Origin of the sequence: Acinetobacter sp. CIP 102637, assembly GCF_000368425.1 — a bacterium.
In the GTDB taxonomy this organism is placed as follows: Bacteria; Pseudomonadota; Gammaproteobacteria; order Pseudomonadales; family Moraxellaceae; genus Acinetobacter; species Acinetobacter parvus.
Genome location: NZ_KB849435.1, coordinates 506,605 through 621,947, shown reverse-complemented (window position 1 = coordinate 621,947; position 115,343 = coordinate 506,605). Strand labels below are relative to the sequence as shown.

104 protein-coding genes, 1 tRNA gene and 11 pseudogenes (1 of these 116 running past the window's edge) are annotated in these 115,343 nt (G+C 41.5%); 49 read left to right on the top strand and 67 right to left on the bottom strand.

The features are described from left to right. Together hscA and fdx are read left to right on the top strand one after the other, a co-directional pair. Positions 1–907, top strand: partial view of a Fe-S protein assembly chaperone HscA gene (gene hscA, locus F967_RS05920; RefSeq protein WP_004777004.1) — the 3' portion only. It extends 953 nt beyond the left edge of the window; the window shows 907 of its 1,860 coding nt (coding positions 954–1,860); the start codon falls outside the window, past its left edge; the stop codon is at positions 905–907. Between the two features lie 17 nt (positions 908–924). Next, positions 925–1,263, top strand: coding sequence for an ISC system 2Fe-2S type ferredoxin (gene fdx / locus F967_RS05915; protein ID WP_004680966.1), 339 nt, complete (start codon positions 925–927; stop codon positions 1,261–1,263). Positions 1,264–1,326: 63 nt separating this feature from the next. On the opposite strand, the gene F967_RS05910 is transcribed toward fdx, so the two are convergent. The 4 genes and pseudogenes from F967_RS05910 to F967_RS05895 all read right to left on the bottom strand — a co-directional run. Beyond that, complete coding sequence (locus tag F967_RS05910; RefSeq protein WP_004798833.1) at positions 1,327–2,766, bottom strand: adenylate/guanylate cyclase domain-containing protein; 1,440 nt, start codon at positions 2,764–2,766, stop codon at positions 1,327–1,329. 52 nt (positions 2,767–2,818) lie between these two features. Beyond that, positions 2,819–3,253 (bottom strand): HIT domain-containing protein, encoded by a 435-nt coding sequence (locus tag F967_RS05905; protein WP_004677866.1) that lies wholly within the window; start codon positions 3,251–3,253, stop codon positions 2,819–2,821. A 193-nt stretch (positions 3,254–3,446) separates the two neighbouring features. Beyond that, positions 3,447–6,908: a transcription-repair coupling factor gene (mfd, locus tag F967_RS05900; RefSeq protein ID WP_004798829.1), complete on the bottom strand. Its 3,462-nt coding sequence runs from the start codon at positions 6,906–6,908 to the stop codon at positions 3,447–3,449. A gap of 99 nt (positions 6,909–7,007) precedes the next feature. Continuing rightward, positions 7,008–7,340 (bottom strand): annotated as a pseudogene (locus F967_RS05895) (hypothetical protein); the annotation flags it as partial. On the opposite strand from F967_RS05895, the pseudogene F967_RS13660 reads away from it, so the two are divergent. The 4 genes and pseudogenes from F967_RS13660 to F967_RS14725 form a co-directional block, all read left to right on the top strand. Further along, positions 7,336–7,631, top strand: a pseudogene (locus F967_RS13660) (LysR family transcriptional regulator); the annotation flags it as partial. The pseudogenes F967_RS05895 and F967_RS13660 sit on opposite strands and share 5 nt — an antisense overlap. Positions 7,632–7,744: 113 nt before the next feature. Next, on the top strand, positions 7,745–8,734 hold the full coding sequence (tal, locus tag F967_RS05890; protein WP_004798821.1) for a transaldolase: 990 nt from the start codon (positions 7,745–7,747) through the stop codon (positions 8,732–8,734). A 73-nt stretch (positions 8,735–8,807) separates the two neighbouring features. Then, positions 8,808–9,458, top strand: coding sequence for a leucine efflux protein LeuE (leuE, locus tag F967_RS05885; protein WP_004759853.1), 651 nt, complete (start codon positions 8,808–8,810; stop codon positions 9,456–9,458). 108 nt (positions 9,459–9,566) lie between these two features. Beyond that, complete coding sequence (locus F967_RS14725; protein WP_004798818.1) at positions 9,567–10,025, top strand: benzoate/H(+) symporter BenE family transporter; 459 nt, start codon at positions 9,567–9,569, stop codon at positions 10,023–10,025. Positions 10,026–10,063: 38 nt separating this feature from the next. On the opposite strand, the gene F967_RS05875 is transcribed toward F967_RS14725, so the two are convergent. The 4 genes from F967_RS05875 to F967_RS05860 all read right to left on the bottom strand — a co-directional run bounded on the left by F967_RS05875 (position 10,064) and on the right by F967_RS05860 (position 15,138). After that, a complete protein-coding gene (locus F967_RS05875; protein ID WP_004798815.1) occupies positions 10,064–11,896 on the bottom strand; it encodes a monovalent cation:proton antiporter-2 (CPA2) family protein in 1,833 nt (610 codons plus the stop codon). Between the two features lie 165 nt (positions 11,897–12,061). After that, positions 12,062–12,478 carry an RDD family protein gene (locus F967_RS05870; RefSeq protein ID WP_004677874.1) on the bottom strand — a complete coding sequence of 139 codons (417 nt, stop codon included), beginning with the start codon at positions 12,476–12,478 and terminating at the stop codon, positions 12,062–12,064. Between the two features lie 66 nt (positions 12,479–12,544). Further along, complete coding sequence (locus tag F967_RS05865; RefSeq protein WP_004798812.1) at positions 12,545–13,231, bottom strand: dienelactone hydrolase family protein; 687 nt, start codon at positions 13,229–13,231, stop codon at positions 12,545–12,547. A gap of 107 nt (positions 13,232–13,338) precedes the next feature. After that, positions 13,339–15,138: a hypothetical protein gene (locus F967_RS05860; protein ID WP_004798809.1), complete on the bottom strand. Its 1,800-nt coding sequence runs from the start codon at positions 15,136–15,138 to the stop codon at positions 13,339–13,341. Positions 15,139–15,342: 204 nt separating this feature from the next. Here F967_RS05860 and F967_RS05855 point away from each other — a divergent pair, with 204 nt between their 5' ends. After that, complete coding sequence (locus F967_RS05855; protein ID WP_004677877.1) at positions 15,343–15,951, top strand: Uma2 family endonuclease; 609 nt, start codon at positions 15,343–15,345, stop codon at positions 15,949–15,951. Here the strand turns inward: F967_RS05855 and F967_RS05850 are convergent. From F967_RS05850 to pepN, 3 genes are all read right to left on the bottom strand, one after another. Then, a complete protein-coding gene (locus F967_RS05850) occupies positions 15,943–16,596 on the bottom strand; it encodes a response regulator transcription factor (protein ID WP_004798807.1) in 654 nt (217 codons plus the stop codon). The genes F967_RS05855 and F967_RS05850 overlap by 9 nt on opposite strands. A gap of 49 nt (positions 16,597–16,645) precedes the next feature. Continuing rightward, positions 16,646–18,781 carry a sensor histidine kinase gene (locus F967_RS05845; RefSeq protein ID WP_004798805.1) on the bottom strand — a complete coding sequence of 712 codons (2,136 nt, stop codon included), beginning with the start codon at positions 18,779–18,781 and terminating at the stop codon, positions 16,646–16,648. A gap of 100 nt (positions 18,782–18,881) precedes the next feature. Continuing rightward, positions 18,882–21,491 carry an aminopeptidase N gene (gene pepN / locus F967_RS05840; protein ID WP_004798803.1) on the bottom strand — a complete coding sequence of 870 codons (2,610 nt, stop codon included), beginning with the start codon at positions 21,489–21,491 and terminating at the stop codon, positions 18,882–18,884. A gap of 345 nt (positions 21,492–21,836) precedes the next feature. On the opposite strand from pepN, the gene F967_RS05835 reads away from it, so the two are divergent. Next, entirely contained in the window at positions 21,837–22,094 is a 258-nt protein-coding gene (locus F967_RS05835; RefSeq protein ID WP_004759839.1) for a hypothetical protein, read from the top strand. Between the two features lie 55 nt (positions 22,095–22,149). Here the strand turns inward: F967_RS05835 and F967_RS05830 are convergent, their stop codons facing one another. The 3 genes and pseudogenes from F967_RS05830 to F967_RS05820 form a co-directional block, all read right to left on the bottom strand. After that, entirely contained in the window at positions 22,150–22,623 is a 474-nt protein-coding gene (locus F967_RS05830) for a DUF2147 domain-containing protein (protein WP_004759838.1), read from the bottom strand. 146 nt (positions 22,624–22,769) lie between these two features. After that, positions 22,770–23,282: pseudogene (locus tag F967_RS13655) on the bottom strand (DUF2147 domain-containing protein). Between the two features lie 109 nt (positions 23,283–23,391). Further along, positions 23,392–23,628 (bottom strand): annotated as a pseudogene (locus F967_RS05820) (DUF2147 domain-containing protein); the annotation flags it as partial. A 134-nt stretch (positions 23,629–23,762) separates the two neighbouring features. Here F967_RS05820 and F967_RS05815 point away from each other — a divergent pair. After that, on the top strand, positions 23,763–24,923 hold the full coding sequence (locus tag F967_RS05815; protein WP_004759834.1) for a hypothetical protein: 1,161 nt from the start codon (positions 23,763–23,765) through the stop codon (positions 24,921–24,923). 18 nt (positions 24,924–24,941) lie between these two features. Further along, positions 24,942–25,760: a hydroxyethylthiazole kinase gene (thiM, locus tag F967_RS05810; RefSeq protein WP_004759833.1), complete on the top strand. Its 819-nt coding sequence runs from the start codon at positions 24,942–24,944 to the stop codon at positions 25,758–25,760. Between the two features lie 78 nt (positions 25,761–25,838). On the opposite strand, the gene F967_RS05805 is transcribed toward thiM, so the two are convergent. Next, a complete protein-coding gene (locus F967_RS05805) occupies positions 25,839–27,551 on the bottom strand; it encodes an AAA family ATPase (RefSeq protein WP_004798800.1) in 1,713 nt (570 codons plus the stop codon). A 160-nt stretch (positions 27,552–27,711) separates the two neighbouring features. Here F967_RS05805 and F967_RS05800 point away from each other — a divergent pair, with 160 nt between their 5' ends. Further along, positions 27,712–28,677, top strand: a complete 966-nt coding sequence (locus F967_RS05800) for an alpha/beta hydrolase (RefSeq protein ID WP_034431202.1) — start codon at positions 27,712–27,714, stop codon at positions 28,675–28,677. Positions 28,678–28,707: 30 nt separating this feature from the next. Next, on the top strand, positions 28,708–29,424 hold the full coding sequence (locus tag F967_RS05795; RefSeq protein WP_004798795.1) for a glutamine amidotransferase: 717 nt from the start codon (positions 28,708–28,710) through the stop codon (positions 29,422–29,424). A 67-nt stretch (positions 29,425–29,491) separates the two neighbouring features. Here the strand turns inward: F967_RS05795 and F967_RS14325 are convergent, their stop codons facing one another. Together F967_RS14325 and F967_RS05790 are read right to left on the bottom strand one after the other, a co-directional pair. Beyond that, a complete protein-coding gene (locus F967_RS14325) occupies positions 29,492–29,662 on the bottom strand; it encodes a cbb3-type cytochrome oxidase assembly protein (RefSeq protein ID WP_004677895.1) in 171 nt (56 codons plus the stop codon). Positions 29,663–29,706: 44 nt separating this feature from the next. Then, positions 29,707–30,525: a hypothetical protein gene (locus F967_RS05790; protein WP_004798792.1), complete on the bottom strand. Its 819-nt coding sequence runs from the start codon at positions 30,523–30,525 to the stop codon at positions 29,707–29,709. Between the two features lie 238 nt (positions 30,526–30,763). Between F967_RS05790 and F967_RS05785 the strand changes: the two genes are divergently transcribed. Next, positions 30,764–32,194: an aminotransferase-like domain-containing protein gene (locus tag F967_RS05785; RefSeq protein ID WP_004798790.1), complete on the top strand. Its 1,431-nt coding sequence runs from the start codon at positions 30,764–30,766 to the stop codon at positions 32,192–32,194. On the opposite strand, the gene F967_RS05780 is transcribed toward F967_RS05785, so the two are convergent. Next, entirely contained in the window at positions 32,155–33,237 is a 1,083-nt protein-coding gene (locus F967_RS05780; RefSeq protein WP_004798788.1) for a helix-turn-helix transcriptional regulator, read from the bottom strand. The two genes, F967_RS05785 and F967_RS05780, sit on opposite strands and share 40 nt — an antisense overlap. Before the next feature lie 119 nt (positions 33,238–33,356). Here F967_RS05780 and F967_RS05775 point away from each other — a divergent pair, with 119 nt between their 5' ends. From F967_RS05775 to F967_RS05730, 9 genes and pseudogenes are all read left to right on the top strand, one after another. Next, complete coding sequence (locus F967_RS05775; RefSeq protein ID WP_004681006.1) at positions 33,357–34,073, top strand: enoyl-CoA hydratase/isomerase family protein; 717 nt, start codon at positions 33,357–33,359, stop codon at positions 34,071–34,073. 37 nt (positions 34,074–34,110) lie between these two features. Next, positions 34,111–34,938 (top strand): SDR family oxidoreductase, encoded by an 828-nt coding sequence (locus tag F967_RS05770; RefSeq protein ID WP_004798785.1) that lies wholly within the window; start codon positions 34,111–34,113, stop codon positions 34,936–34,938. A gap of 397 nt (positions 34,939–35,335) precedes the next feature. Beyond that, positions 35,336–38,899, top strand: coding sequence for a DNA polymerase III subunit alpha (gene dnaE / locus F967_RS05760; RefSeq protein ID WP_004798781.1), 3,564 nt, complete (start codon positions 35,336–35,338; stop codon positions 38,897–38,899). A gap of 13 nt (positions 38,900–38,912) precedes the next feature. Beyond that, positions 38,913–39,751 (top strand): annotated as a pseudogene (locus F967_RS05755) (RNA methyltransferase). Beyond that, positions 39,744–40,556, top strand: coding sequence for a serine O-acetyltransferase (cysE, locus tag F967_RS05750; protein ID WP_004798775.1), 813 nt, complete (start codon positions 39,744–39,746; stop codon positions 40,554–40,556). Before F967_RS05755 ends, cysE begins: the two are co-directional and overlap by 8 nt. A gap of 462 nt (positions 40,557–41,018) precedes the next feature. Further along, the gene (locus tag F967_RS05745; protein ID WP_004677909.1) at positions 41,019–41,927 is read left to right on the top strand and encodes an ABUW_2363 family tetratricopeptide repeat lipoprotein; all 909 of its coding nucleotides are present in this window, start codon (positions 41,019–41,021) and stop codon (positions 41,925–41,927) included. A gap of 117 nt (positions 41,928–42,044) precedes the next feature. Then, positions 42,045–44,057: an esterase/lipase family protein gene (locus F967_RS05740; RefSeq protein ID WP_171062108.1), complete on the top strand. Its 2,013-nt coding sequence runs from the start codon at positions 42,045–42,047 to the stop codon at positions 44,055–44,057. A gap of 676 nt (positions 44,058–44,733) precedes the next feature. Then, on the top strand, positions 44,734–45,297 hold the full coding sequence (gene ahpC / locus F967_RS05735; RefSeq protein WP_004677913.1) for an alkyl hydroperoxide reductase subunit C: 564 nt from the start codon (positions 44,734–44,736) through the stop codon (positions 45,295–45,297). Between the two features lie 252 nt (positions 45,298–45,549). After that, positions 45,550–45,762: a KTSC domain-containing protein gene (locus tag F967_RS05730; RefSeq protein WP_004662566.1), complete on the top strand. Its 213-nt coding sequence runs from the start codon at positions 45,550–45,552 to the stop codon at positions 45,760–45,762. A 47-nt stretch (positions 45,763–45,809) separates the two neighbouring features. On the opposite strand, the gene F967_RS05725 is transcribed toward F967_RS05730, so the two are convergent. Next, positions 45,810–47,009: an alkane 1-monooxygenase gene (locus F967_RS05725; protein ID WP_004798773.1), complete on the bottom strand. Its 1,200-nt coding sequence runs from the start codon at positions 47,007–47,009 to the stop codon at positions 45,810–45,812. Positions 47,010–47,131: 122 nt separating this feature from the next. Between F967_RS05725 and F967_RS05720 the strand changes: the two genes are divergently transcribed. After that, positions 47,132–48,166, top strand: a complete 1,035-nt coding sequence (locus F967_RS05720; protein WP_004798771.1) for a helix-turn-helix domain-containing protein — start codon at positions 47,132–47,134, stop codon at positions 48,164–48,166. On the opposite strand, the gene F967_RS05715 is transcribed toward F967_RS05720, so the two are convergent. After that, the gene (locus F967_RS05715; RefSeq protein ID WP_004798769.1) at positions 48,163–48,381 is read right to left on the bottom strand and encodes a DUF1653 domain-containing protein; all 219 of its coding nucleotides are present in this window, start codon (positions 48,379–48,381) and stop codon (positions 48,163–48,165) included. The genes F967_RS05720 and F967_RS05715 overlap by 4 nt on opposite strands. Before the next feature lie 228 nt (positions 48,382–48,609). On the opposite strand from F967_RS05715, the gene ahpF reads away from it, so the two are divergent. Both ahpF and F967_RS05705 read left to right on the top strand, forming a co-directional pair. Then, on the top strand, positions 48,610–50,175 hold the full coding sequence (gene ahpF / locus F967_RS05710) for an alkyl hydroperoxide reductase subunit F (RefSeq protein WP_004798767.1): 1,566 nt from the start codon (positions 48,610–48,612) through the stop codon (positions 50,173–50,175). 158 nt (positions 50,176–50,333) lie between these two features. Continuing rightward, positions 50,334–50,678, top strand: a complete 345-nt coding sequence (locus tag F967_RS05705; protein WP_004798766.1) for a hypothetical protein — start codon at positions 50,334–50,336, stop codon at positions 50,676–50,678. A gap of 58 nt (positions 50,679–50,736) precedes the next feature. Here the strand turns inward: F967_RS05705 and F967_RS05700 are convergent, their stop codons facing one another. After that, positions 50,737–51,348 carry a glutathione binding-like protein gene (locus tag F967_RS05700; RefSeq protein WP_004677927.1) on the bottom strand — a complete coding sequence of 204 codons (612 nt, stop codon included), beginning with the start codon at positions 51,346–51,348 and terminating at the stop codon, positions 50,737–50,739. Between the two features lie 260 nt (positions 51,349–51,608). On the opposite strand from F967_RS05700, the gene trmB reads away from it, so the two are divergent. Next, on the top strand, positions 51,609–52,325 hold the full coding sequence (trmB, locus tag F967_RS05695) for a tRNA (guanosine(46)-N7)-methyltransferase TrmB (RefSeq protein WP_004681029.1): 717 nt from the start codon (positions 51,609–51,611) through the stop codon (positions 52,323–52,325). 62 nt (positions 52,326–52,387) lie between these two features. Here the strand turns inward: trmB and F967_RS05690 are convergent, their stop codons facing one another. From F967_RS05690 to F967_RS05655, 9 genes and pseudogenes are all read right to left on the bottom strand, one after another. Next, entirely contained in the window at positions 52,388–53,329 is a 942-nt protein-coding gene (locus F967_RS05690) for a Dyp-type peroxidase (RefSeq protein WP_004798763.1), read from the bottom strand. Positions 53,330–53,416: 87 nt separating this feature from the next. Next, positions 53,417–53,539 (bottom strand): annotated as a pseudogene (locus F967_RS13650) (formate dehydrogenase accessory sulfurtransferase FdhD); the annotation flags it as partial. A 225-nt stretch (positions 53,540–53,764) separates the two neighbouring features. Further along, positions 53,765–54,547: a Rossmann-like and DUF2520 domain-containing protein gene (locus F967_RS05685; protein WP_004798761.1), complete on the bottom strand. Its 783-nt coding sequence runs from the start codon at positions 54,545–54,547 to the stop codon at positions 53,765–53,767. Positions 54,548–54,675: 128 nt separating this feature from the next. After that, on the bottom strand, positions 54,676–55,728 hold the full coding sequence (locus tag F967_RS05680; protein ID WP_004798759.1) for a hypothetical protein: 1,053 nt from the start codon (positions 55,726–55,728) through the stop codon (positions 54,676–54,678). 184 nt (positions 55,729–55,912) lie between these two features. Next, positions 55,913–57,331, bottom strand: coding sequence for an OmpA family protein (locus tag F967_RS05675; RefSeq protein ID WP_004798756.1), 1,419 nt, complete (start codon positions 57,329–57,331; stop codon positions 55,913–55,915). 255 nt (positions 57,332–57,586) lie between these two features. Further along, positions 57,587–58,159, bottom strand: a complete 573-nt coding sequence (locus F967_RS05670) for a hypothetical protein (protein ID WP_004759721.1) — start codon at positions 58,157–58,159, stop codon at positions 57,587–57,589. 184 nt (positions 58,160–58,343) lie between these two features. After that, positions 58,344–59,576, bottom strand: coding sequence for a dihydroorotase (locus F967_RS05665; RefSeq protein ID WP_004798754.1), 1,233 nt, complete (start codon positions 59,574–59,576; stop codon positions 58,344–58,346). A 12-nt stretch (positions 59,577–59,588) separates the two neighbouring features. Beyond that, positions 59,589–60,605: an aspartate carbamoyltransferase catalytic subunit gene (locus F967_RS05660; protein ID WP_004759718.1), complete on the bottom strand. Its 1,017-nt coding sequence runs from the start codon at positions 60,603–60,605 to the stop codon at positions 59,589–59,591. Between the two features lie 119 nt (positions 60,606–60,724). Beyond that, the gene (locus F967_RS05655; protein WP_004798752.1) at positions 60,725–61,099 is read right to left on the bottom strand and encodes a hypothetical protein; all 375 of its coding nucleotides are present in this window, start codon (positions 61,097–61,099) and stop codon (positions 60,725–60,727) included. Positions 61,100–61,347: 248 nt separating this feature from the next. Here F967_RS05655 and rlmKL point away from each other — a divergent pair, with 248 nt between their 5' ends. After that, positions 61,348–63,552 (top strand): bifunctional 23S rRNA (guanine(2069)-N(7))-methyltransferase RlmK/23S rRNA (guanine(2445)-N(2))-methyltransferase RlmL, encoded by a 2,205-nt coding sequence (gene rlmKL, locus F967_RS05650; RefSeq protein ID WP_004798751.1) that lies wholly within the window; start codon positions 61,348–61,350, stop codon positions 63,550–63,552. A gap of 113 nt (positions 63,553–63,665) precedes the next feature. Here rlmKL and F967_RS05645 read toward each other — a convergent pair whose 3' ends face one another. Both F967_RS05645 and clpB read right to left on the bottom strand, forming a co-directional pair. Continuing rightward, positions 63,666–64,154 carry a hypothetical protein gene (locus F967_RS05645; RefSeq protein WP_004798749.1) on the bottom strand — a complete coding sequence of 163 codons (489 nt, stop codon included), beginning with the start codon at positions 64,152–64,154 and terminating at the stop codon, positions 63,666–63,668. Between the two features lie 171 nt (positions 64,155–64,325). Beyond that, positions 64,326–66,905 (bottom strand): ATP-dependent chaperone ClpB, encoded by a 2,580-nt coding sequence (clpB, locus tag F967_RS05640; protein ID WP_004681043.1) that lies wholly within the window; start codon positions 66,903–66,905, stop codon positions 64,326–64,328. Between the two features lie 217 nt (positions 66,906–67,122). On the opposite strand from clpB, the pseudogene F967_RS13645 reads away from it, so the two are divergent. Further along, a pseudogene (locus F967_RS13645) lies at positions 67,123–67,260 on the top strand (M23 family metallopeptidase); the annotation flags it as partial. A gap of 62 nt (positions 67,261–67,322) precedes the next feature. Here the strand turns inward: F967_RS13645 and F967_RS05635 are convergent. Beyond that, positions 67,323–67,751 carry an OsmC family protein gene (locus F967_RS05635; protein ID WP_004681045.1) on the bottom strand — a complete coding sequence of 143 codons (429 nt, stop codon included), beginning with the start codon at positions 67,749–67,751 and terminating at the stop codon, positions 67,323–67,325. Between the two features lie 147 nt (positions 67,752–67,898). On the opposite strand from F967_RS05635, the gene crp reads away from it, so the two are divergent. The 3 genes from crp (at position 67,899) to F967_RS05620 (ending at position 70,280) form a co-directional block, all read left to right on the top strand. Next, positions 67,899–68,606, top strand: coding sequence for a cAMP-activated global transcriptional regulator CRP (gene crp, locus F967_RS05630; protein WP_004681047.1), 708 nt, complete (start codon positions 67,899–67,901; stop codon positions 68,604–68,606). A gap of 216 nt (positions 68,607–68,822) precedes the next feature. After that, complete coding sequence (locus F967_RS05625) at positions 68,823–69,599, top strand: M48 family metallopeptidase (RefSeq protein ID WP_004798747.1); 777 nt, start codon at positions 68,823–68,825, stop codon at positions 69,597–69,599. Between the two features lie 180 nt (positions 69,600–69,779). Continuing rightward, complete coding sequence (locus tag F967_RS05620) at positions 69,780–70,280, top strand: YqhA family protein (RefSeq protein ID WP_004798746.1); 501 nt, start codon at positions 69,780–69,782, stop codon at positions 70,278–70,280. Positions 70,281–70,478: 198 nt separating this feature from the next. Here F967_RS05620 and F967_RS05615 read toward each other — a convergent pair. Continuing rightward, positions 70,479–71,112 (bottom strand): annotated as a pseudogene (locus F967_RS05615) (transposase). Positions 71,113–71,378: 266 nt separating this feature from the next. Between F967_RS05615 and mutS the strand changes: the two are divergent. The 5 genes and pseudogenes from mutS to F967_RS05595 all read left to right on the top strand — a co-directional run bounded on the left by mutS (position 71,379) and on the right by F967_RS05595 (position 76,511). After that, positions 71,379–74,051 (top strand): DNA mismatch repair protein MutS, encoded by a 2,673-nt coding sequence (gene mutS, locus F967_RS05610; RefSeq protein WP_004798737.1) that lies wholly within the window; start codon positions 71,379–71,381, stop codon positions 74,049–74,051. A gap of 9 nt (positions 74,052–74,060) precedes the next feature. Beyond that, positions 74,061–74,225: pseudogene (locus F967_RS14720) on the top strand (hypothetical protein). 168 nt (positions 74,226–74,393) lie between these two features. Further along, a complete protein-coding gene (fdxA, locus tag F967_RS05605) occupies positions 74,394–74,723 on the top strand; it encodes a ferredoxin FdxA (RefSeq protein WP_004639922.1) in 330 nt (109 codons plus the stop codon). Positions 74,724–74,853: 130 nt separating this feature from the next. After that, complete coding sequence (locus F967_RS05600) at positions 74,854–75,573, top strand: M15 family metallopeptidase domain-containing protein (RefSeq protein ID WP_004798736.1); 720 nt, start codon at positions 74,854–74,856, stop codon at positions 75,571–75,573. 269 nt (positions 75,574–75,842) lie between these two features. Beyond that, on the top strand, positions 75,843–76,511 hold the full coding sequence (locus tag F967_RS05595) for an O-methyltransferase (RefSeq protein WP_004798735.1): 669 nt from the start codon (positions 75,843–75,845) through the stop codon (positions 76,509–76,511). 388 nt (positions 76,512–76,899) lie between these two features. Here the strand turns inward: F967_RS05595 and F967_RS05590 are convergent, their stop codons facing one another. The 8 genes from F967_RS05590 to F967_RS05555 form a co-directional block, all read right to left on the bottom strand. After that, a complete protein-coding gene (locus F967_RS05590) occupies positions 76,900–77,742 on the bottom strand; it encodes a universal stress protein (RefSeq protein ID WP_004798733.1) in 843 nt (280 codons plus the stop codon). 120 nt (positions 77,743–77,862) lie between these two features. After that, entirely contained in the window at positions 77,863–78,474 is a 612-nt protein-coding gene (locus F967_RS05585) for an acyltransferase (protein WP_004798731.1), read from the bottom strand. Further along, positions 78,467–79,066 carry an IMPACT family protein gene (locus F967_RS05580; protein ID WP_004798729.1) on the bottom strand — a complete coding sequence of 200 codons (600 nt, stop codon included), beginning with the start codon at positions 79,064–79,066 and terminating at the stop codon, positions 78,467–78,469. Before F967_RS05580 ends, F967_RS05585 begins: the two co-directional genes overlap by 8 nt. Positions 79,067–79,218: 152 nt before the next feature. Beyond that, positions 79,219–79,965, bottom strand: coding sequence for an LPS export ABC transporter ATP-binding protein (gene lptB / locus F967_RS05575; protein WP_004798728.1), 747 nt, complete (start codon positions 79,963–79,965; stop codon positions 79,219–79,221). Next, entirely contained in the window at positions 79,965–80,513 is a 549-nt protein-coding gene (gene lptA, locus F967_RS05570) for a lipopolysaccharide transport periplasmic protein LptA (RefSeq protein ID WP_004759693.1), read from the bottom strand. The genes lptB and lptA overlap by 1 nt, the downstream gene beginning before the upstream one ends. Then, the gene (lptC, locus tag F967_RS05565) at positions 80,497–81,045 is read right to left on the bottom strand and encodes an LPS export ABC transporter periplasmic protein LptC (protein WP_004798726.1); all 549 of its coding nucleotides are present in this window, start codon (positions 81,043–81,045) and stop codon (positions 80,497–80,499) included. The genes lptA and lptC overlap by 17 nt, the downstream gene beginning before the upstream one ends. A 40-nt stretch (positions 81,046–81,085) precedes the next feature. After that, positions 81,086–81,625, bottom strand: coding sequence for a KdsC family phosphatase (locus F967_RS05560; RefSeq protein ID WP_004759691.1), 540 nt, complete (start codon positions 81,623–81,625; stop codon positions 81,086–81,088). A 3-nt stretch (positions 81,626–81,628) separates the two neighbouring features. Then, positions 81,629–82,606, bottom strand: coding sequence for a KpsF/GutQ family sugar-phosphate isomerase (locus tag F967_RS05555; RefSeq protein WP_004798722.1), 978 nt, complete (start codon positions 82,604–82,606; stop codon positions 81,629–81,631). A 337-nt stretch (positions 82,607–82,943) separates the two neighbouring features. Between F967_RS05555 and cysS the strand changes: the two genes are divergently transcribed. From cysS to F967_RS05540, 4 genes are all read left to right on the top strand, one after another. Next, complete coding sequence (gene cysS, locus F967_RS05550) at positions 82,944–84,365, top strand: cysteine--tRNA ligase (protein ID WP_004798720.1); 1,422 nt, start codon at positions 82,944–82,946, stop codon at positions 84,363–84,365. Between the two features lie 62 nt (positions 84,366–84,427). Beyond that, a tRNA-Gly gene (locus tag F967_RS05545) sits at positions 84,428–84,503 on the top strand. A 369-nt stretch (positions 84,504–84,872) separates the two neighbouring features. Further along, positions 84,873–84,998, top strand: coding sequence for a type B 50S ribosomal protein L36 (gene ykgO, locus F967_RS13640; protein ID WP_081398917.1), 126 nt, complete (start codon positions 84,873–84,875; stop codon positions 84,996–84,998). 109 nt (positions 84,999–85,107) lie between these two features. Further along, positions 85,108–85,581 carry a copper resistance protein NlpE gene (locus F967_RS05540; RefSeq protein ID WP_004798719.1) on the top strand — a complete coding sequence of 158 codons (474 nt, stop codon included), beginning with the start codon at positions 85,108–85,110 and terminating at the stop codon, positions 85,579–85,581. Between the two features lie 82 nt (positions 85,582–85,663). Here the strand turns inward: F967_RS05540 and F967_RS05535 are convergent, their stop codons facing one another. Next, positions 85,664–87,268: an isocitrate lyase gene (locus F967_RS05535; protein WP_004798716.1), complete on the bottom strand. Its 1,605-nt coding sequence runs from the start codon at positions 87,266–87,268 to the stop codon at positions 85,664–85,666. Positions 87,269–87,771: 503 nt separating this feature from the next. Between F967_RS05535 and F967_RS05530 the strand changes: the two genes are divergently transcribed. Together F967_RS05530 and F967_RS05525 are read left to right on the top strand one after the other, a co-directional pair. After that, a complete protein-coding gene (locus F967_RS05530; protein WP_004798715.1) occupies positions 87,772–88,761 on the top strand; it encodes a LysR family transcriptional regulator in 990 nt (329 codons plus the stop codon). 140 nt (positions 88,762–88,901) lie between these two features. Then, complete coding sequence (locus F967_RS05525; RefSeq protein WP_004798713.1) at positions 88,902–90,227, top strand: polyamine export protein PaeA; 1,326 nt, start codon at positions 88,902–88,904, stop codon at positions 90,225–90,227. Positions 90,228–90,341: 114 nt separating this feature from the next. Here the strand turns inward: F967_RS05525 and F967_RS05520 are convergent, their stop codons facing one another. Further along, positions 90,342–90,857, bottom strand: coding sequence for a hypothetical protein (locus F967_RS05520; RefSeq protein WP_004798711.1), 516 nt, complete (start codon positions 90,855–90,857; stop codon positions 90,342–90,344). A 214-nt stretch (positions 90,858–91,071) separates the two neighbouring features. Between F967_RS05520 and F967_RS05515 the strand changes: the two genes are divergently transcribed. After that, positions 91,072–91,611, top strand: coding sequence for a DUF2239 family protein (locus F967_RS05515; protein ID WP_416201995.1), 540 nt, complete (start codon positions 91,072–91,074; stop codon positions 91,609–91,611). A gap of 22 nt (positions 91,612–91,633) precedes the next feature. Here the strand turns inward: F967_RS05515 and F967_RS05510 are convergent, their stop codons facing one another. From F967_RS05510 to F967_RS14365, 9 genes and pseudogenes are all read right to left on the bottom strand, one after another. Further along, a complete protein-coding gene (locus F967_RS05510; RefSeq protein WP_004798708.1) occupies positions 91,634–92,149 on the bottom strand; it encodes a hypothetical protein in 516 nt (171 codons plus the stop codon). After that, positions 92,146–93,236, bottom strand: a protein-coding gene (locus F967_RS14145) for an IS4-like element ISAba33 family transposase (RefSeq protein WP_155756416.1) whose coding sequence is annotated in 2 segments (ribosomal slippage) — positions 92,146–92,696 and positions 92,696–93,236 — 1,092 coding nt in all. Because the reading frame shifts where the segments join, the coding sequence is not laid out codon by codon here. Before F967_RS14145 ends, F967_RS05510 begins: the two co-directional genes overlap by 4 nt. 33 nt (positions 93,237–93,269) lie before the next feature. Continuing rightward, entirely contained in the window at positions 93,270–93,671 is a 402-nt protein-coding gene (locus tag F967_RS05495) for a RipA family octameric membrane protein (protein ID WP_004798702.1), read from the bottom strand. A gap of 51 nt (positions 93,672–93,722) precedes the next feature. After that, positions 93,723–95,336 carry a sulfate adenylyltransferase subunit CysN gene (gene cysN / locus F967_RS05490; protein WP_004798699.1) on the bottom strand — a complete coding sequence of 538 codons (1,614 nt, stop codon included), beginning with the start codon at positions 95,334–95,336 and terminating at the stop codon, positions 93,723–93,725. Positions 95,337–95,380: 44 nt separating this feature from the next. Beyond that, positions 95,381–96,289, bottom strand: coding sequence for a sulfate adenylyltransferase subunit CysD (cysD, locus tag F967_RS05485; protein ID WP_004681142.1), 909 nt, complete (start codon positions 96,287–96,289; stop codon positions 95,381–95,383). Then, positions 96,282–96,380: a hypothetical protein gene (locus F967_RS14140; RefSeq protein ID WP_004677999.1), complete on the bottom strand. Its 99-nt coding sequence runs from the start codon at positions 96,378–96,380 to the stop codon at positions 96,282–96,284. Before F967_RS14140 ends, cysD begins: the two co-directional genes overlap by 8 nt. A gap of 228 nt (positions 96,381–96,608) precedes the next feature. Beyond that, a complete protein-coding gene (locus F967_RS05480; protein WP_004798697.1) occupies positions 96,609–98,066 on the bottom strand; it encodes a capsule assembly Wzi family protein in 1,458 nt (485 codons plus the stop codon). Positions 98,067–98,220: 154 nt separating this feature from the next. Continuing rightward, complete coding sequence (lysS, locus tag F967_RS05475) at positions 98,221–99,747, bottom strand: lysine--tRNA ligase (RefSeq protein ID WP_004681145.1); 1,527 nt, start codon at positions 99,745–99,747, stop codon at positions 98,221–98,223. A gap of 157 nt (positions 99,748–99,904) precedes the next feature. Continuing rightward, positions 99,905–99,982 (bottom strand): annotated as a pseudogene (locus F967_RS14365) (SRPBCC domain-containing protein); the annotation flags it as partial. A 254-nt stretch (positions 99,983–100,236) separates the two neighbouring features. Between F967_RS14365 and rubA the strand changes: the two are divergent. The 4 genes from rubA to oxyR all read left to right on the top strand — a co-directional run bounded on the left by rubA (position 100,237) and on the right by oxyR (position 103,614). Then, a complete protein-coding gene (gene rubA, locus F967_RS05470; RefSeq protein ID WP_004678010.1) occupies positions 100,237–100,401 on the top strand; it encodes a rubredoxin RubA in 165 nt (54 codons plus the stop codon). An 82-nt stretch (positions 100,402–100,483) separates the two neighbouring features. Next, complete coding sequence (gene rubB, locus F967_RS05465; RefSeq protein ID WP_004798695.1) at positions 100,484–101,665, top strand: rubredoxin reductase RubB; 1,182 nt, start codon at positions 100,484–100,486, stop codon at positions 101,663–101,665. Positions 101,666–101,754: 89 nt separating this feature from the next. Then, positions 101,755–102,702, top strand: coding sequence for an esterase EstB (gene estB / locus F967_RS05460; protein WP_004798693.1), 948 nt, complete (start codon positions 101,755–101,757; stop codon positions 102,700–102,702). A gap of 6 nt (positions 102,703–102,708) precedes the next feature. Then, on the top strand, positions 102,709–103,614 hold the full coding sequence (gene oxyR / locus F967_RS05455; RefSeq protein ID WP_004798691.1) for a LysR family transcriptional regulator OxyR: 906 nt from the start codon (positions 102,709–102,711) through the stop codon (positions 103,612–103,614). A gap of 29 nt (positions 103,615–103,643) precedes the next feature. Here the strand turns inward: oxyR and dusB are convergent, their stop codons facing one another. After that, positions 103,644–104,669, bottom strand: coding sequence for a tRNA dihydrouridine synthase DusB (gene dusB, locus F967_RS05450; protein WP_004678017.1), 1,026 nt, complete (start codon positions 104,667–104,669; stop codon positions 103,644–103,646). Positions 104,670–104,751: 82 nt separating this feature from the next. Here dusB and F967_RS05445 point away from each other — a divergent pair, with 82 nt between their 5' ends. After that, on the top strand, positions 104,752–105,960 hold the full coding sequence (locus tag F967_RS05445; RefSeq protein ID WP_004798688.1) for a DUF1615 domain-containing protein: 1,209 nt from the start codon (positions 104,752–104,754) through the stop codon (positions 105,958–105,960). Beyond that, entirely contained in the window at positions 105,927–106,601 is a 675-nt protein-coding gene (locus F967_RS05440; protein WP_004798687.1) for an HAD-IB family hydrolase, read from the top strand. The genes F967_RS05445 and F967_RS05440 overlap by 34 nt, the downstream gene beginning before the upstream one ends. A 1,442-nt stretch (positions 106,602–108,043) precedes the next feature. Here F967_RS05440 and ssb read toward each other — a convergent pair. The 13 genes and pseudogenes from ssb to F967_RS13630 form a co-directional block, all read right to left on the bottom strand. Next, positions 108,044–108,370, bottom strand: coding sequence for a single-stranded DNA-binding protein (ssb, locus tag F967_RS05435; protein ID WP_004798683.1), 327 nt, complete (start codon positions 108,368–108,370; stop codon positions 108,044–108,046). 245 nt (positions 108,371–108,615) lie between these two features. Continuing rightward, a complete protein-coding gene (locus F967_RS13325; RefSeq protein WP_004798681.1) occupies positions 108,616–111,009 on the bottom strand; it encodes a DUF3987 domain-containing protein in 2,394 nt (797 codons plus the stop codon). Further along, positions 111,006–111,311: a hypothetical protein gene (locus F967_RS05425; RefSeq protein WP_004798680.1), complete on the bottom strand. Its 306-nt coding sequence runs from the start codon at positions 111,309–111,311 to the stop codon at positions 111,006–111,008. Before F967_RS05425 ends, F967_RS13325 begins: the two co-directional genes overlap by 4 nt. 2 nt (positions 111,312–111,313) lie before the next feature. Further along, positions 111,314–111,610 (bottom strand): hypothetical protein, encoded by a 297-nt coding sequence (locus tag F967_RS05420; RefSeq protein WP_004798678.1) that lies wholly within the window; start codon positions 111,608–111,610, stop codon positions 111,314–111,316. Next, complete coding sequence (locus F967_RS05415) at positions 111,603–111,938, bottom strand: hypothetical protein (RefSeq protein WP_004798675.1); 336 nt, start codon at positions 111,936–111,938, stop codon at positions 111,603–111,605. The genes F967_RS05420 and F967_RS05415 overlap by 8 nt, the downstream gene beginning before the upstream one ends. 2 nt (positions 111,939–111,940) lie before the next feature. After that, on the bottom strand, positions 111,941–112,138 hold the full coding sequence (locus F967_RS05410; protein WP_004798673.1) for a hypothetical protein: 198 nt from the start codon (positions 112,136–112,138) through the stop codon (positions 111,941–111,943). Further along, positions 112,135–112,374 (bottom strand): hypothetical protein, encoded by a 240-nt coding sequence (locus tag F967_RS05405; RefSeq protein ID WP_004798670.1) that lies wholly within the window; start codon positions 112,372–112,374, stop codon positions 112,135–112,137. The genes F967_RS05410 and F967_RS05405 overlap by 4 nt, the downstream gene beginning before the upstream one ends. Next, positions 112,371–112,592, bottom strand: coding sequence for a helix-turn-helix domain-containing protein (locus F967_RS05400; RefSeq protein ID WP_004798669.1), 222 nt, complete (start codon positions 112,590–112,592; stop codon positions 112,371–112,373). Before F967_RS05400 ends, F967_RS05405 begins: the two co-directional genes overlap by 4 nt. 3 nt (positions 112,593–112,595) lie before the next feature. Further along, positions 112,596–112,889, bottom strand: a complete 294-nt coding sequence (locus F967_RS05395) for a helix-turn-helix transcriptional regulator (protein ID WP_004798667.1) — start codon at positions 112,887–112,889, stop codon at positions 112,596–112,598. A 111-nt stretch (positions 112,890–113,000) separates the two neighbouring features. Continuing rightward, positions 113,001–113,852 (bottom strand): hypothetical protein, encoded by an 852-nt coding sequence (locus F967_RS05390; RefSeq protein ID WP_004798665.1) that lies wholly within the window; start codon positions 113,850–113,852, stop codon positions 113,001–113,003. Positions 113,853–113,994: 142 nt separating this feature from the next. Next, complete coding sequence (locus tag F967_RS05385; protein ID WP_416201997.1) at positions 113,995–114,750, bottom strand: site-specific integrase; 756 nt, start codon at positions 114,748–114,750, stop codon at positions 113,995–113,997. A gap of 189 nt (positions 114,751–114,939) precedes the next feature. Then, positions 114,940–115,044 (bottom strand): annotated as a pseudogene (locus F967_RS14715) (integrase arm-type DNA-binding domain-containing protein); the annotation flags it as partial. A 35-nt stretch (positions 115,045–115,079) separates the two neighbouring features. Beyond that, on the bottom strand, positions 115,080–115,343 hold a 264-nt coding region (locus tag F967_RS13630), incomplete at its 5' end, for a zinc ribbon domain-containing protein (protein ID WP_004798661.1).

Genomic DNA, 115,343 nt, shown 5'->3' with positions numbered 1-115,343 from the left:
ACTGCGTGATGCTAAGCTTGAACTCGATGAAATCGAACATGTGGTTTTAGTAGGTGGTTCGACACGCTCATATGCCGTACAAAAAGCTGTACGCGAATTATTTGAACGTGAGCCATTATGCACCATTAATCCAGATGAAGTGGTTGCAATTGGCGCATCTATTACCGCCAACCAGCTCATTGGCAACAGTCAAGATGGTTCATTACTGCTTGATGTCACGCCACTTTCTCTTGGTCTAGAAACCATGGGCGGTTTGGTTGAACGTCTGATTTCACGTAATACAGCGATTCCTGTAGCTCGCCGTCAAGAATTTACCACTTATCAAGATGGCCAAACCGCGATGTTGATTCATGTGGTACAAGGTGAACGTGATTTAGTCGAGCATTGTCGTTCATTGGGTCGCTTTGTTTTACATGGCATCCCACCAATGACTGCGGGTCAAGCACGTATTGAAGTGACCTTCCAAGTTGATGCGGATGGCTTACTGACAGTATCTGCGAAAGAAACCACTTCTGGTGTTCAAGCGCAAATTGATATCAAACCATCTTATGGTCTATCTGCAGCGGATACTGAACGCCTCTTGGTTGAAGGTTTCCAACATGCAGAGGAAGACAAACAATTGCGCCATCTGCAAGAAACAAAAGTGGAAGCACAACGTGAGTTGGAAGCACTCGAACAAGCGTTAAAAGCAGATACGGATTTACTCTCGCAGCAACAAGCTCGAGATTTAATTCTTGCCGCTGAAGCGTTAAAAGCTCGTCTTAAAACCGATGAGCTTGCAACGATTGAACATGCTGTTCAACAGCTTAAAATTCACAGTGATGCCTTTGCCGCATTGCGTATGAACCGACATATTGACCATGCCTTAAAAGGTACGAAACTTGAAGATTGGTCAAACTCAAACTAAAGGTATAGGTGATCAATATGCCACGTATTAAAGTTCTTCCTCATGCACAAATTTGCCCAGAAGGTGCAGAATTTGAAGTCGAACAAAATGCCAATTTATGCCAAAGTTTATTAAAACAAGGCATTAAAATTGAACATGCTTGCGACATGTCTGCAGCATGTACGACTTGCCACGTGATTGTTCGTAAAGGATTCGATAGCCTTGAAGAAATGAACGATGTTGAAGCAGATCTACTTGATCGTGCATGGGGTTTAGAGCCTGACTCTCGCCTGTCATGTCAGGTTGAGATCGTTGATGAAGACTTAGAAATTGAAATTCCGAAATATACGATTAATCATGCTTCGGAAAATCACTAAGCTTTATCCATAAAAAAACTCCTCTTTATTAGAGGAGTTTTTTTATTCAAGAATAAATCTGGATTATTGTCTAATCTCATCATCCAACGTCAGTTTTGGAATTCCCTGTGCATTGGTAATTTTCTGTTGCTTTTTAATTCGGTCTATCATTTTTTCAAGAATTTCAACCAGTTCAGGATATTCATAATTTTGTACTTCCTCTAAATTAAGTACCAAATGAAAACCTTTGTACTCAAAATCAAACCATTTTTGGGTATCTGATTTCTTGCCAGTGAATTTTTCCATCACCTGCCAAGTTTTTACGGGCCCCTGAATGCCTTTTAAGTAAATTGGTACTTTAGGCACACATAGAAATTCATTTTTAATCAGCTGATGTGTGTCATCCGCAATTAGTATTTCATCCACTTCAGCCGCAGACTGTAAACGCGCTGCCAGATTTACATCACGCCCTACAATGGTATAGGCCATACGGTGTGAAGCACCATAGTTCCCAACGTGGCAATAACCTGTACTGATTCCCATGCGGATGTGCAGGGCTGGATAGCCCATTTTCTTCCAGCGTTCACGCAAAAGTTTCATTTGCTGGCGCATGGAAATTGCCATTTCCATACAGGATTTAGCATCCTGCTCCACACCCTGTGAGTTTGGGTCACCAAAGAAAATCAGGATCGCATCTCCCATGAACTTATCCACGGTTGCCTCATACTGCTTGGCAATTTCAGTCATGTGACTAAGATAATCATTAAGCAGGAAAGCTAGATCATCTGGAATAAGTGTTTCTGAGAGTTCGGTAAAACCTTGAATGTCTGAGAAGAAAACCGTTAATTTTTTACGTTTATATTCAATTTTTGCCTCAGCCTCACCCCGCATAATCGATTGCCACAACTGAAGTGGCGCATAACGACTGAGCTGGTTGGCAAACGCAATATAGCGCGTCATTTGATTATGATAATGCTGGCGTTGCTGTCCCAGAATATTGAGACGACGATGCTGATAGTAGTTACCAATCACAATAAACATCATCAGACCAAGCAAGCTCACAACGGTCAGTTCAGGATTGGTTGGCTCAAAGTATTCTTCGGCATTAAAGATAAAAAAAGTACAGAAATAAAAAACCACCACACCAATCAGCCCAATCAGGCAGCCAATTGGCAGGGAAATCTTGTTATTTAGACCAACATACAATAAGGCAAATAAAATGGTAAACGTAGGGACAAGACTTAAATGCAGGCCCGCAAGAACAATGGCAACAATGATGGCTTCACAGGCAAAGACAACATTCTTTTCAATGGTTTTGTCATATTTATATTGCAGCCACTTTTCCAGTTTAGGACAGAACAGAAAATAGACCAATAACAAAGGGAGGATATAGAGTTGATAGCTAGCACTGGTAGAAGTAAAAGTATAGATGACCAAAATCAGCGACAAGATCGAATATCCCATCAATCGATGAAAGTAAGCGAACTGTCTAGGCTCTTTATCAATTAACCTATCTAGTGGCACTCCATCCTCCTATTATTATAGAATACGACTTTTATTCTATTTTCTTTCTGGCTCAGTCCATGCGCCAGTCAAATGGCATGTCACCCTGACCACGCAATGCAAGCATTAGGGTCTGGCGCATATGTGCCAATACATCATTGCTATAAGGCACAGCTGGTGTACCCCACACAGGTTTAGGCCATGCCACATCATTCTGATAGCGCACAACATGATGAAAATGCAGTTGTGGAACTAGATTTCCTAGAGCGGCAACATTCATCTTATCGGCACGGAATACACGGGCGAGCTGGCTGGATAACCAGCTTGACTCACGTAGAAACTGTTCCTGATCTGCCTGGCTGAGTTCATATAGTTCTGTAATGCCTGGCACACGTGGTACAAGGATCAACCAGGGAAATTGCATATCATTCATTAAACGACATGTTGAAAGCGGGAAGTCGCCTACAAAAAATGTATCTTGAGCAAGTTGTGGATGCAAACTAAACATATCTTTATAAATGATGCAGAATAATGATGATCAATACTATCACATCAGTTTTGATGTGAATATTATTAGTCACCTGTTTGATTACAAATAACAATGATTTTCCTCATTTATTGGCGCAACATCCGATCAAAAAATGGTTATTTTTCACCGACAAACCTATATTCGCTTAATTAAACATCAATCCATTTTTCAACTAACTATGCAATTCACCCAGCAATTTATTCAGTAGCTCAACGATAAACTGGATACGTTTGTCATATTCAGCCAGTTGCACCATCACTTTCAAGCGATGCCCACCCTCCATACGGTAGTAGGTCGGATTTTTCTGCATAAGCTGAATAATGCTGATCGCCTGCACAGGTGTATCGGGCGAAAATTCAATGTAGCCACCATTGCTATTGATATCCACTTTGGTGATGCCCAGTTGCTCTGCCCTTAAACGAATCTGGTGCACACTAAACAGTTGCTTTACAGGCTGTGGCGGAATACCAAAACGGTCAATCAACTCCATACGGATGTTATCGAGTTTCTCCTGCGTATCGGTGTTACTGATACGTTTATAGAACAATAAGCGTTGATGTACATCACCCAGATAATCATCTGGAATCAGGGCTGGCATGTGCAGGTTGATTTCAGCCGTCAATGACAATGGTGCATCAAAGTTCGGAGTCTTGCCTTTTTGAATGGCTTTGGTGGCTTTTTCCAGCATTTCCATATACAGACTATAACCAATTGCCTGCATTGAACCACTTTGCTGTTCACCCAGTAACTCACCTGCGCCACGGATTTCCAGATCTTCAGTTGCCAGCATAAATCCAGCGCCTAAAGTCGATGCTCGTTGAATGGCATCCAGACGTTTTTCAGCATCACCTTTAAGATGTTTAATGGAAGGCACTAACAAATAAGCATAGGCCTGATGATGTGAACGCCCGACACGACCACGCAATTGATGTAACTGGGCAAGACCCAGTTTATCTGCACGTTCAATGATAATGGTATTGGCATTTGGAACATCAATTCCTGTTTCAATAATGGTTGAACACACCAGAACGTTATAATCTTTATGGTAGAACTGCTGCATCACTTGTTCCAGTTCACGTTCACGCATTTGCCCATGTGCCACAGCCACTCGTGCTTCTGGCACTAGATGACGGATCGTTTCAGCTGCTCGTTCAATGGTTTCCACTTCATTATGCAGCAAATAGACCTGCCCCCCACGCAGCAATTCACGCAGAATTGCTTCCTTGATGGAGTCATCGGTATGTTCCTGTACAAAGGTTTTCACTGCCAAACGCCGTGCAGGCGGTGTCGCAATAATCGATAAATCCCGCATTCCAGAGAATGCCATATTCAAGGTACGGGGAATTGGAGTTGCGGTTAAAGTCAACATATCCACATCGGCACGTAAGGCTTTAATACGCTCTTTATCCCGAACCCCAAAACGATGTTCTTCATCTACAATCATTAAACCAAGGTTTTTAAACTGAATATTTTCCTGAAGAATCTTGTGTGTTCCCACCACGATATCCACTTTGCCCTCAGCCAAATCCTCAATAGTTTTGAGATGAGTTTTATTACTGCCAAAACGGGACAATACTTCAATACGAACGGCCGTATCAGCAAAACGGTCTTTAAACGATTCATAATGCTGCTGCGCCAATAGCGTGGTTGGAACCAGTACGGCAACCTGTTTACCATTTTGCACAGCGACAAAAGCGGCACGCATCGCCACCTCTGTTTTACCAAAGCCCACATCACCACAGACTAGACGATCCATTGGCTTGGCCAGTTGCATATCATGTAGGGTCGCTTCAATCGCATTGGCTTGGTCAAGTGTTTCCTCATAAGCAAAGCCACTGGCAAATTGCATATAAGCGGTATGGTCCATTTCAAATGCAAAGCCTGGCTTGGACTGACGACGTGCCTGTATATGCAGCAACTCAGCCGCAACATCATGGATTTGTTCCAGTGCTTTACGCTTGGCCTTGCTCCATGTATCCGTACCTAATTTATGCAAAGGTGCAAGATTGGGATCACCGCCACTATAACGGCTAATCAGGTGTAAATTGGTCACAGGCACATAAACTTTTGCACCATCAGCATAGTCAAGCTGTAAGAATTCGTGATCCTGCTGATCAATTTCCAGCGTCGTCAAGCCTGCATAACGTCCAACACCATGATCAATATGTACCACAGGTGCACCAATACTCAGTTCCGTCAGACTACGTATCAGGAATTCTTCCGACACTTCCTGTTGACGTTTACGGCGACGTTGTACCACACGATGTTCATAGAGCTGATTTTCAGAAATCACCGAAAGTTGATTCGTTAGCAACAAGCCCCGATCTAAAGGCGCGCTGGTAATGGCAACCTGTAACTGATCTTTCTGGAACTGGGCAAAACTCTCTACGGTTTGAATTTCACCTAATACCGCCCGCAAAGCATCTTTTAAAGTTTCACGGCGACCTGCACTTTCCGCAACCAATAAAATAGGATGTTTAGCTTGATCAACATAATGTTTCACCACCTCAAAAGGCTGTTGCTTTTTAGGATCAACCGCAAGTTTGGGTGGCTGCTCAGCAGCAAGATTGAGTACACCTGCTTTGGCTTCAAATGCTTCTGCTGAGGCCAGAATTCGTGGAAATTGATTTAATGCCTGTAACACATGATGTGGCATTAAAAATAATTCCTCGGGAGGAAGAATCGGTTGATCAATGTTATGACGACGATCCTCATAACGACGAACCACTTCCTTCCAGAAGTTGATGAGTTCATCTTCAACTTCATTATTTGTAATGACAACGCAATTCTTTGGTAAGTAGGTTGTGAGGATGCTTTGTGTTTCCATCAGCTTTTTATCAAAGAATAATGGTAGGTAAAATTCCAGACCTGGGGTCGCAATGCCCTCTAGGACATCCTGATAAATTGGATTTTTCTTAGGATTGGCAGTGGGAAAACTTTCCGCATAACGATCTCTAAAAGTCGAACGCCCCTCTTTTAATGGAAACTCTTTAGCAGGTAAAACAGTAAAGTTTTTTAAGGATTCAGTGGTGCGCTGCGTTTCTGGATCGAAGAATTTCAGACTCTCAATTTCATCATCAAATAAGTCAATTCGAATCGGTTGATCTTGTCCAGAGGCGTAAATATCCATGATGCTGCCACGAACCGCAAATTCACCATGATCATACACCGTATCAACCAACCGATAGCCTGCTTGTACCAACTGCTTTTTTTGAGCTTCCAGATCAAGTTTCTGTCCCACCTTAATATCAAAATGCTCGCCCACAACCCATGAATATGGTGCAACCCTTTGAGCAAGTGTACTTGCCGAAATCAGTAAAATGCCCTTTTTTGGCATATTGGACAGAATAGCCAAACGTTCTGACACAATATCCTGATGCGGTGACAAACGGTCATAAGGCAAAATTTCCCAGTCAGGGAAAATGGTGGGCTTGATGCCATAGAATTCAAGTTCACTGTCTAATTGCGCAAGATGCTGGTTATTGCTTGCAACAATCACATAGAGACTGGAACTTTGCGTGGCTATTTCTTTAAATAATAATGCAGCTGATGATCCAAGCAATGAACCAATCCAGCGTTTTTCGCCTGCTTTGAATTGTTGTAGATTTAATTGAGAGATTTCTTGTTGAAACATAGAGAAAATCGTGCAATTTAAAGGACAATTGACTTAGTTTAGCATGATGTTTTTTATGTGGATATAAATCCAGGAAGAAGACTAACTGGATTTATCTTTTCATTTTTTCTCTAACTGGCGGTCCATCAAGCGAAATAAGGGGCGGGTTAAATTCATAACCGTAGCAGGTGCAGTATTCAGCAAGGCATTCGCAATTGCACCACTGGTACTGGTGATACGATAGGACTTTTGCTGTACTGCCTTGACAATCCATCCTGCTGCGGTAGATGTATCCCGCATTTGCATATGTTTATAAATCGTTGTTTTAGATGACATCGGAACATGGGTGCACATGGTCGAGATATTAATCACATGTCCTCCACCATTTTCCAGAAAATGTGGCACCAGACCTAATGTCAAACGAACCGCTGCAAAATAGTTGATTTGCAGAGACCATACCATCAAACCTGAGCTGTTATTTTGCAAAGATTACTGGCGTACTGATAATCATCACTCCGCCTGTATGATGATTGTTAGGAATCTGGGTTGGGGGTTTTACCGCTGGAAATGTTTAATGAAAATCCTGACTTAAAGAAAAAATTTAAAATCATGGAACTTTATGATTTTACCCCCAAATTTGAATATTATGTGGATTTGGTCTGGAGTCGTGAAAGCGACTTGGGTGCAGCAGCACGCTTCTTAATTGAGCATATCCGCACACAACGCCAACTCAATAACAAATAATAAAAAGCAAACAGATAAATCTCTATCTACAATCAAAGCCATGCTTTGCTTTCACGCAGATTGTGCTATAACAGAAGTTACCAATAATATTGTTTAGCAAGAAATCTATAGCAATGACTGAATCTGCATTACATCAATTAAAGAATTTAACCACTGTGGTTGCCGATAGTAGTGATCTGGAAGCAATTGAAAAATTTCGCCCTTTGGATGCCACTACCAATCCATCACTGATCACGGCTGCTGCTGAACAACCCGAAAGCAAGGAACTGATTGAAGATGCCTATACTCAGGCAAAACAGGAAAATTATCAGGGTGATGAACTGATTGAACGCACCATTGATATTTTAACTGTGAAATTTGGTGTTGAAATTTTAAAGCTGATTGATGGCCGTGTATCAACTGAGGTAGATGCCTCACTGTCTTATGATACCGAAGCGACGATTGCCAAGGCACGTGAACTCTCTAAGCTTTATCAGGGCTATGGCATTGAACAGTCACGCATCCTGATCAAGATTGCGTCAACATGGGAAGGCATTCAAGCAGCTAAAGTGCTGGAAGCTGAGGGAATTCCATGTAACCTGACTTTGTTGTTTGGTCTACATCAAGCCCAAGCCTGTGCTGATGCCAAAGTCACACTGATTTCCCCATTTGTTGGTCGTATTCTGGACTGGTATAAAAAAGCTGAGGGCGTTGATCAATATCCAATTGAAAAAGACCCTGGAGTGCTGTCAGTTAAGAAAATCTATAACTACTACAAACAACATGGGATTCCAACCCAGGTCATGGGTGCAAGCTTCCGCACCACAGCGCAAGTTTTAGGCTTGGCAGGTTGTGATTTATTGACGATTGCGCCAAATTTATTGGCGCAACTGGAACAGGATCAGCAAACGGTTACAGCTCAGCTCAGTACCGAAGCAGCACAACAGGCGGAAAAAATTGAACGCCCCACCCAGACCAAGGAAAGCTTTAAGGCAGAACTTGAGCAGGATTTAATGGCTTTCCAGTTACTGCAAAGCGGTATTGATGGTTTTATCAAGGCACGTGACCAGCTCAGTTTATTATTACGCCAATCATTTGGTATTGATGCTGAAATCCAGCCTTAATTAGTCGATTTTTCACCTATAAAAAACCGATTTTTGTTACTATAGCAAGAATCGGTTTTTTAATGAGTTGATTGTGTTTGGTATCACAGATTTAACCGCTTACATTATTGGTACAGTGTTGATTATCTTATTACCTGGCCCCAACTCGTTATATGTCATGTCGGTTGCCTCACGTTATGGGATCCAAACAGGTTTTTGGGGTGCATTGGGCGTATTAACAGGCGATTCTATTTTAATCCTGCTGACTATTTTTGGAGCAGCATCCCTGTTACAAGCTTTTCCAATTTTATTTGTGATTTTAAAAATAATCGGGGGTGCCTACTTAGCCTATTTAGGTTTTAAATTATTACAGGGCGCTTATCAAACATGGAACACACCACAACAGCATGCTGAACTGCCTGATTTACCTCAATTAGATCAAGTTCACCCCTACCGTACAGCACTGAGTATCAGCTTGCTTAATCCCAAAGCCATCCTATTTTTTCTGTCTTTCTTTGTGCAGTTCGTCAAACCAGACTATGCCTATCCTGCATTAAGTTTTTTAATTCTGGCGATTATTCTGCAATTGATCAGTTTTAGTTATTTAACCGCCTTGATCTTTTCTGGTATTAAATTGGCAGCTTTTTTTAAACATAACCTTAAACTGGCAGCAAGTGGTATTTGTCTGGTTGGCATCCTGTTTTTTGGTTTTGGTGTTAAACTCGCAACCTCAACGCTGGCTTAATGCTACTTTTGATCAAATGATCAATTTATTCAATCATTTTAGAACTACGATTTAGCGAATATTAACGATATACTTTTCAACAAATTTTAATCAACTATAGATGCATTGATGCAACGCCTTATTCAAGATTTTTCCATTCCTGCGGTATTTGCTGGTTTTATCACCTTTTTAATCGGGATTAGCGTTTCTGCGGTCTTGGTGATTCAAGGCGCACAATCTTTAGGGGCAAATACTGCACAAATCAGCTCATGGTTTTGGGCATTAGGTTTAGCGATTGGATTATCAGGACTCATCTTATCTTGGAAATATAAATATCCCGTTGCAACAGCATGGTCATTTCCACAAATCTTTATTGTGGCATTGGCTGGAATTGCCCTGTTTGCAACCATTAGCCATAACGTTGCACTTGCTTTTGCCAATGTCGAAGAACGTGAAGCCGCTTTGCTGACTTTTTTATGTAGCGCTTCTGGTGTGCAGTTCTGGGGGATTGGTTCTGCTTTTTGGGGATTGATCTTAGGTATTTTTGTTTTAATCTTATTCAAGTTTAAACTCAAAAATAAGCCTTAGTATCCTAAGGCTTATTTAAGAATATAATTGGCTAACCGTTATTTTTCATCCAAATCTTTCTGCGCCTCTTCATCATTTAAAATGCGTCCAGCCTGTTTAGGTCGAATTAATGGTGCAGTTGGACGTGGATGTGCATTGGTATATTGCAGACCCACACCTGCATAAACGTCATCCGCAGCGATTTCTGTTTCAAAACGCTCATCATCACGCTCACGAATTTCATCGGTGATGCGCTGAACCTCATCTTCATCGACACCCAGTTCTTGCAAAATCACGCCGCCAAACTTGATTGCAGATTCAAAGGTTTCACGAATCATATAATCCACTTTTTGCTTGACTAAATAAAGTGAGTGTTCGCGGTCATAGGAACGTACCAGCAGCTTGGCCAGTGGAAATTCGTGCGTCACCAGCTTCACAATTCGATTGGTGGTTTCTTTACTATCGACACACACCACGATTGCCTGCGCCGTAGCCGCCCCTGAAGCATGCAGAATATCCAGACGGCAACCATCACCATAATAGATTTTAAAACCGAATTTTTCCGCGTTTTGAATCATGTCAATGTCATTATCAATAATGGTGACATCAACGCCTCTTGCCAGTAATAATTGACTGGTCACCTGTCCAAAACGGCCAAAACCAATCATTAGAATACTGCCACTCAAGCCTTCAGCAATATTGACATTGTCTAAATTGATCTGATCTTTGGTTTCGGTAAAACGTTTAAACACAATGCCTAAGATTGGAGTCAATACCATAGACAGTACAATAATTGCTGTTAGATTCGACTTAACGGTATTATCAATGACTTGAGCGGAGACAGCAGTAGAAAACAGAGCAAAGGCAAACTCACCACCTTGAGCCATCAATAAAGCACGATCCAAAGCTTCCGTATGCCTACTTTTGGTCAGGCGAGCAACAATATAGATCATCAGTGCCTTGGCAAACATCATCGCCAACACACCACTTAGAATAAGCTGCCAGTTTTGGGCAACCACGGACAAGTCAAGCGACATCCCGACCCCGAGGAAAAACAGGCCCAGTAACAGCCCTCGGAATGGTTCAATATCCGCCTCGATTTGATGCCTGAATGTTGATTCAGATAACAACACACCTGCAAGAAAAGCACCCATCGCCATAGACAAACCACTGACTTGCATCAGCAATGCAGCACCCAGCACAACCAGCAGCGCTGCTGCGGTCATGACTTCTCGTGCTTTTGCAGCGGCAAGTAATCTAAATAAAGGATTGAGTAACCAATAACCTGCTGCAATCAAACCTGCAATTGCAATTAAACCAATACCAATATTTTCTAAACGCGCCGAGGTACTTTCAACCACATGGTTGGGCGCCATAAATGCTACGATAGCCAATAAAGGTACAATCAATAAATCTTCAAACAATAAAATGGCAACAATCTTCTGGCCCTGTGGCTGGGCAATATCACCCCGATCTCCCAGTGACTGCATCACAATTGCTGTTGAAGTGAGTACAAAACCAGCCGCCCCAATAAAAGCCACCTGCCATGTGAAGCCAAATAATAGCCCCACACCTGTTAATGCGGTCGCACAGACTACTATCTGCAATGTCCCCAGGCCAAAGATTTCGCGTCTGAGTCCCCATAAATGTGAAGGCTGCATTTCCAGACCAATCACAAACAGGTACATGACAACCCCTAATTCTGCAATATGTAAAATTGATGTGGAGTCGTGGAAAAATGCAAAGCCAAATGGTCCAATGATCAAGCCTGCAATTAAGTAACCCAGTACCGAACCCAAACCTATTCGTTTAAAAATAGGGACTGCAATCACAGCCGCGGCCAATAAAACCACGGGTGCAATTAAGCTAATTGAATGTGCCTCTGAACTCATGTTGTTCTCATTTTTATCAATGCGATTTTATTCTATGTGAAAGCTTAAAAGACTGATATATCATTTATGAGACATAACCTATCAATTCATTTATTTTCATGCGGATAGAAACAAAAAAGCCATCAACCATGACGACTTTTTTGTGTTCATCTTGAAAATCTAAAGTTATAGCTCACGCACAACTACGCTTTTTGCGATTTTGTCATGCCAACCTTGTTTTTTGCTATCGAATGCAATCCAGATAAAACCGAGAAAGAAAACCAGCGTAGATGGGAAATAACCGATATAACGAAGAATGGCTTGCCCAACCGTCAGGTTTTCACCTGATTTTTCATCCAGTACCTTTAAACGTAACAACCGTTTTCCAGGTGTTCCTGCAAATTTTACCCAACATACAATATAAAAAACTGCACCAATAATTTGACCAAGCCAATCCGACCATGTCCAGCCTGTAAAACCACTTGCAGCATTTGGTGCGATAATCATCATAATCGGAATTAAAGCAACGATCAGGATAATCGAGTCAATAATTGAAGCTAATAGACGTATCCAAAAACCTGCATATTCGTATGTATGTGACATTTTCCCCTCTCATTTTATTTCTATAAGAATCAATATTTATATATGATATGTGCTTAAGCATATCATTTATACAATATTTTGGTTTAATTCACGATCAAAAAATTCAACTGTGCGTTGCCAAACCACCTTTGCTTCAGGGAGGCCACGACTGACACTGCGGAAACCATGCGGCATGTTATAGGTATAGGCTTCAACCCGATCACCCAGTTTCTGAATCAATTTGTTGCGCTTGGTTGCTGGACAGAATGGATCAACCGTAGCCCAATGCCCTTGTAAAATACGCACTTCATCTAAAGACTCTTTGCTTGGAACACCCACCCCTTGAATCCCCAGAGAATGATGATAAACCACAGGTGCCAGCATATCCTCACGCTTGGCCATCTGAATCACATAACCCCCTGTTAAACACTGCCCTAACATGCCTAACCGACCATTCGATCTTGGGTCTGCCTTTAATGCATCGAGTAAAACATGAATTTCCTGATTAACTTCACTGTCGGCTGCATTAATACGTCCTGCCTTACTCACCATGGCACGAATACAATACTTGACTGCACCACCACTAAATAAATTAGGCACATAAACCAAATAGCCCCGATCAGCCAAGTCTTGGGCATCTTCCCGATACACATCCAGTATGCCAAACAACTCATGCAGCAATAGGATTGCAGGGACTTTTTCTGACGTCTGTGCAGATGCATACACTTCAACTTCAATTTGACGTGTCGGTAATGTGATTGTTTTTATTTCCATTTCAGCTATCCATTTTTTTAAATCGCTTTTATATTATTTTTGACAATATTAATTGTCAAATAAAAAAGGGCATCAATAGATGCCCCAGCTAAGATTAGAGTGAATTTTTAAAATTTCAGTATACCATTAGCAGTTAATATTTTCGTTGGATCAGCTTGTTGAGAAAGTTTTACATCTTTAAATGTTAATGTACGGTTTGCTGTGTCCAAACTTAATCCAGGGCATACAGAAGTTTCCGAAGCATATGTTCCACATTGATACCAAGTTATTGAACCTAGTGCAAATGAGATAGAAGTAGCACTCGCATTAGCTTTGGTAATCGTTATACCATCCTCTAGTGGTGAATTTGCTTTATGGGCGAACTGTACATTTACAGTTTGATTAGATGCGTTAAACTGCCCAACTCTTGGTGTCGCCCATACAGCTGAGTCATGTTCGAATATCAATGGCGAAGCTAATCCAGTAATGGTGATACAACCCCATTGATTGGTACTATTTGCACAGCTTGTAGCAGGTGTTGGTGTAGTCGACTGACTGTTATCTAAATGCATCAACAGACTATTATTTTTAACTGTTAGATCTTGCGTTGTCCCACTGACTGCTTTTAATACAGTATTATTAAAATAGAAGCTTTTTGCAGGTTTTGAATTGATCTGTCCATCTTTTACGGTTACACCATTACAGGCAGGATTTGTTCCCACACCACATGCCCAAGCATAACTATTATTTTCAACAGCAACACTTTTCACAACTGAATTTTCAACCGTGATTTTTACATTTTCTTTTTTATCAGCATTAAAAAATGTATAAATATCAGGTGATTTAATTGCAACTGAACTTGCCTTACTAAAGCTACAGAAATCATTCGGGGCATTCTTAAAGCCAAGCTTATCATCCGCACCATTTGATTCACAAAGTTGTGGAGAGGCTGTGGTCTTTTCACCATAAAAACCTGTAAAATCTGCACTTTCCGCAGAATATTTACCTGCATTGTCTTTAAATAGTGTCACATACCCCTTATCAGTAATTACATAATAATTTGTCCCATTTTGCAGAACGTTTGCACCGCAAACTTCTGCAATGGTTGCAGTTGTGCCTTTTGCAATAACTTTTCCTGTCGCTGCATTCAGATTCAAGACCACTGTACCTTTATCACTGTAATCACCGCTATAGCTCGTCAAATCACTGAGTTTGCCTACAGGTAATTTTTGGCTGGCACAGGTTTCAATCGTTGGTGTTGGAGTCGTCGCAACAACATCAGGAACTGCTGCCACATCTCCTGCTTTTACTTTCTCAATCAGGGCAGCGTAGTCTTTAATCGTAGCTTGATTGGCAGCCAATGATGCCGCAAAAGCATCCAGAGCCTTATCAAATGCATCATCAATTGCAAATTTAGTTGTTAATAGGTCAAAGTTTTCTGGTAATACATAACCATCTGCTCTGAGTTGTTTAGTTAAATTATCTACCGCAGTTTTAAGTGTGGTTTCTAAAATTGGTTGATAGGTTTTAAACCAGTCACTTGGCGTTTGTGAGCTTGCCAAAGCCAGAGCAAGATCAGTAAATGGCGTGATATTGACATTACCCGCTTTTGCAGCGTAACCATGCAAGGTTTGGGTATCTGATGCTTTCACTTCCAATGCACAAGGTAGTTTAGTGCTATCCACCTGGCCTGACCATTCCCCCTGTTCATTGGTTTTAACCTCATTTTTAAACCCAGTGCCATCTTTACAACTCGCTGTGACACTGGCATTTTTAATCGCTGCCCCAACAGCTGCTGTTCCAGCTAAATTACTGTAGGTTGTGGTCGGTGTTGGTGATGTATTACTGTGCTGATCATCGTCATCATGACATGCTGTAAGTAAAACACTGGCAGCAATACAAGCACTCAATAAACTTTTTTTTAACATAGGAACCCCATTCGTTATTTCATCCCTTTCGTGATGACAGTAACGTTTTTAGGGTTTTCTGCGTATCCCCAGTTCAGGGGGGGATAGCCTAAAATCTATTTTGACTTCAAAAACTTGTTTACAATGTGAATATTCAATGAGTTGTGATACTTCTTCATACACGCTAAGGTATAGGCTGTATTTATATCATTATGAGTTATTGCCATGTCACCTCATCATGCCTACCCACTTTCAGTCAGTGAACAGGATTATCTTGATGGCGAATTGCTAACTGATATTAAACATGAATATATTCATGGCGAAGTCTATGCAATGGCTGGGGCAAAAGCGGCGCATAACAGAATTACCCTCAACATTTCCTCTGCATTACACCAACACTTAAAGGGAAAAACCTGCCAGCCTTATAGCGGAGATATGAAAGTTAAAGTAGATAGCTGTTATTTCTATCCTGATGTACTGGTTGATTGTTCAGATTTAGCAGATGACAGTGTTTTTACAGAAACGCCGACCATTATTGTTGAGGTATTGTCTAAATCCACGCGCCAGATTGACCGTGTGATCAAACGTGAAAAGTATCTACAGATTCCGACCCTACAGGAATATATCCTGATTGAACAGGGTATTGCCGAGATTGAAGTAGTATGTCGTAGTCAAAACTGGCAATCTCATTTCTACTATTTGGGAGATCACATTACACTGAACTCAATTGGTTTAAGCATTTCAGTTGAAGATATTTATGACCGTGTCAAAAATGAAGATGTCGTGACATGGCTAGAGAAGAAAGCCCTAGCAGAACAAAACCTCTCAAATTAAACCATATTGCTGTGCCAGCAGTGCCGCTTCAGCACGGGAGGAGATATGCAATTTCTGATAAATTGTCTTGATATAGCCATTTATGGTATGGCCAGATAATTTTAATTCGTAGGCGATTTCAGCCACCTGATGCCCCTTGGCAATATAAACAAGCACCTGTTTTTCCCGATTGGTTAAAGTCAGCGACTGTATGGCCTGTTGCTTTTGCTGCTTAAGCTGTTCATGTGTTTTGACATAATTGAGTAGTTTCTGCGTCATGCTTGGGGAAAAGGCATGGATTCCAGCAATCAGGTTTTTCAAATGCTGCTGAAATATAGTGGGTTCAAGGTCTTTTAGCAAGTACCCTTTTGCACCATGACAAATGGCCTCAAACAGATATTGGTCATCTTCAAAAATTGTTACCACCACACTCAGGGTATTGGCAGAATGTTGTGCCAGCCAGTCAATCACCTCTGTTCCCTTTCCATCAGGCAAGGAAAGATCAATCAAGACCAGATCATAATGTTGTGACAATAATGACTGTTTTGCTTCCTTTACACTATAAACCTGCTGGATACGAATACCTGAAAAGGTTTCAAGCAACATCTGTTTGATCCATGCATTGACTTCCTGTATATCTTCTAAAATCAATGCCGTTCGAATCATGTTTATACCCATTTATATATTGACCATCCATTGCTTTTTGCCAAAGTCGCTATAATGGGAAGATCAACTCAACCCTTGAACCTTTTGCCTCTGGCAGACTTTGGAAATGCAAGGTTGCTGAAAGTTCAGTTGCACGTTCCCTCAGGTTTTTAAGCCCATTCCCCTCAGACTGATTAGTTTCACCATCAAAACCATTACCATCATCACAAATGACAGAAACCAGTTGTGAATCAAGCAGGCTAATCTCAATGATTACACTCTGGGCATTGGCATACTTCATTATATTACTAATGATTTCCCGAAGCATAGAAATATAATGCCTGTATTGTGCATAACTTAAGGTGATGGGTACATCTCCAAGATTTTGTTGCCAATTCAGTTCTATCCCACAACTTTGCAGGCGGGTCACAACCTCATGCTCAAACTCCTGCAAAACCATATTTAACTCAACAGCCGTACCCAACAGACCATTGACGATGGTACGCATTTCAGCAATCGCCTGACGAATGGCCTGCTTGGCTTGATCCACATCTTTCTGATACAGACCTGATAATAGTTTTGCCCCCAGGTCATCGTGCAAATCTCGGGCTATACGGTGTCTTTCCTCACGCACACCTTTGTCATAGGCAACCCGACTCTCGACTGCCTGAGCTAAAAACGGTAATAGATTCTGAACCAGTTGCTGGTCATAGGCATTAAACAAACGGTGGCCTTGCTGCGGATAGCTGAGACGCATCGCTGCCAGTCCTGCCACCTGTGGGGTATACATCACCAGTCCATTATCTTCAATTTGGCTATTATTTTCGTGTTCACTTATTTCAAGGTTTAATGGCTGAAACAGGTCATTCAACAAGGCTTTCCACTGTAACTGGCGTTCCTGCTCATTCACCGCAAAGCTGACCTGCAAGATTCGCTCAAACAGTTCGCTGTCGGATAATTTTTTACGTTGTAACAGCCGTGCCTGTAGCCAGCCACGGACAGGCAGCCAAACCAGACCACAAATCAGGATAGCCAGACTGAGTGACATAAGTGGGCTTAACATCATCACCAGAAAGGCATCCAGCAACACCAGTAAAATCGCTCCTGCCAGCCAGTACAGAATTCCGAATGCCCAACGGTCCAGACTAAATAACTGATAGCGTTTTAAGCCAATCGCAATACCAATGGTCACAAACAGGAAGAAACCGAACGAATAGGCTTGTGACATATTCAGCTGAATATCAAGTAGCTGGGTACTCTGAACCAAAAATACAAATGCGCCGCTACTAACCAGAATCCATAAGGCAAACCAGCGCAATGCCACTTTTGCCCGTGGATCATGTCGGTTTGCCCGCCATTGCCAAACCATACATAAAATTGCGCTCAGCATTTGTAAGGTAATGGGTAAGTCTCCCCCCATGCTTGGTTCAGGTAATAGAAATAAGGTATCGAGCAACCACCAACCAGAGAAAAATATCGGTATTGCCCACAACCATTGGGTTCGGATCAACTGCTTTGGATACACCAGGAATAGACTGATTAATGCACAGCCATATAGCAATGCACCACCCGTATTGATTGCGACCAGTACCCGAAATAATTCGGCATTTAAAGCCAGATCACGGGTGCTATAGATGGCTGCGGAAAAGGCGAATACTGGATAGGCCGCATTGAGTAAGGCAAAAATACGGGGGGCGATTTCATTGGGACGCAATGCCCAAATCCAGCAGCCCAGTAAAAACCCAATCGAACTGACAGCAAGCTGAAACCAGAACTCAAAAGGTAAATCCCGAAGCTTTCGTTTAGGCTGAATATTGACAGGATATGGCGTTGAGCTTGAATGATCGCCTGACTGCAAAAATATGTGCTGATGCTGGCTCATCAGTTGATGAACTTGGCTCTGCTTGATAAAAAATTGCTGCATCTCAGGATAAGTCGCAACAAAATGCGGGTCTTCAGTAAAGTCATTTGCATTGAGTAGTATTCGGTTCTCCCCACCTGCTGATGAAATCGCAACTGAATCCACATTCTGTAATATCAATCGCTGCCCATCAAATACCGAAATTTTCTGGCGTTCTTTAACTTCAAAGCGTAAATGGCTAGCAGGCTGATTTACCGCACAATAGATGACCGCAATAAGAGCCAACGACAACCCTAAAATGGCATAAAACAACCGATCCGCTGGTGTTTTGCGACGCAAAACCATGTATCACCACAATATGAGTATCCTTTCTGTGAACTAATGATAATCCAGAACATATAAAAAAGGATGCTGAGACAGCATCCTTTCTGACAAAAACAATGTGTTATTCAATGTTTAGCATACTGCTCAAGGTTTCAGACACATTCTTAGATTTCACTTTCGGTTGCAACGCTTTCAATGCCTGCTGTACCTGACTGCGTTGTGGCTCAGCCAAAGTGTACCAGCGAGAAAGTACCTGTAATAAACGGGAACCTAGAATTGGGTTTTTCTCATCCAAATAAGCGCCAAGCTCAATAAAATGATCTACACCAAAGCTCCACGTATTCACTGGATTTGCAGCAAGCCCACCACTCACTGCACGGATACGGTTCGGTGTACCCAAATCATAATCTACATGCTGGGTCAAATATTTGATGGTTTCCTCAGTTGCATTTGGATTGGATGCTTGAATGCTAAACCACTGATCCAGCGACAAGGCTTCATCTTTAAAACGATTATAGAAGTCATCCAAAGCATCTTGAGCCTGTGGTGCATCATTGCAGACCAGCACACGCAATGCCCCCAAACGTTCAGACATATTGCCCGTGTTTTGATATTGCGCATAAGCCAAATCAAATACCGACTCATCGCCCTGACGTGCCAGCATATTTAGCATGATATTTTTAAGCGCCCGCACACCCATCGCCAAAGAAAACTCTTTTTGCATCTCTGGGTCTAAAGATAGATAGGTGTCTTTCCAGAATGAACCCAACTCACGAGCCAACCTATCTAGCACTGCTTCACGTTTCTCATGAATAAGTGCAGGTTCATAATCCTGATCAATACGGCTACCCAAGTAGTTTTCACTTGGTACATCAAATAAACGTGATGCCAATAACGGATCTTTATTTACTAAGTCAGGCAAGGTATTTTTAATTGCCTGAATATAGGTATCCACCTTATGGTCTTCTAAAAGAATACGTTCCAATAAAGTTTGTGTCGCTTGCCATTGGTTAAAGCCATTGGTTTCGTGCTGAATCAAAAATGCAAGATCATCATTGGAATAATCAAAGACTAAATTCACAGGTGCAGAGAAATTACGTAATAACGAAGCAACAGGTTGCTCAGTTATGCCTGTAAATTCAATACTCGCTTCATCCTGATCAAATAGATACATCCCATCCTTGACATCATTGACGAAGAGATCAGGGCTGTGCAGGGTATATTGTTCACCCGTATGGGCATTGAACAAAGCTAGAGCCACAGGAATTGGAACCGCCTTTAAGTCTGGATATTTAGGGTGTGCTTTTAGGCTTTGTTTGAAGCTGAGACGATAGGTCTGTGCAGCCGCATCATATTCACCTTGAGCTTCTAACTTTGGTGTGCCAGGCTGGTTATACCATGTGAGGAAATTAGACAAATCAACACCTGACCCTGCGCTTAATGCAGCAACCCAGTCTTCCACCGTCACCGCTTGACCATCATGGCGATGGAAATATTCATCTGTTCCTTTACGGTATTTTTCCTTGCCCAGCAAAGTCGCCATCATGCGGTTAATTTCCGCACCTTTCTCATAAACCGTTGCAGTATAGAAGTTATTAATTTCAACAAAATGGTCTGGGCGTGGCGGATGCGACAACGGGCCAGCATCTTCAGGAAATTGATGTGACTTCAACACCGCTACATCATCAATACGCTGAACTGCTGCCGACTGTAAATCCTCAGAGAAAGACTGGTCACGGAAAACTGTCAAACCTTCCTTTAGACACAACTGGAACCAGTCACGGCAGGTAATACGGTTGCCTGTCCAGTTATGAAAATATTCATGGGCAATCACCGACTGCACTCGCATAATGGCTGCATCAGTGGTGTATTCCTCATCAGCAAGCACACAAGACGTATTAAAGATATTTAAACCTTTATTTTCCATTGCACCCATATTGAACTGGCTCACTGCCACAATCATGTAGTTATCGAGATCATACGGGCGACCATAGTGTTCTTCGTCCCAGCGCATTGAATGCTTTAGTGCTTCCATCGCGATATGGCATTTTGGAATATCTTTTTCAATCGCATAAATTTCCAGAGCAACATCACGTCCCTCAGACGTGGTATAGCGATCTTTCAGTACCGCTAAATCACCAATCACACAGGCAAATAAATAGCTTGGCTTCTTGGTCGGGTCTTGCCAGATGGCAAAATGGCGGTCCTCTCCCACTTCACCTGTTTCCAATAAGTTACCATTTGCAAGTAATACTGGATATTTTTTGTCAGCTTCAACACGGGTGGTAAATTCTGCCAACACATCTGGACGGTCTGGATAGAATGTAATTTTACGGAAGCCCTCAGGCTCATTCTGGGTGACAAATAAGCCACCCGCCTTATACAACCCCTCAAGCTGGGTATTTGATTCAGGATGAATAATCACTTTGGTTTGCACAATGACCTGATCTGGTGCATCGGTGATCACCAACTGCTCACTGTCCAGCTGATATTGATCGGCATTCAACAACTGTCCATTCATTTGAATGGATTGTAACTCCAGATCACGACCCAACAATACCAGCTCACCCGCTGCCTGACGTTTCATGACCAATGTTGAATCAACAATGGTGTGATCATCATAGACCTGAATGTCCAAATGAATCGACTCAACCAGAAAAGCGGGTTTTTGATAATCTTTTAAATAAATGGTTTGATCTGCCTGTACAGGAGGTTGTGCCGCAATGTTCATCAGTATTCCTTGTCTTTGGTCATGTCTTTTTGATGGTCTTGTTGGCAAGACTCGTAATGACTTGATCATACGCCAACTGATACCGCCTGTCTTTAAGACCCCGTATGAGTTTTAACAATTTTATTGAGCTAAACTCTGTCATTTTCAAATCAAATTGAGTCAATAGGCTGATAGTTTAGACAAAATTACAACATAGGTTTCTATTCTTAAATAAAAACCACAGAAGCAATTGCATTTCATCGCTCAATTTACATTTTTTTCCAGACTTTTACATTTTGTGCATGGTTATTGCTTAATGATATATGCCAATGTAGGTATATAAAATAACAAGCGAGGGCTACTGTTATGGAATTAAAAGCACATTTGTATCGTCTAGAAAATATTAAGGCAATCCATGATCTTGCTGCTGCAGGCGTTGATCATCATGTGATTTCAGTATTCTTATCGGCGGAGGGTATTGATCTTAGCGCCCTGCAAGTTACCAATATCGTGAATACCTATGATGTGCTTGGAAAAGAAAAAGTACCAAGCAAAAAAGTACAGGCATTGATTGCCGCGAAAAAAATCGGTGAGGAAGACGAAAATCTACCGTGCCCCGTTTAGTTGACCCAATAAAAAACCTCGAATCCCAATAGATTCGAGGTTTTTTTAAATAAAATTAAGGGTTTGCACTATCTGTACGAATCCAGACTACGGTACGACCCAATGCAGACACCCCCATATAACCACGCATGCGCAGGCGTTTACCTTCACCAGTCACCACAGCCTTACCTTTATAAATTCGCCCAGATGTAGGTTCCAGTACTCGACCATCAATATAAGCATTTGCCTTATTTGGATCTTCCCTAAATCCAGATAAAATCTCCAAACCCAGAATGGGTTTATTGGTATAAGGTGCTGGACATTTGGTGCAGTTGGTCAGTGCAATACCATGCGAGTTCGGATAACGATAAACAATTTTTCCATGATAACGACCATCATTTCCTTTACGGATTTCAACAATTGACAGTTGTTCACCTGTACGTTCTTCAATACTTTTCCAGTAACCTTCGATAGAGGCTGCATAAGTCATAAGACTTGTAAATGTGATTGATAATCCCAAGAATCCTTTCATGAATACACGATTTAACATATTATCTCCGTTAACTTTAAATAACACTTCGTACTTATCAGACTTGATTAAAATTTTATTCATTAAATCAAGTTTATCTTACCCTATACCACCAAGTTTTTTATAGTTAAATCAGCTTAAATACGACTTAATATTTAGACCTGTATTTAAGGGTTTGCACTGTCTGTACGAAGCCAGACTACGGTGCGGCCCAATGCAGACACCCCCATGTAACCACGCATACGCATCCGCTTGCCATCAGCACTGAGTTGCGCCTTACCTTTATAGATATTTCCTGTTTTAGGCTCTAAAACACGACCATCAATATAGTGATTTGGGTTCTTTGGATCTTCTTTTAACCCCTAGGCAATCTGGAGACCCAGAATGGGTATATTTTTGAAAGGTTCAGGGCACTTGACACAGTTGGTCAGTATATTCCCACCACCTAGAACAGGATAACGATAAACAATGGTTGCTGTATAAGTCGTATCAGGTTTCTTTTTTATTTCGACAATTGAAAGCTGCTCGCCTGTACGGTCGTCAATGCTTTTCCAATACCTTTCAGGTGTTGTAGCAAAACCATCTGTTGAAAGCATTGCCAAAGAAATTCCCATGATTCCATTCATGAGTGAGTTTTTTTTGCATAAAACGCTCCATAATGCAAAACAGGTCCATCTCATTTATATATATCTATTCTAATGTTTGAAGACAGTCAACAAGGTAAATGTATATTTGACTGTCTAAAATGAGAGTGAATTTTAACTGGTTCACATATTTAAAAATAAACCACTAGGATGACGCACTATCCGTCCTAGTCCATACCACTGTACGACCTAAAGCAGAAATCCCAACATAACCATGCATAAAAAGACGCTTGCCATCTGGGCTTAGACCTGCTTTACCTTTATAGGTTTTAGCTGTTTTGCTTTCAAGGATGTCTCCATCTATGTAGTTATTGGGGCGTTTCGGGTCTTCCACCAATCCAGTTAATACCTCAAGTCCCATACGTGGCTTATTGGTATAAGGTCATAAAATTAATTTTTAGCTACAGTTCTCGCTATCAGGTCTCATGTTGAACTACTTTTAACGATACAAACTTTGCATGATTGTCTTGGTCCAGCATGTATAATCTTTTTTTTATAAATATGGGTTAGGCATCAATGGAGTTACAGATTCTACAAAAACAGTTAGATGAAAGTAGCCACTGTCCACTGTGCCATGCTTCCATGTACTGGATTGATGCGGAACAATACACACATGAACTGCAATTTCATGAATGTAGCCACTGCCAGCATCGCGTTTTTAAGTCAGACAGCAACCTAAATTGTCATTGTGCCTCCTGTACAGCACAACGCAAAAAACAGACCCAACAAACGCGCTTGCAGGAACAGCGTAAAAACAAGGTAAAAGATGAAGTCATTTACAGCCTTGATCAGCTCAGTTTTCTCAACAAGTTATTCCTGCTCAGCCTACTGGATCAGTATGCGCGTGAGGATGTCCAACATGACGAACTCATTCATTGGAAAAATTGCAAATATCACGAAATTACGCCGAATTACCTATTTCAGAACCATCTTGTTCAGGAACTGCTAAAAGCAGGCATTTTAAAACCGCAGGATTCAGGCATTGAAACCGAGCACTATTACTTAAATGTTCGTCTGGATGGTTATGCTGACCCAAGTCTTTTTAGCATCACACAGCAACTGCGCCACTGGTTTTATGAAAACCTGAGTTTGGGTATTCCATTCCAGACCACGGATGAAGTGAAAGATACTCTTTACCTTGTTCTATATCAGGAAATTGTTCAGTTTATGCAGTTTTACTGCCGTACCTGGGGCATCCAGATAGCAGGAAATCGACATTTTCAGGGCTTCTGTTATCGCTTGATGGAAAACCTTGCGGTAGGACAAATTTACTACTTAATCCAGACCGCACTGGAATATCTGTACAAACAAAAGGCATTGCAGCCCCGAAATGACAAGTTTATCAACACCAACCTGCTCAAAAAGACACTGGAACAGTATCGGGAACGTGCCTTGACTGAACGCTGGGAAACCTCCACCTTACCAAGACCACATAATATTCCGTTTAGTAAAATGAGCGAGATTCTACTGTTTAAGTTTCTTGGTTATGATGAGCGTATTTTCATACAACCTGTGTGGAAATCGTGGCGTAAAATTGAACCGCGCCTCAGTTTTTATTCTGTAAAACGTTGCATGTATTGTGGTTCAAATGATCTGGTGGTGGATTATGATGCCAAGGATTATGTCTCGCTGATCTGTCGCCATTGCAAGCATCAAGACCACTATTTCACACGTTAAAGCTTATAAGGATTTGCGATGTCATCAAAACAACAACTGATTGAACAGATTATTCAGGCGTGGCATGAACTACAGCGACAAACACCTTTGGTTCAGTGCATGACCAATAGTGTTGCCAATAATTATGTGGCTAATATTCTGCTGGCGGCTGGCGCGTCCCCTGCCATGATTGACAACCCATTTGAGGCGGAAAGTTTTACGCAAATCAGTTCAGCCTTAAGTATCAATATCGGAACACCGACGACTGAACAAACTCAGGCTATGCTGATTTCGGCACAAACAGCGCAACAACATCAAGTGCCGTGGGTGCTTGATCCAGTGGGTTATGGTGCTGTTTTAAAATGGCGGAGTGAAACGGTTGACCAGCTTCTGCACTTTAAACCGACCATTATTCGGGGCAATGCCTCTGAAATCAGTACGCTTGCAGGCAGCCAGGTACAATCAAAAGGTGTGGACAGCACCCTCGATAGTCAGGGTGTCTATGCCCAGGCAAAAAGCCTATTACAGCATGCTGAATGTATTGCAATCTCAGGTGAATCGGACTACCTCATTTCCAGACAGCTTGATGCTGTGATTAAGGTGAACGGCGGGAGTCATTTGCAGCCTAAAATCACCGCAACAGGCTGTGCCCTGGGAGCATTAACGGCGGCATATAGTGCGGTCAGTTCCCCACTCATTGCAGCACTTGCCTCACATACACATTTCGCAATTGCGGGAAAGCTTGCCTATGATCAGGCACAAACCGTAGGCAGCTTTAATGTCATGTTTATGGATTATGTGCACATGCTTGATGAAAATCTGATTCAGCAATATGTGGATATAGAAATATTGGAATAAAACCCTATTTGGCATGAATAAAAGCCATTAAATAATGTCTAAATCATTGCCTTGAATCAGGTATGGCATTTATTCATCCTATTCAATAAACAACAGGGCTAAACGCACTTGATCATAAGCCATACGTGGACTGGTTGCCTCTACAATTGGACGCAGCTTGATTGAGCCATCTTCAGTGAAATGTTCAGGATTTTGGCGTTTTTGCAATTTCTTATAGATTTTGCGCACCTCTTCCACTACTTCATCGCCAGGATGAGCTACTGAAATATCCAGATTCTGTTCTTTGTGCAAACGTGCCAAATGATTGATGATGGTTGCAGGAGTCAGCCCTCTTTCACTGGCAATATCTTCAATATCATAACCCTCTTCAAACAGCGCCTTGGTTTCATCCAGAGTCGCGGCAGCATAACTTTGCTTTCCACCTTTGCTGAGCTTTTTCTCATTACGGCTAATTTCAGTCGGATTTAGCGTACCACCACAATGACGGATAAATGCATTTTGCTGTGTGGTTAAATCAACGTTTTCAAAATTGACTTCGGCTTCAGTAGAAAGTTCCTGAAAACGGCGATCCGCCTTAATGGCCAGACTATCCAACTCTAAAGCCTGATCATTAAAACCCAGTAGTTTTAAACCATTCAGGGACTTTAACCGCGACAGGGCCACATAGCCCTGACCTTTTTCAAAGGTATGGGTCAGGTTGATTTCTGCGGCTTCCAGTGTCATACCCTGACTTTTATGGATGGTGATTGCCCAGGCCAAACGTAAGGGAATCTGCTGAAAACTAGCAATCACCTTGCCTGCCTCATTTTCAATCGACCAAGTTTCTGGCTCAACCAATAAAGTTGTACCATCGGTCAATTTTACTTTAGGCAAAATACCGTTCTGATCATCTTCCTCAAAACCAATCACTTCTCCCAAGCTGCCATTGATATAGCCAAGGTCAAAGTTGTTTTTCACAAACATTACCTTGGCATGCTTTTTTAGGGTCAGTTCTTCAGGCGCACGTACAGACGATTTCAATGTTTCAATCAGCTTTTCATTACCATCCAGCACCGCATTAAACTGATGGCTTTCATTGTCAATCTCATTGAGATGTTGATAGTTGATATTATCGACATCCATATTATGGGTATATAAACGGGTAAAGGTTTCACCAATATCGTGCTGGCGTGATTGCTGTAACGCTCGAATATGTTCGGCCTGAATACTTTGCGCCCGAATCGCATTTAAAATCTGGTTGAGGATTTCATCATCCTGACGGTGTTGTTCGGTGAGATAACACACCCGAAATTTCGCCTCCACCCAAGCCTCAGACATAAAGCAGAATTTATCCCGATTGGCTTCACCATTACGCCCGACTGGTGGCAACTGGAAAAAATCGCCAGCGACAATGACCTGAATACCGCCAAATGCCTCATCACTCTCTTTAAAGTATTTCAGTACTTGATTGACCAAATTGAGCTGCTTGGCATGCAGCATTGAGATTTCATCAATAATCAGGACCTGCGCATTTTCCAGATGCTCTTTTAAATATTTGCGCTCTTTCATCCGTTTGAGATCGTCATCACTCAAATGGTCTTTAATCCCAATACCCGCCCAGGTATGAATGGTCATGCCATTCATGTGGGTTGCGGCAATCCCTGTAGATGCAGTAATGGCAACAGGCACCTTGCGTGCCTTTAGATAATTAATGTATTGATTAAGCGTATAGGTTTTTCCTGCACCTGCTGAACCCGTTAAAAAAACATTTTCTCCAGCTTTCAATAATTTCAGTGCAGTCTCTTGTTTCATAATTTCATCAGGTAAAAGTAGCAACCCATAGCTTACTGATTTTTTCTCAAAAATAAAAACCTAAACCGATCTGGAAAACCGCTCATATCTCAGATTGCCATTGACATCCAGATGTTTTCATTTAATGTGTTGATGAATGAATTTAGACTTTACATCAAAAATGAATACTTTAAATTTTTATACTTATCAACCAGATATCCTAGGGAATGGTTATCAGCAACTGACCCTGAACTTTGCTGATGATTATGATGGGAAAGTTGTTGCCACATTGGTGCGAAAAAAAGCTGCTCAGGCCACCAAAAAGGCTGTGTTGTATGTTCATGGCTTCGCTGATTATTTCTTTCAAAAAGAAATGGCTGAACAGTTTAACCAGCATGGCTATGACTTCTACGCACTTGACCTTAGAAAATATGGGCGTTCCAAACTCCCCCATCAAACCCTCTATTACGTGCGGGATTTACGTGAATATGATGCTGAAATCAGCAAGTCACTGGAGATCATTAGTCAGGAAAACCATAATCAGGTTTTGCTTGCTGGACATTCAACAGGTGGCTTGATCACAACCCTATATGCAGCACACTATCCTGACCATCGTCTGGTTAAGGCGTTATGGGCAAATAGTCCATTTTATGATTTCTTTAAGAGCATCATTGAGAAAAAAGTGGGGATTCCATTGCTGAGTGAATTTGGCAAGCGTTTCCCAAATGCCAAGTTTCCAAGCGGTCTAAACCCGTGGTATGTACCAAGTTTGCATAAAAAATTTCATGGTGAATGGGAGTTCAATCTGGAATGGAAACCTGAATCCATGCCATTTGTACAACTGTGCTTTGTGCATGCCATCCATGAAGCGCAAAAAGAAATCCATAAAGGCATTACACTGAATATTCCAACCCTGATCATGCATTCACATCAATCCAAATATCCTAAAAAATGGGGAATTGATGCCCAACAAAGCGACGTCATTCTTGATGTCAAAGACATGACCAATAATGCCAAAAAAATGAAAGGTGATATACAGACTTTATCAGTACACAACGGTTTGCATGATCTGGTACTTTCAGCCCCACCAGTACGGGAAAAAGTATACCAAGACTTATTTGCCTGGCTTGAGCAAAAAATGCCTTAACTCACTTCCAATATAGTGACCTGATAAACCATGAATACGATGGCAGTTTCATTACCTAAAACAGTTTATGCAATTCAACATCTTGCCTTTGAGGATTTAGGTTCTCTGGAAGATGCTTTTTATCAACTTGGCTTCCGCGTCCGTTATTTCGAAGCGGGTGTTGACGACCTCAGCACAGCCCTCAATTATGAGGGTTTAACCATCATCCTCGGTGGGCCAATTGGTGTTTATGAAACTGAGGACTACCCTTTCCTGATTGATGAGATTGCGTTGCTTAAACAGCGTTTGGCAGCCAATAAACCCACCATTGGTATTTGTCTGGGGGCGCAGTTAATTGCTCATGCACTGGGTGCCAAAGTCTATGCTGGACACCAAAAAGAGATTGGCTGGGGCAAACTGGACATTCAGCCTGTTGCTGAAAATATTCTGGCAGCGCTTGAAGATAACCATGTGTTGCATTGGCATGGCGACACATTCGACTTACCAGATCATGCGACCTTATTGGCAAGTTCAGATATTTATCCTCATCAAGCCTTTGCGATCGGAAAGCAGATTTTAGCCTTACAGTTTCATCTGGAAGTCAGTCAACACAGCTTTGAGAAATGGTTAATTGGTCATACCTGCGAAATACGTCATGCCAATTTGTCTATTCCCCAGTTAAGACAGGATAATCTGCTTTATGCAGCCCAACTGGAAAATCAGGCACAAAAAATTATCCAACGTTTTTTAGAAAATCTCAGCCATTAACATAAAATGGTGGAAATCAAAAAGCCTAGATGTTCTAGGCTTTTGGGGGCTTTAGACACCTAAATGATTAATGCTGTTGAATTGATTTTTGCATCTGTGTCGTATTCTGCTTCTGTTGCGATGGCATATAATCAGGCTCATTGCTAACAGCAAGAAAGAAGAAGACTAAAAACAAACAGCCTAATAAAATACTGATTCCAACGGTGAGATATGGAAATTTTGCTTGCTCTTTAGACATATCGTCTGCTCCTATTTAAATACTAAAATTCAATACTGCATCATCTACATCATGGATAATGCCCTGTAACTGGCACCATTTTGAATACGGGTTTGCATATATTCAGCATAGACCGACAACTTTTCAAAAATGTGTTCTGAATAAAACATATCTTCAATTAAGTGAGCGGCCTGTTTTTGGCTAAACTGGCCAATCTGTGCCACCAGTTGCGCATTCAGGTTCGAAAACAAAGTACAAATCGTTTTATGAAACTCATCTTTGTTTTTAAACAATAATTTTCGGGTATTGATCAATTTATCATTAACACTACGTTCTGTTGTATCGCAGCAAATCACGTCAATTTTTATCTGCAAATAATCCTGCAAGATTTGAATTTGATCCTGATTTACAGGTAAATGTGTAATCAAGAAAAGATGGGAAATATCTGTTCGACAGAGGGCTTTAATCAAAGTTCGAAATAGAAAATCAGCTTCTTTTTTAGGTTGTTCAACCAAATCCACATAAAGCTTTAGGCTTTGAAGCACTTCTTCAATTTTTAAATTGACACTTTTCTCAGCCTGATAATATTGATTCAGGATCGCCAAAACAGCGGTTGAAATCGGTGTTGTATAAATCACGGGCTGATTTAAATTGGCAATAATAAATGGGGCAAACAAATACCCAAGATTATTGTCATTTTCCTCTATTTTTTCTTGCACAATATAAGCGACTTTTTCTTTAGAAAAGTCTCTTAATACCTTGCCTCGTAACAAGGTTGCTTCAAGATTTACATAGTCAAGATGTAGCTGTTCTTGTACTGCTTGCGAAACCTCGCCATCCTGAAAAAGCTGGGTTATCGCATTAAGTTCTTTAGTTACAAACATCGCCCTATACACCTTTCAGCCAAACTATTGTCTTCTGATTGATCTGTACGTTTTGTATATTATTTAACAAACCGTACCGTTCTTGGTGTTATTTTGTAGAAGATATCAATTGCTGAATAGCTACAGAGGCTGTCTAAAAAAATATAACAGATGATTTATTTCCATCCCATCTGTTATAAAATTAGATAAATTACTCACAATACTCATAAACAGGTTCTCATTTTGGATTCAGTACCTTATGTATAAAGCAGAACAGTTAGCGCATAGCCTGAAACTTCTCATCCAAAACGGGACATGGGAGCCGCACAGCAAACTGCCATCTTTACGTGAACAGGTACAACGCTCAGGCTTGAGCCTCATCACAGTCATGAATGCCTATCAGGAGCTGGAAGCGCAGGGACTGATTTATTCAAAGGAAAAGTCAGGTTATTTTGTGGCTGAACAGAATCATATCCAGATTCCACAAGCTTATTCGGTGGTATCGTTAAACCCCAAAATTGAAATTAACTCACTGGTGTTCAAATACCTAAAATCAATTCAGTCTAAACAGGTCAGTCCTTTAGGCTCTGCATTCCCAGATAGCCAATTGCTCTATCCGCCCAAACTGATTCAGATCATGGGTCAGCTTTCCCGTAATCGACATAGTTATGATCAGACCAGCAACCTACCACCAGGCAACTTAGCGCTGAGAAAACTCATCGCACAACGCTATTGTATGCAAGGGATTCCAACTGATGCAGATGACATTGTGATTACATCAGGTGGTTTAGAGGCCCTTAATCTTTCCCTACAGGCAATTACCCAGCCTGGCGATTATATTTTACTACAGCAAACCATCTTTTATGGTGCATGGCAGGCTGCGGAACGCTTGGGTTTAAAGGTAATTACTCTTCCTGAGCACCCACAGCATGGCTTCGATATTGAAGCCTTTGAGCAAGTCATCAAGAATTACCCAATTAAGGTCTGCTGGTTTATGCTAAACGCCCATAACCCGATTGGATTTACGGTCAGTGATGAGATCAAATATAAAATCGCCAAGCTGTTGCATGAACATCAAATTCATTTGATCGAAGATGATGTCTATGAAGAACTGTTTTATGGCAATCAAAAGCCGCTACCCATGAAGTATTTCGATCAGCAAAATCTGGTGTTGCACTGCTCTTCTTTTTCCAAAACCTTGGGTTCAGGGTTCCGTATGGGATGGGTCTATGCGGGTAAATTTTCCGAACATATTCAGCATTTGCAATTGATGAGCACCATTTCAGCCAATGCGCTGATCCAGAATGCGCTGGTGGAGTTTCTCTCCCATCATCATTATGAAAAGCATCTGAGAACGCTTAGACGGGCTTTGGAAAAGAATAAAAAACAATTTTTTCAATATCTCAAACAACATCTACCGAAAGACTGTAAGGTATATAACTATCCAAGTGGCTATTTTCTCTGGATTCAGTTGCCAGACAAAGTCAGCAGTATGCAAGTCTATGAACAGCTGATTCAACAACAGGTAGGCGTTGCACCAAGCCCCTTATTTAATGTGTTGCCCTCACATCAACATTTTATTCGTATGAATTGTTCTTTCGAATGGACCGAACAGATTCAGCATTCGCTAAAACTTTTTATTAAAACGATTCAGTTGGCGATGTCGGATGAAGTGGCTTTGGACAAATAGCTTTTGCGATACTGACTCGGTGTTTCCCCAAACATCTTTTTAAAAGCGCGAATAAAATTGGTGGCTTCTTCATAACCCACCAAAACTGCAACGTTCTGAATAGTATATTGTGGTTGTTGCAGTAACTTCCTGGCTTGACTAAAACGTACCTCAGCCAAAATCTGTAAAAAAGTAGTTCCTTGTGCCTGCAAATGTCGCTTGATGGTTCGTTCAGACATATTCAAGCGTTGCGCAATTAAAGGAAGTGTTGGATAACCATTGCTTGAGTTATAAAGTAGTTCAGATTTAATACTTTTTTGCAGATCCCGTGTTGTTTCTTTGACTAATTTAAGTTTGTCATTTTCGCAATACAATAATGCCTGCTGGAATGCGACTTGATCAGCATTAGGATTTTTACAATGCAGATATTGCTTGGGAAAACGCAAACCATTGCGTTGCTGATTAAAATGAATCTTGATTTGGGAGAGATCGATACGTTTATAATTCTGTGCATCGGACCAATCGACAAAGACCTCACAACGTTCAACAATTTTTTTAGAAAATACACCAAGAAAATGAATTGCGCCAAACAGCAAACTCTCAATCAGAAAGTGTCGTAATTGATCAGATTGCTGCTCATTGCCAAATTTAACAGGATGTACACCATCCAAATAGACATAGACAAAGTCTTCATCAATATAAGATTCAGGGGTAAAGTTCTGGATTCGTGTACAGAAATACTGTTGGCACAGCGTTAATGCAGTTTCAACATCCGTACAACTCAGAAATGCAAAACCTAAGGCTCCATGCGAAGTGGGACGTAATTTAAAACCATATTCAATACCCAGACGCGGATTTCCCGTCAGCCTTAAAGCATTCACCACCAGCTTTGACCATTGATGCGCACTCATTTTGGCATCGGCTTGTTTCATTTCTGTGAGCATTAATCCTGTACCAGCCAAAACTGTTTCAGTATCAATCGCATAATCATGCACAATTTCTAATAATAGATGTGCATAAGAAACCGAGATGGTTTCCTGAAACAATCCAAAAGGATCTCGCATCGCACATCCCCTGTCCTAAAATGATCATCAATATGGCATAGTCACACCTATTGTGCGAGTGTTTTATTCGAAATAATGACTGCAATCAATCAACCATCGCAGAATGAGGAAGCGCTTCAATGACCACCATGACGCTTGATCAACAGCAGTCTATTTATGTTCTCACCTTAACCAATGGCGATCAGGACAATGCCTTAAATCAAGATGTGCTAAATGAATATATCGAGATCTTTGATGAAATCGAACGTGATTCGCACAATGCTTGCCTAGTCATTCAAAGCGACCATCCCAAAACATTTTGCAATGGCTTAGACCTCGCATGGTTAATGCAACAATCCATGCAAGATAAAAAAGCCTTTACCTTACAACTGGAAAATATGCTGCTGCGCTTGGCTTTGCTTAATCTACCTGTCATTGCGGAAATTAACGGCAATGCTTATGCTGGTGGTGCAATCTTGGCATCTGCATGTGATTTTCGCTTGATGCGGGCAGATAAAGGACGTTTTTGCTTTCCCGAAGTCAAACTCACTATTCCTTTCACTGACTGTATTGCAGAGATTGTGCAGCTCATTCCCAATCAACATGCGATCTGGGAGATGTCATTAACGGGTAAATCCATGACAGGGATTGAGTGCTTAGACGCACATGTGGTTCATCAAATTCACCCTGCCGAATCATTAAATAATGAAGTATTTAAGTTTGCTGAAGAGATGTCACAAAAGCATCGCCAAACCTATGCCGTAATCAAACGTCAGTTACGCCATCGCATTGTTGAAATTGCCAAGCAACGACAGCTATACAATCCAGAAAAATTTGCACATCCTTTTATGATTTAAATCAGCTTTTATAACAACTCGAATATAGGACATCGACATGAGTAATATGCAAGGAAAAACCATTTTTATTACGGGTGGCAGCCGAGGAATTGGCAGAGCCATTGCGCTGAAAGCAGCACAAGCTGGGGCAAATGTTGTCATTGCAGCAAAAACTGAAGTGGAAACAGCGAAATTAACGGGCACAATTTATAGCGTCGCCGAAGAGATTGATGCTGCTGGCGGCAAAGCTCTGCCCATACTTTTAGATGTGCGAGATGAACAGCAGATTCATGCTGCCATGCAACAAGCAGCCAGGAACTTTGGTGGTATTGATGTATTAATAAACAATGCAGGTGCAATTGCACTCACAGGTGTCGAAGCCACTTCCTTAAAACAATATGACCTGATCCAAACCATTAACCACCGTGCAACCTTTATTTGTGCGCAGGCCGCTTTGCCCTATCTCAAACAAGCACAACATCCGCATATTTTAAGCTTATCGCCACCTGTAAATATGTCACCTAAATGGTTAGGCATGCTCTCGCCTTATGCCTTGTCTAAGTATGGTATGACAATTCTGACTTTAGGTATGGCAGAGGAATTTCAGCATTATGGAATTTCCTGTAACACGCTTTGGCCTGAGACCTATATTGCAACGGCAGCTGTTTCGAAAAACCTAGGTGAGGAAAATACCTTACAGGTCAGTCGTAAACCTGAAATTATGGCAGATGCGGCTTATGCGATTTATACCACCGCCAAAGGTGAACTTACGGGACAAAGCCTCACCGATGAACAGGCCTTAGCCAGAATTGGCATTATGGATTTTTCTAAATATGCTTGTGTTGATGGTCATACACAACTACAAAAAGATTTCTTTCTGGATTGATCTGGGTGCAATATCATTTTTAGCAACCTACTCAAATAGTTGAACTGAACCATTTAGTTGCATTCTATTTATCAAGGTTGAAAGCAGCCAAAAAGCTGCCTTTCAATCTTGAAAACGCTCCATGTCATACAAGTTTCCACTATTTTTAACTGCCCCCACCCACCAGCAAGGCTAGGAACCAGCACCATTCATAAACAGATAAAATTTGAGCAAGCACATTCCAACCACAAATATATCCATCTTAGCTTTTGATTTATAAGCATATAAAAATAAAAAATTATTTTTCAAATTTAACCCAAATAACAAGATAGACATACAGTTTGCCAAAATATTAAGCATGTCATTATAAGTTTGCATGCTAAACTATGCCTTGGTTTGAAAAAGGATCGTCTTGACTATGCAGTTTGTTCATCTCGGTATACATACAGAATTTTCGATTACCGAATCGATTGTTCGCATACCCGATTTGGTCAAAGTTGCTGCTGCAGAAGAAATGCCTGCGCTTGCCATCACCGATTTGTCCAACCTGCATGCGGCGGTAAAATTTTACGGCGCATGTCTGGGTAAAGGCATCAAGCCTATTATGGGCAGTGTCATTCGCCTGAATGATGCCGAACATCGCGCAACTTTGCTTGCCATGAGTAACAAGGGATGGCGAAATCTCACGGAAATTGTGTCGCGTGGTTTTATTGAGGGACAACAACTCAGCACACCCTGCATACAAAAAGAATGGATACTCGAACAGGCGCAAGACCTGATCATTCTGCTGGGTCAGCACAGTGATGTTGGCAAGATGCTCTGCTCATCCAACCCACAGAAAGCTGAACCGTTAATGGAAGCGTGGATTGAAAAATTTGGCGACCGTGTTTATTTAGCCCTGACCCGTACCGAACGTGTTGGCGAAGAGGATTTTATCCTACAGGCTGCAAAACTTGCCGCAAAATATCAAATTGGTGTGGTGGCACACAACGATGTGCATTTTATTGAGCAGGACGATTTTGAGGCGCATGAAGCCCGTGTATGTATTGCCGATGGTTATGTCCTAAGTGACGACAAACGCCCCAAACCCTACAGCCCTGAACAATATTTTAAAACGGCCGAGCAAATGTCTGAACTGTTTTCAGACATTCCAAGTGCCATTGCAAACACCTACGAGATTGCAAAACGCTGCAATGTCAGCTTACAGTTGGGTACTTATTTCCTACCTGACTTCCCAATTCCTGATGGCTATACCATTGACACCTATTTTGAGCATTTGTCGCGTACAGGTCTGGAAGAACGTCTAAATCATCTTTACCCAGTTGAAAAACGTGGTGAAGACTGGGCAGAGGTTCGCCAGCCCTACGATGAGCGAATCAAGTATGAAGTCGACATTATCCTGAAAATGGGATTCCCAGGTTACTTCCTGATCGTCATGGACTTTATCCAGTGGGCAAAAAATAATGGCGTACCTGTGGGGCCTGGTCGTGGTTCAGGTGCAGGTTCACTGGTTGCTTATAGCTTAAAAATTACCGACCTTGACCCACTGCGTTATGACCTACTGTTTGAACGTTTCCTTAACCCAGAACGTGTCTCCATGCCCGATTTTGACGTGGATTTCTGCATTGCAGGTCGTGACCGTGTAATTGAGTATGTGGCACAGCATTATGGTCGTGAAGCGGTTTCACAGATTGCAACATTCGGTACTATGGCAGCCAAAGGTGCGATTCGTGATGTTGCCCGTGTACTGGGCAAGTCTTATGGTCTGGCTGACCGTATTTCCAAAATGGTGCCAACCAAACCGCTGGGTGTGGATTTAAAGCAAGCGATTGAAATGGAGCCGCAGCTCAAGGATATCGTCACCAATCCATCCAACCCAGATCATGATGATGCCGCCGAAATCTGGGAAATGGCGCTCAAGCTTGAGGGCATTACCCGTAACACAGGCAAGCATGCGGGTGGTGTGGTCATTGCACCAGGTAAAATTACTGATTATTCCGCTGTGCTGTGTGATGCTGATGGCACCAACCGCGTTGCACAATACGATAAAGATGACGTTGAAGCTGCAGGTCTGGTTAAATTTGACTTCTTAGGTTTGCGTAACCTGACCGTTATTGAAGATGCCGTTCAGAATATTAATAAAAGAATCAAGTCAGATACCCCACTCGACATTGCCAATGTTGAATTGGATGACAAAGATGCCTATCTGGTTTTTGCCGAGGCAAACACCACCGCGGTATTCCAGTTTGAATCCGTCGGCATGAAAAAGATGCTCAAGGAAGCCAGACCGAGCAAGTTCGAAGAGATTATCGCGTTCGTTTCCCTATACCGTCCTGGCCCGATGGACCTGATTCCAGACTTTATCCACCGTATGCATGGTGGCGAGTTTGAATATCTGCATCCATTGCTTGAAAGTGTATTGGAACCCACTTATGGCATCATGGTGTATCAGGAACAGGTCATGCAGGCAGCACAGTTCTGTGCAGGCTATACGCTGGGTGGCGCGGACCTGCTGCGTCGCGCCATGGGTAAAAAGAAACCCGAGGAAATGGTCAAACAGCGCCAGATCTTTATTGAAGGTGCTGCCAAGAAAGATATTGATGAGGCAACCGCGAACCATATCTTTGACTATATGGAAAAGTTTGCTGGCTATGGTTTTAACAAATCACACGCCGCAGCCTATGCACTGGTTGCCTATCATACAGCATGGTTAAAGGCACATTACCCTGCCGAATTTATGGCGGCGGTATTGTCATCGGAAATGCAGAACACTGACAGCATTGTATTCCTGATCGATGACTGCCGTAACAACAAACTCGACGTATTGCCACCCTCTGTCAATATGTCGCTATACCATTTCCATGCCAGTGATGAACGCACCATTGTTTATGGGTTGGGTGCAATCAAGGGTGTGGGCGAACAGGCAATGCAGTCGGTGATTGATTCACGGATCAAGGAAGGCCCGTATAAAGACCTGTTTGATTTCTGCCATCGTATTGACCTGAAAAAAATCAATAAACGCACACTTGAAGCCTTGATCCGTGCAGGTGCGCTGGATTGTCTGGGCATTGAACGTTCCAGCCTGATGGCACAGCTTCCAGAAGCGGTCCAGGCGGCTGAACAGGCACGTAGCAACCGTGAAACGGGAATTATGGACCTGTTTGGTGAGGTTGAAGAAGTTCAGCGTAAACCAGCCAAACCTGTCAAACCGTGGTCAGATGAAGTCCGTTTAAAAGGTGAAAAAGATACGCTGGGCCTGTATTTAACAGGTCACCCGATTGATACCTATCGTGCTGAACTCAAGCAGTTTGTTTCTGTAAAACTAAACGAACTGACGCCAACAAGACGGGGTGTCACCAGCATTTTTGCGGGTCTGGTGGTGGATATTGCCAACTTCCCGAACCGTATTATGATTACCCTGGATGATGGCACTGCTCGTGTTGAAATCAGCTGCAATCATGAACGTTTCCAGCGCCATAAAGACATTATTAAACTGGAACAGGTGGTGGTGATTGAGGGTGAGATTTATGAACGTGAGGGCTTTGACCGCCCGATGGCACGTTTAAGCAAGGCATTTAATTTAAATGAAATACGGCAAAAACGGGCACAGAACATTCAGATTCGCCTGGCACATGACCTGATGGGTAAATCTTTGGCAAAAGATCTGCAAGGCATGCTTTTGCCTTACTGCAACATTGATATGTGTCAGCATATTGGGGTGCAAATCCAGATTGAGCAAAGTTTTGCAAGCGCTGAACTTTTGCTGGGCGCACAATGGAAAGTTGCCCCACTTGACGAGCTACTCGCTAAACTGCGTGACTATTTCGGCAAGGATGCGATTTACATCGAATATCAGGTCAAGTCTAAAGCTGCCAAAGCGGTTGAGACACCTAGAGTTGCGGTTGTTGCGCCACCGCCTGACAATATGTCAATGGACGAAGCTCTAGACCTCTATCAAGCCGAAGTCTCCCAGTATTCTTAATTTTGGATAATCTATGAAGCAGTTTGACCAAAATCATGTGTCCAAACATTTGGAACATGTGCGTATTGTAATGGTGAACACCACGCTACCCGCCAATATCGGCAGTGCCTTACGTGCCATGAAAACCATGGGACTTTCCAAGCTTGTGCTTGTTGCACCAAAGACATATCCGCATCCTGACATTGATGCCCTTGCTGCAGGCGCACAGGATTTAATTGAGCAGATTGAAATTGTGGAAACGCTGGAACAGGCCATTCAGGATTGCCATCTGGTTTTTGGAACCAGTGCCCGCAGCCGAACCATTCCGTGGCCACTACTCGATGTTCGCCCTGCGGCTAAAGAAGCCTTGCAGGCAGCCAGCCAACAACAAAATATCGCGATTGTGTTTGGTCGTGAAGACCGTGGACTCACCAATGAAGAATTGGCGCTTGCCAATTACCACCTGACCATTCCAGTCAATCCTGAGTATGGTGTTTTAAATGTCGCACAAGCGATTCAAGTCATTTGTTATGAGTTGAGAATGGCTGCACTCGAACAAAATACGCAACAAATGACTGTTGTTCCAGATGATCACATGCAACTTAAACAACAACAGAGCATGCAATGGGATGAGCCTTTGGTCACGCAGCAGCAAATGCAAGAGTTTTATCCCCATTTGGAAAAAATGCTGACTGAAATTGAGTTTTTGGACCCCAATAATCCCCGTTTGCTACCGTTACGCTTGCGCCGTTTATTTGGAAGGATACAATTAGATCGTATGGAATATCATTTGTTACGCGGAATCTTTAGCCGCGTACAGGCTTTAGCCAATGGTTCATGGAAAAAATAACGGAGGATCATTCCAATGATTAAACAGCTTAAAGAAGATATTCAGGCTGTATTTGCACGTGATCCTGCTGCACGCAATACGCTGGAAGTTCTCACCACCTATCCCGGGATTCATGCCCTGATCATGCATCGTATGGCCCATGAACTCTGGAAAAAAGAGTACAAAGGCACGGCTCGCCTGCTTTCCTCCTTTAGCCGATTTGCCACAGGTATTGAAATTCATCCAGGTGCAAAAATTGGCAAACGTTTCTTCATTGATCATGGCATGGGTGTGGTGATTGGTGAAACTGCCGAAATTGGTGATGATGTTACCCTTTATCATGGAGTAACGCTTGGCGGCACCACTTGGAATAAAGGCAAGCGCCACCCCACGCTTGAAGATGGTGTGGTGGTCGGTGCAGGCGCCAAAATTCTTGGACCATTTACTGTTCATAAAGGGGCAAAAGTCGGTTCAAATGCGGTTGTGACCAAGGAAGTTCCTGAGGGCGTAACCGCCGTTGGCAGCCCTGCACGATACATTTTCAAGGATAAAACCCAGATTGAGCAGGATGAGGCACGCCGCCGTGATTATGCTGAAAGCATCGGTTTCCAGCCTTATGCCACCACTCAGGAGCAAACAGACCCTTTACTGGAAGGTATTCGGGTGTTACTGGATCGAATGCAGCAAAATGAAAAGCGCATGAATGTTCTATGCCAGCGTCTTTCTTTACTTGACCCGACCTATAAAGGTCAGAAAGCAACCACTCAACCTTTTAGCAAGGAAGAGCTAAAAATTATTGAGGAAGTTAGGCGTGAATGTGAAGCCCAAACCAAAACATCTGCCACATAATAAGAGATAGGTATCAATAGGCCTTATTTTTGACATCCTCCCCGACCTAAAGGAGGGGGATTCCTACTGCTAGATGGCAATGTCCTGCCACGAAACAGATACTATAGTTCTCTGCTTCTTATTCCAATGTAGTCCTACCTTTCGGATTGCAAAGAGTGCACGGATTACAATGGGGAAAACTGTTTTTTTCGTGTTGTATCAGTCTGCTGACTAAAAATATACAACGTAATTATCATAGCACATGGATTACTAGATTCAAATGTTTTTAGCAATCCTAGCTAATCCCCACAAGGGGGACTAGCGGATTGCAGCCTTATATCCTCGGGCTAAACCCCGAGGTTTTACGGCTATTCGGATAAAGAAATGTAACAAGCTTCTCGTTGCAAGTTGGTTTTGCTTTTCCTAGACTGGTAAAACCAACGACCCACCTAGTTAATTCACTAAAATTAATGGATATAAAGCATGAATTTTAAGCCTTTGGCATTACTTGTACTTTCAACTTCAGTTTTAACTGCATGTGGTACCCCACCTGTTGTAAAAAAGGAAGTGGCAGCAGCACCCCAGCCTTTTGTTTTTAAAGAACCAGACCCAACACCACCTTTTTATGCTTTGAATCCAGTTAATTATGATGCGCCACCAAGTTTTGAGCTTGCAATTAAGGATGCAACAGCACAGCCTGTGACCAAAATGGTGGTAAGCCTACAGAATGACCCATCAAAATCAACCACACTTGAAGTGAACAAACTGATTGTGCCAACGGTCAACAGCAAACAGCGCAGCATGAAATATGCCGTGCTTGCAGGCGATAATGAAGTTGATGTGACTGAAATTGATGATTTCCTGCAACTGGTTGAAGGCAAGGCCCGTCACTATCCACCACGTTTCCCTGACCGTCAGGAACGTAAAGGTTACGAAGCTAAATTAAAAGAAACTACACAAAAGCTGGATGCTCTAGCCGAACAGCCAAATGCATCACTGGATGTGTTGACCCGTGCCTTTAAAGCCAGTGTGATGGCACGCAATATGGACCTCGGAACAGCGTACACCACCAAATCCCTGAATTATGCACAGCGTATTCTGGCGATCAGTCCAAATGACCCTGAAACCAACTTCTGGTTTGGGTTTGGTTTGTCTGAAGGCGGCGGTCAGCGTGAGGCAATTCCATATTTAGACAAGGCCATTAAAGGTGGTGTACAGGAAGCCTATCTTTCTGCCGCAAACAACTTTCTTTGGTTAGAACAAAAGAAAAATGCCATCCAGACCTTAAAGAACTATAAAGTGAAATATCCAGATGAAGCTGAAGTGGCTGACCGCCTTATTAGCGAAGTGGAATCTGGTAAACGCTGGAATGTATGGCAAGTGCTAAACTGATCCAGATTTTTTGTAAAAATAGACTGCTCTAAGCAGTCTATTTTTTTATACCGATTGAAAAAGCAACCGTTTTTCGTATTATAGCTCTAATCTTCGTACTTAATTTGCTGAATTCCGATGCTAGCATTTACTCCAAATTGTCGCCTATTTATTATTACCCTGCTGAGCACGATGGTCATGAGCGGTTGTCAGGTAGTCAGCCTTAAACAACAGGCGATTGATGTCACCATTGCCAATGAACGTAACAGTATTTTAACCCAGAAAAAATTAAGTGAAGCCAGCCTCAATGTCCTGTCCATGTCGGGCAAGGAAGCCAGAGTCTGTTCACAGACACCGAATGAATGTATTGCCGACCTACATAAAATTCCACAAATATTGGATGAACAGTTACTCTCAACAGCAAGTGAACTTTATCTGGCCAAATCCATGGCACTTTCAGATTCATCTGAATGTAAAATAAGTAAGCTGACCAAACATAAGTCTGAAGATGACCAGAAAATTATCCAGAAAAATTATGAGAACTGTCTAGACCAACAACTGGAAAATCTGGATAAAAGTATCCGCTATAGTTATGCCTATTTATTTAAAACCTCCCGAAAGCCACAGGAACGGATTTTTGATAACCGACAGGTTCAGGTTCGGGATTTTTACAATCAGGCGCTGACCCAATTGGTCAATGTGCATAGTCTAAGAAACCCCACCACCAATATCACCCCAACCATTAAGATTGCTAACAGCACCTATACCGTTGATATTCAGTCCTATCAACGGTTACAGGACATGAAGCTTGAGAAGTTTATTTCAAGCTATAACATGAATTTCTCTGGTTTAAGGGCCATTAACCGCCGTGACGGTTTCGGCTCCGACTTTGTTGCGGTATTTCCCTCTGGTGATGCATCACAGCATGACAATAAATATATTCTTGACCCTTTAACCTATCATTATCCAAAAGGTACTAATCCAAACATTCACAAGGCCCGTTATCTGGCGGCAACCATTATTGCCCAGCCGAAAAAACCAACCGCTTCAGTGAATGATGTTTTAACCAGCCCTGAATTTGAGATTAAGGTCTATGACCCGTATAGCATTGACAAAGTCAATATCGCAGGCCAGCCGTATTCATTAGCTGCCAATTTTTCCGCACCCTATGGTTTATGGCTGGCTGAAAATAATCTGCGTGCGGCAGCATACCTAACGCTGATTGACCGTGAGCAGCATTTAACCATGCCGCATCTCTATATGCTGGAACCCTACAATCCCAACAAGAAGATCATTGTACTGGTGCATGGTCTGGCCAGTAGCCCTGAAGCATGGATTGCCGTGACCAACGACATTATGGGGGATGCTGTACTACGTGAACATTATCAGGTGTGGCAAGTTTTTTATTCAACCAACATGCCGATTCTGGAAAGCCGTTTCCAGATTTATGCCCTGCTCAAGCAAGCCTTTTCCACCGTCAATCCTAAAGATGCGGCTGCAAAGGATGCTGTCTTAGTTGGGCACAGTATGGGCGGAATTATTAGCCGCCTACTGGTCAGTAATGCCGATATTTCCAAACAGGCTCTAGGGATGATGAAAAATCGTCAACAGACCCGCTTGAGAAAGCATCCCGTGATTGGTGAACGGCTGAAAATGAAACCGATCACCAACTTTGACCGTGCCATTTTCCTGGCCGCACCACATCGTGGGACAGATTATGCGGATCGCTGGTTTACTCTGGCTGCACGTAAGATTATTCGCCTGCCTGCAACATTCCTTACCACATTGGCAGATACCTTGACCAGTGATGATGTTGACCTGAAAGATTTCGTAAAAACCCTAACCAATGACGTGATTCAGAATGGTCCAAGTGACTTGAGCAAAAAGTCCAAGTTCATGGAATTGACTGCCAATATTCCACCAGAAAAAGGTCTGGTGTTCCATTCAATTATGGGCAACATCACCAAGAATGACGACCCTAATGTAATTACTGACGGGATTGTGCCTTATAAAAGCGCCCATTTAGATGGTGCTGTTTCTGAAAAAATCATTCATGGCGGCCACTCGATTCAGGAAACGCCAGAAGCAATTCTGGAATTGCGACGAATCCTGCGCCAGCACCTTGTTGATCATGGTTTATATAAACCTTAACTCAACCTAATAAGCCCAAATCCTGTTTGGGCTTATTATTAAGTTTAGCTAAATCATACATCCTAAAGATCAGATATGTTTAGGACTATTTAAAGCTGAACTAACATGTTAACAGAATCCCATATTTGGCATTAAGGAACATCCCCACCCGAATAATCTCAACGCCTGCGGCAAGAGGTGGTCCCACTTGTTTGAACAACTAAAAGCTTATTTATAAGTGATATTCTGCTCTAGTTAAGCTACCTTATTTTGTTGTGGTCGCTGGTCATAGTAAAACTCATCTGGAGTCATTTTGTCCAGACTCGAATGAGGTCGTTTCAAATTATAAAATTCAAATATTTTAAGTTGAGATTGGCGTTATATTTTTAGAATTTAGCTATATATCTTTGTTTTTATATATTTTTAGATTTTTTCAATTTTACCCTTGAATTTTAATACTATAGACTGCATGTTGTTATACAAGTTAGTTTAGGTATTCGTCATATTTACTTCATCTTGTTGGAGTCAAATAAGCTTATATCTTAGGGTGAAAATCGTTTTATATTGATTCATTCAATTTTCCGATTTTAGTCATGTAAAAATACTATTTCCCCAATAACTAAAAATTATTTATTCTTGACCTCGTAAACAAGTAAGGCATTAGCCTCTCAATAAAACCTCAATCATGGAGACAATGATGAGCTTAATTAATACTGAAGTTAAACCATTTAAAGCTGATGCATTCCGTAACGGTGAATTCATTCAAGTTACTGACGCTGATCTTAAAGGTAAATGGTCTGTTCTTATTTTTATGCCTGCTGCATTTACTTTCAACTGTCCTACTGAAGTTGAAGATGCTGCTGAGAACTATGCAGAATTCCAAAAAGCTGGTGCAGAAGTTTATATCGTAACAACTGATACCCATTTCTCTCACAAAGTATGGCACGAAACTTCTCCTGCTGTAGGTAAAGCTCAATTCCCATTAGTCGGTGATCCTACACATCAATTAACACGTGCTTTTGATGTGCATATCGAAGAAGCTGGTTTAGCTTTACGTGGTACGTTCATCATTAACCCTGAAGGCGTAATTAAAACTGCTGAAATTCATGACAATGCTATTGCTCGTGATGTATCAGAAACTTTACGTAAACTTAAGGCTGCTCAATTCGTAGCAAGCCACCCAGGCGAAGTTTGCCCAGCGAAATGGAAAGAAGGTGAAGCGACTCTTGCTCCATCTATCGACCTAGTGGGTAAAATCTAATTCTTTAGATTGAACAACCTAGTCAGAAGCCACTCTTTTTAGGGTGGTTTCTTTTTATCTGCCTTTATATAAATTTCTTATCCGCTCTCACCCAGCTTGATAGCAAAATTTTTACAATTCTTATACTTATAAATTTATAACGAAATTCATTTATTAATTGTCAGCCTGCATTAAATGGAGTAATGTCAAATTATGAAACATAAAGAGTTTTTTGTATGTACTAAATAATCAAACTAAAATGGGGGCAAATATATGGAAAAAACTGTTGTTGTAACCTCTTGGAAATATGATATTTCTTCACGCTACTTAAAAATTTTTTACAGCAATGGCACAGCCGAGCTTTATCACCCTGTTCCAGAATTTGTGTATGACAATTTGCTACGCACAACTGATAAGACTGCTTTTGTCCATAAATACCTTGAGTTTGATCTTCATTTTAAACGACTTTATCTTTTAGCCTCATAAATAAAGAAACCAGCCTACGTTAAGGCTGGTTTTTTTATTTAAATTTATTAAGCAGCTTCGACTTCAACTTGTTCAGCATACTTCTCTAATATTTTTTCTTTTGCGTCTGGATGAATATTAATTTTCTCCATATTGCCTTTGTAATGCTCTACAACTCGATCATCCATAATTTTTGACCACCATGAGGGAATAAAGGCTGGTAAAATCAACGCTCCATAGCCCCCTGGTAACTGTGGCGCATCTTCAAAATGACGTAGAGTTTGAAAGCTACGTGTTGGATTTGCATGATGATCTGAATGACGCTGTAATTGATACAAGAACAAGTTCGTCACTACATTATTATTGTTCCAACTATGCTCAGGTAAAGTACGCTCATATTGACCATTGGCTTTCTTTTCACGTTTTAAACCATAATGCTCAATATAATTCACTGATTCAAACAAAGTAATCGCATAAGCAGCCTGTGTCACTTGGAACGGTGCTGAACGCACTCCAAATTTGCTAAACATAGCGGCATGGTACACAGCAGACATCGCCCAACCATGAATCAATTCATTCTCTTTACAGAAGAATGGTAATTTTTTACGCTCTAAACGGTTTTTCTCAATTTCGATCGCCGATTTGAAACTACCAATTACTGTACGCGGTAAAAATTTCCAGAAAGTTTCACCAAGTCGAGATGATGCTGGATCTTCTGGCGTTGCAACACGGCGGTGATGACCATATGGATGCTCAATACGGAAATGGTTATAGCCCGATGGAGCTAATGCCAAATGTGATAAATAATGTTCGAGACGACCACTTTTATGGCTCAATTCATGCGCCGTATTGATGGCAATACCATTCACCATCCCTACCAACGTACCCAATAACGCTTGATCTGCAAGTGATGTACCTTTACGACTTGCCAAATAGGTGCCGTAAATATTGGTTGCATATTGCAATGGAATAAAAAGTTTAACAATTCGAGAATAATATGGATCTGCTTCTAAATCTGCAATCGCATCAAGTGGTGGATTTTCTGTGTCCTCACCAATTAACTTATCCAATGCAGGAATAACACCATGAATAAATAGTGGGCCAAAAGAGGCAAAGAATTTTTTGGTTTTTTTCGGTCCAAATTGATAACCTGCTAAACCACTCATTGCAATAGTCGGTACTGCCAAACCCAATAACCACAAATGACGTTTTTTATCTTTAAAAGTTGTTGTTGCTTGCTCTACATCCAGTTGAGTATGCATATTCATTAGAAATTCCTCAATCAAACACAAAATGTTTTGCTTGAATTGATTGTGTTCTTTTGCAGTCACTCTATATTATCATTTTAAGACTTGATATTATCATTTTAAGACTTTAGTGGTTTTTTATTGTGCAAAAACAGCAAATCCCTGTTATTCCGTCTCGTTATTATTTGCGGTTGATCGAAATTCTGATTGGCACTCATCAATATGATAATGAGGTATTAAACGCATTTCATAACGAACTTTCTAAAACTGAGCTTTTATCAATTCAACAAATTGAACAATTTATTGCACTTGGCCTGAGCCTACCTAATACAGAAGATTTGGCTTTTGAACTCGGTAAAAATCTAAAACTCAGTTCGCATAGTTTGGTTGGATATGCATTAATGACCAGTCCAAATTTAGAACATGCATTGAGATTAATCACACAATATTTTCGGCTAATTATGCCAAGCTTTAAGCTATCGATTCAATTTCCACCTAATCAACATAAGGTTGAGTTATTACTTGAACCCATCTTACAAATGAATAAGCAATGTTTAGCATTTCATATTGAAGCAATTGCCGTTGGATTTTATTACAACTTATTAGAACTTGCAGGACAACAATTACAACGTTACCAAATTTATTTAAGTATACCCGAGCCTGTTTATGCTGAACGCTATATACATCTCGTTAAAGCAAATTTTTATTTTAATTACACATGGATGTCAGGTATACGCGTTGTGATTGATCAGCAACAACTGGCACTGCCCTTACCTTTGGCGGATGCTCATAGCCTAAAAGTGGTTGAGCAGCGCTGTCAGGAACAGATTCAGAAGATTTATCATCAAGGTGAAATTGCTGAATGGGTCAGCATGATGCTGCGACAGGCCAATCAGATTCCAACATTAACCGAATGCGCTAAAGTTCTAAATATTTCCACTAAAACTTTACAACGTTATTTGCAGCAACAAGGAGTTGAATTTCAAGCTTTGAAACAAAAAATTAGTACTGAGCGAGCAATTGATTTATTAGAAAATTCAAATTTTACCATCACCCATATTGCTTACGAATTAGGCTATTCTAACCCTGCCAACTTTACCCGTGCATTTAATAAGGTAATGGGATGTAGTCCACAGCACTATCGCCTGTCCCGAGCGAACACCCAACAGGCAGATTAAGTCTCTTGGATTAATTTAAAACGTGGAACCACCTGTCCATTCTCAAGCTGAACTGTTTCAGTAAACATGCCGAGTGGACGTACCCACATCGAGTAATCTGCATATAAGCATTGATACACCACCAGTTCTTCTTCAGTTTCACTATGGCGGGCTACATTGAATACCTGATAGAGTTGTCCCTTATAGTGTTGATAGATGCCGCGCTGTAATGTCATGCTATTTTCCTTTAGGTTATGCCATGAAATGATTGCAGTTATATAACAATTTTGAATATATTCAAATTTTTAGATAGAAAAATCTTCAAAATGTTTATTTTATCTTAAATTCAAAAATCCGATCAAACCCATAAAAACATACTGTTTTACCTATTTATTAGTTTTGCGTACTATAGCTTCATTGAATGAATTTAGCTGATTTGAACTGCTTAGAATTTGGAGAAATACATGTTAGATCAAAATATTAAAACTCAATTAAAAGCTTACTTAGAACGTTTAGAAAGTCCAATCGAGTTAGTTGCGGCTTTAGATGAATCAGACAAAGCTGCAAAAATCAAAGAACTCGTGACTGAAATTGCAGAACTTTCTGATCAAGTTACGGCGCGTTTTGACGGTTCAAACGCTCGCCGTCCGAGTTTTGGTGTAGCTAAAGCAGGTGAACAACCACGTGTGTTCTTTGCTGGTTTACCGATGGGACATGAGTTTACCTCTTTGATCTTGGCTTTATTACAAGTATCAGGTTACGCACCTAAAGTCTCTGATGAAGTCTTGAACCAAATCAAAGGCTTAAACTTAAAAGCAAACTTTGATGTGTTTGTTTCATTGAGCTGCCATAACTGTCCAGATGTGGTTCAAGCCTTGAACTTGATTGCAATCTATAATCCGAATGCAACTGCGACCATGATTGATGGTGGTTTCTTCCAGGAAGAAGTTGAAGAACGCAAAATCTTGGCCGTACCGATGGTGTTTCAAGACAATGAACATATTGGACAAGGTCGTATGACTTTGGAAGAAATCGTTGCCAAGTTAGATACCAACTCAGCCGAGAAAGATGCCGCAGCCCTCAATGCTAAAGATGCTTTTGATGTATTGGTGATTGGTGGTGGCCCTGCGGGTGGTACTGCGGCAATCTATGCGGCACGTAAAGGTATCAAAACAGGCATCGTGGCTGAACGCTTTGGTGGTCAGGTCATGGATACCATGGACATTGAGAACTTCACCACGGTTCAAAAAACCGTAGGTCCAAAGTTTGCTCAAGATATGGAAGCCCATGTACGTGAGTACGGTGTGGACATCATGAATTTGCAACGTGTCAGCAAGATCACAGGTGCAGATCAAACCGCCAATGGTCTGGTTGAAGTTGAATTGGAAAATGGCGCTAAGCTTGAATCGAAAACCATTATTCTTTCAACAGGTGCACGTTGGAGAGAAATGAATGTACCAGGTGAAGCAGAATACCGTACCCGTGGTGTGGCGTATTGCCCACACTGTGATGGCCCATTATTCAAAGGCAAACGTGTTGCGGTGATTGGTGGTGGTAACTCTGGTGTAGAAGCAGCGATTGACCTTGCAGGGATTGTGGAACATGTGACGTTGGTTGAGTTTGATACCAAGCTTCGTGCAGATCAAGTGTTGCAAGACAAATTAAACAGCTTGCCGAATACCACTGTGATTTTAAATGCACTCAGTACTGAAGTTGTCGGTGATGGTTCACAAGTAACGGCATTGAAATATAAAGATCGTGCCACTGAGGTTGAACACACCGTAGAGCTTGCAGGAATCTTCGTACAGATTGGCTTGTTGCCAAACACCGATTTCCTGAAGAACAGTGCGGTTGAACTCAGCAATCGTGGTGAGATTGTGATCAATGACCGTAACGAAACCAATGTAAAAGGTGTATTTGCTGCGGGTGACTGTACCACCGTGCCTTATAAGCAAATCATCATCGCGACTGGTGAGGGAGCCAAGGCTTCATTGTCTGCTTTTGACTACATGATTCGCTCTGGGGTGTAAATCCAACATAAAACTTGTGCGCGCACTTACATTTTTCAAATGTAAGTGCGTGTTTTTACAAGTTATCAACAAATTTTCAACTTTATTCGTCAACGTTTTTATGTTTATATTTTGGCTATCCATATCCTATTGGATGCCACAACGAAAAGGAACGAAAAATGAATAAATTACTTGTTACATTAGGTCTCGCTGCTACTGTTGCACTTGTAGGCTGTAATAAAGATAAAGCGCCTGAAACAGGTGCAACTACGGGTGAACATCTTGAGAATGCAGCTGAACAGGCTGGTGCTGACATCAAAGACGCAACAGCAACAGCAACTGACAATGTTGCGACCGCAGTTGATAATGCGGGTGATCAAGTTGATGCTGCTGCCGATCATACTGCGAATGCGACTGCGGAAGCTGCTGCAAAAACTGAGGCTGCTGCCCGTCATGCAACCGCAAAAGTTGCTGGTGCGGTAGAGTCAGGCGCTGCTGATGTGAAAGAAAAAGCTCAACAATAAGATTTGTTGATGTAAAAAAGCCTCTGGTCACAGAGGCTTTTTTATGCGTATACTGGAATTAAGCCAATAGGCCCTCATCACGCATGGCAATTTGTACAGACTGACGCTCAGCGATCTTGTTGCGCAAGGCAACAATATTTGGATATGGCGTTAAATCATGTTCAATATGATTTGACCAGTTTGTAATGACAAACAAATACGCATCTGCTGGGCCAAAATTATCATCCACCAGATAATCACACTCTGATTCAGCCAGATAGTTGTCAATATATTTCAATAAACGATCAACTTCCGCATAAGCCCTGTTTTTCTCATCATCGGTCAATTTGCCCGTGAAAAATACCGCATAGGCATCATGCAGTTCTGAATTAAGGTAGCCCAGCCATTCAAGCACCTTTGCACGCCCCATGCCTGATGGAGGAATTAAGTCCTGTTTTGGATCATGTTGGGCAAGAAACGGTAAAATGGCCACATTTTCAGTTAAGATCAAGCCAGGGTTGATTTCCAATGCAGGAACATAACCTTTTGGATTGATTTCGTAATAGTCTGCACCTTTTGAAGTTTTATGTGTTTTTAAATCTACCCGTTCTAAATCAAAATCTACATTTATTTCATTTAAAATAATATGGGCCGCCAATGAGCAGGCACCTGGTGAATAATACAACTTCATGTTTGATCCTTGTTATTTAACATTAATGTTTTAAAATGCTTCATCCAAACTTTCAAGCTTTGTTTGTTACTGATTTGCAAAAAAGTATGTTTTTGCACTTTTCAAGCATTTTAAGTTGCCATTGATGTGCTGTTTATAAAAATTCTATCCAGATATTATGTGTGAAAGATGTCGATATCGTGTCAAAATCTCACTAAAAATTTGACTTGATCAACTGAACACTTACAATACGGCATTTCTATATTTATATCTCCAGAATCATGTCAAACGATCAGTTAGAAACGCAAATTACGGAACTTGACAATTTACCTGAGCACCGTGAAATTGTGACGTTTATGCGTCGTTCAGCTCCACTCAACACATCTCAACGCACTGCGCTCGAAGATTATCGTGGCTTAATTCTGGAATATCCTGTTGGCGACCTGCGTCAGCACTTTGAACAGCCAGAACGCCCACTGACTGTGGAAATTGGTTTTGGTATGGGGCGCTCACTGGTGCTTATGGCAAAGGCCAATCCTGAACGTAATTTTGTCGGTATTGAGGTGCACGTTCCTGGTATCGCACAATGTGTTTATGAAGCAGGTATGGCGGGATTAAAGAATTTACGGGTACTGGATGCAGATGCAATTCAGGTACTTCGTGAAATGCCTGACAATAGCATTAACTGCGTACAACTTTATTTCCCTGACCCATGGCAGAAAAAACGTCACTTCAAGCGTCGTTTTGTGATTCATGAGCGCATGCAGTTGGTTGAACAAAAGCTGGAGCTGGGGGGTACTTTCCACGCGGCAACCGATTGGGAACCCTATGCGGAATGGATGCTGGATGTTTTAGATAATCGCCCGAATCTGGAAAATGTGGCAGGTAAAGGGCAAAGTTACCCTCGCCCTGACTGGCGACCAGTTACCAAGTTCGAGCGCCGTGGCATTGAGTCTGGCCATAAAATTAATGATTTCCTGTTTAAGAAAATCAATTAACATCAGAATTTAATTCATAGCGGACAGATTACCGTCTGTCCCTACACCAAATCCAATATGCTTTAGTCACCCAAATCATCTAGAAAATCAAAGGTAGGAACAAAGAACAGACTACCTGAAACCGCAGTACTAAAATCGAGTAAACGATCAATGTGGCCATTTTCTTTGCCAAGAAACATATTTTCCAGCATGGTTTTGGTAATGTTGAACGAACGTGAATAACCGATAAAGAATGTGCCATATTCCCCTTCGGTTGGGTTAGAGAATGGCATATTGGCCCTTAGAATTTTTAACTCGTTGCCCTCTGCATCATGTGCCTTACTCACCACATTATGCGCATTTTGGGGCTTCACATCATCACCCAGTTCAACATCATCATATTTCTTTCGACCAATCACTTTTTCCTGTTCTTCAGTGGTCAGGCTTTTCCATATCTCCATGTTATGCAAATATTTCTGGATAAAGACATAACTACCACCAAGGAACTCGACATCTTCCTGTCCGACATAGGCAATATCCTTGGCAATTTCATGTTCAGGATTTTCCGTACCATCCACAAAACCAAGAATGGCACGACCATCAAAGTATCTAAAACCCTTGGTTTCGCTGATCGGATAGGTATGTTCCTTTAACTGCTCATGCAGAATGGAAGCCAGTTCATAGCAAATCGCCATCTGGTTGGCACGGATATGAAAAAACAGGTCCCCTGCGGTTGCAACCGCTGTATGTCGAGGTCCCTTGAGTTCCTGAAACGGCACAAGCTCCTTAGGCTTATTCATTTCTGGAAATAAAAGGTCCCAGGCATGAGAACCAATCCCCACCGAAGCACTGAAGTTCCCATGCGGAAAACGGTTGGTCAGGCTACGCACCAAAGCGGAGAAATTGGCCAGAAAGTCAATGATTCCAGAATGGTCAGGATTGGTATTGATGCCCAACACAATAAACAGGGCATTCTCGCCTGAAAGATTATTGATCACGGGTTGTGGTCTTAAAGATGTATTCATAATTTTTCGGAATGGATGAGTTCAGTTCGCTTATCCTACACATATCATGTTGTTTTAGGTATCAGCTCAACAACAAATGTTTAAGATTTATTCAGTATATAAAACAAAACCATCGCCACGGCAGAAACTTGCCAAAGTGAGATTGACCTTTTTTGCCATCTCAATTGCCATACTGGTGGGTGCAGAAATCGTTGCCAATAATGCAATATTGCATACAACACTGCTGAGCGTAGCCATTACTCTCTTGTTTATGCTTTTTTTGCTCTGAATTGTCCATGCGACCGTCCTCATCTGAGCTATTTTTATCTAAAATTCGCTTTAGATTGAACATGAAAAGGCAACATTTACTATGCTGAATATGTTCGATTGCATTAATGCATTCTGGAATATCCAAACGCCTCAGCCTAGATGACAGACTTATTCATAAAGCTCAACTCATCCATTGATTTGGTGACGTTTAAAAATCCCCTCACTCAGCAATACATAGATGTTCTGTAAATCTTTACGATCTGCCCCACCCAGCAACTGACCATGCATTTGTAGAATATTCTGGTCGCCCCGCATGGCAGGCCCAGTTTGCATGGTTTTGGGGTCATGCTTTGTGGCCTTGTCCGCAGTTTCCAGAATCAGGGGATAAAGCAGGCTAAAATCAACTTGTTCAGCCTCAACAATCTGCTGGGCCATGTCATAACAATAATTACTGAAATTACATGCAAACACTGCCGCCAGATGCAGGGTCTGACGCTGCTTGGAACTGTATTGATAAACTTGGTTACTTAGGCTATTTGCCAATTGTGTTAAAGCTTCCAAGTCTTGCTGCTCAGTTGCTTCCACAAACAATGGCGTTTCCAGCCAGTTCACTTCACGCTCAAAGCTAAAGGTTTGCAGTGGATAAAATACACCTGCCCGCGAATGTGTGTGCTCAATGACTGCTAGGCTGGTACTACCAGAGGTATGAACGATCAAATTTTGTGGTAAATATCCAGTAATTGAATAAATGACTTGGGAAATGGCCTGATCACTTACTGCAACAATTACTAGATCAACCTGTGGATCAAGCTGGCAGGGACTGTCGATTGCCTGTGCATCAAGCTGCTGCGCCAACTTTTGCGCATGGGCCAGCTTAGGGCTAAAGACCTGTACAATCTGATGTTGGTTCTGTAATGCCAACGCCAAATGGGTTGCCACACGCCCAGAACCAATCATGGTGATTTTCATAGCAGTTCTCTATCAGGAAATTTGCTCAAGCATAGCAAAATGAAATACAAGAAATAAAATCGAGCTATGGATAGCTCGATTTTATGCAGAAATCTCAATCAACCCGTTTAAAAGTTAAAAAAGACCTGTTAATTAAACACATTATTCAAGTAAACCACACGCTCAACCGTACGCTTGATGAAACATTGCGTATATTGCATATCCTGATTCTGCTGACGCATTGCATCATTCCAGTACCGTGCCTGCTTTTGATAGGTTTCCATATCTTTTTCAGCAATATCATGGACACTCTTTTGCGATAAGACTTTACAGTCCACATCCCGTTTTTCAAACCAGTCGGACTGGTCTTGCTGCAACTGTGCTTTTTGCTCAGGCGTAAATTGATCCCAGGCTTGATTTAAACGCTCAACCTGTTTGGCTTTTTCAGCATCTAACTCTTTTTTACGCACATCCATAGCTTTTTGTGCCAAGTCAGTTTGAGCAGACTCATTGGCATGATACTCTTGTTGATATGCTGCCCCTTCTTTTTCAATCCGCTGATTTTCCTTTAAATAAGCAACATACTGCACCGCCCTTGTGGCCATAAACACCACACCCTCAATCACAGAGTTCTGACTTGGGATATTAAAGACCAAACCATCTTTATCCGTTTTGGTGAGGTCATACAAGAACTCGCCTTTTAATTGGTCATCTTCAAGACTGAGCGGATATTCGTTATCAGAAAAATGATCATTCAGGGTATATGGCTTACAACTCTCTTCACACTCCCCATCACCCTGATATTTTTGTTCTTCAAGATAGGCATTTTCTGCACGTTTCTGTAAGCCTTTCGGGAAAGAAATCACCAACTGGCTTTCGCAGTTTAATTTGGTTGTTGATGCTTCCCCACTCTCAGCCTCTAAAGTACGCACATTGGTAATTTCAAACTTGAGTCCCTTGTTGATTTTATCCAGAATGTCATAGTCAGACTGGTAGTCACTTTGTCTTAAACTACGGTCAATCTGTTTTAAATATTCTTTTTTCAACGCCGCCTGAATATGGTTGAGATTTTCCTGATTGGTACAACTCCACTCGGAAACAGCCGTTGCGGTGTCTTCGGCTTTCTCAGTTGGCTTTAATTTATTACAACCCACCAATAACATTGTCGTTGTCAAAGTTGTAAATATAAAAAACTTGTTCATTTTGAATCACCCTCTTGTCTTGTTTTTTTCTGGCGTATTCTACCCAATTTAAAAGCCTATTTTCGAGTTTTTTCTTTATTTTGCTTTAAACAGTCCTATTTATAATTAAATAGCTAAAGCAAATGGTCAAAACAAAAGGAGTTATGTCGCCATAACTCCTTTCAAACATTGCTTAAATAACTGGTTAAGGGCTTACTGAAAATTCAATACGGCGGTTTTTAAAACGTCCTTCTTCTGTTGCATTATCTGCCACTGGATGATCAGCACCATGACCTACGGCGCTAAGTTGCGCAGCATCCACACCCTGACTCACTAAATAATCCACCACAGCCTGAGCACGTTTCAGCGATAAAGCCTTGTTGCTAGTAGCATTACCAGTTGAATCGGTATAACCTGCCACTGTTAATTTTGCATCCTTGACATTTTTCATTAATGTGGCGGCCTTATCCAGAATGGCTTTATTTTCCTCTGGAATTTGATACGAAGCTGTTGCGAAGTTAATAATCTGTAGATTTAAGGCTTTAATGACTGCGTTGATATCAACCTGATTGCTATCAATATTTGCCAAAGCGTCCTGAGCCGCGTTCAGGCTATTCGTTACGGCTTGAGCGGTATTATCCTCAGTTTCCACCACAACTTCGGTATTGGGTAGAACAGCTTTTATCTGCCCAGCCAATTCATTGAGTTTGGCGGAATCGCCACCCTTTAATGTCAGTTTATCCCCAACCCAATCCAGAGATACATTGGGTATACCTTTCAGCAAACCCAGCACACCAGCAAGCCCAGCCTGATCGGTAAATGACGCTGCATAGTTTTTAGCAGTATCAAGTGTACAATCTTGAGCCGAAGAGAAAACCTCTTTAACTTTTGCCTGCATGGCTGCAAACAATCCTTGATCTCCAATTCCTGCATGGCAGTGAGAAACACCGCCCTTGTTATCGGTACGCAATGAGAATGTTGCAGGAGTTACATTTGCAGCCACTTCAGATGCTGAAGAATCAGAACGATTGTCTATAGGCACAGCCACCTGTTGCTGTTGGCAGGATTTCCATAGCCACGCAACCAATAAAGCCAGAATAATGAGGGCCACAATCGGCAACCAAACCCGTGATTTGTCTGAACCATTCACAGGAGGATTTGCCAAATTTGATGTTGTGGCAGAAGTACTGGAGATAAGCCCTAAAGGTGCAAGCAACCCCACGGCCCAGACTGGCAACAGTGAACGGATTGAATCAGCATGGCGCTGCAAATAATGCAGGATACTCTGTGTATCATTGCCAGCCTTGCTGGCCAAAGCGGCCATGCTTTTAGGAATCGCCTGTGTCAATGTCTGCTCAGCCTCTATATTGGAAAGCTGCCCATCCGTAAGCTTGGACAAAAATGTATCTTTAAACTGCTCATCCTGACCAAATAAAACGACTAATGAGGGTGAGATGGAGTCTTTTAGTTTCTGGATCAGTTCAGGTTTTGCCATCAAAATGGAAAGAAAAATTGGATAGAACCTGGATAAAAGTGCATTTTTTGGGCTGGTCAAACCATCTTGGTCATTCAGGAATACAGGGGTGACTTTTTGCTTTAACAGTTCGATTGGATTTATTGACATTGCTATTTACTCCAAAAAATTAAATTTATAATGTTCAGATTGCTTGGGGAAATTGTTCTATTACATACAAACTGATGTTTTTCATTCTAAGCATTTATATTGTTTTTGATCATTTTTACATAATTTAAATACAAGACTCACATCACAATTTACAAATAAGTGATAAAAAATACAATTAAAATATCTTATCAATCGTTTTCTTATTATGAGATTTTAATTCTAAAACATATACTTACTCAAACACCATTCAACAATTTATTTACCTAACTGGTATAACCAAATGAGTGAAAAACTGGCAACAAACAGGGCAAAAAATGGGAAAATTCGATGATGCCTATGAGGCTCAGGTGGCATTTCTGGCAAGGGTTCTTCTGGCTGTTCAGGCTCGTTTAATTCAAGCTGATTTAAAGGTAAAAGCACCTCGGCACTCCAAACAGGCAACAGTGCCTGAATCGACACACTATGCTCCTTAAGATAATGAATAATATAGATGGCCTCATGGCCAACCTCAGCTGAAAGCACAGCCAAGCTTTTAGGAATTGCTCGATTTAAGGTGGTCTCTACTTCTGTAACTGAAAGTTTTCCAGCGGCAAGATGTATAAGCAATGAATTGATCACCTGATTATTATTTTCCAGTAAATCAGATAGACAAGGCCTTAGCTTTTCCTTAAGTTGATCAATCAGTTCTGGATTTGCTAAAAAACGACTTAAGAGAATTGGGTAGAATCTTGATAAGATGGCATTTTTTTCATTGATCAGGCAAGTTTGGTCATTGACGATGACCGATGAAACTTTCTGTTTAAGTAACTCGATTGGATTTATAGACATATATTTTACTCCAATTTCCATTCAAACGCTTTATCGTATTAGCCGAGCCTTAGCTATTTGTTATTACTTTAATGAATTTTTCTTATTTTTAATTTGTTCTATAAACTTTCAATACAACACTTACATCACATTTTACAAAGCAGAATAAGGTGTAGTCAACTTATTCTGCCTTTTATGATAATTATCAGGCAAATACACCAATCACCTTACCTGTCAATTGCTGTCCAATCAATGGGGTGTTTTTCCCTTGGGAAAGAATTGAGGCTTTGGAAACTACCCATTGCAATGATGGATCAACCAGCACCCAACCTGCCTCCTGTTGCCAGCGCTGTGACATATTCGCCACCTGTGCAGGAATCGAAGTGACTTTTTCCACCCATTCCAGTGGCTCAAATACACCCTCGTTTACCAGTTGCACACCCAGTGCCACATAAGTATCAAAAGCGGTGATTCCAGACTGTGTTTCGGCAAAAGGTGCCATTTTCGCAGAACTGCTTAATGGTTCATGATGGGTACAGATCGCATCAATCACGCCCTCTTTCATACCCTGACGCAATAATGCCTTGTCCTGTTCGGAGCGCAGCGGTGGACGCACATGCGCAAGTGAGTTAAACCCATCAGTAAGTTGTTCAGTTAAATGTAACTGATGCATGGCGACATCGGCAGTCACACGCAATCCTTTGGCCTTGGCAGCTCGGATCAACTCCACAGACGCACCACAGGACAACAGGCCAAAATGAGCCCTAACACCTGTCGCTTCAATCATCAGTAGATACTTGGCAATCGCCACAGTTTCTGCAATCGCAGGGATCATTGGCAGGCCCTGACGTGAGGCAATAAAGCCCTCATGCGCACAACCATCTTTGGCAATTTGCGGTTCTTCCGCATAGAACACCACCGTCAGCCCCAAACCAGCGGCATACTCAAGGGTACGAATCACCACGTCATCATTTTCAAAGGCTGCATTGGCATTGGAAACGGCTGTACAACCACCTTTTTTTAAACCCGCCATATTGGCTGGCTGTTTTCCATTTAAACCCTGGGTCTGTGCGCCGATGATCTGCAAATAGATACCGCCATCCAGTTTGGCTTTCTCAATGAGCCCATGAATCAAGGCACCATTGTCCTGCACAATTGGTTTTGAGTCTGGTGGGGTAATCACATGCAGAATCCCATTGGCACGGGCTGCCTTGCCTTCCGACTTTAAAGTACCATGCTGCTGCTGACCTGGTTCACGCAAACGCGCACACAAGTCCACCATGGTTGGCATCAACCATTTACCCTGCCCATCAATGCTTTCATCCACCTGTTCAGCGGCTTCAACCAATTTTCCGTTTTCAATAAAAACTGTTTTAACCAGATCAGTTTTTTGAATTGGATCGAGCACACGGACATTTTCAATTTTTACAATACTCATGTGAGCTATCCCTTACAGTGCAATCGCATCAATTAAACCCTGTTCCTGTAATTGTCCTTGCATTGCAAGTGCCAATACAGCCATACGAACCGCAATCCCGTTGGTGACCTGCTTGAGAATCACGGACTGGTCACCATCGGCAATACTGGAATCAATTTCAACACCACGGTTCATCGGCCCTGGATGCATCACGATACAATCAGGTTTTGCCAAAGCCAGACGTTCTTTGTTAAGTCCGTACATTTTATAAAATTCAGACTGTGACGCTAAGGCAGGTGAATCAATGCGCTCGTTCTGGATACGCAAGGCAATAATCACATCACAGTCTGTCACGCCTGCATCCATCTGGTTAAATAAACGCACATGATCACCATACTCATCAAAACCCACAGGTAGCAAGGTATTGGGCGCAATCACACGAATATCCTTACAGCCCAGCGTTTGTAATGCCGCAACGTCTGAACGTGCCACCCGTGAATGTTTAATATCACCGATAATGGCCACACTGAGTTGTTCAAATGGTTTCTTGGTTTCACGGCGAATGGTCAGCATGTCCAGCATTGCTTGGGTCGGATGTGCATGGCGACCATCACCCGCATTAATAATGGCAACTTTAGGGCAGATATCTTTGGCAATAAAATGTGCGGCACCTGAAGATGAATGACGTACCACAAAAATATCGGCCGCCATCGCCTCCAGGTTCCAGAGTGTATCCCGCAGCGTTTCACCTTTTGAGGTACTTGAGCGTGCAATATCAATATTCAGGACATTGGCAGATAAACGTTTCGCCGCTGCCTCAAAGGTGGTTCGGGTACGGGTCGAGTTTTCAAAGAAAAGATTCATTACCGTCAAACCCTCTAATAAGGGACGGTTGATCAGGTTATTATTGTCATCTAAAAAGCTTTGTGCTGTATCTAAAATCTTGGTCAGGCTTTCCCTTGAAAGGCCCTCAATGGTTAAAAAGTGTTTTAAATTTCCTTGCTGATTCAGTTGAACCTGACTCGGTTGATGCAGGGCTGCAATATGCATAATGGATTCCTATGGGTCGAATCACCAAAACCTGCATAGTGTAGCCCAATTCTTGTATTTTCGCAGAACAACTTTTCACCGTTATGTTGCATTAAATGAGAGAGTTGCAACAGATTCGGCTAGCGCAGCGCACCAATATAGTGATGATGAACCTGTGCCTGATAAATCTCTTCGTCAGTCACTTCTATTGAATAGTAGTCATTTTCCTCAACAGGCTGTTCTTTCTCAGCTTCCACCTTAGTTTCAACCAAGGCGAGAGCTGGCTCAGGATATAGGTCAATTAACGGACGCAAGCGCTCAACATAATGGGCCAGCTCGGCATCCTGTGTTGCCAGGGCAATATCCACAATATGTTGTGCATATTCCTTGTTATGCACCAAGTACATCACGTCAATCACGCGACTGGATACCCGTCTTAAACGGACATACATTTGGGTTGCGGTTGCAAAAGCCTCAGCATTGACCATCACCTCATTATTCATGTTTTCTTTCATAACGTCCTCACATCGTTGGGAGAAGTATTTAACGATAATTTATCTAAAGAAATGCAAAATCTGTACCAATTATTAAAATAAAGTAAAAAATACTCTGTCACACGTGCAGAAATTATAAACAAGCATCAGATCACTTTAAAAAAACCTCTTAATAGATGATAAAGCTGACGATCACACAAATATGCGCCGACAGAACAGGTAAAAATCAGTTAAAATAGCCGATTGCTAAAACCGCTTTGGAACATTGAATGAACGCTAAACCACGTCTAACAGAATATTGGGTGACCTGTGCGGATGGACTGGAAACCTTATTACAACAAGAACTGGAAAGCTTTGGCATTCAGGATATTCAACGTTTCGCGGGACGTTTAATTTTTAAGGGCACACTGGAACAGGCGTATCGGGTCTGTATGTGGTCACGCCTTGCCTCACGAGTCGTTTTGCCCATTCATAGACATGAGTTGGAACATTCGCATGATGCCCGTGATGTGGCGGAAGAACTCTATGAGGGTGCAATCAGTTTTGACTGGTCTTTAATTTTTGCTCCACAAAGCACCTTTGCAGTGCGCCTGCATGTTGAACGTGAAATTAAGGTCAATAGCCAATTTGCCACCTTACGGGTTAAAGATGGTGTGGTGGATTCCTTTATGGAGGCAGTAGGCAAACGTCCAAGTATTGATATCAAGCAGCCTGAAATTACACTTTATGTGTTGGCAGGTAAAACTGAACACACCTACTGTCTGGATTTATCTGGTGATTCTCTGCATAAACGTGGCTATCGCCGTTTTATGACCGATGCGCCAATTAAAGAAAATCTGGCAGCGGCAATTCTACAAAAAGCTCAATTAGCACAATATCAACCCGATATTATTCTTGACCCAATGTGCGGTTCAGGCACATTCATCATTGAAGCCCTCATGATTTTAACAGATCGTGCGCCAGGCCTAGTTCGACGTTTTGGTTTTAATGGCTGGCATGGGCATGACCGTGATCTCTGGTTATCACTTAAGGCTGAAGCAGCGGAACGCCATGAAAAAGCTTTGGAACAGGCTTTACCTAAATTCTATGCTTACGATGCAGACTGGGAAGCAGTCAAGGCCACCCGCCAAAATATCATTGCTGCGGGTTTTGAAAAACTGCTTGACCAAATCCAGATTGAAGAACGTACCTTAGCGGACTGGGATGACTTTCATGCCGAGGGCAAGAAAGCCTTTATTGTGACCAATCCTCCTTATGGGGAACGTTTGGGAGATAAAGCATCAAACCGTTCTTTATATCTGGGTTTATCGGCTTTATTACAGAAGAATTTTCCAAACCAGCGTGCCGCAATTATTGCCTCACAGGTTGAACAGGCAGATGTACTGGCATTTAATGATCCACAAACCTTACGTTTAATGAATGGTAAATTACCAATCTACGTACGTTTTGGCACCATCAAGCCAGCAACTGTCACCCAACCCTTTTTGGCAACATGGCAACCACAACAGTTTGAAAAAATCGAGGGTGCTGAGGACTTTACCAACCGTTTGCAAAAAAACATGCAGGCCTTAAAGAAATGGGCAGTTAAGGAAAATATCTACTGTCTACGTCTGTATGATGCCGACTTGCCTGACTTCAACGTTGCCGTTGATTTATATGGGGATAGATTGCATGTTCAGGAATATGCGCCACCTAAAACCATTGATCCTGAAAAAGCCAAAAAACGTTTTAACCTTGCACTTGCCGCAATCCGTGCTGTGACTGGCTTACAACGTGATGCCATATTTATTAAAACCCGTGCAAAACAGACAGGTACCAATCAATACACCAAACAAAGTACCGCCTCTAAACGCTTTATCGTTCAGGAAGGTGATGCCAAAATTTTAGTCAACTTAACCGATTACCTAGATACAGGCCTATTTTTGGACCATCGCCAGATTCGTCTTCGAATCGCCAAGGAAGCGCGTGGCAAGCATTTCCTGAACCTGTATAGCTATACATCAACTGCAAGCTTGCATGCCGCATTGGGTGGCGCAGCCAGTACCACCAGTGTTGACTTATCCAACACCTATCTGAGTTGGTCTAAAGAAAACTTTGTACTGAATGGCTTAACTGTAGACCATGCAGATGAACAGCATATGTTTTTTGCCAGTGACTGTTTTGAATGGTTAAAAGAGGGTCATGAGCAATATGACCTGATCTTTATTGATCCACCGACTTTCTCAAACTCAAAGAAATTCTATGGAACATTTGATGTACAGCGTGACCATGTTTCACTGCTTAAACGGGCAATGAACCGTCTAAACAGTGAGGGAACACTATATTTTTCAAATAACTATAGAGGCTTCGAGCTGGATGAGGAACTTGAAGCCCTATACGATGTTGAAGAAATTACCTCTGAAACCATTGGACTAGATTTCAAACGTAATCAAAAAATTCATCGTGCCTGGAAAATAAAACACCAACAACTTTGAAACTGAAAACAAGCCACCATTTTGTCTTAACTCGAATGGTGGCTTCACTTATCAGTTTAAAATTTTGAGTATTATATCATGTACAGAAAAAATAAATTCTCGAATAAATTGTATTATTTCTTATTTAAAGTCACGGTACCTGTAACACGCCCCTCAATATCTACCTGATTGCCAGCAGTATTATAGGTATCAGAAAACTCATAAGTGCGTACATTATCTGAATTAAACTCATAAATCATCAAACGATCTGGAGCGACTGCATGAGGTTTAATGGTTGCAGCTTTTTTATCTCGCCCATCCGAAACAGTGTTTCTTTTCTGCTCTTGATAAGGTGATAAAACGCTTTCTGATAGAATTTTAATCCGTACATCACGGAGATTTTGATCGCTTAGTACACGTTGTGCACGCCAGCGTTCTTCCTCTGGCTTTAATACATCCTGCTGGGCTTTTACAATGATGCTCGGCAATGCGTTATTCAGCACGCCTGTTTGTAGTGCCAGATTTACTTCATTCAATGGTTGTGCAGCATGCCCCATTGAAGATAAAGCGATCATAAACAAAATTACACAGCGGTCCGTGTAATGATGTTGCTTATTTTCCATTGCAATTCATCCTGAATTTTTTTCTTATTTGTTCTGAAACTATCAAGTTTTTCATCAAGCCGCAATGTTATTGGTACTTTTCCCCAAAAAATCTGACCAGTTGCACTCATATAAAAAAAGATGGTGATTGGCATCACCATCTTTTTACACATTGGCCGTTAAATTTTTTGCCTAGCTCAACTTGAGTTTCTCAAACACCAAATGACCATCCTCAGCTTTTATCAGGATGTTATCTCCAGGCTGGAACTCACCAGATAAAATCTTCTGCGCCAGAGTATTTTCCACCTGTTGCTGAATTGCACGTTTTAACGGACGTGCACCATACACAGGGTCAAAGCCAGCCTCAATCAATAGATCAAATGCCGTGTCATCCACAGTCAAGCCTATATCACGCTCATTGAGGCGGGAACGTAAACGTTCCAGTTGAATATCCGCAATAGCACGAATCTGGTCTTTTTGCAGTGGATGGAAAATCACCACCTCATCAATACGGTTGATAAACTCTGGACGGAAATGCTGGCTAACCGCATTCATCACCACTGCCCGAATCTCATCATCAGTGGCCCCCTCACCCAGTTCTCGTACATCTTGTGAACCCAAGTTCGAGGTCATCACGATGACCGTGTTTTTAAAGTCCACCACGCGGCCTTGTGAATCGGTTAAGCGACCATCATCCAACACCTGTAGCAAGATATTGAACACATCTGGATGCGCTTTCTCCACCTCGTCAAACAACACCACGCTGTATGGTTTACGGCGTACCGCTTCGGTTAAAACACCACCCTCTTCATAGCCCACATAGCCTGGAGGCGCACCAACTAAACGGCTCACCGAGTGCTTTTCCATAAACTCAGACATATCAATCCGAATCATGGCATCATCACTGTCAAACAGGAAGTTAGCCAATGCCTTGGTCAACTCGGTTTTACCCACACCTGTCGGGCCAAGGAACAGGAATGATCCACTTGGGCGGTTCGGGTCAGACAAACCTGCGCGTGAACGGCGTACCGCATTGGAAACCGCCACCACCGCCTCATCCTGACCCACCACACGTTTATGCAGAAATTCTTCCATCTGGAGCAGTTTTTCACGTTCGCCCTGCAACATTTTCGTTACAGGAATACCTGTTGCCGCACTGACCACCTCAGCAATCTCATTCTCGGTCACTTTGGTACGAATGAGTTTAGGTTCCTCATTTTCCTCAGCAACTTCCGCCTGTTCCAGACGCTTTTGTAACTCTGGAATCACACCATATTGTAGGCGTGCTGCTTCCGCCAAATCACCCTCACGTTTGGCTTTTTCCAAAGCAACCCGTGCTTGATCCAATTCGATCTGGGCTTTTTTATCACCCTCAACCAGTGTTTTTTCAGCTTTCCAGATTTCTTCCAGATCATTGTACTCTTTCTGCTTTTCAGCAATTTGCTGCTCAAGATGATTGACTTCAGCCTTACTGCCTGCATCTTCATCTTTTTTCACCGCTTCCAACTGCATTTTCAACTGGATGAGACGGCGATCAAGCTTATCCAGTGCCTCTGGCTTAGAGTCGATCTCCATTTTAATCCGTGAAGCCGCCTCATCAATCAGGTCAATCGCTTTATCTGGCAACTGACGGTCAGTGATGTAACGATGTGACATTTTCGCCGCCCCAATAATCGCGGAATCCAAAATTTGTACACCGTGATGGGTTGCATATTTCTCTTTAAGACCACGCAAAATCGCAATGGTATCTTCCACACTTGGCTCATCCACCAACACTTTCTGGAAACGACGCTCAAGCGCTGCATCTTTCTCAATATACTGGCGATATTCATCTAGAGTGGTAGCACCAACACAGCGTAGTTCACCACGCGCCAACGCAGGTTTAAGCATGTTACCTGCGTCCATTGCGCCATCGCCCTTACCCGCGCCTACAAGGGTATGCAGCTCATCAATAAACAAGATGATTTCGCCTTCATGTTTGGCAAGGTCTTTCAGCACCGCTTTTAAGCGTTCCTCAAACTCACCACGATATTTTGCACCCGCTAGCAACGAACCCAAGTCCAGTGAAAGCACACGTTTATTCTTTAAGCTTTCAGGCACCTCACCATTGACGATGCGTTGTGCCAAGCCCTCTACAATCGCGGTTTTACCGACCCCAGGTTCACCAATCAGCACAGGGTTATTTTTGGTACGGCGTGACAACACCTGAATGGTACGGCGGATTTCATCATCACGCCCAATCACAGGGTCTAGCTTGCCTGCCAAGGCACGCTCGGTTAAATCAATGGTATATTTACTGAGTGAGTCACGTTGATCTTCATGGTTATTGGTGGTCACTTTTTCTGTTCCTCTAATTTTTTCAATGACTGCACGTAATTTCTGTGCAGTTGCACCTGAGCTTTCAATAATTTTTTTGGTTTCACCCTGTTCAGCCAATGCCAATAGCACCCAATCAGTGGATAAAAATTCATCCCCTGCTTTTTGTGCATAACTATCAGCTAAATTTAAAATGCGTACCGCTTCTGGATTTAAATTGACGTCACCCGTCGGATTACTAATCGTTGCAGCATCATTTAATGCCTGATTCAGTTTTTGCATTAAGGTGGGTAAATCAGCCCCTGCTTGCTGCAACAGACTCTGGTTAGCAGGTTCTTCCAGCAATGTCATAAGGATATGAATCCCTGCAATTGCGGTATGGTCCTTGCCTATTGCCAGTGACTGTGCATCTGAGAGTGCTTGCTGTAGGCGGTTTGTAAATTTTTCAAAGCGCATTCTTGTTATTCCTCACAACAAATTTTTAACTTATCACTAAGATGCGAACAGTTTTTAGATTTTCAAATAAAATTTATATGTTTTTCCAAAATCTTATAAAACAAAATATGGATAACACTCAGTAACAATATGGGTCTATAAATAATATATTTCAAGTATGTTTTGTATAAATTTTCGGTCTTTTCCAATTTGCACAGAACCTTTATTGTACTTTTATGTGGAAAAAGGACAGCATATTCGTCAGGGTGAACAATTTGGACTGGTCGGGAAAACTAGGCGTGTGACGGGCGCGCACCTACATTGGGAAATGAGCCTGAACAATGCTCGGGTAGATCCACAATTGTTCATAAAGTAAAAACATAAACTTATAAAAAAGTAATCTATGGCAATAGATCACTTTTTAGAAATATTTAACAATCAGGCATTATCCACTTCAATAATTTCAAAGTCATGGGTAATTTCCACCCCACCATCCGAAAGCATTTTACTTGCTGAACAGTATTTTTCCGCTGACAGTTCAACTGCCTTTTCAACCTGCTTGGCTTTTACCGCTTTACCTGTCACAATGAAGTGTAGATGGATTTTTGTAAACACGGCTGGGATTGCATCTGCCCTTTCGGCTTTTAAGTGACATACAACATCTGTGACATCTTGACGGGATTTCTTTAAAATGGTCACAATATCAAACGAAGCACAACCACCAAGTCCCATTAAAATCAATTCCATAGGACGTGGACCACGGTTTTCACCTCCATATTCTGCGGAACCATCCATCACCACACTGTGGCCACTTTCCGATTTCGCTTCAAAAGCAACATTCTCTAACCAATGTACACTTGTTTGCATTGCAACTACCCAAAAAACGTTATAAATTTACCTAGTTCTTGTACACTAACATAAAATGAGTTGATAAGGAATTTCATCTCTTCTGTGTAGAAAAGGCTTTAACAAAGCCTGTGCGATCGGTTTCATCCAAATTCGGAAATTTTAAGCATGACTTCAAATTTTTCACAACTTAGCACTGATGCTTTATCTCCAGGCCAACTGCCTGAGTCAGTAAAGGCTTTGCTAAAACGTGCTCATATTAACAGATACCCTAAACGCACCACGATTATTGATGCTGGAACTGAATCAAAATCACTGTATTTAATTTTAAAAGGTTCAGTGTCAATTATATTACGTGAAGATGATGAGCGTGAAATTGTTGTCGCCTACCTCAACCCAGGCGACTTCTTTGGTGAAATGGGTCTTTTTGAAAAGAATCCTCAACGTACCGCAGAAGTACGTACCCGAGATGTATGTGAGATTGCTGAAATTTCCTACGACAATTTCCATGAGTTAAGCAAGCAATACCCTGACCTAAGCTATGCAGTATTTGCCCAGTTGGTACGCCGTCTCAAGAACACCACACGTAAAATGACTGACCTTGCGTTCATTGATGTGTCTGGTCGTATTGCTCGTTGCTTAATTGATTTATCTGCTCAACCTGAGGCAATGATTTTACCAAATGGTCGTCAGATTCGTATTACCCGTCAGGAAATTGGCCGTATCGTGGGCTGTTCACGTGAAATGGTTGGCCGTGTGCTTAAAACGCTTGAAGATCAGGGCATGATCCAGACTGAGGGTAAGGCCATTTTAATTTTTGATACGTCTTTAGAAGAAAATGCTTTTTCTGAAGAGGAGTTTGACGACGAAGATTGATTTCATCAGGCTTCTGTCTCACTATCAAAGCCAGTGCAAAAACACTGGCTTTAATTTTATCAATTTATGTGAAAATTCATGCAATATGACAAAATAGTGATTACATAATTACAATGATTATAGAGCCATTCGGAATGTAAAGCGTTATAAACATTTTTTTATAATCCTCCTTAATCATGACGATATTCATAAAATACTGATTTGGAGCAAATAAGTATGAAAAAATTGGCTTTAAGCTTTTGTGCGATCACTGTAATGACCATTTCAGGCTGTGCCTCATTTGCAGATATGGCGGGTGCAGACAGCGCAACCCTGAATGCGCAATCTGCACAAAGTTTTGCAAAAATGACTCAGGAAGCACGTGCCAAAAACCAGTTGGATACCAGTTCAAGTACCTATCAACGTATTAATAGTGTGTTCCTGCGCCTGAAACCTTATGCTGATCAACTCAATCAAACAGGTCAACGTTTTGACTGGCAACTGGCGGTATTAAAGTCTGATAGCGTCAATGCCTATGTGGCACCAGGCGGTAAAGTGGTGTTCTACACAGGTATTGTCAACAAGCTAAATTTGAGTAATGATGAAATTGCAGCAATCATGGGCCATGAAATGACCCATGCACTTGAAGAACATGCAAAGAGTAAGATTGGTGCGCAGGCACTGACCAACCTGGCGATTGGCATTGGTACGTCTTATGCGGGTACCAATATCGGCGATCTAGGCAATGCCGCAATTAATTTGGGCAGTCAAATTGGTATTGGTCTGCCTTATTCGCGCAATCTTGAAAGCCGTGCCGATTATGGCGGTTTAATGCTGATGGCAAAAGCGGGCTATAACCCAAATGCAGCCATTAGTCTCTGGGAAAAAATGAATCGTTTAGATGGTGCGGGCGGTGCTTCATTCTTGTCAACACACCCATCGAATACACAGCGTATTAGTGATATGCGTAAAAACCTGCCAGCTGCGATGGCGCTGTATAACAAACGCCGTTAATAAGCATTATGGCCTTTCTTACAAGAAAGGCCTATTTCAAGATACGGCTTTGTTGCACAAAGATTTCATAACTATATGATTTTAAAAGTTTTGATTATTTTTTGATCCAAAATTAAATTTATTTAAATCAGATGCTTACATATTTATGCAACAAAGCCTCATTTTAAGGGATGTTATCAAGTGCTACAAAATTTTTTTGAAAAGAGTAGATTTTTAGTTATTATAGTTATTATAAATTGCATAATATCTTCTATTTTTTTATATTTATCAACTATATATCTTCTAATTGATACAATAATTTTTATTATAAAAAATATATATGCAACTAATTTTGAAGTAAAAATAGTTGTTGTTAAATTTTTAAAAATCCTCGATGTCTCGTTAATTGCTATTACATTTCATTTAATTTCAGCAGGTTTTTATAAATTATTTATTCAACAAGCTATTTTTGACAATAGTTCTTTTCTTAAGACACTATCAATTAATAAGTTTCATGATCTAAAACTTATTATATTACATGTATCTATTATAGTTATAGTCATCTTGTTTTTAGAAGATATTGTTGTTTTTGGTGGAACTTTAGCCAACTTATATGCTGGTATTTCTTCTAGCCTAGTCATATTAGCAATAATTTTTACTTGTAAGCTATTAGATAATGATCATCACAAAGACGATGAATAACTTAAATCGCAAGGACTCATTTATAATTACTCTTTTATTTGAGCATTTAATTGAAGTTAAGATTAGAGATCGTCATGTATTGAGAAAAAATGTCTGATTCAAACTTCACTAAACTCAAAATTGCGTCAAAGATTGCAGCTTCAAATGGCTTTGTTGCACAAAGATTTGAAATGCAAAGCGCCCCTAATTGAGCCAAATTTAAGGCGTAACTTGGGTAAGTGGTCGACCTAATTCCGTAAATCTGTTGAGGACTGCTACACGTGCATGAATCTCATTCACTTGGCTATCAAAACTCCTTTTTTCCATAGTGTCCTGCCTAAACGTTTAACTGTTCGAAGTAATTCATTTCGTTCTAGCGAGATGCTCTTTGTATCTTTCCATGGTTTCGCATTTTTTCTAGGTGGAATCACCGCATGCGCTTGCCGATCTGCAATGACCTCACGAGATTGCTTGATGTCATAAGCTCCATCGCTATAAACAGAGTCAACCCGCTCATCTTGTGGAATCTGATTAAATAAATCACCAAGCACCTGTAAATCACTGACATTATTGGTTGTGGGCTGAACTGCTCGTATTTGCAGGGTTTTGGCATCTATACCAATATGTAGTTTAAGCCATTGGCGACGATATTACGGAATAAGGATTTAATCATTAAGCAGCATTGGATGGCTGCATCGGAGTAGGTTTGATTTCGCCCTTGTTTACCTTTTGATGGAGCATACCATTGCATAGCAGGATCAAACCAAATGGCAATATTTCCGCGACTCATGAGTGCTCGGTTATATGCGGGCCAATTGGTTGTGCGCTAGATTTTGTGTGTAGACTTCTTCATTTGAAAATTATATCGCTGAAAAAGCCTTTACAGATAGGTTTGTGCAACAAAGCCTCATCTACCCCAATTTGCTAAGATAGCAAATTGGGAGAATTTATATCTCCTCACACACTGTTCATTCATTTTTGACCGAGAACAAGGTACACTAAAACCTACACTTTCTTTATAGATTGTCTCAAATTTACATAAGAAAAGTGCTTAAGATTGGTTAGTTAACCAAATTTTCTAATTAGAAATTTACTTTTATATTCAAGGATTTAACTCGCATGAATAGTGACACAGTTATGGCTGATCTTTCATCCCATACGCCGATGATGCAGCAATACCTAAAAGTCAAAATGGATTATCCACATGCGCTATTGTTCTACCGTATGGGGGACTTTTACGAATTATTTTTTGATGATGCCCATCAAGCAGCTAAACTTTTAGGTATTACCCTCACCCATCGTGGTAAAACCAACGGCGAACCAATCCCAATGGCGGGCGTACCCTATCATGCCGCAGAGGGATATCTTGCCCGTTTGGTTAAAGCTGGCCGTACAGTTGCCATTTGTGAACAGGTTGGCGAGGGCGAGAGTGCAGGCTCTCGCGGTAAAGCACCAATGGAACGTAAAGTAGTCCGTATTCTAACACCAGGAACTTTGACTGATGATGCATTACTTAGCAGTTATCAGTCTTCAAATCTCGTTGCTTTATGTATTCAACAAAATCAAATTGGGTTTGCATTACTTGATTTGAGCGCGGGTATTTTTAAAGTTCAACAACAGGACTACAAGCCTGAACAGCTTCCCATTGAACTGGCCCGTTTGATGCCAAGTGAAATCCTGATTGACGAAGACCTGATTGATCAAAACATTATTGAACAGATTAAGAAAAATCTGGAATGTCCAATTACCAAACGTCCAAACGTTGATTTTAACTTAAATAATGCACAAAAGACCTTATGTGACCAGTTTGCAGTTTCGACCTTGTCAGGTTTTGGATTGGACCCAATTCCACTGGCAAAAGCAGCGGCGGCGGCATTAATCCATTATGCCAAAGAAACCCAAAAAACAGCCTTGCCGCATATTCGCTCCATTCAGATTGAGCAAAGTACCGACTTTATTGCACTTGACCCAATTACACGCCGAAATCTGGAAATTATTGAGCCTTTGTTTGATCATGGCACATCACTGTTTCAACTGATTAATGACTGCCAAACCGCAATGGGTGGTCGTTTACTAAGCCGAACGCTGATGCAGCCGATTCGTGATACTGCTATATTAGATGCTCGATTAGATGCCTCAGAGCAATTATTAAAAGGGTTTCATGAGTCTCCTGTACGTTTAGTATTAAAAGAAATTGGTGATATTGAACGGGTACTGAGCCGTGTTGCTCTGGGTAGTGCACGTCCACGCGATTTAGTTCAACTGCGTCAAGCATGTGCACAAATTCCATTTTTACGACACGCTTTAACACCTGTTTTAAAAACACAGCAATCCAGATTATTGACTCAACTTGATCAGGAACTTGGCGATTTTAAGAGCCTACACCAACATTTAATGGCGGCGATTGTTGAGAACCCACCTGTGCTGTTGCGTGATGGTAATGTCATTGCTGAGGGTTATGATGATGAGCTGGATGAGTTACGCAAAATTCGTGATCATGCTGGGCAGTTCCTGATTGACCTTGAGATTAAGGAACGTCAACGGACAGGCATCAATACCCTAAAAATCGGCTATAACCGTGTCAGTGGTTATTATATTGAGTTGACACGCGTTCAGGCCGAGCAGGCACCTGCCGATTATATTCGCCGTCAAACCTTAAAAAATGCCGAGCGTTATATCACTCCAGAGCTCAAGAGCTTTGAGGACAGGGTACTTTCGAGCGAATCCCGTGCATTGGCGCGTGAAAAACTCCTATTTGAATCATTGCTGGATGAGTTGCGCCAAAACATTGCCCATCTACAAATGATGAGTGCAGCAATTGCCCATATTGATGTTCTCGCCAATTTTGCCCATCAGGCACGTCTCAATAACTGGGCTCGACCTGAATTTACCCCAGAAACCAGTATCAAAATTCAGGGTGGTCGCCATCCTGTGGTTGAAGCCTTAAATAAGACACCCTTTACACCAAATGATACATTCCTTGATTCCCAGCATCGTATGGCCATTATCACGGGGCCAAACATGGGTGGTAAATCAACGTTCATGCGTCAAACAGCACTGATTAGTCTACTTGCCTACTGCGGCAGTTTTGTTCCTGCCAAATCAGCAAAATTAGGTTCGATTGACCGTATCTTTACCCGTATTGGTTCAGCCGATGACCTTTCTACAGGCAAATCTACTTTTATGGTGGAAATGACTGAAACCTCACAAATTTTACATCATGCAACCAGTCAATCTTTAGTGCTGATGGATGAAGTGGGTCGTGGTACGAGTACTTATGATGGTCTCTCTTTAGCTTGGGCATGTGTGCTTGACTTGACCAAACGTGTGAAATGCCTGTGCCTGTTTGCAACACATTATTTTGAATTAACTGAACTGGGTGGTGAAGCAGGTATTGATAACTATCATGTTACGGCGCAGGAATTAAACGGCAATCTAATCTTGCTGCATAAGGTTCAGCATGGCCCAGCGAGTCAGAGTCATGGTTTGCAGGTGGCAAAACTGGCGGGTATTCCAGCCAATGTGATTAAAGAAGCACAAAAACGTTTAAAGATTCTGGAAAAACAACAGCACCAGCATTTGCAAAATACTGTACAGACTGATTTATTCAGTGCAATTGACCATAAAATCGAAACTCACTTTGTTGAGCGCATCATTGAAGTGCAAGCCCATTCACCTGCACTGGAGTTGTTACAAAACATTGATGTCGATGAATTAACCCCACGCCAGGCACTTGAACAGCTTTATCAATTAAAGGCATTATCTAAGACAGCTCAAACAGTTGAGAGCTAATCCATCAAAATGTCACGTGGAGATAAATCTGCCTACACAGCAAAACAGAAAAGATAGGCGAAGCATATTGAGGAAAACGAACTGGATCAAGGGCGCTAAGATGCTGAACGTATAGCCTGGGCAACGGTGAATAAACAAGATGGTGATGGTGGGCTAAAGAAAAAGCATAAATAAGTCGATTAACCCTGTTGTTGAGACTTATTATCAACAAAAGTCATATAAATAAGTCCATTTCATTGATACGAATAATAAATATCAATAAAAGGAATTGTTTCTATCGGTCTTTTTTGCCTAAAATACGCTATTCAAAATGAAAATCATATTTTTTAGGTAGCTGCCGCCATGACGTTTGTTGTCACCGAAAATTGTATTAAATGTAAGTATCAAGATTGTGTTGAAGTTTGTCCTGTAGACTGCTTCTATGAGGGGCCAAACTTCCTTGTGATCAATCCAGATGAATGTATTGACTGTGCATTGTGTGAACCTGAATGTCCAGCAAATGCGATTTTCTCGGAAGATGAACTACCAGAAGGTCAGGAAGTGTTTATTGAATTGAATGCTGAATTATCAGAAAAATGGGCAGGTAATAACATCACTCAAATTGGTGAACAACCTGCCGATCGTGAAGAATGGAATGGCAAGCCAAATAAATTGCAATATTTAGAAAAATAATCATAGAAAAGACCAGTATTAACTGGTCTTTTTTTATACTCGAATCACACATTTCTTTGCAATTGCATCATTATTCATGCGCTATTTTGCATTAAAATGATACACATATCGTTTGTGAAATTTCTTTTTTATGATGCAAAATAAATTACAGGGCCTTTTTTCATTTTTTATCATCCCTGTGATGATGGTCGGTTGTGTCAGCTCAACCACCAAAGTGCCCCAAAATAACAACATCGGAAAAAGAATTTATATTCCTCAGGAACAGGTCACCATTACCCGCCCTATTCCCAATAAGATTGAACCTGCCTCTTATCGCATCTGGCTCAATCAGGACGAGAACTATGCACGCGTTCGTGAATATGAGCAGTTTTTAACACGCAACAATCTGGCACATATTATTCCAAGTTTTGAATTACTGCGTACCGCACGGGACTGGCAAAAATGTGGGCGCTCTGAATATATGGTGCCTAACCGTGAGTTATGGAACAACTCACTTTCAACCTTGCGTGTGTTTAAGTACCTGATTGCAGCCAAAATTTTGACAGATTTTGAAGTGACTTCGGTTTACCGTGATCTTCCCCTGAATCAATGCGCTGGCGGAGCCAGCTCGTCCAGACATTTATTCAACTCAGCCATTGATTTGCGTATTGGTCCTGAATTTCCTCAACCACAGGATTATGCTTTTATTGAGCAAAGCAAATTCAAGCTTTGCCAGTTCTGGGCACAGCATGGTCAAGGTCTCAATCTGGGTATTGGTCTATATAGCTCAGGGCAAATCCATATTGACACACAGGGTTATCGAACATGGGGGCCTGACCTAACCCGCAACAGTTCAATGTGTAATTTTTAGCGTCAGAAAAATGCTTTCTTTAAAGAAGCATTTTTATTTAATTGATGGTTTGTAATTGTAACTTACCTCAGTCAAGCATTTTATTTCGTTTAATTTTATTGATACAAGCAAAGATCATTTTATGGATCATCGTGGTGAGTTCCACTACATATAATATGTTCAATCATTAAACATAAATAAACTTTGATTTCTCATTTATCCCTAATCAAATTGCACTCTAGATATAAATGTTTAAAATGCAGCTAACAGATTTATAGGTAAACCTGATTATGCAACAGATGTGGACAGACATTGATGAATATATCAATTCACATTTAATTCCCACTGACCCAAAACTTCTACATGCATTAGACAATACCGATCAGCAGGGTTTTTCTAATCATCTGGCTGTTGCACCCAATCAAGGTATGTTTTTACAAATGCTGATTCAGATGAATCAGTGCAAGCGCGTGTTGGAACTGGGAACTTTTGCGGCTTATAGCACCATTTGGCTGGCAAAGGCCTTACCCGAAGATGGTTATCTACTGACCGTTGAAGGACGTGATACCCACGTCATCTTGGCGCAGGAAAACATTGATTATGCCAATATGCCAACCACGATCGAACTGAAAAAAGGTCGTGGTGCAGATATTATGAAGCAACTCATTGCTGAAGGCAGTGAAGCTTTTGATTTTATTTTTATTGATGCCGACAAACAAAGTTATCCTGAATATCTGGAATTAAGTTTACAACTGTCTCATTCGGGCACCATTATCGTACTGGATAATGTCATTCGTGCAGGTGCAATTCTGGATGAAAACAATAAAAAACCAAGCATTGAAGGTATTCGGGATGCTTTTACGGCATTAAAAGATCATCCAAAGCTTTTATCCTGCACAGCCCTACAAACTGTGGGGTCAAAAGGCCATGATGGTTTTGCAATTGCGATTGTGAAATAGAGATTAAAAAACAACCTGAAATTTTTAATTATTTAATATCAATTACTTATATTTATACACAATGTTTTTCCATATAGTTATCCACAGTATTTGCGGATAACTAGTAGAGGGTCTATTAACACTTCACAGATGCTTGCGACAGCGATCATTTTTTAGGCGGAACAAGGCATGTATTGTGAAATTTAGTCATTCTAAATGAACAAGACATAACGCAGTAACGACAAAAAATGCTCCTGTCCCGTAGGGTTATGGCTAAAATATCCACAAACTTCGTTATGAAACTTGACAAGGGTCGCGCCATTGCCTACGTTTCATGCCTTGTTTGAGTCATTTTAGCCTATAACGCAATGCATGGCTGAAGTGTAATAGACCCTCTTATAAAAATGAATTACTTAGCCACAAGCAAAGGCACATTGGCATTACGGAAAATTGTGGTGGTAATGCTACCCAAAAAGAATTGATGGATTTTACTGTGGCTGAAAGCCCCCAGCACAATCAACTGAATCTTATGCTCTGCCTGATATTCAAGAATATTTTGTGCCACATCTCCATAACGGTAGACAGGTACAACCTCTATACCAGCATCCTTTAAATACTTTTCAGGTTCGGTCAGCATTTCAGGATGATCACCAACATAAAGTAAGTGACATTGCAGTGTTTTCAATAAATCACTTTGGGCAATGCGTTGCAGCATTTTTTGACAGGTCGGTGAATATTCATAGGCAAAGATAAAACGTCTTGGTGCTTCAAAATGCTCGCCTACCGTAATCACTGTACAGTTTGCACCACGAATAAAGTTTTCTACGTTACTGCCAATCGGCTTATTCTTCTCGACCGCCCGTTCACCCACACGCCCAATAATGACAACATCATTCTCTTTTAAAATATTAAAGCTCTGTTCAAGAAAATCGCCTTTTTCCTGAATCTTGGTACTGGTTAAACCATATTGTTTTTCAATCAGTTCAGAAATATGTTTTAGTAAGTTATTACTGTAGTCGAGTGCGAGTTCACTTTGCTTTTGCTCAAGTTCGGCCAGCTCCTTAAGCAGCATGGCATTACTTTCAAAACCAATGACACCGCTGATTTCACCTAAATGATAGCTTGCTGGATAATAGTCCAGGATTTGCAACAGTACTAATTCTCTTTGCGTTTGCTTCGCCACCCATGCGGCTGCTTCAGCGACCGCCTCGATACAAGGTGAAGAATCAATACATGCAATGACACGGTTCATGTTCGCCTCTCTTTAGGTTTAACACCTTAGGTCTTGTACTTGTTTTTAACTTAACACAGATAAAACCAGGATAGGTTAAATTTATGTATCGAATCTTCTGAACTTTTTCATGCTATTTTCTTATTTTCGATATCGAATCAAGCGAGCTGGATTACCTGCAACAATGGCATGCTTGTCAATATCTTTGGTCACCATACTGTTCATTCCAATGACGGCATGATCACCGATTGTCACACCATCTTTAATCCCCACATGCGCCCCCAGCCAAACATCCTGTCCAATCTCAATGCCTTTTGAAGTCACTGCCTGTTGGTAAATCGGACGTTCTAAATCCATACCATGATCGAAAGCATATAAATGGCTATAGGCTGCGATACGCACCTGATCATGCAGCTTAATGCCTGCACGTCCACCATCTAAAATACAGTGGTGGTTAATTGCTACCTCATTGCCAATCTGCAACGGTCCATGCAAAGTACAATCCGCCGCAATAAAGGTGTTGTCACCAATGCTAATCTTGCGACCACGCTCTGCAAAAATATGCGCTAAAGGAGAAATAAAACAGTTCTTTCCAATCTCAACCGTTTCCATTTCCATCAGGTAGGCTTGATATTCCGCCTGCCATTGTTCCGCCCATTCCCGATGTTTGGGTTTCAATGACCAATATAGCCAGGGCATATAATTTAAACGATGTTTATGCTGCTCCCGATACTTCAATAATGGATCAGTCATCTACAGGTTCCTCAACAATCTTAACCTGCTCACGTCCTCTCGTCAGGTCCTGAAGTTTATGCCTGAGTGGTTCAATTTGCTGAACTTGTACACGCGCCTCAATCATCACCCCATTTTCAGTATAGCTTTCCTGATATTCAATCTGTTGCTGCATCAACTCATACTGGATAATCGCCCATTCATTAAACAGGCAGGCAAACTGTATTGCTTTTTTCTCAATTAGCTCAATTTTCTCAGCCAATAGCAAACATTGTCCAGCACAGCCACCATAAGCCCGTACCAGTCCACCTGTGCCCAGCTTGATTCCGCCATACCAACGGTTAACCATGACAATCACATTGGTTAAATCATTGCCCTCTATGGTTGCCAGAATAGGACGTCCCGCTGTTCCAGAGGGTTCACCATCATCATTAAAGCGTACATGGTGCCCTATCTTCCACGCCCAGCATTGATGAGTGGTTGATGTATCTTTAGTCTGCCCTAAAAAGGCCTTGACCTGTTGTTCATTTTCAACAACCGCAGCAATCGCCTGAAAACGACTTTTTTTAATTTCTTCTTCAAAAGTAACCGTATGGGCAATGGTGAATGGCATAAAAATCTAGAAAAAAGTAAAAAAGAAATTATATCAATTTTTGTAGATGAGAGAGGTATCTCCAATTCGGAAAAGAATACATGTTTACTTTTTAATGATAACTTATAAAAAAGAACCCGCAGGTTCTTTAGGATATAAAAAACTGTTCAAATTTAAGCCACAAAATCGTCACCCAAATACACTTTACGCACCTGCTCATTATCCAGAATTTCCTGAGGCGTGCCTTCAGCAATCACCGATCCTTCACTCACGATATAAGCCTTTTCACAAATGGCCAAAGTCTCACGCACATTATGATCGGTAATCAACACCCCAATACCACGTTCTTTTAGGGTTTGGATAATATCCTTAATATCACCCACGGAAATCGGGTCAACCCCTGCAAATGGTTCATCCAGCAGCATAAACTTCGGATCGGCAGCCAATGCACGTGCAATTTCAGCCCGACGGCGTTCACCACCAGATACACTCATACCCAATGAATCCTTAATATGATTGATCTTAAAATCATTCAAAAGCTCAGTCAGCCGTTGCTGGCGCTGCTGCTTATTCAGGCCCTTACGTGTCTCCAAAATTGCCATAATATTTTCAGCAATGGTCAGCTTTCTAAAGATAGACGCTTCCTGAGGTAAATAGCCAATTCCCTTACGCGCCCGCTCATGCATAGCCAGATCGGACAGGTCAAGGTCATCGAGGTGAATCTCGCCCTTGTCCATACGCACCAGACCAACAACCATATAGAAGCTGGTGGTTTTTCCCGCACCATTCGGCCCAAGCAGTCCGACAATCTGACCACTTTGCATGGTAAAAGAAACATCTTTCACAACCCAGCGCTTGCTATAATTTTTCGCCAAATGCTTAATGCACAATGTCTGTGGTTGCTGACCTGACTGTTCCATTAATCACGTGCCCCTGGAAAGCTTTTTGAACTTGATGGTGGAATGATAATCTGAATACGATTAGATGATGAACCCTGCGCCTCAACATCGCCCTTGTTCATACTGTATTTCAACCTGTTGCCGCGAATACTGGAACCATCCTGATAGAGATAGGCATTGCCAGTCAACGTGATAATCCCTGTGTCTGCGTTGTAGACAATATTCTGCGCCTCACCGCGTGCCAACCCCTTGTTGGCTTCTATTTGCTGCTGGAACTTGGCAGGTTTGCCTTTGGCGGTAATGGTCTGAATCTCGTTTTTACTGTTCAGTGTGGCAACCAGTGAGTCCGCCTGAAGCTTCATGGTGCCCTGTTCGATCACCACATTGCCCGTATAAGTGGTAATACCCGTTTTACTATTATAAGTCGCGTTTTCAGCCGCCAGAGAAAGTTGTTGGTTACGGTCTGACGGTAAAGCAAAACCTGAGGCAGAAGAGAGTGCAACCACCGCAACACAAGCCACCTGTTTCAGGAAAGATGAACGATACTGGGTATTAAGGTTTTGGCGCATACTTTCCTCGAACTTTGAAAAATTCATATTGACCCTGATTGAGGTCTGCTTTTAGTCCCTGACTCACAAACTCAGCCGTTGGTGACTGCACAATGACCTGATGCTGCGTTTCCAGTTGTCTGGTTTTCGGATAGCCTGTGAGTTCATCCGTATGAAACTCCATTTTACCCTGTTCAGATAATTGTGTCGCAACCACGTCTCCAGTCAGGACTACTTTGCTATTGTCATCGTAACCATTTGCCTGTTTGGCAAAAAAGGTCGCATCAGGCTTGCCCTGTTTGTACATCACCGCATTGAGCTGATCAAGCTGTGATGTTTTCTGTTGCATATCCTGTTGCAACTGCTTGATTTCGGCACGAATATATAAATTCCCCTGCTCATCTGTTTGTGTAAGATGAACGCCCTGTGCTGAATATGTCATATTTTTAGCTGAATCAACTTCCAGCTTTTTTGCCTTGCCGCTGTAATAGTAATAGCCGCCACTGAGCGCAGCAACAATTACAGCAACAACATATAAAACCTTGGTATCCATAAACAGGGTGCCCTAACCTTGAGGGAGTTTAATACTGATATTAATGTGGTACAGCCAGGTATTTTGCAAGTAGCTCTTGGTAAACACCTTTTGCCATCAGCAACATATCACAGGCCTCACGTACTGCCCCACGTCCACCCATCGCCTGGGTGACCAGATTTGCACGGCGACGCACTTCCTCATGGCCATTGGGCACGGTAATGCTCATACCTGCAATTGCAAACGCAGACAGGTCAGGCCAGTCATCGCCCATATAGACACAGTCCTCAGGCAGAATATTGAGCTGTGCACAGGCTTCACGCAATGCCACACCCTTATCCTCACGTCCCTGAAACACCAGATCCACACCCAAGTCAGACATGCGCTTTTCAACAATCTGGCTTTTACGTCCAGTGATAATAATCACTTTCATGCCTGCCTGCTGCACCAGCTTCATGCCCAGGCCATCACGGATATCGAATGACTTGATTTCATCACCAGAGTTGGTCAAAGTCACAAAACCATCACTTAGAATGCCATCCACATCCAGCACCAATGCCTGTAAATGACGCGCTTGCTCTAAAAGTGCATACGATGCCATGGCTTAATTCACTCCTGCTTCAATCAGATCGTGCATAGTGATTACACCAATCACCTTGTTGGCATTATCTACGACCACAAATTGATTGACTTTTTTGTCATGCATTTTTTCTAAGGCTTTCACCGCATGAGTATCCTGAGAAATCGTTAGAGGATTTTTAATCATAACTTCGGATACAGCTAAACTCACATCAAAACCTTGTTGCTGATCAATCATACGACGTAAATCACCATCCGTGAAAACACCTAACAAGGTATCATTTTCATCAACAATTGTAGTTAACCCAAGCCTTTTACCAGAAATCTCATATAACACTTTGTTCATTGGGGTGTCTGGGCTCACTTTAGGTAACTCTGCACCAGTATGCATCAAATGTTTAACATAAAGGAGTAAACGTTTACCTAACGCCCCTGCTGGATGGGAACGTGCAAAATCATCTACGGTAAAGCCTCGTGCTTCCAGCAAAGCAACCGCTAGAGCATCACCTAGAACCAGTGTTGCGGTAGTACTTGATGTAGGCGCCAATCCCAGTGGGCATGCTTCATCTGCCGCACCCAGCGTCAGGGCAATATCAGCATTCTGTGGCATTGGTCCCTTGTCATCACGGCTAATGGTGATTAAAGGTACTTCCAAGTGTTTAATCAGTGGCATCAGCATCATAATTTCATCACTCTTGCCCGAGTTTGAAATTGCAATCAGTACATCACCGCGCACCAGCATGCCCAGATCACCATGCCCTGCCTCACCAGGATGCATAAAGAATGAGGGTGTACCTGTGGAGGCAAAGGTTGCCGCCATTTTGCGACCAATATGACCAGATTTACCCATTCCTGTAACAACCACACGCCCCTTGCATTGCAAAATGACTTCACAGGCGCGGTCAAAGCGTTCATCAATTTGTGTTGCAAGCACTTCTATCGCTTGTTGTTCAATGCGCAAAGTTTCCAATGCGCTTTTTTGGAAATTTATCGTTTGTGACATGCAGGTTTGACTCAAAATAATATGCGATCTACTGGAGGTAGATGATTGTAATCAAAAGAATGATCGAGATTCTAGCATAACTAGAAGTTATGCACGTTTCTAAAATGTGTAAGATTTTTGGGAAAATGGAGAAAAATAAAGATCAATGAACCGCAAACTCCAGATGCTGATCGCTACACACTACAACCCATGTTTCAAGAACAGGGATAACACCCCATCCCAAACAACATAATCATTAAAATTGATCTGGTCCATTATTTTTTGCCCGACAACTTTATGAAATACAATGCATACGTTATGATGAATAACGATTTTTGTAGAGTGTTTGAAAACCCTTATGCAACCTTTTGTTCTATATAATTCTGAGCAACGTAAAAAAGTTGAATTTGTACCACGCAAAGAGGGACAAATCGATATGTATGTCTGTGGTATGACGGTTTACGATTATTGTCATATTGGACACGCTCGGGTTATGGTTGCATTTGACTACATCATCCGCTTTTTGCGTAGTCAGGGCTGGAAAGTTCGCTATATACGCAATATCACTGATATTGATGACAAGATCATTGCCCGTGCCAATGAAAATGGTGAAACCATCCAGCAACTCACTGCACGCTTTATTAATGCAATGAATGAGGATGCAGCCAACCTTGGCTGTGTGCTACCCGATGAAGCACCCAAAGCGACCGAATATATTGACCAGATGCAAAGCATGATTGCTACGTTGGTGGATAATGGCACAGCCTACCCTGCTGCCAACGGTGATGTTTATTTTGAAGTGACCAAGTTTGACAAATACGGTCGCTTATCGGGCCGTAAGCTTGAGGATATGCAGGCGGGTGCATCTGAACGTGTCGATGTCGAAGTTGAAAAGAAACATCCTTTTGATTTTGTCCTTTGGAAACACGCCAAGGAAAATGAACCTGCATGGGCTTCACCTTGGGGCAATGGCCGTCCAGGCTGGCATATTGAATGTTCTGCGATGTCAACCTGCTGCCTGGGCAATCATTTTGACATTCATGGTGGTGGTTCAGACTTGATGTTCCCACACCATGAAAATGAAATTGCCCAAAGTGAGGCCTCAACGGGCGAACAGTATGTGAATTACTGGATGCATGTGGGTTTCATCAATGTCGATGGTGAGAAAATGTCGAAGTCCTTAGGCAACTTCTTTACCATTCGTGATGTAATGGAAAAATTCCATCCAGAAGTGATCCGTTACTTTATTGTGTCATCACACTACCGTAGTCCAGTCAACTTCTCTGACTTTGCCTTGAAAGAGGCGAAAACAGCACTCAGCCGTTTTTATCATTCATTTAAAGCCTACCAGCAAATGTATGGGCAAAAAACAGTTGAGACTTTAGAGCAAGGTTTTGTTGAACGTTTTAATGCCGCAATGCGGGATGACTTTAATACTGCGGAAACAATGGCAGTTTTATTTGAGCTAAATAAAGAGTTAAACCGTGCTGTTAAGGAAGAAACTGCTGAACAGGCAACTGTCCTCTACTCAACCTTACGCTATTTAACCAATATTCTTGGCTTGGTTCAGCATGATGTAGATGAGTTTTTAAAATCGGATATTGGTCAGGAAGCACTCTCCCTTTCTGACACAGAAATTGAAAACTTTATCCAGCAACGTGTTGATGCTAAAAAAGCCAAAGACTTTGCTCAGGCAGATGCCATTCGACAGTCTTTATTGGATCAGGGTGTTGTGCTTGAGGATACCCGTCAGGGAACTATTTGGCGACGTGCTGATTAAATCAACACTTAGCAACATAGAGAGTTGACAGTTTGATTAAACTCTCTATAATGCGACCTATTGCGGGAATAGCTCAGTTGGTAGAGCATAACCTTGCCAAGGTTGGGGTCGCGAGTTCGAGTCTCGTTTCCCGCTCCAAAATTCAAAAAAGCCTTAATCGAAAGATTAGGGCTTTTTTTATATTATTTAATAACTTTATCTATGCTAAACTTCTTGCGTTAGTCAAATTTTAAGCAGCTGAAAGCTATATTTGATGAGGTTTTAGCCAATTCAAAAATTAGATAAAACTATACTTTCGCAAGAGGTCTATTTACTATAGCCCCAAAATAAATAAAGCTAAATACCGAATCAAGCATTTAACTTCGTAAGCTATAATTTACGATGAGTATTTTAATACGTCTAAAAGGTTTTCTTCTACCATCACACTTCAACTATATTCTTATGCTTTCTGTACAAGGCTATCTAAATGCAATATTATAACATTACATTAAATAAATAGGTTTTAAAATGAAAGTTTGTTCATCCCTCAAAAGTGCGAAACAACGTTGTAGCGACTGCCAAATTGTTAATCGTCATGGAAAACAGTACGTGATCTGTAAATCCAATCCTCGCTTTAAGGCAAGACAAGGCTAGTCCTTGCTTTATTTACCAAAAGTTAAATAACCCTTACATTCCCCTACTACACTTTCTTCATAAAATTTCATAATTTGGATAACAACATTTTCATAAGGCTGTATCAGGTATGCAGAAGTCAATTATTGCCATTTCTCTTGCATCTATTTTTCTAGTGGCATGTAACAAAGCAGAAAAACCAAAAACTGAAGAACATACCCCTCCTGCAACAACAGAAGCTACTTCTGAAACTGTAATAGATAGTGAACATACAGCAGAAAACTCACTGGACTGGGATGGCACATATAAAGGTGTGCTCCCTTGTGCTGACTGTGAGGGTATTGAAACCAAGCTTGAGCTAAATCAGGATAAAACTTACGAGCTTAAAGAAACCTACCTTGGCAAAGGTGATGGCAAGGCATTTGAAACGAAAGGTAGCTTCCAGTTTGACAGTAACAATCGCTCTGTTATTGAGTTAGACAAGGCGGGTGATAGCCGTAAATATTTTGTTGCTGAGGGTTATCTTAAAGCCCTAGACCTTGAGGGCAATGAAATTACAGGTGCCTTGGCAGACAAATATCAACTAAAAAAAGACGTTGAATAATATCCAGCGAGCTTCTAAAAACAATTATCTCACCAATAAAAAACCCTGCTTACGCAGGGTTTTTTTTAAATCAATTCAAAGCTTAGTGAGCAGCGAACTGGTTCATTGTGTTTTTAGCATCATCGTGCGCTTTAAGAGCGTTATCACCAGAGAAGATTTCTTTGTGATCATCACCGATGTCAGAACCCGCCATTGCCTGGTGTTTAACACAAGCAATACCTTGACGGATTTCTTTACGTTGTACGCCAGCAACATAAGCCAACATACCTTCAGAACCGAAGTAACCTTGTGCAAGCTCATGTGTAGAAAGAGCAGCTGTGTGGTAAGTCGGAAGTGTGATCAAGTGATGGAACACACCTGCTTCACGAGAGGCATCTGCCTGGAATGTACGGATCTTAGCATCAGCATCAGCAGCTAATTCAGTCTCATCGTACTCAGCGCTCATTAATTTAGCACGGTCGTAAGCAGAAACGTCTTTACCTTCAGCAACCCAACGGTCGTAAGCTTGTTGACGGAAGTTTAACGTCCAGTTGAATGATGGGCTGTTGTTATAAACAAGCTTAGCATTTGGAACTGTTTCACGTACACGGTTAACCATGTGCGCGATTTCTTCAACGTTTGGAGTCGCAGTTTCGATCCAAAGAAGGTCAGCACCGTTTTGTAAGCTAGTTACACAGTCAAGTACAACGCGGTCAATTTGAGTGCCTTCGCGGAACTGGTACAAGCCAGAAGCTAAACGCTTAGGACGATGTAATTTACCATCACGCTTGATTAGGATTTCGTCTTCTTTCGCTTCAGAGATGTCAATTTCTTGAGTGTCTAAGTAGCTGATGTATTGAGAAGCGATGTCGCCTGGCTCTTTAACCACTGGGATTTTTTGAGTCAAGTCAGCGCCTTCAGAGTCAGTACGCGCAACGATGATACCGTCATCAAGACCCATTTCCAAGAATGCATAACGTAATGCATGGATTTTAGCGATGAAGTCTTCGTGCGGAACAGTTACTTTACCAGCTTGGTGACCACATTGTTTCGCATCAGATACTTGGTTTTCGATTTGAAGCGCACAAGCACCAGCTTCGATCATTTTCTTAGCAAGTAAGTAAGTCGCTTCTTCGTTACCGAAACCAGCGTCGATGTCAGCAATAATTGGCACAACGTGAGTTTGGAAACCATCGATTTGAGCAGTGATTTCAGCAGCTTTAGCAGTGTCACCAGCTTCTTGCGCTTTTTTCAATGCACGGAACAAATCGTTTAATTCTTTCGCGTCAGCTTGACGTAAGAAAGTATAGATTTCTTCGATCAAAGCAGGTACTGAAGTTTTTTCGTGCATAGATTGGTCAGGAAGTGGACCAAATTCTGAACGAAGAGCAGCAACCATCCAACCAGAAAGGTAGATGTAACGCTTAGAAGTTGTACCGAAGTATTTTTTGTTCGCAATCATTTTTTGTTGCGCGATAAAACCGTGCCAGCAACCTAATGATTGAGTGTATTTGCTAGAGTCAGCGTCGTATTCAGCCATATCTTTACGCATGATAGCAGCTGTGTATTTAGCGATATCTAAACCAGTTTTGAATTGGTTTTGCATTTGCATACGTGCAGCATCTTCTGGGCTAATATCGCGCCAAGTGTCGCCGAATTTTGCTTTTAATTCGCGGATTGCATCAATCGCTGTTAAATATGTAGACATGATATATTCCTTTAGAGGGATTGGCATCGAATGGACGCTGAAAATCATGCTTTTTTATAGGCGAGATTTCAAGCACTTCTTCAATATTTTGCACAGCTTAGTCTGTGGCAATCATTTTATCCAATATTATTGGGTAATTTTCGGTATTTTCTTATGAAATATAGCAATAAAAGTCATTTTATTTAGATTAAAAACCAATTTAAACCATTGTTATTCATAATTTTTTAATAATTAAATTTTTTATGAAATTCTCTTTTTTCTTTTATTTGACTTATTTAAATACAATTTTAGGACTTACCATACTCTCCAAAACTGACATTTTTTGCCATTTGTAGCACAGTCAGATAAATTTATCCCCATATGAAAGTGAAATTTTCTCATGGGAAAGTGACTTCCTGATTGGACTGATAGCCAAGGCTTATTGTAGGATTAAGTTACACAAACAGCTTTAAATATGGCATAATTCAACATAATTTAACGATTTTATTTTCGGTATTTTTTTTATGAATCTGGAGCGGGTTGATCTCAATTTATTAATTTATCTTGATGTACTTCTTCGTGAAAAAAATGTCACACGCGCAGCAGAGCAATTAGGTGTTACCCAACCTGCAATGAGTAATATTTTACGCCGTTTGCGTAACTTATTTAATGATCCTCTCCTCATACGATCTTCCGAAGGGATGACACCGACTGAACGGGCACTGGAACTGCAACCCCGTATTCGTGACGCACTGTCAGACCTGTCCATGATTCTGGAACCTCGTACCGAGTTCAGACCCTATACCAGCAATCGCGTGTTCCGCATCATGACCTCCGATTATGCTGAAGCCACTTTGGTTCCCCGCCTTGTAAAAGCCTTGCGTTCTGAAGCGCCAAATGTTGTTTTGGACTTCCTGACTCCAAGTGACGTGTCCTACCGCGATATGGAACAAGGTAAGGTTGATCTGGCAATTAACCGTTTTAATGAAATTCCACAAAGCTTTCATCAGGTATTGGTTTGGCGTGACAGCTTTAGCTGTATTTTAAATGACAAGCACCCTGCCGTAACCCATCTTAATTTAAAAAGTTATTTAGACGCCCAGCATATCTGGGTATCCAAGACAGGTATGGGTGTTGGCTTTGGTGTCAACCCAGACAAACAGGCTGGTTTAGGCTGGATTGATCAGGCTTTGGAACGGATTGGTCAACGCCGTAAAATTTCGGTATTTACCCGTCATTATCAAATGCCTGCTCTTCTGGCACAGAATGTTGATTTAATTGCCACACTTCCAACCCGTATGGCACGTCTACAGGCACAGAATCCAAAACTGATTATAAAGGATCCTCCATTTTATATTCCTGAATTTGAATTAAAGATGGCCTGGTGTCCTTTATTGCATCATCATCCAGCGCATCGCTGGTTAAGGCAGTTAATCCTGTTTGTAGCACGGCAAATGATTGAAGAAGAAAATCGTGAATTTCTTTTAAATAATACGCAGTTTTCACGATATTAACATCTTGTTTTATTATAATGGTTAGCTTTCTGCGAGTATGCTTGTTGAACGCTATTGTTACACTGAGGTAATGTTCTAATTACCTCACAACTTTTTTGTGTTAAAACATATTCACAATAATGATAAACCACAGGTGATGTGTGAGTCTCTTCCAAAATATTATTGTCATTATTCTGCTTATTTCTGCGGCGGGTTTTCTATCACTTACTGAAATTGCGCTTGCAGGTGCGCGAAAGGTTAAACTAAAGATTTTAGCGGAATCAGGTGAAATCCGTGCACAGAAAGTTCTGGACTTGCAGGAACAGTCTGCCGACTTCTTTGCCGCCTCACAAATTGGTTTAAATGCGATTGCCATTTTAGGTGGTATTTTAGGTGAAGGGGCGTTTCGCCCCTATTTTGTGGAGTTTGTTGCACGGTTCTATACAGGACCCTGGCTGGAAACGATTGGTTTCGCCCTCTCCTTTACCTTGGTCACTTCGCTGTTTATCCTGTTTGCCGACCTAATGCCAAAACGTCTGGCGATGAATGCACCCGAAAAGATTTCGATTAGGGTGATTGAGCCAATTCAGATTTTCATCAAAATCTGTAAACCTCTGGCTTGGGGAATCAATGCGATTGCCAACCTGTTGTTCCGCCTATTTAAGGTAAATACCATACGTGATGACAATATCACCTTTGATGATATTTCAGCAGTTATGGATGCAGGTGCGCAGGCAGGCGTTCTACAAAAACAGGAACACCATTTTATTGAGAATGTGTTTGAGCTTGAGGAACGCACAGTTCCATCCAGTATGACCACACGTGAAAATGTGGTGTATTTTACCCTGAAAGAAAATGAAAACAGTATTCGGCAAAAACTGGCGGAATATCCTTATTCAAAATTCCTTGTCTGTAATGAACACATTGATCAGGTGATTGGCTATGTGGATGCCAAAGATATTCTGGTTCGGATTCTAAACAACCAGTCATTGCTTCAACTGAATGAATCAACCATCCGTACCGTCCTGATTATTCCTGACACCCTCACCCTGTCTGAACTGCTGGACCGTTTTCGTTCAACCAAAGAAAAATTTGCAGTCGTCATCAATGAATATGCGTTGGTGGTGGGTGTAATTACCCTCAGTGACATCATGATTACTGTGATGGGTGACTGGGTGACACCAATGGAAGAGGAACAGCAGATCATCAAACGGGACAACCATTCATGGTTTATTGATGGCAGCACGCCAATAGAAGATGTGAAACATGCGCTGGCGATTGAAGAGTTTCCAGAAAATGAAAACTACGAAACCATTGCGGGTTTTATCATGTATCGCTTGCGCAAGATTCCGCGTCCAGCCGATGCTGTAGAATATGCGGGTTTTAAGTTTGAAGTAGTCGATATTGATCATTATAAAATCGACCAACTGCTTGTGACTCAAATCATGCCGAATTTAGAAACAGAGTCACCCACACAGGAAAATTAATCCTAATAAACAGAAAGCCCATTTAGATGGGCTTTTTTCACTTTGCAATAAATCCAAATAACAAAGCGATAATGGTAAAAAACAATACAAAGAATGTGATTCCACCACTATATTTTAATTTCCACCATACAGTGAAATTAATTCATCGAGCATTGCCTGATAATGAATGGAAATATCTTCCGCCAGAACCTTGTAGGCATTGTCAAACTGAACCATCGGCCAGCCCTCTTTCCAGAATGGAAAAATATTGTGCAAATCATGGGTGACAATCGCGTCTTCACGACCAATTGCCTGTGCGACCTGAGCTAAAACTTGAGCTGTTTCAGCTCCATCAATCGCAAGATAATCAATCCCACGCGCTTTTAAAATACGGATACGGTCTTTTTTATAACGAATTTTTTTAGCTTGTCCAGAATTTAAACCTAATGCAAGTGTTACTGCTTCTACAAATTTATCTTCAAAACTTGTATTCAGTGCAACCAAAGCTTGCTTGTGTGCTTCTTGACGCCCAGCCTTCCCCCCATTACGGATGATTTCGTTCGCTTCTGCATCAAGCTTATCTTTTTTCATAGACTGTAAAATGTCTAAAATTTCGATATCGCTTAAAGATTCAGCAGATTGCTCAATCATGGGAGTCCTTATATACAAACTTAAAGAAGTATTGTCTCATAAAAGCCATAGCAAAACAGAATAAAAATTAAAAATGGATATTCATCCTTAGTATTTATCTGCTGGGAAAATTTTGGTACTTCCCTTACATTAAGAATGCAATTTGCAAAATTAGTTTTACCCTGATAATATTATTTTACCCGTATAAAATTATCCCAAAGAAATGAACATTCAAATGACCTATACCGCTTTTCTGGATGAGCAATGTTTGGTAAACGGCACCCTAGTAGATGTTGCAACAGCCATTCAACAACATGCAAACCAGTCCAATGCCACCTTGTTGATTTTTAATGATCAAACGGGTAAACAAATTGACCTTGATATTTCAGGTTCGAAGCAGGACATTCAACAACGTTATGCTGAACCTGAAATGGTCAAGAAAGTTGGAAGACCTAAACTGGGCGTGATCTCACGCGAAATTACCTTACAACAGAAGCATTGGGATTGGCTTGATCAGCAAAGCTCAAGCGCATCGGCCGTGATCCGCAAGCTGATCGACAATGAACTGAATAATCCGAACTCAGAAAGCAACAAGCTGTTGGCAAAGCAGGCTACAGATCGTTTTATGTCAGCTATGTTGGGCAATATGCCAAATTATGAGGAAGCAACCCGTGCCTTATATCAAGGCAATAAAGAGATATTTTTAGATTTAATTCGGGATTATCCAAAAGACATTTATCAACATATCTTGAAATTGTCAAACTTTGCTTTTTAGCTTGATACTTTTTGAATTATCGTTATTCTTGAACAACTTCTATTTTTATAGGTTTATATTTATCTCCATCAACGATAGAATGGGTATTAGGTTCTAAGGTAAAGCCCTTTATTTTAAGAGCATGAGCATTAAAACTTAATGTATGTAACAATAACGCAAACCATAATAGAGTAAAGAACATCCCAACAATAATTGGTATTCTACTGACAGAAAATTTCTTTAGAATCAAATAATTTGAGAAAATATCAAATACATTCACTGTATCTTTTTTGATATAATCAAAGTCTTTCTCATTTAATGTCACACGCCCTATAACAGATTCCTGTATGCTTATTTTTTCCTTTGAATCATCTTCTAAAAATTCAAATAAATGATGAAACAGGTATTTTCCATTTCTGATCTTATCAATCTCATTTTCCAAATTTTCTATCTTATTTTGATACATTTCACCCAATACATTTAGATAATTAATTTTGTTTTCCAGCTTGGCGATTAATTCATTCTTATAAATTCCCACTCTGTACACGACAAATTTCATAGGATCCTTGTCCTATCAGGCTTTTTCTTTCTTAAAATTGCTAGCACTTTCTTAAATTCTTCTTTTTTTCCAAAACCAATCAAACGTAGAATAGCCATTTGAACATAGTCCAAACCGTAGCGAAATAAACTTACTGAAAGTCGTCCATGCTTCTTTATTTTTATCGCTTTTTTTCGATCATGTTGCCATTCACCTGTTAAATAGCACCAACAGAAACCGATAGCTAGCACTGCTATCAATTTCTTGACTCGTCTAGGGTCTGTTAAACGAGTATTTTCAAGATTGAATCCACGTCCTTTGAGACAACTAAATAACGTTTCGATTTCCCAGCGTAATGCATAATCACGAATAGCAGAAGCATTAAACATAGGAGAAACAACAAGTAAAAGTTCTCCATCTTCTAATCGTAGCGCACTAATATACAGTTTCACTCGACCAACCCAAATACGTCGTTTACGACATTCAGTTTGACCAACTTGAAGATGACGAAATAAATCACTAATTTTATGATTCTTGGCTAAGTGATTGGTCACAATGAAGTTTTTTTAACACGTATACAAAAGTTAATGTCATTTTCAATTAACCATGTAAACCATTTCTCACCGATAAATTCTCTGTCTGCGAACACATTCACAATACGGTCTTTACCAAAAATGGAGATAAAGCGTTGAATCAAAGCAATACGCTCTTTTGTATCTGAATTTCCCCGTTTATTGAGCAATGTCCAAACTATAGGTATGGCTATTCCACGATAGACGATGGCTAACATCAAGATATTGATATCTCGTTTCCCCCATTTCCAGTTGGTTCTATCCAAAGTTAATTGGACTTTATCGAATAAAAATATATTGAAAATTAACTGAGAAATTTGACGATAATCGAAATACTGACCTGCAAAGAAGCGTTGTATACGTCGATAAAATGATTGTGGTAAGCACTTGATGGGTAAGGCTTTAGATGCAGAAGAAAGATTACATGTCTGTTTTACAATTAATGCAATCATAATCAGTGTAAAACATTTTACATGTGACTTGTTCCACTTTAGATATTTGTTTAAGATGAGATGTAACTCATTGAAATGTGTCATCATATTCGTCGTCAGAAAACAAGTATTATGCCATTATTTCAATGAGTTATCTTTTTTTGTCGTGTACAAAGAAATTCCCATATAACTATCAAATTTTTCTCTTAGTTTTTTCTCTGAATTAGAGGTTTTAAGCTCCCAGTACTCTTGCCAATATTTTGCTCCTGCTGCAATGTTCGTTTGATATATTGAAAAAATAATACAAAATAGACAAACAATAAATTCTACAAAGGGTTTACTTGCTGAAGCCGTTAATACTCCAGATAACATAACACCCTGAAAGATAATAAAATAATTATTCCTATTTTGTAATTGCGTGATTTCAAAATCACGTGTCGCAATACTTCTTGCATAGACTGCTTTTAATTCTTTAATTTCCTTTTCTAAAATTCTATTAGCAGAAAATTCATCGTCTATATTTTGATTCGGGACTTTCATGATCCATATCAAATACGCCTACCGAACTCGGTAAGCGTATTTTCTCCTTAATTACAAACGCACCAATTCCACTACTTTTCCAGCAGCCTCTTCAACACTATCCGCTGTCACATCAGTATCTGTACCCTCTACAGTTGTCGTGATCACCACCACACCTGTTTCACGTAACAAATTGATTTGCTCAGCAGTCAAATTTGCTTTGGCAATTGCCACCACACCCTGTTGAATCAATAAACTTTCCAAAGTCTGAGCCTGTTCAATCAATTGCGCTGAAACACCAATCACCGCAGGTTTTTGACCCAAACGTGCCGCACGATCTTCCGCAGTGACGGGATTGCTATGCGCCGTCCATTCAACTGCCGCTTCAACCATTCCTGCACCAACAGTAACGTTGCTTAAACGGTCAATAAAGATAAATGAACCTGTATAACGGCTGTCCTGATATTGATCAAACACCACTGGCGCATCAAATTCAATCACTACATCTGCAATCGCGTTCAGTTCAAGCTCTTCAACCTGAGTATGTTCAAGTGTATTGACATTCACACGGAAGTTAATTTCAGTCACTTTGGCAGGAACAGTCTGTGTACCAATCTTCACATTGTACAGTTTGCCTTTGACCAAAGGATGCTCAGTCATCCACACCACTGATGCGCGTACAGAACGTGAAATCAAGGGTTGTTCGCCAGCACGGACTAAAACGTTACCACGGGAAATATCAATTTCATCATTCAGCGTTAAGGTCACCGCCTGACCTGCGATGGCTTGCTCAATGTTGCCATCAAAGGTCACAATCTCTTTGACCGTTGATTTTTTACCTGATGGCAATGCAACAATCTCATCACCCACATTGATTTCGCCCAGCGCAATCGTTCCTGCAAAGCCACGGAAATCAAGGTTTGGACGGTTTACATACTGAACAGGGAAACGGAATTCTTTTTTATTTGAATCACGTTTAATTTCCACTGACTCAAGGATGTTCATCAAGGTTTGACCCTTGTACCACGGCGTGCTTGCTGATGGATTCACCACATTATCACCATTCAATGCCGAGATTGGCACGAATACAATATTTTCAGGGCGGCGATTACCTAACTGGCTGACAAAGGCATCATATTCAACCTGAATTTCGTTGAAACGTGCTTCAGAGAACTCAACCAAGTCCATTTTGTTGATCGCGACCACGATATTTTTAATACCAAGTAAACTTGCAATAAAAGTATGACGGCGAGTTTGGGTTTGCACACCATAACGTGCATCAATCAAAATGATGGCAAGATCAGCCGTTGAAGCACCTGTTGCCATGTTACGCGTATATTGTTCATGCCCTGGGGTGTCCGCAATGATGAACTTACGCTTTTCAGTAGAGAAGTAACGATAAGCCACATCAATGGTAATGCCCTGCTCACGTTCTGCCTGCAAACCATCGACAAGCAAGGCAAGGTCTGGTGCATCGCCTGTGGTACCCACTTTCTTACTGTCACGGGTCACTGCCTGCAATTGATCTTCATAAATCAATTTTGAATCGTAAAGCAAACGCCCAATTAAGGTACTTTTACCATCATCGACATTACCGCAAGTCAGGAAACGCAACAGGTCTTTTTGTTCATGCTGTTTTAAATATGCCAAGATATCCTGGCTAATCAAATCTGATTGGTGAGACATCGCTCAAACTCCACAATATTTTGAAATCGAATTTGCCAAGTAACTTAGAAATAGCCTTCCTGCTTTTTCTTTTCCATCGAGCCAGCCTCATCATGGTCAATCATACGACCCTGACGCTCTGAACTGGTGGCTAAAAGCATTTCCTGGATAATTTCTGGCAAGGTATCCGCTTCAGACTCAACCGCACCCGTTAATGGATAGCAGCCCAGCGTACGGAAACGTACCGATTTCATTTGTGGAACTTCGCCCTCTTTTAAACGCATACGTTCATCATCCACCATGATCAACGTGCCACTGCGCTCAACCACTGGACGAACCGCAGAGAAATAAAGAGGAACGATTTGAATATTTTCCAGATAGATATATTGCCAAATATCCAACTCAGTCCAGTTGGACAACGGGAATACACGAATACTTTCGCCTTTGTTCACTTTACCATTGTAAAGATTCCAAAGTTCTGGACGCTGGTTTTTCGGGTCCCAGCGGTGCTTGGTGTCACGGAACGAATAAACACGCTCTTTGGCACGTGATTTTTCTTCATCACGACGTGCGCCACCAAAAGCAGCATCAAACTGATATTTGTCCAGTGCCTGTTTTAAACCCTGAGTTTTCATGATGTCGGTATATTTTGAGCTGCCGTGGTCAAATGGGTTAATTCCTGCCTCACGCCCTTCCGCATTTTGATGCACGATCAGGTCAAAACCATGGGTTTTTGCCATGTTGTCACGAAATGCAATCATGTCCTTAAATTTCCAGCCCGTATCTACATGCAGTAGTGGGAATGGAAGCTTAGCTGGATAGAATGCCTTTAATGCCAAGTGCAGCATTACTGCCGAGTCTTTACCAATCGAATAGAGCATGACTGGATTTTCAAATTCAGCAGCCACTTCACGAATAATATGAATACTCTCAGCCTCAAGCTGCTTAAGGTGAGTAAGTCTATTATCAGTCATGAACACATCCCTCCTTATCCATGTTACCCATAAAATCTATAAGTGGTATTAAACCACCACTTGGAAGACCGTGTGGAGGAACGAGTGCCATAACAACTCCAATTTTTCGTGATATTAATATTCTGCCTAGCGGATAAATGATCACGCTAACAAAGGTTATCCATTATAATAATTTAGATTGAGTTCTTTAGCTTGTTTTTTCATATAAATATGCAAAATTATGATATGAAAATTATATTCAGAAATATAGATACAACCTATTTCACATGAATTTAAACAAAAAAGAAGCCCATGCAGGCTTCTTTCTGAGTTGGTTAATTTAGAAACCGAACATATTGCGTTCCAGTGGAATTTCAACTCCTACCGAAACACCACCATCACGGCCATTTAAATCAGAGTCGCTGACCCAGCCATTCACTTTCAGTGGAAGTGTAGGTTTTATATAGTGTGTCCAGGTGAGGTCCAGCCCCTTAATGCTATCTTCTTTTGGAAATGCCGCATTAATGGCTAAATTGGACTGGTTTACTTTGGCATATAAGGCACGCCCACTTAGGCGGTTCATCACATCAAAGCGAATGTCACCACCAACAGAGTACATCTGCCCATCACCACCGATTGCATGTCCTAATGGGAAACCATGCTGATAATAACCATCTTTATATTGGTGATGACTATAAGAAATACCGCTCACCTGACCATTAGTACGTGTATCCGCCCACTCCATATAAAGCTGGTAAGGTAGATTTTTATAGCTTGAAGAAAAATCGGCACCTGCTAAATATAAATATTTTGCAGGTAAACCACCAGCTTCATCTTCACCAACAAATTGAGTATATAAACTGATAGGGAGATTAAATAATGGCTGTAGCAATAAACGACCATCGAAACCAGCAATTTGGTTTGATGCATTGTCGTCACCTACACATCCACTGTCATCACATCCGTTATCTTTACCAATAACAGCATTCCAATATGCCTTAAAACTATTAGGCTGACCTTTCCCAGCAATCTGGATTGCACGTGAAGCACCAAGCTCCAGATAAGGCAAAGGTTGTGCAGTTAAACGTAAACCGATCAGTTTTGTATTTGGTACAGCATTGTAATCGTCCAGTTGTCCTGCAAAGGCCTGATATTGCCAAGGACCAATCCATGATAGCCACTTTGTTTCAAAGGCATTCTGTACCGCACGCTGAGCGCTTATCCCGTAAACAGGACGGCTGGCATCACCACGAATCAGGCTTCCATCATGTCCCGGCCCCCAGTAAGTTGGGATTTGCCCAGCAATTAACCATTGATTCCAGAGTTTGCCCGCAAGATAGGAACCCTCGACATTGGCATCATGTCCATGATCAATCAATGGATCTTTTTCGCCATTGATACGCAACTTGGCATCCCAGTTCTCACCGCCAGCATTAAACTCAGCCGCAACCTGATATTGTGATTTTTGATTATCGCCAAATGTTTGGGGAATTGTTTTTAAGTCAGTACCAGCATATAAACCAACCTTGGCTGGCCCATTATCTGCCTTTAGCGCATGAATGACTGAATTAACCACTTTTTGCTGGGTGTTATTACTGACTTTCGCCTGCGCCAATGCACGTTGAATTTCATCACCACTTAATGGCCAGGTCGAAGTACTGATCTGGATGACACCCTGCTGGTTTAACCAGTTTAAATCGGTACGCAAATTTTCATCATTTAGCACTAAACCTTGAGCAAGGGTAATAGAAGAAAAACAGGAAAATACTGCTATAGACAGTGATTTTTTTAAAAACATGCCAGAAATATTCTCAGATATATTTATACAGGCCATCATCGTTTTTTTATCTGCACTTTTCAATCATTAAACGAAACAATTACATTTTTTAACATCCAAACAAAAAGGCCACTTTTAAAAGCGGCCTTTTCAAGTATTTATAGGATTAAAAAAATTAATCTTTACGACGCATATGTGGGAATAAAATCACGTCACGGATACTCGGCGCATCAGCAAACAGCATAACCAAACGGTCAATACCAATTCCCTCACCTGCGGTAGGAGGCAGACCATATTCAAGTGCTTCCACAAAATCGGCATCATAATGCATGGCTTCATCATCACCCGCGTCTTTTTCAGCCACCTGTGCCTGAAAACGTTCAGCCTGATCAATCGGGTCATTTAGCTCTGAGAAACCATTTGCCAACTCACGACCACCAATAAAGAACTCAAAACGGTCAGTAATGTGTGGATTATCATCATTACGGCGTGCAAGTGGTGATGTTTCCGCTGGATATTCAGTAATGAACGTTGGCTGACGTAGTTTGGTTTCCACTGTTTCTTCAAACACAATAGTCTGCAATTTACCTAAACCAAATCCTGGTTTCACTTGTTCCTTAAGCACTTCCTGCGTGAACTTTGCCAGGAACTCACGATCATTGACATTTTCAGGGGTAAAATCAGGATTATGCTCAAGAATCGCATCAAACATTGAGATTTTCCTGAATGGACCTTTAAAGCTAAATACTTCGCCTTGATATGGCACATCAGTCGTACCCAGAATATCAAGGGCCAGCTTTTCAAGCATATTTTCAGTCAATGCCATCAGGTCTTTATAGTCAGCATAAGCCTGATAGAACTCAATCATGGTGAATTCAGGGTTGTGGCGTGTTGAAACTCCCTCATTACGGAAGTTACGGTTAATTTCAAACACACGCTCGAAACCACCCACCACCAAACGCTTTAAGTAAAGCTCTGGTGCAATACGCAGGAATAACGGCATATCCAAAGCATTATGATGCGTTTCAAATGGACGAGCTGATGCACCGCCTGGAATCACATGCATCATTGGGGTTTCAACTTCCATGAAACGTTCATTACTTAAGAACGCACGAATCCCCGCCACAACCTTGGCACGGATTTCAAATGTCTTACGGGTTTCTTCGTTGACGATCAGGTCTAAATAACGTTTACGATATTTCGCTTCGGTATCGGTTAAACCGTGAAATTTATCTGGTAGTGGACGAAGTGACTTGGTCAACAATTCAAACTGTTCAAGGTGTACATATAAATCACCTTTACCAGAACGGCCTATATAGCCTTCAGCCGCGATAATATCACCGAGGTCCAGACTTTTGATTGTTTCCAAAGTTTCAGCTGCTAAACCTTTACGGTCAACATAAAGCTGGATACGACCCGTCATGTCCTGAATCACAATGAATGATCCACGGTTCAGCATGACACGACCCGCAACCTTTACATAGACTTTTTCAGCACTTTCAATCTGTGCCTTGTCCTGTTCCTTAAACTGTTCTTGCAGGTCAGCAGTATAATGCTCACGCTTAAATGTATTCGGCCAAGGACTTTTGCCTGTTTCCTTTGCCGTATCCTGAATTTGTTTTAATTTGGCATGACGCTGTGCGATTAAATCGTTTTCAGAAAGTGTTTGTTCAGAAGTCGATTGAGCGTTTTGCTGCGTCATCTCTGCCTCGGGCTAAGTAAAAATGAAGTAGCATAGAATAGCAGATCATGAAACGTTTTCGTATTATTTCAACTGAACAATTCAAAAAAATGAATATTTATCAATTTTAAATAGAATCGCCGTTTGATTAAGCCCTATCTATTACGCAACTTTTTAGTTATTTTTCCGCCAGATGTTTAGCCATTGCAAGTCCTTGATCAAAGCGTTTATTCATAAACTCGATATATTCGGGCTTTTTTATTACACAAGCCATTATATTTTTCCGAAAATTAGAGTAATTGCTCAAAAAACAAGACTTTCAGATAAATTTGCCATTCCACTTTTTGTATAAATCATTAAACTCTTGCATTTACTTTACTTAAATGTTGTTCTGCGTAAAAATCTAACTCCCGATCAACACAAGTTAGTTCATTGCAGCGATCGTAGCGACATTATGGAATAGTTTTACTGAAAGGCAACTTGAGCATACCTATCAGTTTGGAGAGTCACATGAAAAAATATCAATGTATCGTCTGTGGATGGATTTACGACGAAGCTGAAGGCTGGCCACAAGACGGCATTGCGGCAGGTACCAAATGGGAAGATATCCCAGATGACTGGACTTGCCCAGATTGCGGCGTTTCAAAAGCTGATTTTGAAATGGTTGAAATCTAAATAAATTAAAAAAGACCATGACATGAGCATGGTCTTTTTTTTCCTGTAATGTGTTTTAAGTGAAAAAATATTGGAGAATATAATGCATCCTATTATCATCATTGGATCAGGTATGGCGGGTTACACCGTTGCACGTGAGTTTCGTAAACTCAGTCCTGAACAGGAACTGGTTATGGTCTGTGCGGATGATGCGGTGAATTATGCAAAACCAACATTATCAAATGCCTTTGCGGGCAATAAGGCACCTGAACAAATTGCTCTAGGTGATGCTGCTAAAATGGCAGCCCAACTCAATATGCGTATTGAAGCGGCAACTTTGGTAAAAGAAATTCATCCTGAAAGCCATGAAATCACATTGGAAAAAAATGGTGAAACCATTACTCAACCCTATTCAAAACTCGTTTTGGCTGTGGGTGCCAATCCAATCCGTTTAGCCATTGCAGGTGATGGTAGTGATGATATTCATGTCGTGAACTCGCTGACTGATTACCGTATCTTCCGTGAGAACCTCTCAAAACGTAAAGACAAGCGTGTGGTTATTTTGGGTGCGGGCTTGATTGGCTGTGAATTTGCCAATGACTTACTTCACAGTAACTACGATGTCACCGTGATTGACCTTGCCCCACAACCACTGGGCCGTTTATTACCAAACCATGTTGCGGAAGCCTTTAAAACCAATTTAGAGCAGGCGGGCATTAAATTCGCCCTTTCAACCACTGTTGAAAAAGTGACCAAGATCAATGATGGCGAAGACTATGCGGTCACATTGGCCAATGGTCAGACCTTAGTCGCTGACATCGTTCTTTCAGCAATTGGTTTACAGCCAAATATTGCGCTGGCAAAAGATGCAAATATCCAGACCAGTCGTGGCATCATTACCAATACCCTATTGGAAACCAGCCAACCTGACATCTATGCAGTGGGTGACTGTGCTGAGGTGAATGGAACATTGCTGCCATTCGTCATGCCAATCATGCAACAGGCCCGTGCCTTGGCAAAAACACTGAGTGGTCAAAATACCAATGTCCATTACCCTGCAATGCCAGTTGCGGTAAAAACACCTGCCGCACCGCTGACTGTTTTACCTGCACCACTGGATGTTGATGTGAACTGGGAAACTGAAGAGTTTGATGACGGTATGCTTGCCAAAGCAATAGACAGTCAAGGCACCTTAAGAGGTTTTGTGCTGTTGGGGGCAACCGCAAGTAAACAGCGTTTAGCCTTAAGCAAACTCGTTCCAGACTTGATTCCTGCACAGGTTTAGGGTTTAAATACCAGAGTTTGTTGTGAAATGAATATCCCCCAAACTCTGACCCTGTATTTATAAAAAAAATTCAACACGGAACGAATGCCATGAACAGTGCTTTACAATTTAATATGTCGCCTTATGCACCTTTTATGCAGGAAACCAAAGTCACTTTGGGCAATGGCATTGAATTGCATGTAGAGATGGGCGGCAATCCTGAGCACCCAACCATTCTACTGATCATGGGTTTAGGTGCACAAATGCTGTTCTGGCCTGACTTCTTTTGCAAATCGCTGATTGATCAGGGATTCCGTGTCATCCGTTTTGACAACCGTGATATTGGCCTATCTTCCAAGGTCCGCAACAAGGAACGCCAACGTCTCAACACCATGAAGCTGATGAGCCGCTTTATGGTCGGTCTAGGCAATGAGGGAGCACCCTATACCTTGTATGACATGGCAGATGATGTTGCCATGCTGATTGACCAGTTGGGTATAGAGAAAACCTATATTCTTGGTGCATCCATGGGTGGCATGATTTCACAGATTGTTGCGGCAAAATATCCAGAAAAAGTTGAAAAAGTGGGCTTACTGTTTACCAGTAACAACCAGCCTTTTCTGCCACCGCCGTTTCCAAAACAACTTTTCAGTTTATTAGGCAAACCTGAAGCACATGACGAAGATGCGATTGTGAATCATAGTTTAAAAGTATTTCATATTATTGGATCGCCAGGTTATGTGAACCAGGTTGAGGCAATTCAAACCATTCGCAAGCTATATCGTCGTAGTTTTTACCCAGCGGGTGTACTTCAACAGTTTTTAGCAATATTATGTACGGGTTCCCTGTTGCCATTAAACAGGAACATTACCCAACCGACCTTGGTGGTTCATGGTTCAAGAGACCGTTTGCTGCCCCCAAGTCACGGAAAAGCTGTAGCAAAAGCGATTTCTGGTGCTAAGTTTGAATTAATTCAAGGAATGGGGCATGATATTCCAGCACATTTCATTCCACAACTTAGCGGTTTGTTTGCTCATCATTTTAGATCATCACACTAGGACACTATGGCTGCATTACCCTCATTAAGACAGCTATCATATTTAGTTACGTTGTCAGAAACTTTACATTTTACCGAAGCAGCACGCCGTTCATTTGTCACCCAGTCAACGCTGTCGGGCGGCATTATGGAACTGGAGCGCTTATTAGGTGGCGTCTTAGTTGAGCGTGATCGTCAAAACGTCCGTTTAACCCCTTTAGGTGAACAGGTTGTTGCACGGGCTCGCGTGTTATTGGCCGATGCACAGGACCTAATGCGTTTAAGCCGTGAAATGAGCGAACCTTTAACAGGCGACCTTCATCTTGGCATCATCCCAACCATTGCACCCTTTATCCTGACCCAGCTTTTGGATGAAGTGCACCAGCAGTTGCCAAAAATTCAACTCCATCTGCATGAGGCTCAAAGCGAGAAGATTGTAGAGAAACTGGAACATGGCAATCTGGACATGATTGTACTTGCGCTGCCTTTTGATACGCGTAGCTTAAAGGTTGTCGAAATTGCCAAAGAGCATTTATTCCTTGTCTACAACAAGAAAGATAAAAATGCGGCCAATGCAAATTCTCTGGATGATCTGGATTTGTCCCGCCTTATGCTACTGGAAGAAGGCCATTGTTTGCGTGACCATGCCCTCAGTGCCTGTCCTGTGGGTGAACGCAAGAATGACCAGCGTTTAAAGGCAAGTTCTCTACCCACCTTGGTGGAAATGGTCTCTTCAGACCTAGGCTTTACTTTATTGCCTGAAATTGCATTAAAGAACAGCATGATTCATTTCAATGAAGCTATTGAAGTGAAATCAATTGAAGATGCTCCAAGCCGCATCCTTGCCTTGGTGACGCGTAAGAGCACACCACTGCAAAGTGAGTTTGATGTGATTCTGCAAATCCTACAGAAAATCACTGCACATTTGCAATAATCAATACTTTGGGCGAATTCACTTCGCCCCTACTTGATCTCTAATAAATTTACCTGCTCAACCTGAACATCACTCATACGCTGCCCCTGATCAAGTAACTGATCAAAATAGGCTTCCACCACTTTCGCCTGATCAGCGGTATTCTCAACCTTATACATATTCTGGCGAAATTCATTACTTGAACGTAAGCCCTTGGTGTACCAGGCGATATGCTTACGCGCGATACGGCAACCAGAATACTCACCATAGAACTGATAAAGTTCAGCCAAATGACCAAGCAGGACCGCTTTTACTTCGGCAATATCAGGTGCAGCCAAATGTTCGCCTGTTTTTAAATAATGCGCGATTTCCCGAAAAATCCACGGTCTTCCCTGTGCGGCCCGCCCAATCATAATCGCATCCGCACCTGTATAGTCCAGCACATATTTGGCTTTTTCAGGACTGTCAATATCACCATTGGCAATTAAGGGAATATTGATCATTTGCTTAACTTGCTTAATCAACTCATAACGGGCTGTATTTAAATACATATCCTCACGGGTACGACCGTGCAGGGCCAAGGCCGCAATGCCTGCCTGTTCAGCCCGTTTTGCCACACGCAGGATATTTTCCTGACCATTCAGAAAGCCCAGACGAGTTTTTAAGGTGACAGGAACATCTACTGCGGCCACCACGGTATCTAAAATACGGGCGACCAGATCTTCATCCTGAAGCAAGGCTGAACCAGCGAGCTTGTTACAGACCTTTTTGGCTGGGCAGCCCATATTGATATCAACAATTTGTGCACCATTGGCAACCTGATAACGTGCTGCCTCGGCTAATTCAAACGGGTCAGAACCTGCGATTTGTGCGGAGATGGGTGCAAGCTCACCATCAAAATTGGCCCGATATAAACTCTTTTTGCTCATGCGTAGGGTTTTATCCGCCGTCATCATTTCACTGACCGCATGCCCTGCCCCAAAGTACTTGCATAATGAACGGAATGGTCTGTCAGTGACACCCGCCATCGGAGCAACGATCAAATTATTTGACAGTTGGTATGAACCAATATACATATATTTTCTTACAAATTCTGATCAACATAGTATACTTCATTCGCCCATTTGACTCATCTTTTTATGCGGTGTTGTCCTGATTATGAATAAATCGTTCCCAGCTCGTCCTTTATTTAAAACCTTTAGCATCATTGCAGCCTGCATCAGTCTCAGTGCCTGCGGTGACAACGCATGGTGGTCAAATGGTAAAGAACCTGAAATGGAAGCAGAGCAGATTAAGAAAGTCATTCCAGCACGTGTGAATGACCGACAATCCTGGGCACAAGATATTTTCGACATTATGCAGGAACTCAGCATTCCGAAAACCAAGCAGAATGTGTGCAGTGTGGTTGCTGTGGTTGATCAGGAATCGAACTTTGTTGCCGACCCTGCCGTCCATGGACTGGGTGAAAAAGCGGTACAGGAAATTAACAGCCGTTTAAAGGAAAAGTTTGAGGCCAAACTGGGTGAAACCATTGGTGGAACAGTAGCTGAGTATTTTGAAGATGTGTTGAAAAACCAGCCCTCTCCAGAAAACAATTACATGAGCCAAATGCGTAAGGTCAAAACCGAACGCGAGCTGGATTTACTCTATCGTCAAATTTTTGACTATATGTCCAAACATTACCATGTTAGTGCCTTAACTGGTGCGGCAAAACTGGTAGGTCAGGATATTGGCGAAAAGATGAACCCGATTACCACACTGGGTTCCATGCAGGTTCATATCAACTATGCCAAAGAACATAAACGCCAAAGCGGCAGCATCGCTGAACTACGCAATGATCTTTATACCCAATATGGTGGTCTATATTATGGTATTCACCGTTTAATGGAATACCCTGCCGATTATGACAAGGCCATCTACCGTTTCGCAGACTATAACTCAGGCATGTATTCCAGTCGAAATGCGGCTTTTCAGAGTATGCTGAATGCAATGACCAAAACTGAAATCAGTCTGGATGGCGACCTACTGCTCTACACCAAGAATGGTGATATTAGGGCAACCCAGAGCCAGACAGAGAAAGAGCTGATTGCAATTTTTGCACAAAATAACATTCTGGTGACTCCACGCCAGATTCGTAGTGACTTAAAAAAAGAAAAAGAGAAAAAATTTGAAGATACTCAAACTTATTTAGCTGTACAAAAGCTATATCAAAATAAAACCCAAAAAGAACCAATTTATGCAACCATGCCACAAGTCGTTATTTCAGGACCAAAACTGAGTCGTGATTACAATACAAACTGGTTCGCAAGCCGTGTAAATGGACGATATGAGACATGCATGCAAAGAGCCAAACGCATAAAACTATAAATCTGGCCTTATTTGATTTTGATGGGACACTTTATCCCAAGGACAGTTTTACTGGATTTATTTTTTATACGCTTTCAAAACGACATATCGTAAAAAAAGGCTTGAAAATCCTACCGTGGATTCATGCCTATTATTTAAAGCTGTACCCTGCCCATGCGATGCGACCACGCTTGTTTCAGAGCATGTTTAAGGGCATTGCAGCAGATTTTGTACAAAATTTGGCACAGGAATATGCCCTACAGCTTACTCAGAATTTAGATCAGAACCTATTGCAACAACTTCGCCTGCATCAGCAACAGGGTGATCACATTGTGCTGGTTTCGGCTTCGATTGATCTTTATCTTGTGCCAATCTGTGAGTTTCTAAATATCGAATTAATCTGTACAGCAACAGAAATTAAGAACGGCCTGCTGACAGGTCATTACAGTTCCGAAGACTGTAGCTGTGAACAGAAAAAATTACGGATTTTGCAACAATACAATTTAGAGGACTATCAATATATCTATGTTTATGGAAATAGCGAAGAAGATCTGGATATGTTGTCATTGGCTGACCACCCGTACATGATGGGAGAAAATAAATCACTTCCAGAATTAAAATTTGATGCACTAAGAATTAGTCCCAATATAGAACGAACATAAAAAAACTCGCCTAAGCGAGCTGTTTTTCTATTTGTATTTAGTAAATCGCCATATGGTAGCGACATATAAAACTAGTAACTTATTGTTTTAATTATAATATTTTTTAAGTATAAAATATTTAACCACTCGTTTAACCTCCAGTCGTGTTCTGTACTCCCTATTTTTGAGCAATAAATTATTTTTTTCGCTCCACTTTTGGCTTCAATAAATTTATTGAGCGCAAAAACTAAATATTTGATCTGTCCCCCATATTGGTGGCTCAGGTGGGGTTAGATTTAAGTTACTCACTTGGTCATATTTGAAATCCATCCAAGTTTGGATATATCTCCCAGTGGGGTGGAGTGTTCCAGATCTGCTACTCATGTATAGGGTCGCATTTGGAATGCCGCCCTTATTTGCACTATCCCTCGCGCGCGCGTAGTTGTTGCGAAACACAACGCAATTTTGCGCTGGCCTACTTCAGAAAACTTCAGTTTTGCGGACTGCTTTAAAAAAGAAAACCTGACAAAACCTGACATTCACCTTATGCCCATCCGATTTAAATAGACAATAAACATTTGCAGCCTTTCCTGCTCTCTTTTTTCCAGCTCTCGTACAAGTGCGGAAAATTTCCTGTAGTGCATGTTTTTAGGCTTTTGATATATCGGCCAATCTCTAACGTCTTGTGACCATTGCAAGCGACTCCTTAGCCGTCTGACGCGTAGTAGGGGAATATCCGACTTATTCCATTGTTGTGATATGTAGTTGAGTTGCTGGCATTGTCTGCACGCGTATCTCCTGCATTTAAAATATAGTTTGGTACAGCGTTTACCGCATGAGCATAAAAACCAAAATCTTGCGCCGCCGTAGTTGCAAGGTGAATGAGTTAAGCCCAGGTTATAACTGCCGTAATCGTTGCTTGCGGTGATGCTGATATTTTTATACTTTTTCAGGTGGTCAGCACTGAATAAACTGTTTAGATTAAGCTGTTTAATGCTTATAAAGCTGTAATTTTCCACGCTACCTTTTGACATAAAGCGCACTAATTCCCCTAATTATTTAGGCTCTAAAATAATGATATTCATTGTATCTGCTTTAACAAAAAGTTAACTTTTTAACTCAAACAGAATTTTTTTTATACGTGAGTAGGTCGGTGGTGTCCGATCTATGTCATCCCTCAACTTGATGGCTCCCCCCCAGTGGTTAGCACTCAATCAACACTTGCACTCCTATAAAAAGAGAATGTTTGTTGCACGTAATCGGACCGTGCCGATCTAAAGCAGCATTTGCGAAATAACCCTATGAAAGAAGTGTTTTTATCTAATCAGGCTGCATGAATCTAAAGCTGTTTATTCTATTGTCACGATTTCCATGATAGTTGAATCTGCATGGTTATCTTGACCATTCAGCCAATAAAAAAGCTCCCCACATTTGAGGAGCTATCTGTACCAAGTTATCTAGCATCACAGCAATTGCAGAATATCCGCCCGAATCTCGGTTACTTCACGATCTGCACCGCTTTTGTCCTTGTACTTCCTAGTACGCAATGAGCCCTCGATATAGGCCTTACTTCCTTTCTTGAGGTACTTACTCGCAATCTCAGCCAATCGGTTGCTGGTGGTGATTCTGTGCCATTCTGTGGCCTCTTTGCGCTCGCCTGTAGTCTTGTCTTTCCAGAACTCGGTAGTTGCGACACTAAATGTCGTAATGCTGCCGCCATTGGGAAATTGTTTAGTTTCAGGGTCACGACCTAGCACACCCATCACGATTGCTTTGTTCACGTTTGGCATTGTTCAATTCTCTAATATCTATTGTTGCTATTTCTTACTCTGGGAATCGGGCTATTTTGGCTAAAGTCGCTGTAATCCTTGCCACGTATAGCGTTCACCTTAGCCTATGGCTTGGCTAAAGTTGGCTAAAAAGGCTAAGATTTAATATCTATTAGCATCATTTTAGCCCTTTTAGCCTTTCTTAGCCTTTGGGTTGGCTAGCCTGAAAGTATTACAGTATAAGGGTTTCAAGCATTTTAGCCCTTTTAGCCCACTTTTGAGAAAAGAGGATTTAAAACCACATATTCCTTTTTCCCGATTTGCTCGATATGGATATGCTCAGCATCAATTAAGTGGTTGAGTGCAGCATCACGGTTATTTTTACTGCGTAGGTGCTTTGGATAAACAGTAGTTGAAATAGCTGATTTCAATATCTTTGATGAATTTTGCTTTTTCAACCACTCCAGCATCAGTTCGCTGTCTGACTTTTCCATTTTGCCGTAGTATCGCAACCACTCATCTAAAGAGTATTTGCAAAGGTCTATAGCGTTTTGCATGATGCGAGCGTCAATATAATCAACCTCTGAGCAATACGCTAAAATTGCAGCAACTCGCAAAACATACTGATTAGTGCGTAAAGCATAGGCTCTAATAAACTCATACTTTCCACCCTTGCCAGCTTCCTGACCGATATGGTTCTGATACTGAATATGCAACCTCTCAGCATCTTGGCATTTTGTAATTACCACTCTGCCATCGTCACCAACAAAAAGTTTATTGCCGAAATACGGAGTGGTTAGCATCTTTTCACAGAACCGCCAGTACGCTTTTAAATCCTCATCATCGTATGGCTTGATGCTCTGCTGCTCTAATGTCACTTCACGATGCTGGAGTGGCGTAGGTGCTGAAAACAAAACTCTAGCTAAAAAACCTTGCTCACGTAGTAGAGAGTTGGTTAGGGCGGGTCTTGCAACAACATCCTGTACAGCAATATCTAGGGAAAAATATTTATTCTCAAAAAAATGGCTATCTTCCTCATTTCTTAAAAGTGCATTTCCCTTGCCAGTATCAACCAAGTCATTTAAAACGCTAATTGATTCGCCCACAGTGTCGCTTTTTAATGAGTAACCGCTAAAGAGATAGCCACCCTCGCCAGTTGCCCATATATAACTATTGCCAGCTCCGCCTGCCATCATTCTAATAATGGCTTGTGTCGTGGTTTTTTTGAATCTCGACATGGGGTTCACTGGAGCGTCCCCACGTTCATCCGACTTCTTTTTACTCCAGCTTTTGTAATCTGCATAAAACCGATTCATATTTTCAGATTCGATTTCTCCACTGATTTTTGAAGCATCATTCTTACAAACGTCTTTACCCTCTCCCGATGGAAAAATAGTAAGCATGAATAGGCTGCATGGCTGCCCTTTTTCTGACTTGTCGCTGGGTGCTTTGATGTGTCTTTGTGCTATATATGCTTGCTCACCTAAATATGTTTGTGCCGCTACTGCTAACGGCACATTGTGAAAATAAGCGGATTTCTTAATAGCTTTTGCAATAACATCAGGGAAAGCATGAATAGGATATTCACCCTCAACATATTGGTTAGCAATGTGTAAAAGTTGCGGTTCTCCCCACTGGTGAGCAGTATCCTTGCTGTCGAACTCACTAACCAAGCCCATTGCAGATAGTGCATGAGTGACTGCCTGCAATGCCTCTGCTGCTGATTTTCCACCATGTTCTAATAGTGTGAATCCATCGCCTGCAATCGGTTCGCCTGTGCCCTGTGAACATATAAAAGAGCCATCGCCGTTCTCGTTGTCGAATCTAAACCGATCCGATCCGCCACACATAGGACATGCAACATGCTCATGCGGTGCGGTTGTCGATAATGTATAGCCAAGCTGATTGAATATTTCAGGCCAACGACCACGCGCTAATAATTTCGCCTGCTTAAAATCTAAGGTAGAATGTGTTTGTTGTGTTTGTTGTGTTTGTCTTGCTTGTGGTTTTTCTGCCTGTGCCTTTGGTTTTGCCGCCTCGGGCATGGGTAGGGACTGCACCCATCTAATTAACTCATCAGCATCTCGCCATTCATCAGAATGTACCACTCGCGCCATAAATGCCTCCCCCTTACGATGATAGAAGCCAGTTAGCCGCATAACTCGCGGTAAATCGTGAATAGCTTTATCTGCACCATCATCAGCAAAGTGATGAATCAATCGCTTTTGTAGTTCAGTAAATTGATTAAGTGGAATCTCGCCATTTTCGGCAACAATCCAATAAGCATGATGCTTGCCTGCGGAACTCTCAACAATCAAGTTGGGTGGAATGCCATCCATATTCATCAGCCGATCTAATCGGGCATGGTCTACTGTGTCAAAATCCACCCATAAGGCACGAACACGCGTTACATTGTCGCTCGTACGCCCTTGTAGGTCGGTTTGATTGACTGTAACGAATACGCCTGCACCTTGACCATTCAAACGCGCTAAAGTGTCAAAATGAGCCTCTAACGAGCCGTGATAGATATGAACAAGGTTTTTGTTTTTGTCTGCATCAGCAAAGGTTTGAAATGTGAACTCACCGCCAGCATCCAGCATATCGAGCATTCGGATTGCTTCGCGCTGATCTGGCGCGGTTGTTTGAATTTTTGCATTCATTCCGCACCCCCTTTGGTGTTCCGCCACTCTTTTTCATATTGTTCTGACATTTTCGCATGACAGCTATGACGTTCTTCTGCCAAGTAGCTGTACATCTCTAAAAAAGTTTGCAATTCATCGAAATGGCATGAATGCACGCCTTGCTGCTGTAAGTCTTTTCTTAATTTGATGAAGTCACAGCGGATTCGATTAATAGCTATTTGCATCCAGTTCATATCGTATTCAGCTAATGAAGCTAGATCGTGCATATCGCCAGCATCGTATTTTTTTGGTGTATTTGTAGAATTGATTTGATTAGACATAATTAAACCTCCTCACGTTGTGCCATAAGGACGGCTTTTTCTATATCAAGTAGGTGTAGAGATTGGCTTGCACTGTGCAAAGTATCTCGCACGGTCTCCAGTTGTAGCAATGTGTCCATAGCAAGGCTTTCATCGAGTAAAACGCCGTTTAGAATCGCTACAGCACGTTTTAATAGCTTGGCTGTGACTTCTTTACAGTCTTGTGGTGTGGCATCGGTTGGGGCATCAAAAAATGCAGTTGTAGAGTTGCTGCGGTATGTGGTGACAGTCGCATAGATTGGATTGATTATTTTAGGCATGATGATTGCCTCCTGATATTTTTGAGTTTTGAGAGATTTCACCATGTTTAAAACTGGTGAGGGGATTCACTCTCGGTATATCAGTACCGCCCAACATATTCGCCATTGCTGACTTATTTTGTTGTGTCATCCCCTCATAGAGGGAGTACAGCCTTGTGTGCGTAGCTGAAACGCTTGCGCTTGTTTTCTGCACAGCTTGAGAGGCTTTGCAAAACTTAGGCACAATAAAACCACAATGACGTTGTGGGGTGACGCTGATATTTTTTGAGAGGTCTACAGCATAACCATACTGGGGGGCGTTAGCAATATCGAATAATTTGTTTTTCATGTTTAAAGCTCCTCTTGTATGATTTCTAGGACCTCAATCATTTGCGCTTTGATTTCTGCCATTGAGAAGATGCGCCCCTCCTCAATATCAATAATTAAACCGACTGCAACATCATAGATATTGGCTAACCGCATTTCGTCATCGGTCATGGGTTGGCTGTCCGCTTGAGTTTCAGATTTAAAATCTATAATTTCGCTCATGACTTCACCTCTGCCAACTTGTCAAACAAGGTCTTTAAGCTGCCATAGTGAAATACAACAACATCCACAGCATCTGGATTTTTCATCAGTTTTTCATGAGTTGCTAAAATCTCCAGCTCTGCACCATCCACCGCATCAAGTTCCACAAATACCATTGCTTCATCATTCACAAATATGTGTGCCTCGGTTTCTGCTTCTCGCATTGGTCGGTATGAAGCAAATACAAAATCTTTCATGATTTCACCTCGCTAATAAGTTCATACCGTGCATGAGTTCCTTTGCCTGAACTATTGCGCTCGTAATGGGTCACAATGTTGTAGCCAGCTTTGCGTAAACGCTCGATATTCGCACTTAGGCGGTAATAGTCATAAGACTTGGCCGCCTCTGCCTGTGTGATGGTGTTGCCGCTTTTGAGGTGGTTTAGGATGGTTTGATCTTGAGTAATTTTGTTCATGATTCACGCCTCCATCGTTGCAATGGTGGCTTGTTCTTCAATCCACGCCTCGACCTCTGACATGCGCCATACAGTGACGTTGCCACTCATGCGGATGGGTTGCGGAAATTTACCTTGCTTGACCCAAGTCCATATTGTTTTTTCACTAACTGGGAGTAATCCGACACGCTCAGGCTTGGCATTAACTTTGCGTTTCATGCCTGCGTTTTCGCCTGTCTTGATGGTGTAGATTTTTTCGGGGGTAGATGGTGCGCTCGCTAATTGTTTAATACGAGCATATTGTTCTGTGTATAGCATATTGCACCCTTGCAATTCATAAAGCGTTATTGCTTGGGTGCTAGTATGTTTTTGATTTTTATTGTTTTGTTCTAATTGGAATAACTTTCATTCCAATTGGAATAGGAGTTATTAATTGGAATCTCTAGCCTTAGTGAGCCAGTCTGTAACTGGTGTTTTTGATGGTATTTTTAAACCTTTTGAATCAGCATGAGCCTCCATCATGTTGAAAGCGGTATAAGGCTCATCAGGTAAGTCTGCCATATCAGCCAAAATAGCAATTATTTTTAATACAGTGCCTCGCGTTCTCGTATTTGGTATTTCTTGATCGGGCGTTAACTCATCGGTATTAATATTTTTTATGGTGTTGGTTTTTCTTAGCGCACTTGCTAATAAACTCTCTAACTCACTAATCCTTTTTTTTAGAATCTCTACCTCATTATCTTCTGAGGTGTTCATGCTTTTTAGCTTGAGCAGCTCTTTTTTATGAAAAAATACTTTGTCGAAATGAATACAAGCATGACCAACTTCCGAAAATGCAAATGCCCAAAAATTACCTTCATTTTTTTTTGCATCTTCACTTAATTGATTGTATTTAACATTCATCGACCTATCATGGAGAAAGTCATCATATAAAACTACTGTGGTTTTATCGTCAGGTATGACAGTTGCCCCCACTGGCTCATAAATATGTGCAAATTTAATAAAAAATAAATGAAGATCGTCTTTATAAGAATTGTGCAAGTATTCGCCTAAATTACGATGTGACAAATAACCTGTAAAGTTATGCTCGATATAACCTTTCATATAATTGTATTGCTCGCGCTCCTCTCTCCAAAGTAGATCGCCAGCATAATAAAAACACGGCTGAATTTTTCCGCGAGCAGCAAATAAAAATAAATCCTCTACACTTATTCTTTCTTTCTTACCAATATCTTTGTTTAAAAATGCTAGAGATTCATCTAGCGTGAAATACTCTTTCAATTCATGCCTCCCACAGCATCCCCCAAAAAGTAGCTAGGTAAACAAGTTGGGTACTTGCTTGTCGGATGCCTCCTATACCTAGCTAAATCAATATATCAAATAATCAAGTAATTGCTAGTTATTGAACGTCTTAACTTGTCGCTTACACTGTCTTTTTAAATAGAATAATGTCGGGGTCATCCTCTTTGTGTAGGTGGTCGGCTAGTTCTTCAATGTCGGGGTTGTAATAGGTATTAATTAAAATACTTATGGTTTTATGACCTGTAATTTTTGCCAGTATCTCTACTGGGAGTTTTTGCATTTTAACCATCCGTGAAATGGCTTCATGTCGGGTGTCATGGAAAGTTAAGTCATTAATTTTTAATTTACCTTTCACCACCTGGGTAAAGTATGCCGATAATCCACCTCTGCCCACTTCACCATCAGCCACCTTGCTTTTAACTGTACAAACATCAGTATCATCTATCCCTCGCATATAACTCAGAAGCTCAATAGCTCGCTTAGATAAAGGAACTTTTCTAGCTGTACCGTTCTTTGTGAGTTCAAGTTCGACATGCTTGTCGTAAACGTCCGCCCACTTTAAGCCTGTTATCTCGCCTGCCCTCATTGCTGTCTCTATAGCAAATAAAAACGCCCAAGCCGTTTGTTGTTTCTTGGTGACTGGTTGAGAGCGTCCATCGTATTTGAACGCCTGTAGAATGCTATTAATCTCATCCTGTGAAATGCGCCTATTTCTACTTGGTGACTGTTTCGGCTTTGCTACATCATCCAATGGGGAGCTGGTCATAATCCGAAGCTCTTGGCGTGCATATTTAAATACCGCACTTAACAAGCCTAAATCTCTGGCTACTGTCGCACTCTTTACCTTTTTTAAGCGCTCATCTCTAAACTGAATCATGTCTAGCTGCCCCAGTTGGTTTACTGGTTTTTTCATCAATCGGGGAAATGATTTGATAAAGCTACTCAAAATTATAGTTTCCACACGCCCACCCCTTTTGTGTGGTGTGACTTTTTCCATATAAATCCGTATCAAGTCGGCAAAGCTCATTTCTGATAAATCTTTGAGCTTTTCCAGTCGTTTTTGCTCAGTTGGGTTAACGCCCTCTGATACTTGTTTTTTTATCTCGTCACGTCTTAAACGTGCATCTTTGGCATTCATCACCTTTGGATATTCGCCAAGTGTGATGGTGTTTTTTTTACCGCCTAGCGTTTGACATCCTCCCCGACCTAAAGGACGGGGATTCCTACTACTAGACGCTCATGTCCGAGCGCAAGAATATTCAGTGCGGAATTTACATCCCGATCATGGAGCGTACCGCACTCCATACACTGCCATTCTCTTATTCCTAAGCCTGCTCTACCTTTCGGACTACTACAGCGTGAGCCACAGCACGAACAAGTTTGGGTGGTATAGGCCTCATTGACTTCTTCATACCATGCCCCTGCGTTCTCGCATTTATACTTGAGCATGGTTCTTAGTGTTGTCCAACT

Excerpts from the sequence above, each read along its gene's own strand:
- F967_RS05445 (WP_004798688.1), top strand. The coding sequence starts at position 104,752 with ATGAATAAATCGTTCCCAGCTCGTCCTTTATTTAAAACCTTTAGCATC.
- F967_RS05535 (WP_004798716.1), bottom strand. The coding sequence starts at position 87,268 with ATGTCTACATATTTAACAGCGATTGATGCAATCCGCGAATTAAAAGCA.
- lysS (WP_004681145.1), bottom strand. The coding sequence starts at position 99,747 with ATGACGCAGCAAAACGCTCAATCGACTTCTGAACAAACACTTTCTGAA.
- thiM (WP_004759833.1), top strand. The coding sequence starts at position 24,942 with ATGTCATCAAAACAACAACTGATTGAACAGATTATTCAGGCGTGGCAT.
- cysD (WP_004681142.1), bottom strand. The coding sequence starts at position 96,289 with ATGACTGATAATAGACTTACTCACCTTAAGCAGCTTGAGGCTGAGAGT.
- F967_RS05580 (WP_004798729.1), bottom strand. The coding sequence starts at position 79,066 with ATGCCATTCACCATTGCCCATACGGTTACTTTTGAAGAAGAAATTAAA.
- cysS (WP_004798720.1), top strand. The coding sequence starts at position 82,944 with ATGCAACCTTTTGTTCTATATAATTCTGAGCAACGTAAAAAAGTTGAA.
- cysN (WP_004798699.1), bottom strand. The coding sequence starts at position 95,336 with ATGTCTCACCAATCAGATTTGATTAGCCAGGATATCTTGGCATATTTA.
- F967_RS05680 (WP_004798759.1), bottom strand. The coding sequence starts at position 55,728 with ATGAACAAGTTTTTTATATTTACAACTTTGACAACGACAATGTTATTG.
- F967_RS05675 (WP_004798756.1), bottom strand. The coding sequence starts at position 57,331 with ATGTCAATAAATCCAATCGAACTGTTAAAGCAAAAAGTCACCCCTGTA.
- F967_RS05665 (WP_004798754.1), bottom strand. The coding sequence starts at position 59,576 with ATGAGTATTGTAAAAATTGAAAATGTCCGTGTGCTCGATCCAATTCAA.
- estB (WP_004798693.1), top strand. The coding sequence starts at position 101,755 with ATGAACAGTGCTTTACAATTTAATATGTCGCCTTATGCACCTTTTATG.
- ykgO (WP_081398917.1), top strand. The coding sequence starts at position 84,873 with ATGAAAGTTTGTTCATCCCTCAAAAGTGCGAAACAACGTTGTAGCGAC.
- F967_RS05685 (WP_004798761.1), bottom strand. The coding sequence starts at position 54,547 with ATGAAAATCACCATGATTGGTTCTGGGCGTGTGGCAACCCATTTGGCG.
- F967_RS05740 (WP_171062108.1), top strand. The coding sequence starts at position 42,045 with ATGCTAGCATTTACTCCAAATTGTCGCCTATTTATTATTACCCTGCTG.
- F967_RS05400 (WP_004798669.1), bottom strand. The coding sequence starts at position 112,592 with ATGAACAAAATTACTCAAGATCAAACCATCCTAAACCACCTCAAAAGC.
- F967_RS05855 (WP_004677877.1), top strand. The coding sequence starts at position 15,343 with ATGTCACCTCATCATGCCTACCCACTTTCAGTCAGTGAACAGGATTAT.
- tal (WP_004798821.1), top strand. The coding sequence starts at position 7,745 with ATGACTGAATCTGCATTACATCAATTAAAGAATTTAACCACTGTGGTT.
- F967_RS05420 (WP_004798678.1), bottom strand. The coding sequence starts at position 111,610 with ATGCCTAAAATAATCAATCCAATCTATGCGACTGTCACCACATACCGC.
- F967_RS05690 (WP_004798763.1), bottom strand. The coding sequence starts at position 53,329 with ATGAATACATCTTTAAGACCACAACCCGTGATCAATAATCTTTCAGGC.
- F967_RS05600 (WP_004798736.1), top strand. The coding sequence starts at position 74,854 with ATGATGCAAAATAAATTACAGGGCCTTTTTTCATTTTTTATCATCCCT.
- F967_RS05730 (WP_004662566.1), top strand. The coding sequence starts at position 45,550 with ATGGAAAAAACTGTTGTTGTAACCTCTTGGAAATATGATATTTCTTCA.
- F967_RS14325 (WP_004677895.1), bottom strand. The coding sequence starts at position 29,662 with ATGTCTAAAGAGCAAGCAAAATTTCCATATCTCACCGTTGGAATCAGT.
- dnaE (WP_004798781.1), top strand. The coding sequence starts at position 35,336 with ATGCAGTTTGTTCATCTCGGTATACATACAGAATTTTCGATTACCGAA.
- F967_RS05745 (WP_004677909.1), top strand. The coding sequence starts at position 41,019 with ATGAATTTTAAGCCTTTGGCATTACTTGTACTTTCAACTTCAGTTTTA.
- lptB (WP_004798728.1), bottom strand. The coding sequence starts at position 79,965 with ATGGAACAGTCAGGTCAGCAACCACAGACATTGTGCATTAAGCATTTG.
- F967_RS05645 (WP_004798749.1), bottom strand. The coding sequence starts at position 64,154 with ATGGAAAATAAGCAACATCATTACACGGACCGCTGTGTAATTTTGTTT.
- F967_RS05585 (WP_004798731.1), bottom strand. The coding sequence starts at position 78,474 with ATGACTGATCCATTATTGAAGTATCGGGAGCAGCATAAACATCGTTTA.
- F967_RS05870 (WP_004677874.1), bottom strand. The coding sequence starts at position 12,478 with ATGTCACATACATACGAATATGCAGGTTTTTGGATACGTCTATTAGCT.
- F967_RS05715 (WP_004798769.1), bottom strand. The coding sequence starts at position 48,381 with ATGACATTACAGCGCGGCATCTATCAACACTATAAGGGACAACTCTAT.
- F967_RS05845 (WP_004798805.1), bottom strand. The coding sequence starts at position 18,781 with ATGGTTTTGCGTCGCAAAACACCAGCGGATCGGTTGTTTTATGCCATT.
- dusB (WP_004678017.1), bottom strand. The coding sequence starts at position 104,669 with ATGTATATTGGTTCATACCAACTGTCAAATAATTTGATCGTTGCTCCG.
- mutS (WP_004798737.1), top strand. The coding sequence starts at position 71,379 with ATGAATAGTGACACAGTTATGGCTGATCTTTCATCCCATACGCCGATG.
- F967_RS05655 (WP_004798752.1), bottom strand. The coding sequence starts at position 61,099 with ATGAAAGAAAACATGAATAATGAGGTGATGGTCAATGCTGAGGCTTTT.
- F967_RS05595 (WP_004798735.1), top strand. The coding sequence starts at position 75,843 with ATGCAACAGATGTGGACAGACATTGATGAATATATCAATTCACATTTA.
- F967_RS05440 (WP_004798687.1), top strand. The coding sequence starts at position 105,927 with ATGCATGCAAAGAGCCAAACGCATAAAACTATAAATCTGGCCTTATTT.
- F967_RS05560 (WP_004759691.1), bottom strand. The coding sequence starts at position 81,625 with ATGGCATCGTATGCACTTTTAGAGCAAGCGCGTCATTTACAGGCATTG.
- F967_RS05410 (WP_004798673.1), bottom strand. The coding sequence starts at position 112,138 with ATGAGCGAAATTATAGATTTTAAATCTGAAACTCAAGCGGACAGCCAA.
- F967_RS05480 (WP_004798697.1), bottom strand. The coding sequence starts at position 98,066 with ATGTTTTTAAAAAAATCACTGTCTATAGCAGTATTTTCCTGTTTTTCT.
- F967_RS05860 (WP_004798809.1), bottom strand. The coding sequence starts at position 15,138 with ATGTTAAAAAAAAGTTTATTGAGTGCTTGTATTGCTGCCAGTGTTTTA.
- F967_RS05540 (WP_004798719.1), top strand. The coding sequence starts at position 85,108 with ATGCAGAAGTCAATTATTGCCATTTCTCTTGCATCTATTTTTCTAGTG.
- F967_RS05520 (WP_004798711.1), bottom strand. The coding sequence starts at position 90,857 with ATGATTGAGCAATCTGCTGAATCTTTAAGCGATATCGAAATTTTAGAC.
- F967_RS05395 (WP_004798667.1), bottom strand. The coding sequence starts at position 112,889 with ATGCTATACACAGAACAATATGCTCGTATTAAACAATTAGCGAGCGCA.
- F967_RS05815 (WP_004759834.1), top strand. The coding sequence starts at position 23,763 with ATGGAGTTACAGATTCTACAAAAACAGTTAGATGAAAGTAGCCACTGT.
- F967_RS05875 (WP_004798815.1), bottom strand. The coding sequence starts at position 11,896 with ATGAGTTCAGAGGCACATTCAATTAGCTTAATTGCACCCGTGGTTTTA.
- F967_RS13325 (WP_004798681.1), bottom strand. The coding sequence starts at position 111,009 with ATGAATGCAAAAATTCAAACAACCGCGCCAGATCAGCGCGAAGCAATC.
- oxyR (WP_004798691.1), top strand. The coding sequence starts at position 102,709 with ATGGCTGCATTACCCTCATTAAGACAGCTATCATATTTAGTTACGTTG.
- F967_RS05780 (WP_004798788.1), bottom strand. The coding sequence starts at position 33,237 with ATGCGAGATCCTTTTGGATTGTTTCAGGAAACCATCTCGGTTTCTTAT.
- F967_RS05625 (WP_004798747.1), top strand. The coding sequence starts at position 68,823 with ATGAAAAAATTGGCTTTAAGCTTTTGTGCGATCACTGTAATGACCATT.
- clpB (WP_004681043.1), bottom strand. The coding sequence starts at position 66,905 with ATGCGCTTTGAAAAATTTACAAACCGCCTACAGCAAGCACTCTCAGAT.
- ssb (WP_004798683.1), bottom strand. The coding sequence starts at position 108,370 with ATGCCAAACGTGAACAAAGCAATCGTGATGGGTGTGCTAGGTCGTGAC.
- F967_RS05515 (WP_416201995.1), top strand. The coding sequence starts at position 91,072 with ATGACCTATACCGCTTTTCTGGATGAGCAATGTTTGGTAAACGGCACC.
- F967_RS05725 (WP_004798773.1), bottom strand. The coding sequence starts at position 47,009 with ATGAATATGCATACTCAACTGGATGTAGAGCAAGCAACAACAACTTTT.
- crp (WP_004681047.1), top strand. The coding sequence starts at position 67,899 with ATGACTTCAAATTTTTCACAACTTAGCACTGATGCTTTATCTCCAGGC.
- F967_RS05790 (WP_004798792.1), bottom strand. The coding sequence starts at position 30,525 with ATGTTTGTAACTAAAGAACTTAATGCGATAACCCAGCTTTTTCAGGAT.
- F967_RS05785 (WP_004798790.1), top strand. The coding sequence starts at position 30,764 with ATGTATAAAGCAGAACAGTTAGCGCATAGCCTGAAACTTCTCATCCAA.
- F967_RS05425 (WP_004798680.1), bottom strand. The coding sequence starts at position 111,311 with ATGTCTAATCAAATCAATTCTACAAATACACCAAAAAAATACGATGCT.
- F967_RS05385 (WP_416201997.1), bottom strand. The coding sequence starts at position 114,750 with ATGATTCAGTTTAGAGATGAGCGCTTAAAAAAGGTAAAGAGTGCGACA.
- F967_RS05850 (WP_004798807.1), bottom strand. The coding sequence starts at position 16,596 with ATGATTCGAACGGCATTGATTTTAGAAGATATACAGGAAGTCAATGCA.
- mfd (WP_004798829.1), bottom strand. The coding sequence starts at position 6,908 with ATGTTTCAACAAGAAATCTCTCAATTAAATCTACAACAATTCAAAGCA.
- F967_RS05670 (WP_004759721.1), bottom strand. The coding sequence starts at position 58,159 with ATGTCTATAAATCCAATCGAGTTACTTAAACAGAAAGTTTCATCGGTC.
- cysE (WP_004798775.1), top strand. The coding sequence starts at position 39,744 with ATGATTAAACAGCTTAAAGAAGATATTCAGGCTGTATTTGCACGTGAT.
- F967_RS05415 (WP_004798675.1), bottom strand. The coding sequence starts at position 111,938 with ATGAAAAACAAATTATTCGATATTGCTAACGCCCCCCAGTATGGTTAT.
- rubA (WP_004678010.1), top strand. The coding sequence starts at position 100,237 with ATGAAAAAATATCAATGTATCGTCTGTGGATGGATTTACGACGAAGCT.
- ahpF (WP_004798767.1), top strand. The coding sequence starts at position 48,610 with ATGTTAGATCAAAATATTAAAACTCAATTAAAAGCTTACTTAGAACGT.
- F967_RS05830 (WP_004759838.1), bottom strand. The coding sequence starts at position 22,623 with ATGTTAAATCGTGTATTCATGAAAGGATTCTTGGGATTATCAATCACA.
- lptA (WP_004759693.1), bottom strand. The coding sequence starts at position 80,513 with ATGCGCCAAAACCTTAATACCCAGTATCGTTCATCTTTCCTGAAACAG.
- F967_RS14725 (WP_004798818.1), top strand. The coding sequence starts at position 9,567 with ATGCAACGCCTTATTCAAGATTTTTCCATTCCTGCGGTATTTGCTGGT.
- F967_RS05770 (WP_004798785.1), top strand. The coding sequence starts at position 34,111 with ATGAGTAATATGCAAGGAAAAACCATTTTTATTACGGGTGGCAGCCGA.
- F967_RS05800 (WP_034431202.1), top strand. The coding sequence starts at position 27,712 with ATGAATACTTTAAATTTTTATACTTATCAACCAGATATCCTAGGGAAT.
- F967_RS05590 (WP_004798733.1), bottom strand. The coding sequence starts at position 77,742 with ATGAACCGTGTCATTGCATGTATTGATTCTTCACCTTGTATCGAGGCG.
- F967_RS05405 (WP_004798670.1), bottom strand. The coding sequence starts at position 112,374 with ATGAAAGATTTTGTATTTGCTTCATACCGACCAATGCGAGAAGCAGAA.
- F967_RS05775 (WP_004681006.1), top strand. The coding sequence starts at position 33,357 with ATGACCACCATGACGCTTGATCAACAGCAGTCTATTTATGTTCTCACC.
- rubB (WP_004798695.1), top strand. The coding sequence starts at position 100,484 with ATGCATCCTATTATCATCATTGGATCAGGTATGGCGGGTTACACCGTT.
- pepN (WP_004798803.1), bottom strand. The coding sequence starts at position 21,491 with ATGAACATTGCGGCACAACCTCCTGTACAGGCAGATCAAACCATTTAT.
- F967_RS14140 (WP_004677999.1), bottom strand. The coding sequence starts at position 96,380 with ATGGCACTCGTTCCTCCACACGGTCTTCCAAGTGGTGGTTTAATACCA.
- F967_RS05495 (WP_004798702.1), bottom strand. The coding sequence starts at position 93,671 with ATGAAAGTCCCGAATCAAAATATAGACGATGAATTTTCTGCTAATAGA.
- F967_RS05705 (WP_004798766.1), top strand. The coding sequence starts at position 50,334 with ATGAATAAATTACTTGTTACATTAGGTCTCGCTGCTACTGTTGCACTT.
- lptC (WP_004798726.1), bottom strand. The coding sequence starts at position 81,045 with ATGGATACCAAGGTTTTATATGTTGTTGCTGTAATTGTTGCTGCGCTC.
- fdx (WP_004680966.1), top strand. The coding sequence starts at position 925 with ATGCCACGTATTAAAGTTCTTCCTCATGCACAAATTTGCCCAGAAGGT.
- F967_RS05700 (WP_004677927.1), bottom strand. The coding sequence starts at position 51,348 with ATGAAGTTGTATTATTCACCAGGTGCCTGCTCATTGGCGGCCCATATT.
- F967_RS05795 (WP_004798795.1), top strand. The coding sequence starts at position 28,708 with ATGAATACGATGGCAGTTTCATTACCTAAAACAGTTTATGCAATTCAA.
- F967_RS05835 (WP_004759839.1), top strand. The coding sequence starts at position 21,837 with ATGGAATTAAAAGCACATTTGTATCGTCTAGAAAATATTAAGGCAATC.
- trmB (WP_004681029.1), top strand. The coding sequence starts at position 51,609 with ATGTCAAACGATCAGTTAGAAACGCAAATTACGGAACTTGACAATTTA.
- fdxA (WP_004639922.1), top strand. The coding sequence starts at position 74,394 with ATGACGTTTGTTGTCACCGAAAATTGTATTAAATGTAAGTATCAAGAT.
- F967_RS05660 (WP_004759718.1), bottom strand. The coding sequence starts at position 60,605 with ATGCATATTGCAGCCCTGCATCAACCGAGTCAGGTTCAACTGAATCAG.
- F967_RS05555 (WP_004798722.1), bottom strand. The coding sequence starts at position 82,606 with ATGTCACAAACGATAAATTTCCAAAAAAGCGCATTGGAAACTTTGCGC.
- F967_RS05905 (WP_004677866.1), bottom strand. The coding sequence starts at position 3,253 with ATGTTTAGTTTGCATCCACAACTTGCTCAAGATACATTTTTTGTAGGC.
- F967_RS05510 (WP_004798708.1), bottom strand. The coding sequence starts at position 92,149 with ATGAAATTTGTCGTGTACAGAGTGGGAATTTATAAGAATGAATTAATC.
- F967_RS05530 (WP_004798715.1), top strand. The coding sequence starts at position 87,772 with ATGAATCTGGAGCGGGTTGATCTCAATTTATTAATTTATCTTGATGTA.
- F967_RS05865 (WP_004798812.1), bottom strand. The coding sequence starts at position 13,231 with ATGGAAATAAAAACAATCACATTACCGACACGTCAAATTGAAGTTGAA.
- ahpC (WP_004677913.1), top strand. The coding sequence starts at position 44,734 with ATGAGCTTAATTAATACTGAAGTTAAACCATTTAAAGCTGATGCATTC.
- rlmKL (WP_004798751.1), top strand. The coding sequence starts at position 61,348 with ATGAACGCTAAACCACGTCTAACAGAATATTGGGTGACCTGTGCGGAT.
- F967_RS05635 (WP_004681045.1), bottom strand. The coding sequence starts at position 67,751 with ATGCAAACAAGTGTACATTGGTTAGAGAATGTTGCTTTTGAAGCGAAA.
- F967_RS05805 (WP_004798800.1), bottom strand. The coding sequence starts at position 27,551 with ATGAAACAAGAGACTGCACTGAAATTATTGAAAGCTGGAGAAAATGTT.